Annotated in this window: 101 protein-coding genes (1 of these 101 only partly in view); 52 read left to right on the forward strand and 49 right to left on the reverse strand. The window is 61.6% G+C overall.

From position 1 onward, the window contains the following. The 5 genes from dnaA to ASF66_RS18240 form a co-directional block, all read left to right on the forward strand. Window positions 1-1,274: the 3' portion of a chromosomal replication initiator protein DnaA gene (gene dnaA / locus ASF66_RS18220; RefSeq protein WP_056844846.1), read on the forward strand. The gene continues 235 nt to the left of window position 1, outside the view; 1,274 of the gene's 1,509 nt are visible here — the last part of the coding sequence; its start codon lies off the left edge, out of view; it ends in the stop codon at window positions 1,272-1,274. 38 nt (window positions 1,275-1,312) lie between these two features. Further along, the gene (dnaN, locus tag ASF66_RS18225; protein WP_049860460.1) at window positions 1,313-2,416 is read left to right on the forward strand and encodes a DNA polymerase III subunit beta; all 1,104 of its coding nucleotides are present in this window, start codon (window positions 1,313-1,315) and stop codon (window positions 2,414-2,416) included. 11 nt (window positions 2,417-2,427) lie between these two features. Next, entirely contained in the window at window positions 2,428-3,531 is a 1,104-nt protein-coding gene (gene recF, locus ASF66_RS18230; RefSeq protein ID WP_056844847.1) for a DNA replication/repair protein RecF, read from the forward strand. 4 nt (window positions 3,532-3,535) lie between these two features. After that, the gene (gene gyrB / locus ASF66_RS18235; RefSeq protein ID WP_049860462.1) at window positions 3,536-5,953 is read left to right on the forward strand and encodes a DNA topoisomerase (ATP-hydrolyzing) subunit B; all 2,418 of its coding nucleotides are present in this window, start codon (window positions 3,536-3,538) and stop codon (window positions 5,951-5,953) included. A 237-nt stretch (window positions 5,954-6,190) separates the two neighbouring features. Further along, window positions 6,191-7,528, forward strand: a complete 1,338-nt coding sequence (locus ASF66_RS18240; protein WP_056844848.1) for an MFS transporter — start codon at window positions 6,191-6,193, stop codon at window positions 7,526-7,528. 236 nt (window positions 7,529-7,764) lie between these two features. On the opposite strand, the gene ASF66_RS18245 is transcribed toward ASF66_RS18240, so the two are convergent. Then, window positions 7,765-8,652: a LysR family transcriptional regulator gene (locus ASF66_RS18245; RefSeq protein ID WP_056844915.1), complete on the reverse strand. Its 888-nt coding sequence runs from the start codon at window positions 8,650-8,652 to the stop codon at window positions 7,765-7,767. Between the two features lie 138 nt (window positions 8,653-8,790). Here ASF66_RS18245 and ASF66_RS18250 point away from each other — a divergent pair, with 138 nt between their 5' ends. Together ASF66_RS18250 and ASF66_RS18255 are read left to right on the forward strand one after the other, a co-directional pair. Continuing rightward, window positions 8,791-10,443 (forward strand): GMC family oxidoreductase, encoded by a 1,653-nt coding sequence (locus ASF66_RS18250; protein ID WP_056844849.1) that lies wholly within the window; start codon window positions 8,791-8,793, stop codon window positions 10,441-10,443. A gap of 67 nt (window positions 10,444-10,510) precedes the next feature. Continuing rightward, a complete protein-coding gene (locus ASF66_RS18255; protein WP_056844850.1) occupies window positions 10,511-12,127 on the forward strand; it encodes an MFS transporter in 1,617 nt (538 codons plus the stop codon). Between the two features lie 165 nt (window positions 12,128-12,292). Here ASF66_RS18255 and ASF66_RS18260 read toward each other — a convergent pair whose 3' ends face one another. The 4 genes from ASF66_RS18260 to glyQ are packed head-to-tail and all read right to left on the reverse strand — an operon-like array spanning window position 12,293 to window position 16,619. After that, window positions 12,293-13,063 (reverse strand): lysophospholipid acyltransferase family protein, encoded by a 771-nt coding sequence (locus ASF66_RS18260; RefSeq protein WP_056844851.1) that lies wholly within the window; start codon window positions 13,061-13,063, stop codon window positions 12,293-12,295. A gap of 14 nt (window positions 13,064-13,077) precedes the next feature. Next, window positions 13,078-13,611 (reverse strand): D-glycero-beta-D-manno-heptose 1,7-bisphosphate 7-phosphatase, encoded by a 534-nt coding sequence (gmhB, locus tag ASF66_RS18265; protein WP_056844852.1) that lies wholly within the window; start codon window positions 13,609-13,611, stop codon window positions 13,078-13,080. Window positions 13,612-13,614: 3 nt separating this feature from the next. Then, window positions 13,615-15,669 (reverse strand): glycine--tRNA ligase subunit beta, encoded by a 2,055-nt coding sequence (gene glyS / locus ASF66_RS18270; protein WP_056844853.1) that lies wholly within the window; start codon window positions 15,667-15,669, stop codon window positions 13,615-13,617. After that, window positions 15,666-16,619, reverse strand: coding sequence for a glycine--tRNA ligase subunit alpha (gene glyQ / locus ASF66_RS18275; protein WP_043193756.1), 954 nt, complete (start codon window positions 16,617-16,619; stop codon window positions 15,666-15,668). Before glyQ ends, glyS begins: the two co-directional genes overlap by 4 nt. Window positions 16,620-16,702: 83 nt before the next feature. Between glyQ and ASF66_RS18280 the strand changes: the two genes are divergently transcribed. Next, complete coding sequence (locus tag ASF66_RS18280) at window positions 16,703-17,254, forward strand: DNA-3-methyladenine glycosylase I (RefSeq protein WP_056844854.1); 552 nt, start codon at window positions 16,703-16,705, stop codon at window positions 17,252-17,254. Between the two features lie 37 nt (window positions 17,255-17,291). Next, window positions 17,292-18,179 (forward strand): lysophospholipid acyltransferase, encoded by an 888-nt coding sequence (locus ASF66_RS18285; RefSeq protein WP_056844855.1) that lies wholly within the window; start codon window positions 17,292-17,294, stop codon window positions 18,177-18,179. Between the two features lie 127 nt (window positions 18,180-18,306). Here ASF66_RS18285 and trkA read toward each other — a convergent pair whose 3' ends face one another. The 4 genes from trkA to def form a co-directional block, all read right to left on the reverse strand. Then, window positions 18,307-19,680 (reverse strand): Trk system potassium transporter TrkA, encoded by a 1,374-nt coding sequence (trkA, locus tag ASF66_RS18290; protein ID WP_056844856.1) that lies wholly within the window; start codon window positions 19,678-19,680, stop codon window positions 18,307-18,309. 13 nt (window positions 19,681-19,693) lie between these two features. Further along, a complete protein-coding gene (gene rsmB / locus ASF66_RS18295; protein ID WP_056844857.1) occupies window positions 19,694-21,007 on the reverse strand; it encodes a 16S rRNA (cytosine(967)-C(5))-methyltransferase RsmB in 1,314 nt (437 codons plus the stop codon). Further along, window positions 21,004-21,936, reverse strand: coding sequence for a methionyl-tRNA formyltransferase (gene fmt, locus ASF66_RS18300; protein WP_056844858.1), 933 nt, complete (start codon window positions 21,934-21,936; stop codon window positions 21,004-21,006). The genes rsmB and fmt overlap by 4 nt, the downstream gene beginning before the upstream one ends. A gap of 128 nt (window positions 21,937-22,064) precedes the next feature. Then, window positions 22,065-22,571: a peptide deformylase gene (gene def, locus ASF66_RS18305; protein WP_049860474.1), complete on the reverse strand. Its 507-nt coding sequence runs from the start codon at window positions 22,569-22,571 to the stop codon at window positions 22,065-22,067. 71 nt (window positions 22,572-22,642) lie between these two features. Between def and ASF66_RS18310 the strand changes: the two genes are divergently transcribed. From ASF66_RS18310 to ASF66_RS18320, 3 genes are all read left to right on the forward strand, one after another. Continuing rightward, window positions 22,643-23,668: a LysM peptidoglycan-binding domain-containing protein gene (locus ASF66_RS18310; protein WP_056844859.1), complete on the forward strand. Its 1,026-nt coding sequence runs from the start codon at window positions 22,643-22,645 to the stop codon at window positions 23,666-23,668. Window positions 23,669-23,787: 119 nt separating this feature from the next. Then, a complete protein-coding gene (dprA, locus tag ASF66_RS18315; RefSeq protein ID WP_056844860.1) occupies window positions 23,788-24,894 on the forward strand; it encodes a DNA-processing protein DprA in 1,107 nt (368 codons plus the stop codon). Window positions 24,895-24,931: 37 nt separating this feature from the next. Then, window positions 24,932-25,486 carry an L-threonylcarbamoyladenylate synthase gene (locus tag ASF66_RS18320; protein ID WP_049860477.1) on the forward strand — a complete coding sequence of 185 codons (555 nt, stop codon included), beginning with the start codon at window positions 24,932-24,934 and terminating at the stop codon, window positions 25,484-25,486. A gap of 69 nt (window positions 25,487-25,555) precedes the next feature. On the opposite strand, the gene ASF66_RS18325 is transcribed toward ASF66_RS18320, so the two are convergent. Further along, complete coding sequence (locus ASF66_RS18325) at window positions 25,556-26,530, reverse strand: NADPH:quinone reductase (RefSeq protein ID WP_056844861.1); 975 nt, start codon at window positions 26,528-26,530, stop codon at window positions 25,556-25,558. Window positions 26,531-26,695: 165 nt separating this feature from the next. Between ASF66_RS18325 and hemF the strand changes: the two genes are divergently transcribed. Together hemF and aroE are read left to right on the forward strand one after the other, a co-directional pair. Continuing rightward, a complete protein-coding gene (gene hemF / locus ASF66_RS18330; RefSeq protein WP_056844862.1) occupies window positions 26,696-27,619 on the forward strand; it encodes an oxygen-dependent coproporphyrinogen oxidase in 924 nt (307 codons plus the stop codon). A 17-nt stretch (window positions 27,620-27,636) separates the two neighbouring features. Continuing rightward, window positions 27,637-28,461 (forward strand): shikimate dehydrogenase, encoded by an 825-nt coding sequence (gene aroE / locus ASF66_RS18335; RefSeq protein ID WP_056844863.1) that lies wholly within the window; start codon window positions 27,637-27,639, stop codon window positions 28,459-28,461. A 157-nt stretch (window positions 28,462-28,618) separates the two neighbouring features. On the opposite strand, the gene choX is transcribed toward aroE, so the two are convergent. Together choX and betC are read right to left on the reverse strand one after the other, a co-directional pair. After that, window positions 28,619-29,554: a choline ABC transporter substrate-binding protein gene (gene choX / locus ASF66_RS18340; protein WP_056844916.1), complete on the reverse strand. Its 936-nt coding sequence runs from the start codon at window positions 29,552-29,554 to the stop codon at window positions 28,619-28,621. Window positions 29,555-29,578: 24 nt separating this feature from the next. Continuing rightward, window positions 29,579-31,105: a choline-sulfatase gene (gene betC, locus ASF66_RS18345; protein ID WP_056844864.1), complete on the reverse strand. Its 1,527-nt coding sequence runs from the start codon at window positions 31,103-31,105 to the stop codon at window positions 29,579-29,581. A gap of 114 nt (window positions 31,106-31,219) precedes the next feature. Here betC and ASF66_RS18350 point away from each other — a divergent pair, with 114 nt between their 5' ends. From ASF66_RS18350 to ASF66_RS22555, 3 genes are all read left to right on the forward strand, one after another. After that, window positions 31,220-32,128: a choline sulfate utilization transcriptional regulator gene (locus ASF66_RS18350; RefSeq protein WP_056844865.1), complete on the forward strand. Its 909-nt coding sequence runs from the start codon at window positions 31,220-31,222 to the stop codon at window positions 32,126-32,128. 95 nt (window positions 32,129-32,223) lie between these two features. Then, entirely contained in the window at window positions 32,224-32,697 is a 474-nt protein-coding gene (locus ASF66_RS22550; RefSeq protein WP_156463222.1) for a hypothetical protein, read from the forward strand. A gap of 112 nt (window positions 32,698-32,809) precedes the next feature. Continuing rightward, window positions 32,810-33,583, forward strand: a complete 774-nt coding sequence (locus ASF66_RS22555; protein ID WP_156463223.1) for a hypothetical protein — start codon at window positions 32,810-32,812, stop codon at window positions 33,581-33,583. Window positions 33,584-33,796: 213 nt separating this feature from the next. Here ASF66_RS22555 and ASF66_RS18355 read toward each other — a convergent pair whose 3' ends face one another. The 3 genes from ASF66_RS18355 to trpB all read right to left on the reverse strand — a co-directional run bounded on the left by ASF66_RS18355 (window position 33,797) and on the right by trpB (window position 36,446). After that, window positions 33,797-34,288 (reverse strand): anti-virulence regulator CigR family protein, encoded by a 492-nt coding sequence (locus tag ASF66_RS18355; RefSeq protein ID WP_056844866.1) that lies wholly within the window; start codon window positions 34,286-34,288, stop codon window positions 33,797-33,799. A gap of 122 nt (window positions 34,289-34,410) precedes the next feature. Next, window positions 34,411-35,223: a tryptophan synthase subunit alpha gene (trpA, locus tag ASF66_RS18360; RefSeq protein ID WP_056844867.1), complete on the reverse strand. Its 813-nt coding sequence runs from the start codon at window positions 35,221-35,223 to the stop codon at window positions 34,411-34,413. Continuing rightward, window positions 35,220-36,446: a tryptophan synthase subunit beta gene (gene trpB, locus ASF66_RS18365; RefSeq protein WP_056844868.1), complete on the reverse strand. Its 1,227-nt coding sequence runs from the start codon at window positions 36,444-36,446 to the stop codon at window positions 35,220-35,222. Before trpB ends, trpA begins: the two co-directional genes overlap by 4 nt. 107 nt (window positions 36,447-36,553) lie before the next feature. On the opposite strand from trpB, the gene ASF66_RS18370 reads away from it, so the two are divergent. Then, on the forward strand, window positions 36,554-37,450 hold the full coding sequence (locus ASF66_RS18370) for a LysR family transcriptional regulator (RefSeq protein WP_056844869.1): 897 nt from the start codon (window positions 36,554-36,556) through the stop codon (window positions 37,448-37,450). Here the strand turns inward: ASF66_RS18370 and ASF66_RS18375 are convergent. Next, the gene (locus ASF66_RS18375; protein WP_043191960.1) at window positions 37,447-37,770 is read right to left on the reverse strand and encodes a DUF883 family protein; all 324 of its coding nucleotides are present in this window, start codon (window positions 37,768-37,770) and stop codon (window positions 37,447-37,449) included. The two genes, ASF66_RS18370 and ASF66_RS18375, sit on opposite strands and share 4 nt — an antisense overlap. Window positions 37,771-37,913: 143 nt before the next feature. Between ASF66_RS18375 and ASF66_RS18380 the strand changes: the two genes are divergently transcribed. Together ASF66_RS18380 and ASF66_RS18385 are read left to right on the forward strand one after the other, a co-directional pair. Beyond that, entirely contained in the window at window positions 37,914-38,129 is a 216-nt protein-coding gene (locus tag ASF66_RS18380; protein ID WP_043191958.1) for a dodecin, read from the forward strand. A 132-nt stretch (window positions 38,130-38,261) separates the two neighbouring features. After that, entirely contained in the window at window positions 38,262-38,486 is a 225-nt protein-coding gene (locus ASF66_RS18385) for a DUF1161 domain-containing protein (protein ID WP_049860487.1), read from the forward strand. A gap of 101 nt (window positions 38,487-38,587) precedes the next feature. Here the strand turns inward: ASF66_RS18385 and ASF66_RS18390 are convergent, their stop codons facing one another. Then, a complete protein-coding gene (locus ASF66_RS18390; protein WP_056844870.1) occupies window positions 38,588-39,589 on the reverse strand; it encodes an LLM class flavin-dependent oxidoreductase in 1,002 nt (333 codons plus the stop codon). Between the two features lie 211 nt (window positions 39,590-39,800). Between ASF66_RS18390 and ASF66_RS18395 the strand changes: the two genes are divergently transcribed. Continuing rightward, window positions 39,801-40,226: an OsmC family protein gene (locus ASF66_RS18395; RefSeq protein WP_056844917.1), complete on the forward strand. Its 426-nt coding sequence runs from the start codon at window positions 39,801-39,803 to the stop codon at window positions 40,224-40,226. Between the two features lie 53 nt (window positions 40,227-40,279). Further along, complete coding sequence (locus tag ASF66_RS18400) at window positions 40,280-40,513, forward strand: DUF1161 domain-containing protein (RefSeq protein ID WP_049860489.1); 234 nt, start codon at window positions 40,280-40,282, stop codon at window positions 40,511-40,513. A gap of 42 nt (window positions 40,514-40,555) precedes the next feature. Here the strand turns inward: ASF66_RS18400 and ASF66_RS18405 are convergent, their stop codons facing one another. Together ASF66_RS18405 and ASF66_RS18410 are read right to left on the reverse strand one after the other, a co-directional pair. Next, entirely contained in the window at window positions 40,556-40,969 is a 414-nt protein-coding gene (locus tag ASF66_RS18405) for a PA0061/PA0062 family lipoprotein (RefSeq protein WP_056844871.1), read from the reverse strand. A 110-nt stretch (window positions 40,970-41,079) separates the two neighbouring features. Further along, the gene (locus ASF66_RS18410; RefSeq protein WP_056844872.1) at window positions 41,080-41,493 is read right to left on the reverse strand and encodes a PA0061/PA0062 family lipoprotein; all 414 of its coding nucleotides are present in this window, start codon (window positions 41,491-41,493) and stop codon (window positions 41,080-41,082) included. Between the two features lie 83 nt (window positions 41,494-41,576). Here ASF66_RS18410 and ASF66_RS18415 point away from each other — a divergent pair, with 83 nt between their 5' ends. Next, entirely contained in the window at window positions 41,577-42,662 is a 1,086-nt protein-coding gene (locus ASF66_RS18415; protein ID WP_082484713.1) for an aminopeptidase, read from the forward strand. Window positions 42,663-42,773: 111 nt separating this feature from the next. Here the strand turns inward: ASF66_RS18415 and ASF66_RS18420 are convergent, their stop codons facing one another. Both ASF66_RS18420 and ASF66_RS18425 read right to left on the reverse strand, forming a co-directional pair. Further along, window positions 42,774-43,430, reverse strand: a complete 657-nt coding sequence (locus tag ASF66_RS18420) for an HAD family hydrolase (RefSeq protein ID WP_056844873.1) — start codon at window positions 43,428-43,430, stop codon at window positions 42,774-42,776. A gap of 4 nt (window positions 43,431-43,434) precedes the next feature. Continuing rightward, window positions 43,435-43,980 carry a gamma carbonic anhydrase family protein gene (locus ASF66_RS18425; protein WP_043191947.1) on the reverse strand — a complete coding sequence of 182 codons (546 nt, stop codon included), beginning with the start codon at window positions 43,978-43,980 and terminating at the stop codon, window positions 43,435-43,437. 91 nt (window positions 43,981-44,071) lie between these two features. On the opposite strand from ASF66_RS18425, the gene prlC reads away from it, so the two are divergent. From prlC to ASF66_RS18455, 6 genes are all read left to right on the forward strand, one after another. Beyond that, on the forward strand, window positions 44,072-46,120 hold the full coding sequence (gene prlC / locus ASF66_RS18430) for an oligopeptidase A (protein WP_056844874.1): 2,049 nt from the start codon (window positions 44,072-44,074) through the stop codon (window positions 46,118-46,120). Continuing rightward, window positions 46,117-46,374 carry a YheV family putative zinc ribbon protein gene (locus ASF66_RS18435; RefSeq protein WP_056844875.1) on the forward strand — a complete coding sequence of 86 codons (258 nt, stop codon included), beginning with the start codon at window positions 46,117-46,119 and terminating at the stop codon, window positions 46,372-46,374. The genes prlC and ASF66_RS18435 overlap by 4 nt, the downstream gene beginning before the upstream one ends. A 120-nt stretch (window positions 46,375-46,494) precedes the next feature. Then, entirely contained in the window at window positions 46,495-48,564 is a 2,070-nt protein-coding gene (locus ASF66_RS18440; RefSeq protein WP_056844876.1) for a M3 family metallopeptidase, read from the forward strand. Window positions 48,565-48,817: 253 nt separating this feature from the next. Next, window positions 48,818-49,555, forward strand: coding sequence for a gluconate 2-dehydrogenase subunit 3 family protein (locus ASF66_RS18445; RefSeq protein ID WP_056844877.1), 738 nt, complete (start codon window positions 48,818-48,820; stop codon window positions 49,553-49,555). A 1-nt stretch (window position 49,556) separates the two neighbouring features. After that, the gene (locus ASF66_RS18450; RefSeq protein WP_049860497.1) at window positions 49,557-51,341 is read left to right on the forward strand and encodes a GMC family oxidoreductase; all 1,785 of its coding nucleotides are present in this window, start codon (window positions 49,557-49,559) and stop codon (window positions 51,339-51,341) included. 11 nt (window positions 51,342-51,352) lie between these two features. Further along, window positions 51,353-52,666 (forward strand): c-type cytochrome, encoded by a 1,314-nt coding sequence (locus tag ASF66_RS18455; RefSeq protein ID WP_056844878.1) that lies wholly within the window; start codon window positions 51,353-51,355, stop codon window positions 52,664-52,666. A 207-nt stretch (window positions 52,667-52,873) separates the two neighbouring features. Here ASF66_RS18455 and ASF66_RS18460 read toward each other — a convergent pair whose 3' ends face one another. Next, window positions 52,874-53,560, reverse strand: coding sequence for a FadR/GntR family transcriptional regulator (locus tag ASF66_RS18460; RefSeq protein WP_056844879.1), 687 nt, complete (start codon window positions 53,558-53,560; stop codon window positions 52,874-52,876). A 266-nt stretch (window positions 53,561-53,826) separates the two neighbouring features. Here ASF66_RS18460 and ASF66_RS18465 point away from each other — a divergent pair, with 266 nt between their 5' ends. The 4 genes from ASF66_RS18465 (at window position 53,827) to ASF66_RS18480 (ending at window position 59,624) form a co-directional block, all read left to right on the forward strand. Continuing rightward, entirely contained in the window at window positions 53,827-55,173 is a 1,347-nt protein-coding gene (locus ASF66_RS18465) for an MFS transporter (RefSeq protein WP_376787072.1), read from the forward strand. 75 nt (window positions 55,174-55,248) lie between these two features. Next, window positions 55,249-56,583, forward strand: coding sequence for a glucarate dehydratase (gudD, locus tag ASF66_RS18470; protein ID WP_056844880.1), 1,335 nt, complete (start codon window positions 55,249-55,251; stop codon window positions 56,581-56,583). A 618-nt stretch (window positions 56,584-57,201) separates the two neighbouring features. Then, window positions 57,202-57,909, forward strand: a complete 708-nt coding sequence (locus tag ASF66_RS18475) for a carbonic anhydrase (RefSeq protein WP_049860502.1) — start codon at window positions 57,202-57,204, stop codon at window positions 57,907-57,909. Window positions 57,910-58,109: 200 nt separating this feature from the next. After that, window positions 58,110-59,624: a SulP family inorganic anion transporter gene (locus ASF66_RS18480; RefSeq protein WP_056844881.1), complete on the forward strand. Its 1,515-nt coding sequence runs from the start codon at window positions 58,110-58,112 to the stop codon at window positions 59,622-59,624. A gap of 36 nt (window positions 59,625-59,660) precedes the next feature. Here ASF66_RS18480 and ASF66_RS18485 read toward each other — a convergent pair whose 3' ends face one another. Next, window positions 59,661-60,332, reverse strand: a complete 672-nt coding sequence (locus ASF66_RS18485; RefSeq protein WP_056844882.1) for a hypothetical protein — start codon at window positions 60,330-60,332, stop codon at window positions 59,661-59,663. Window positions 60,333-60,504: 172 nt separating this feature from the next. On the opposite strand from ASF66_RS18485, the gene ASF66_RS18490 reads away from it, so the two are divergent. After that, window positions 60,505-61,137 (forward strand): SCO family protein, encoded by a 633-nt coding sequence (locus ASF66_RS18490; protein WP_056844883.1) that lies wholly within the window; start codon window positions 60,505-60,507, stop codon window positions 61,135-61,137. Between the two features lie 38 nt (window positions 61,138-61,175). Here ASF66_RS18490 and ASF66_RS18495 read toward each other — a convergent pair whose 3' ends face one another. Genes ASF66_RS18495 through ASF66_RS18505 form a run of 3 tightly spaced genes read right to left on the reverse strand, consistent with a single transcriptional unit; the run spans window position 61,176 to window position 63,666 of the window. After that, window positions 61,176-61,949 carry a MetQ/NlpA family ABC transporter substrate-binding protein gene (locus ASF66_RS18495; protein WP_056844884.1) on the reverse strand — a complete coding sequence of 258 codons (774 nt, stop codon included), beginning with the start codon at window positions 61,947-61,949 and terminating at the stop codon, window positions 61,176-61,178. A gap of 38 nt (window positions 61,950-61,987) precedes the next feature. After that, the gene (locus ASF66_RS18500) at window positions 61,988-62,659 is read right to left on the reverse strand and encodes a methionine ABC transporter permease (protein ID WP_049860507.1); all 672 of its coding nucleotides are present in this window, start codon (window positions 62,657-62,659) and stop codon (window positions 61,988-61,990) included. Further along, window positions 62,659-63,666: a methionine ABC transporter ATP-binding protein gene (locus ASF66_RS18505; protein WP_056844885.1), complete on the reverse strand. Its 1,008-nt coding sequence runs from the start codon at window positions 63,664-63,666 to the stop codon at window positions 62,659-62,661. The genes ASF66_RS18500 and ASF66_RS18505 overlap by 1 nt, the downstream gene beginning before the upstream one ends. 285 nt (window positions 63,667-63,951) lie before the next feature. On the opposite strand from ASF66_RS18505, the gene katE reads away from it, so the two are divergent. Beyond that, entirely contained in the window at window positions 63,952-66,090 is a 2,139-nt protein-coding gene (gene katE / locus ASF66_RS18510; RefSeq protein WP_056844886.1) for a catalase HPII, read from the forward strand. Here katE and ASF66_RS18515 read toward each other — a convergent pair. Further along, window positions 66,087-66,794 carry a PA5502 family lipoprotein gene (locus ASF66_RS18515; RefSeq protein WP_056844887.1) on the reverse strand — a complete coding sequence of 236 codons (708 nt, stop codon included), beginning with the start codon at window positions 66,792-66,794 and terminating at the stop codon, window positions 66,087-66,089. The two genes, katE and ASF66_RS18515, sit on opposite strands and share 4 nt — an antisense overlap. A gap of 178 nt (window positions 66,795-66,972) precedes the next feature. Between ASF66_RS18515 and relB the strand changes: the two genes are divergently transcribed. Next, the gene (gene relB, locus ASF66_RS18520) at window positions 66,973-67,200 is read left to right on the forward strand and encodes a type II toxin-antitoxin system RelB family antitoxin (protein ID WP_056844888.1); all 228 of its coding nucleotides are present in this window, start codon (window positions 66,973-66,975) and stop codon (window positions 67,198-67,200) included. After that, window positions 67,184-67,453, forward strand: a complete 270-nt coding sequence (locus tag ASF66_RS18525) for a type II toxin-antitoxin system RelE family toxin (protein WP_056844889.1) — start codon at window positions 67,184-67,186, stop codon at window positions 67,451-67,453. Before relB ends, ASF66_RS18525 begins: the two co-directional genes overlap by 17 nt. A gap of 20 nt (window positions 67,454-67,473) precedes the next feature. On the opposite strand, the gene znuB is transcribed toward ASF66_RS18525, so the two are convergent. From znuB to zur, 3 genes are read right to left on the reverse strand one after another with little or no spacing between them, the layout of a single operon-like run. Beyond that, entirely contained in the window at window positions 67,474-68,256 is a 783-nt protein-coding gene (znuB, locus tag ASF66_RS18530; protein WP_049860513.1) for a zinc ABC transporter permease subunit ZnuB, read from the reverse strand. After that, window positions 68,249-69,019: a zinc ABC transporter ATP-binding protein ZnuC gene (gene znuC, locus ASF66_RS18535; protein ID WP_049860553.1), complete on the reverse strand. Its 771-nt coding sequence runs from the start codon at window positions 69,017-69,019 to the stop codon at window positions 68,249-68,251. Before znuC ends, znuB begins: the two co-directional genes overlap by 8 nt. After that, window positions 69,019-69,501, reverse strand: coding sequence for a zinc uptake transcriptional repressor Zur (zur, locus tag ASF66_RS18540; RefSeq protein ID WP_049860514.1), 483 nt, complete (start codon window positions 69,499-69,501; stop codon window positions 69,019-69,021). Before zur ends, znuC begins: the two co-directional genes overlap by 1 nt. A 111-nt stretch (window positions 69,502-69,612) precedes the next feature. Between zur and ASF66_RS18545 the strand changes: the two genes are divergently transcribed. Beyond that, entirely contained in the window at window positions 69,613-70,494 is an 882-nt protein-coding gene (locus ASF66_RS18545) for a zinc ABC transporter substrate-binding protein (RefSeq protein ID WP_236707123.1), read from the forward strand. Between the two features lie 100 nt (window positions 70,495-70,594). On the opposite strand, the gene ASF66_RS18550 is transcribed toward ASF66_RS18545, so the two are convergent. After that, window positions 70,595-71,545, reverse strand: coding sequence for a homoserine kinase (locus tag ASF66_RS18550; RefSeq protein ID WP_049860555.1), 951 nt, complete (start codon window positions 71,543-71,545; stop codon window positions 70,595-70,597). A gap of 63 nt (window positions 71,546-71,608) precedes the next feature. Next, window positions 71,609-71,896, reverse strand: coding sequence for a DUF2782 domain-containing protein (locus tag ASF66_RS18555; RefSeq protein WP_049860515.1), 288 nt, complete (start codon window positions 71,894-71,896; stop codon window positions 71,609-71,611). A 104-nt stretch (window positions 71,897-72,000) separates the two neighbouring features. Here ASF66_RS18555 and polA point away from each other — a divergent pair, with 104 nt between their 5' ends. After that, window positions 72,001-74,766 (forward strand): DNA polymerase I, encoded by a 2,766-nt coding sequence (gene polA, locus ASF66_RS18560; RefSeq protein WP_056844891.1) that lies wholly within the window; start codon window positions 72,001-72,003, stop codon window positions 74,764-74,766. Between the two features lie 380 nt (window positions 74,767-75,146). Here the strand turns inward: polA and yihA are convergent, their stop codons facing one another. After that, the gene (gene yihA / locus ASF66_RS18565) at window positions 75,147-75,785 is read right to left on the reverse strand and encodes a ribosome biogenesis GTP-binding protein YihA/YsxC (protein ID WP_049860517.1); all 639 of its coding nucleotides are present in this window, start codon (window positions 75,783-75,785) and stop codon (window positions 75,147-75,149) included. Window positions 75,786-75,963: 178 nt separating this feature from the next. On the opposite strand from yihA, the gene ASF66_RS18570 reads away from it, so the two are divergent. The 5 genes from ASF66_RS18570 (at window position 75,964) to ASF66_RS18590 (ending at window position 82,066) form a co-directional block, all read left to right on the forward strand. Beyond that, entirely contained in the window at window positions 75,964-76,572 is a 609-nt protein-coding gene (locus ASF66_RS18570) for a c-type cytochrome (protein WP_056844892.1), read from the forward strand. Window positions 76,573-76,775: 203 nt separating this feature from the next. Further along, the gene (locus tag ASF66_RS18575; RefSeq protein ID WP_056844893.1) at window positions 76,776-77,411 is read left to right on the forward strand and encodes a thiol:disulfide interchange protein DsbA/DsbL; all 636 of its coding nucleotides are present in this window, start codon (window positions 76,776-76,778) and stop codon (window positions 77,409-77,411) included. An 83-nt stretch (window positions 77,412-77,494) separates the two neighbouring features. Beyond that, a complete protein-coding gene (locus tag ASF66_RS18580; RefSeq protein WP_056844894.1) occupies window positions 77,495-79,465 on the forward strand; it encodes a diguanylate cyclase in 1,971 nt (656 codons plus the stop codon). Between the two features lie 119 nt (window positions 79,466-79,584). Next, complete coding sequence (locus ASF66_RS18585) at window positions 79,585-80,358, forward strand: N-acetylmuramoyl-L-alanine amidase (protein ID WP_056844895.1); 774 nt, start codon at window positions 79,585-79,587, stop codon at window positions 80,356-80,358. An 88-nt stretch (window positions 80,359-80,446) separates the two neighbouring features. Then, window positions 80,447-82,066 (forward strand): EAL domain-containing protein, encoded by a 1,620-nt coding sequence (locus ASF66_RS18590; protein WP_049860522.1) that lies wholly within the window; start codon window positions 80,447-80,449, stop codon window positions 82,064-82,066. Between the two features lie 26 nt (window positions 82,067-82,092). On the opposite strand, the gene ASF66_RS18595 is transcribed toward ASF66_RS18590, so the two are convergent. Next, window positions 82,093-83,880 (reverse strand): KinB sensor domain-containing domain, encoded by a 1,788-nt coding sequence (locus ASF66_RS18595; protein ID WP_056844896.1) that lies wholly within the window; start codon window positions 83,878-83,880, stop codon window positions 82,093-82,095. Next, window positions 83,877-85,223 carry a sigma-54-dependent response regulator transcription factor AlgB gene (gene algB / locus ASF66_RS18600; protein ID WP_049860524.1) on the reverse strand — a complete coding sequence of 449 codons (1,347 nt, stop codon included), beginning with the start codon at window positions 85,221-85,223 and terminating at the stop codon, window positions 83,877-83,879. Before algB ends, ASF66_RS18595 begins: the two co-directional genes overlap by 4 nt. Window positions 85,224-85,433: 210 nt before the next feature. On the opposite strand from algB, the gene ASF66_RS18605 reads away from it, so the two are divergent. The 6 genes from ASF66_RS18605 (at window position 85,434) to ASF66_RS18625 (ending at window position 91,000) form a co-directional block, all read left to right on the forward strand. Further along, window positions 85,434-86,276: a BON domain-containing protein gene (locus ASF66_RS18605; RefSeq protein WP_056844897.1), complete on the forward strand. Its 843-nt coding sequence runs from the start codon at window positions 85,434-85,436 to the stop codon at window positions 86,274-86,276. 181 nt (window positions 86,277-86,457) lie between these two features. After that, window positions 86,458-86,742: a hypothetical protein gene (locus ASF66_RS18610; protein ID WP_056844898.1), complete on the forward strand. Its 285-nt coding sequence runs from the start codon at window positions 86,458-86,460 to the stop codon at window positions 86,740-86,742. 59 nt (window positions 86,743-86,801) lie between these two features. After that, on the forward strand, window positions 86,802-86,966 hold the full coding sequence (locus ASF66_RS22210) for a DUF1328 domain-containing protein (RefSeq protein WP_043191899.1): 165 nt from the start codon (window positions 86,802-86,804) through the stop codon (window positions 86,964-86,966). A 2-nt stretch (window positions 86,967-86,968) separates the two neighbouring features. Further along, a complete protein-coding gene (locus ASF66_RS18615) occupies window positions 86,969-87,439 on the forward strand; it encodes an inhibitor of vertebrate lysozyme family protein (RefSeq protein ID WP_056844899.1) in 471 nt (156 codons plus the stop codon). Between the two features lie 629 nt (window positions 87,440-88,068). Next, on the forward strand, window positions 88,069-89,382 hold the full coding sequence (gltP, locus tag ASF66_RS18620; protein WP_056844900.1) for a glutamate/aspartate:proton symporter GltP: 1,314 nt from the start codon (window positions 88,069-88,071) through the stop codon (window positions 89,380-89,382). A 376-nt stretch (window positions 89,383-89,758) separates the two neighbouring features. Further along, on the forward strand, window positions 89,759-91,000 hold the full coding sequence (locus ASF66_RS18625) for a nucleoside recognition domain-containing protein (RefSeq protein ID WP_049860529.1): 1,242 nt from the start codon (window positions 89,759-89,761) through the stop codon (window positions 90,998-91,000). Here the strand turns inward: ASF66_RS18625 and ASF66_RS18630 are convergent. The 14 genes from ASF66_RS18630 to ASF66_RS18695 all read right to left on the reverse strand — a co-directional run bounded on the left by ASF66_RS18630 (window position 90,970) and on the right by ASF66_RS18695 (window position 105,837). Further along, complete coding sequence (locus ASF66_RS18630) at window positions 90,970-92,010, reverse strand: DUF5924 family protein (protein WP_056844901.1); 1,041 nt, start codon at window positions 92,008-92,010, stop codon at window positions 90,970-90,972. The genes ASF66_RS18625 and ASF66_RS18630 overlap by 31 nt on opposite strands. Before the next feature lie 57 nt (window positions 92,011-92,067). After that, window positions 92,068-93,504 carry a M16 family metallopeptidase gene (locus ASF66_RS18635; RefSeq protein ID WP_156463227.1) on the reverse strand — a complete coding sequence of 479 codons (1,437 nt, stop codon included), beginning with the start codon at window positions 93,502-93,504 and terminating at the stop codon, window positions 92,068-92,070. A 119-nt stretch (window positions 93,505-93,623) separates the two neighbouring features. Continuing rightward, on the reverse strand, window positions 93,624-94,367 hold the full coding sequence (locus ASF66_RS18640) for a TerC family protein (protein ID WP_049860531.1): 744 nt from the start codon (window positions 94,365-94,367) through the stop codon (window positions 93,624-93,626). 110 nt (window positions 94,368-94,477) lie between these two features. Then, complete coding sequence (locus ASF66_RS18645) at window positions 94,478-95,785, reverse strand: CitMHS family transporter (RefSeq protein ID WP_056844902.1); 1,308 nt, start codon at window positions 95,783-95,785, stop codon at window positions 94,478-94,480. A 323-nt stretch (window positions 95,786-96,108) separates the two neighbouring features. Next, window positions 96,109-98,070: a DUF7844 domain-containing protein gene (locus ASF66_RS18650; protein WP_049860533.1), complete on the reverse strand. Its 1,962-nt coding sequence runs from the start codon at window positions 98,068-98,070 to the stop codon at window positions 96,109-96,111. Then, window positions 98,067-98,387 (reverse strand): DUF2388 domain-containing protein, encoded by a 321-nt coding sequence (locus ASF66_RS18655; RefSeq protein WP_049860534.1) that lies wholly within the window; start codon window positions 98,385-98,387, stop codon window positions 98,067-98,069. Before ASF66_RS18655 ends, ASF66_RS18650 begins: the two co-directional genes overlap by 4 nt. Before the next feature lie 25 nt (window positions 98,388-98,412). Further along, window positions 98,413-98,700, reverse strand: a complete 288-nt coding sequence (locus ASF66_RS18660; RefSeq protein ID WP_056844903.1) for a DUF2388 domain-containing protein — start codon at window positions 98,698-98,700, stop codon at window positions 98,413-98,415. 128 nt (window positions 98,701-98,828) lie between these two features. Continuing rightward, window positions 98,829-99,146, reverse strand: coding sequence for a DUF2388 domain-containing protein (locus ASF66_RS18665; RefSeq protein WP_043191880.1), 318 nt, complete (start codon window positions 99,144-99,146; stop codon window positions 98,829-98,831). Window positions 99,147-99,401: 255 nt separating this feature from the next. Further along, window positions 99,402-99,614, reverse strand: coding sequence for a DUF1127 domain-containing protein (locus ASF66_RS18670; protein WP_049860536.1), 213 nt, complete (start codon window positions 99,612-99,614; stop codon window positions 99,402-99,404). 319 nt (window positions 99,615-99,933) lie between these two features. Further along, window positions 99,934-101,427 (reverse strand): acetyl-CoA hydrolase/transferase family protein, encoded by a 1,494-nt coding sequence (locus ASF66_RS18675; protein ID WP_056844904.1) that lies wholly within the window; start codon window positions 101,425-101,427, stop codon window positions 99,934-99,936. A 188-nt stretch (window positions 101,428-101,615) separates the two neighbouring features. Continuing rightward, entirely contained in the window at window positions 101,616-103,049 is a 1,434-nt protein-coding gene (locus tag ASF66_RS18680) for an NAD(P)(+) transhydrogenase (Re/Si-specific) subunit beta (RefSeq protein WP_056844905.1), read from the reverse strand. Beyond that, complete coding sequence (locus ASF66_RS18685; protein WP_043191874.1) at window positions 103,046-103,372, reverse strand: NAD(P) transhydrogenase subunit alpha; 327 nt, start codon at window positions 103,370-103,372, stop codon at window positions 103,046-103,048. Before ASF66_RS18685 ends, ASF66_RS18680 begins: the two co-directional genes overlap by 4 nt. An 11-nt stretch (window positions 103,373-103,383) precedes the next feature. Then, on the reverse strand, window positions 103,384-104,505 hold the full coding sequence (locus tag ASF66_RS18690; protein ID WP_049860539.1) for a Re/Si-specific NAD(P)(+) transhydrogenase subunit alpha: 1,122 nt from the start codon (window positions 104,503-104,505) through the stop codon (window positions 103,384-103,386). Between the two features lie 417 nt (window positions 104,506-104,922). Beyond that, a complete protein-coding gene (locus ASF66_RS18695; RefSeq protein ID WP_056844906.1) occupies window positions 104,923-105,837 on the reverse strand; it encodes a LysR family transcriptional regulator in 915 nt (304 codons plus the stop codon). 149 nt (window positions 105,838-105,986) lie between these two features. Between ASF66_RS18695 and ASF66_RS18700 the strand changes: the two genes are divergently transcribed. Together ASF66_RS18700 and ASF66_RS18705 are read left to right on the forward strand one after the other, a co-directional pair. Beyond that, a complete protein-coding gene (locus ASF66_RS18700; protein WP_056844907.1) occupies window positions 105,987-107,159 on the forward strand; it encodes an acyl-CoA dehydrogenase in 1,173 nt (390 codons plus the stop codon). 12 nt (window positions 107,160-107,171) lie between these two features. Then, the gene (locus ASF66_RS18705) at window positions 107,172-108,392 is read left to right on the forward strand and encodes a CaiB/BaiF CoA transferase family protein (RefSeq protein ID WP_056844908.1); all 1,221 of its coding nucleotides are present in this window, start codon (window positions 107,172-107,174) and stop codon (window positions 108,390-108,392) included. The last annotated feature ends 397 nt before the right edge of the window (window positions 108,393-108,789 follow it).

Consider the following 108,789-nt stretch of genomic DNA (forward strand, 5'->3'; position numbering starts at 1 on the left):
GCAGCCGTCGCAGCTCGACGCCTCGCGCGGCCCCCAACGCGCCGCTGGCAGCCGCTGCAGCCGCGAACCAGGTGCAGGCCGCCCCGGTGGCGGCCGCACCTGCGGCAGCGCCTGTAGAAGCCGTTGCCAAGCCTTCAGTGGCCAGCGAAGAACCCTCGCGGGACAGTTTCGACCCCATGGCCGGTGCCAGCTCGCAGCCGGCACCCGTGCGTTCCGAGCAACGCACTGTCCAGGTAGAAGGTGCGCTCAAGCACACCAGTTATCTGAACCGCACCTTTACCTTCGAAAACTTCGTGGAAGGTAAATCCAACCAGCTGGCACGCGCGGCTGCCTGGCAGGTGGCGGACAATCCCAAGCATGGCTACAACCCGCTGTTCCTTTATGGGGGGGTCGGCCTGGGTAAGACGCACTTGATGCACGCTGTGGGTAACCACCTGCTCAAGAAGAATCCGAATGCCAAGGTGGTTTACCTGCATTCCGAGCGGTTCGTTGCAGACATGGTCAAGGCGTTGCAGTTGAACGCGATCAACGAATTCAAGCGCTTCTACCGATCGGTCGATGCGTTGCTGATCGACGATATCCAGTTCTTCGCGCGCAAGGAACGCTCTCAGGAGGAGTTCTTCCACACCTTCAACGCTTTGTTGGAAGGCGGCCAGCAGGTCATCCTCACCAGCGATCGCTACCCCAAGGAAATCGAAGGCCTCGAGGAGCGGTTGAAATCACGCTTCGGCTGGGGTCTGACCGTTGCTGTCGAGCCGCCCGAGCTGGAAACCCGTGTCGCCATCCTCATGAAGAAGGCGGACCAGGCCAAGGTCGAGCTGCCTCATGACGCGGCGTTCTTCATCGCCCAGCGCATCCGTTCCAACGTCCGCGAACTGGAAGGCGCACTCAAGCGGGTCATTGCGCACTCCCACTTCATGGGTCGCGAAATCACCATCGAGCTGATCCGCGAGTCGCTCAAGGACCTGCTGGCACTGCAGGACAAGCTGGTGAGTGTGGATAACATCCAGCGAACGGTGGCCGAGTACTACAAGATCAAGATTTCCGATCTGCTTTCCAAGCGCCGTTCGCGCTCGGTGGCCCGACCACGGCAGGTGGCAATGGCGCTGTCCAAGGAATTGACCAACCACAGCCTGCCGGAAATCGGCGATGTGTTTGGTGGGCGCGATCACACCACCGTGCTGCACGCGTGCCGCAAGATCAACGAACTCAAGGAATCCGACGCGGATATCCGCGAGGACTACAAGAACCTGCTGCGTACACTGACCACGTGAACATTCACTACGCAGCTTTTGAGGCAAGGGACTAGACCATGCATTTCACCATTCAACGCGAAGCCCTGTTGAAACCCCTGCAACTGGTCGCAGGCGTCGTCGAACGCCGCCAGACCTTGCCTGTGCTTTCCAACGTCCTTCTGGTGGTTCAGGGGCAGCAGCTGTCTCTGACCGGTACGGACCTGGAAGTGGAACTGGTTGGCCGCGTGCAGCTGGAAGAGCCGGCCGAGCCTGGCGAGATCACCGTGCCTGCGCGCAAGTTGATGGACATCTGCAAGAGCCTGCCCAACGACGCGCTGATCGACATCAAGGTCGATGAGCAGAAGGTCGTGGTCAAGGCCGGGCGCAGTCGATTCACCTTGTCGACGCTGCCGGCCAATGACTTCCCTACCGTCGAAGAAGGCCCGGGTTCGCTGACCTGCAGCCTGGTGCAGAGCAAGCTGCGTCGCCTGATCGAACGCACCAGCTTCGCCATGGCCCAGCAGGACGTGCGCTATTACCTCAATGGCATGCTGCTGGAAGTATCGGCCGGCATCATCCGAGCAGTCGCCACCGACGGCCATCGGCTGGCCATGTGCTCGATGCAGGCCGATATTGGTCAAGCCGACCGCCATCAGGTCATCGTGCCGCGCAAGGGCATTCTGGAACTGGCCCGTCTGCTGACCGAGCCCGACGGCAATGTCAGCATCGTGCTGGGCCAGCATCACATCCGCGCAACTACGGGTGAGTTCACCTTCACCTCCAAGCTGGTCGACGGCAAATTCCCTGACTATGAGCGTGTGCTGCCCAAAGGTGGCGACAAGCTGGTACTGGGTGATCGTCAGGCACTGCGTGAGGCCTTCAGCCGCACCGCGATCCTGTCCAACGAAAAGTATCGCGGCATCCGCCTGCAGCTGGCGGCCGGTCAGTTGAAGATCCAGGCCAACAACCCTGAACAGGAAGAAGCGGAAGAGGAAGTGGCCGTGGACTACAACGGCGGCGCGCTGGAAATCGGCTTCAACGTCAGCTATCTGCTCGACGTGCTGGGAGTGATGACAACCGAGCAGGTTCGCCTGATCCTGTCTGACTCCAACAGCAGCGCTCTGGTCCAGGAATCCGACAACGACGACTCGGCATACGTCGTCATGCCGATGCGCCTCTGACAGCCACCTGAATGTCCCTGACCCGCGTTACAGTCACCGCGGTGCGCAACCTGCACCCGGTGACCTTCTCCCCCTCCCCGCGTATCAATATCCTCTACGGCGCCAACGGCAGTGGCAAAACCAGCGTGCTGGAAGCCATTCACCTGTTGGGTCTTGCCCGATCGTTTCGCAGTACGCGTCTGGTACCGATCATTCAGCACGAGCAAGCCACTGCGACGGTATTCGGCCAGGTTGAGTTGGCTGAAGGCGGGCATAGCAACCTGGGTATCTCACGGGAAAGACAGGGTGATTTCACTATTCGTATCGACGGCCAGAACGCCCGGAGCGCGGCGCAGCTTGCACAGATATTGCCCTTGCAGCTGATCAACCCCGATAGCTTTCGACTACTCGAGGGGGCTCCGAAGATCCGTCGACAGTTTCTCGATTGGGGAGTGTTCCACGTGGAACCTCGATTCATGTCCACCTGGCAGCGGTTGCAGAAGGCCCTGAAGCAACGGAACTCATGGCTTCGGCATGGTACACTTGACGTTGCTTCGCAAGCGGCATGGGACCGTGAACTCTGCCTTGCCAGCGCTGAAATCGACGACTATCGGCGCGCTTATATCAAAGCGCTCAAGCCAGTGTTTGAACAGACACTCGCAGAGTTGTTGAAGCTGGAAGGTCTTACACTGAGCTATTACCGAGGCTGGGACAAGGATCGCGAACTCGCAGATGTCCTGGCAGGGTCCTTGTTGAGAGATCAGCAGATGGGACATACCCAGGCTGGACCTCAGCGTGCTGACCTTCGATTGCGAATGGGCGCCCACAACGCGGCCGACATCTTGTCGCGCGGTCAACAGAAGCTCGTGGTGTGCGCACTTCGTATTGCCCAAGGCCATCTGGTAGGCCAAGCCCGCCGCGGTCAATGCATCTATCTGGTAGACGACTTGCCGTCCGAGCTGGATGAACAGCACCGTCGCGCATTGTGCCGCTTGCTTGAAGACTTACGCTGCCAGGTGTTCATCACCTGCGTAGACCACGAATTATTGAGGGAAGGCTGGCAGACGGAAACGCCAGTTGCTTTGTTCCACGTGGAACAAGGCAGTATTACCCAGACCCACGATCATCGGGAGTGAAGGCATGAGCGAGAATCAAACGTACGACTCCTCCAGCATCAAGGTGTTGAAAGGGCTTGATGCCGTACGCAAACGTCCCGGTATGTACATCGGCGACACCGATGATGGTAGCGGCTTGCACCACATGGTCTTCGAGGTGGTGGACAACTCCATCGACGAAGCCCTGGCTGGTCACTGTGACGAAATCACCGTCACCATTCATCCTGACGAATCCATTTCCGTGACCGACAACGGCCGCGGTATTCCCGTGGACGTGCATAAGGAAGAAGGCGTATCTGCAGCCGAGGTCATCATGACCGTACTGCACGCTGGCGGTAAGTTCGATGACAACTCCTACAAGGTGTCGGGTGGTTTGCACGGCGTGGGTGTGTCCGTGGTGAACGCCCTGTCCGAAGGTCTGCAACTGACCGTGCGCCGCGCTGGCAAGTTGTGGGAGCAGTTCTACGTGCACGGCGTGCCACAGGAACCGATGAAGATCGTCGGCGACAGCGAGACCACTGGCACCAAGATTCACTTCAAGCCGTCGGCTGAAACCTTCAAGAACATTCACTTCAGCTGGGACATTCTGGCGAAGCGGATCCGTGAGCTGTCGTTCCTGAACTCCGGTGTTGGCATTCTGCTGAAGGACGAGCGCAGCGGCAAAGAAGAGCTGTTCAAATACGAAGGCGGTTTGCGTGCGTTTGTCGAGTACTTGAATACCAACAAGACAGCTGTGAATCAGGTCTTCCATTTCAACGTGCAGCGCGATGATGGCGTGGGCGTGGAAGTTGCCCTGCAGTGGAACGACAGCTTCAACGAAAACCTGCTGTGCTTCACCAACAACATTCCACAGCGCGATGGCGGGACTCACCTGGTGGGTTTCCGGTCGGCGCTTACGCGCAACCTGAACAACTACATCGAGCAGGAAGGTCTGGCCAAGAAGAACAAGGTCTCGACCACCGGTGACGATGCGCGTGAAGGTTTGACCGCGATCATTTCCGTCAAGGTTCCGGATCCCAAGTTCAGCTCGCAGACCAAGGACAAGCTGGTTTCGTCCGAAGTGAAGACTGCAGTCGAGCAGGAAATGGGCAAGTACTTCTCGGACTTCCTCCTGGAAAACCCGAACGAAGCCAAGGCCGTGGTCGGCAAGATGATCGATGCCGCGCGTGCTCGTGAGGCGGCTCGTAAAGCGCGCGAGATGACTCGCCGTAAAGGGGCTCTGGACATCGCCGGCTTGCCAGGCAAATTGGCCGACTGCCAGGAGAAGGACCCTGCCCTTTCCGAACTGTATCTGGTGGAGGGTGACTCCGCCGGTGGTTCGGCCAAGCAAGGTCGTAACCGCAAGACCCAGGCGATCCTGCCGCTCAAGGGCAAGATCCTCAACGTCGAGAAGGCGCGCTTTGACAAGATGATTTCGTCGCAGGAAGTCGGCACCCTGATCACGGCGCTGGGTTGCGGTATCGGTCGCGAAGAGTACAACATCGACAAGCTGCGCTATCACAATATCATCATCATGACCGATGCCGATGTCGACGGTTCGCACATTCGCACCCTGCTGCTGACGTTCTTCTTCCGCCAGCTGCCTGAGCTGATCGAGCGCGGCTATATCTACATTGCCCAGCCGCCGCTGTACAAGGTCAAGAAGGGCAAGCAGGAGCAGTACATCAAGGACGACGACGCCATGGAAGAATACATGACGCAGTCGGCCCTGGAAGATGCGAGCCTGCACCTCAACGATTCGGCGCCAGGGATTTCCGGTGAAGCTCTGGAGCGTCTGGTCAATGATTTCCGCATGGTCATGAAGACGCTCAAGCGCCTGTCGCGTCTGTATCCGCAGGAGCTCACCGAGCACTTCGTGTACCTGCCGGCGGTTTCGCTCGAGCAACTGGGCGACCACGAAGCCATGCAAGCGTGGTTGGCCAAGTTCGATGCGCGTCTGCGCACCAGCGAGAAATCCGGCCTGGTGTACAAAGCCAGCCTGCGTGAAGACCGTGAGCGCAATGTCTGGCTGCCGGAAGTGGAGATCACTTCCCACGGCCTGGCCAGCTACATCACCTTCAACCGCGATTTCTTCGGCAGCAACGACTACAAGACCGTGACCGCTCTGGGCGCACAGTTAGCCAGTCTGCTGGATGAAGGTGCCTACGTGAAACGTGGCGAGCGCAAGAAGGCTGTGGTCGAGTTCAAGGAAGCCCTGGACTGGCTGATGACCGAAAGCACCAAGCGTCATACTATCCAGCGCTACAAAGGGCTGGGTGAGATGAACCCGGATCAGCTGTGGGAAACCACGATGGACCCAAGCGTGCGCCGCATGCTCAAGGTCACCATCGAGGACGCGATAGGCGCCGACCAGATCTTCAACACCCTGATGGGTGATGCGGTCGAGCCTCGTCGCGAGTTCATCGAAAGCAACGCATTAGCGGTGTCGAACCTGGACTTCTGATAGGTCGACGCGCTCGGCAAACCAGACCCCGGTGCCTTTGGCCCGGGGTTTTTTTATGGGTGCTGATCTTGGGTCTCTTGCCTGGCAGGAAACAAGCGCGACGCTGGCTTGGATCTTGCGACGGCCTGTAACAGGTGCGTTGCGGCCATGACTACGCCAATGCCGTTTTTTGGCAATCGTGGGATGGCACGCACCGGATAATCGATCGCTCGATACAACTGTGCAGGGGTAAAGATCATGAACCAGGCAATGGAGGGGCGGGTTTCTCCCGCAACGTTGAAAAAGGTGATCTGCGCGGCTGCCGTGGGCAACTTCGTGGAATGGTTCGACTTTGCCGTCTATGGTTTTCTGGCCACGGCGATTGCCCAGCAGTTCTTTCCCAGCGGGGATGCCACCACGGGGTTGTTGAAGACCTTTGCGGTGTTCGCCGTGGCGTTCGCTTTCCGGCCATTGGGCGGGATCGTGTTTGGCATGCTGGGCGACCGGATCGGACGCAAGAAGGTGCTGGCCATGACCATTTTGCTCATGGCTGGTGCAACGACGCTCATCGGCTTGCTGCCTACCTATGCCGCCATTGGTATTGCCGCGCCGATCCTGCTCACGCTGATCCGCTGCGCGCAGGGTTTTTCTGCAGGAGGCGAATACGCTGGAGCCTGTGCCTACCTCATGGAGCACGCGCCGCGTACCCAGCGTGCCTGGTATGGCAGCTTTATCCCGGTGTCGACTTTCAGCGCGTTTGCCTGTGCGGCGGTCATGGCTTATGCACTGGATGCATCGCTGTCGCCCGAGGCGATGGCCAGTTGGGGGTGGCGCGTGCCCTTCCTGATTGCGGCGCCGCTGGGCCTGGTCGGTCTTTACCTGCGCTGGCGCCTGGATGAGACCCCCGCATTCCAGGCTGTTAAACAGGATCACGATGTCGCCCATTCGCCGCTCAAGGACACCCTGCGAAGTCATGGCGGCGCAATCCTGTGCCTGGGGGCATTCGTGTCGCTGACCGCCCTCTCCTTCTATATGTTCACGACTTATTTCGCGACCTACCTGCAGGTGGTGGGTGGGCTGAGCAGGGCCACGGCATTGCTGATCTCGGTGATCGCGCTGGTGTTCGCCGCATTGATGTGTCCGGTGGCAGGTGCTTTTTCCGATAAGGTCGGTCGCCGCGCGACGGTGGCCACCACCGGCGTGTTGCTGATCGCGGTGGTTTACCCTTCGTTCCTGCTGGCCAGTTCGGGTTCGTTCGCCGCCTCGGTGTTCGGCGTGATGATGCTGGCGGTGGGCGCAGTGCTCAGCGGTGTGGTGACTGCTGCGCTGCTCTCGGAAACCTTCCCGACCCGGACCCGCTACACGGCGTCGGCGATTACCTACAACCTGGCCTATACCCTGTTTGGCGGTACGGCGCCGTTGATGGCTACTTGGTTGATTGGCATGACCGGGAGCAACCTGTCGCCGGCGTTCTACCTGATGGGGGTGTCGGTGCTGGCACTTGCGGGAGGGTTGGCGTTACCCGAGACGTCGAAGATTTCCCTGCATGGCGATGCGGAAGAAGCTGTTCATGGTGGGCAGCCGGTGGTTGTTTGAGCCCGCTGAAACTGTGGTGACGCGACTGACGCTTTCGCGGGCAGAGCCCGCTCCCACATGACGGCAACACACCGCTCCCACATGAAGGCAAAACACCTCTCCCTTGTGGGAGCCGGGCTCTGCCCGCGAACGATACACCTCGGTGCAACTGATACGCTGCAAGGGCCTCTTTCGCGGGCGGAGCCCGCTCCCACATGACGGCAACATTGAGTCACTTGTGGGAGCCGGGCATGGCTTCAAGTGCCGAGTAAGGTGGCTTGCTGGTCGGCGCACAGTTGCAGGAGGAAATCCCAGACCACGCGCAGCCGCACCGATTTGTGTAGCTCGCGCCGGGTGCTTATCCAGTAGCTGCGCTGAATGGTCTCGTCAGGCAATACGCGCACCAGGCGCGGATCATGGGCAGCCATGTACACCGGCAGCACAGCGATGCCGAGACCGATACAGGCTGCTTCCTGTTGGGCCAGGACACTGGTGCTGCGGAAGGCAACGACCGGGTTGCGACAGAAGCTGTTGAGCATCAGCAGTTCCTGACTGAATAACAGGTCGTCGACATAGCCGATCCAGCGGTGCTGCGCCAGGTCCTCACGGCTACGCAACGGTGCCGCGGTGGCGAGGTAACCGGCACTGGCATACAGGGCCAAGTGGTAATCGGTGAGCTTGCGAGTGATCAGTAAGTCGGCGTTGGGACGCTCCAGGTGTACGCTGATTTCTGCTTCCCGGTTGAGGATGCTGACGAAACGTGGAACAGCCACCAGTTCCACTTCCAGGCCTGGGTAGCGGCGGAACAGTTCACCGATGCGAGGAGTGATGAAGGCGATGCCGATCCCTTCGGTCACGCCCAGGCGGATCTTGCCCAGCGGGTTGAACGACTGCGTGATGTCTTCCTGCGCGCGCAGCGCCACGTTTTCCATGGCCTCGGCATGCTTGAGCAGCGTCTGCCCCGCCGGGGTCAGTTCATAGCCATGGGCATTCTGTACGAACAGTGGCGTACCCAGATGGCGCTCGATGCTTTCGATGTGCCGCGCGACGGTGCTGTGGGTCGTGTGCAGGCGCTTGGCGGCGGTCAGCAGGCGACCGCTGCGGTGCAGTTCGAGAAAGAAGCGCAGGTCGTTCCAGTCGAACATCGATTTTCCCTTGTTAATCAACTGCGCGGTGCGCTGTGCGAAAACGCTCAGCCCCTGGGTGAAATCTTTCGTTTTCACCACGAAGCTAATCAATAACATGGGGAACGACAAGAACAATAAAACGGCGCGGAGTACACCATGCCATCGATCTCACCCGTCTACGACTACATCATTGTCGGCGCCGGTCCTGCAGGCTGCCTGCTTGCCAATCGACTGTCCGCCGATCCCTCGGTCAAGGTGTTGTTACTGGAGGCTGGAGGCCGGGACAACTATGCCTGGATCCATATTCCGGTGGGCTACCTGTTCTGCATCGGCAACCCCCGCACCGACTGGTGCTTCAAGACCCAACCGCAACCGGGCCTCGACGGCCGTGCCCTGAACTACCCACGGGGCAAGGTCCTGGGCGGCTGTTCGTCGATCAACGGCATGATCTACATGCGCGGGCAGTCCAGCGACTATGACCGCTGGGAGGCCTTGGGCAATCCGGGCTGGGGCTGGAAGGACGTCCTGCCGCTGTTTCGCAAGAGCGAGAGCCACCATGCCGGCAATTCGGAATTCCACAGCGCCGATGGCGAGTGGCGCGTGGAGCAGCAGCGTTACCGCTGGCCCATTCTCGATGCGTTCCGCAGTGCGGCGGCCGAATCTGGGATTGCCAGCATCGATGACTTCAACACCGGCGACAATCAGGGGTGTGGGTATTTTCAGGTCAATCAGAAAGCCGGAGTGCGCTGGAACTCGACTAAGGCGTTCCTGCGTCCGGCGCTCAAACGGGCGAACCTGACGGTCCATACGGGCGTTCGAGTGGACAAGGTGCTGTTGCAGGATGGCCGTGCTCACACCGTGGTTGCCCGCTGGCAGGGTGAGGACCATCGGTTCCAGGCTGCAAGGGAAATCATTCTCTGTGCGGGCGCGATCGGCTCCCCGACCATCCTTCAGCGTTCCGGCATTGGTCCGCGGCCATTGCTCGAACGCCTCGGCATACAGGTGCAGCACGAACTGCCTGGGGTGGGCGGCAATCTGCAGGACCATCTGCAACTGCGTTTGGTCTACAAGGTCAGCAATGCACGCACGCTCAACCAGGTGGCCAACAGCCTGTGGGGCAAGTTCTGCATGGGTGTGCGCTACCTGTACGACCGCAGTGGGCCGCTGGCCATGGCGCCCAGCCAACTGGGTGCGTTCGTGCGCTCAAGCCCCGAGCAGCCCTCCCCCAACCTTCAGTATCACGTACAGCCCCTGTCACTGGAGCGCTTCGGCGAGCCGCTGCATCGGTTTCCTGCGTTCACGGCTTCGGTATGCAACCTGCGCCCGAAAAGTCGCGGGCGAGTCGATATCAGTTCTGCCGATCCGGACGCAGCACCGCTGATCGATCCCAATTATCTGAGCGATCCCGAGGATGTTCGGGTGGCCGTGGATGCCATCCGCCTGACGCGCAAGATCGTTCAAGGCTCGGCACTGCAAGGCTTTGCCCCACAGGAATACCTGCCAGGGGAAGAGGTGCAGAGTGAGGAAGCGTTGCGCGCAGCGGCAGGACGCATAGGAACGACTATCTTTCATCCAGCGGGTACCTGCCGCATGGGCAATGACACCCTCGCGGTGGTGGATGCGCAACTCAAGGTACGTGGCGTACAGGGCCTGCGTGTGGCGGACGCGTCGATCATGCCAGAAATCGTCTCGGGCAATACCTGCTCGCCGACGGTGATGATCGCCGAAAAGGCTGCGCAGATGATCCTTGATCCACAGCCATTGCAAGCTGTGCCGGCGACATCGCTGCAAATGCCGGAAAGGATTTGACCGAGCACAGGGAGTACTCGGGACAAGCAACAGTGGAACAACAACAATAATCACTGAGGATGCGAATATGGCGGATTATCTGCAACAGGGCGCGGCGGCCGCGCCTGCCGTGAACCGAGACGAGAAGAAGATCATCTTCGCCTCTTCTCTGGGCACGGTGTTCGAATGGTATGACTTCTTTCTGTACGGCGCCCTGGCTGCGGTGATCAGCAAGCAGTTCTTTGCCGGAGTGAACGAGACCACAGCCTTCATCTTTGCCCTGATGGCATTTGCAGCAGGCTTTCTGGTGCGCCCTTTCGGCGCTTTGGTGTTCGGACGCCTTGGCGATATGATCGGGCGCAAGTACACCTTTCTCATGACCATCATTCTGATGGGGATATCGACCTTCGCGGTAGGCTTGCTGCCGACCTACGCCAGCATCGGCATCGCAGCGCCGATCATCCTGGTGATCCTGCGCATGCTGCAGGGCCTGGCACTGGGAGGTGAGTACGGTGGCGCGGCGACCTATGTGGCCGAACATGCGCCACAGGGCAAGCGAGGTTTTCATACCGGCTGGATCCAGTCGACCGCCACCCTGGGCTTGCTCCTGTCGTTGCTGGTGGTGCTGGGCAGCCGCTACATCAGCGGCGATCAGTTCGAAGTCTGGGGCTGGCGCCTGCCGTTCCTGCTGTCGATCGTATTGCTGGGTATCTCGACCTGGATTCGCCTGAGCCTGAGCGAGTCGCCGACTTTCACCAAGATGAAGTCCGAGGGCAAGACCAGTAAATCACCAATCCGGGAGTCCTTCGGTTCCTGGCAGAACCTGAAGATCGTGCTGACCGCGCTGTTCAGCATCAACGCCGGGCAGGCGGTGACCTTCTACTGCGCGCAGTTCTACGTGCTGTTCTTCCTGACGCAAATGTTGAAGATGGATCCGGCGCTGGCCAACCAGTTACTGATCATCAGTGTGATCATCGGTGCGCCGTTCTTCGTATTCTTCGGTTGGTTGTCCGACCGCATTGGACGCAAGCCCATCCTGATGCTGGGGTTGCTGTTGGCAACCTTCGCCTATTTTCCGCTGTTCAAGGGCTTGAGCCATTACGCCAATCCGCAAATCGATCAGGCCACGCGCACGGCGCCAGTAACGGTCATGGCTGACCCGGCCACCTGCACCTTCCAGTTTGATCCGGTGGGCAAAGCCAAATTCGACAGCCCCTGCGACAAGGTCAAGACGTTGCTGATCAAATCGGGTGTGCCGTATTCCTCGGCCCCAGCCGCTGGCAGCGATGTAGCGATCACGATCGGCGAGCAGCGCATCACGGGCTATGACGAGCCGGCGTTGCGGGCTGCCATCGCCCAGGCCGGCTACCCTGCCAAAGCCGATGCGAGCCTGGTGAATCAACCCATGGTGGTGTTGATCATCGTTGCCATGATTCTGATCGCTACCATGACCTATGGCCCGCTGGCAGCGGTGATGGTTGAACTCTTCCCCACGCGCATCCGCTATACCTCACTGTCCCTGCCTTATCACATCGGCAACGGCTGGTTCGGCGGATTTCTGCCCACGGTCTCGTTCGCGTTGGTGGTGTACACCGGGGATATCTTCTACGGACTGTGGTACCCGGTGCTGGTGACCGGGATCAGCTTCGTGGTGGGGATGTTCTGTCTGAAGGAAACGCGGCACGTTGATCTGGACAAGGTCTAGACGCTGCGGTGAAAGGCTCGAAAGTCGAGCCTTTCACCGCCGTGCAAAAAACTTATGCACCAATGGCAGGGATTTATAGCCTTTGGAAAACTGTATATCCAACAACTGGTTACGCAGTTTTCAAATAGTTTACGCGAGAAACAATACACAAGTTATCCACAGAAATCAGATAACCGGTGTGGGTGCGATTTCGGGCTTTTCCGGCAGCGCGCCCATGGCCTGCTGGGTTTGCTCATTCCACGTCTGCACGCGCTCGTTCAGGGCTGCAATGGCCCGCGGGCCTGTACCCTCGGCGTACATCGGTTCACCAATGACCACCTCGATGGTGCCACGGTGCTTGTTCCAGCCTTCCTTGGGCCAATAGCGCCCGGCGTTGTGAGCGATGGGCAATACGGGTAATCCAGCATTCACCGCCAGGGCGCTGCCGCTGCGGGTGAATTTGCCAATCTGGCCGTAGGGAACACGGGTACCCTCAGGAAAGATCAGCACCCACACCCCATCTTTCAACAGGGTGTCCCCTTTGCTCGCAACCTCCTTGAGTGCCAACTTGGGGTTGTCGCGATCGATGGCGATGGGGCGCAGCATGGCCATGGCCCAGCCAAAGAACGGGACGAACAGCAGCTCACGCTTGAGCACCTGGCTCAGGGGCTGGAAATAGGCCGAGAGAAAAAAGGTTTCCCAGGTGCTCTGATGGTTGGAGACGATGACGCAGGGTGTCTGGGGAACGTTGTGTGCACCCTTGATCTGCACATCGATGCCGAGCATGACGCGTGTCAGCCACAGCGCACAGCGGCACCAATAGACGTTGATGAAACGGTAGCGCGCCTTGAACGACAGGAACGGCGCGATGAAGAAGCTCAGCGTGCACCACAGCAAGGCGCTGCTGCCCAATAGCAGATAAAAGGCAAAGATTCTGATTGCCCGCAGGATCGACATAGCGGTGGGTACCGTCAAGTGTGGATAAGGTGCCCGGCGACTGCCGCCAGGTCATCGAAAATCAGCGTCCCTTCGGGCAGTTCATGGGTCAGGGTACGCAGGCCTTTGCCGGTTTTCACCAGCACCGGCTGAGCAGCCACCGCCGTTGCGGCGTTCAGGTCACTCAAGCTATCACCCACGAACCAGACGCCAGCCAGAGGCACGTCGTAGTGCGCAGCGATGGTCTGCAACAAGCCCGGACGCGGTTTGCGGCAGGTGCAATGGTCATCCGGACCATGTGGACAATGCACGATCAGCCCGACCTCGCCGCCCTGCTCGGCCACCAGCGAGCGCAGGCGCTCGTGCATGGCGTCGAGGGTGGCCAGGTCGTAGTATCCGCGCGCCAGGCCGGACTGGTTGGTGGCGACCGCCACCGTCCAGCCGGCCTGGTGCAACTGCGCAATGGCCTCGATCGCGCCGGGCAATGGCAGCCATTCGGCGACCGATTTGATGTAGGCATCGGAGTCATGGTTGATGACCCCATCGCGATCGAGAATCAGCAGTTTCAAGGCTTACCCCAGCAACGAAATGTCGGCGACGCCCAGGAACAGACCGCGCAGCCGTGCCAGCAAGGCATAGCGGTTGGCCCGCACATTGGCATCCTCGGCATTGACCATCACCGCTTCGAAGAACGCATCCACTGGCTCGCGCAAGGCGGCCAGACGGGTCAGCGCTTCGTTGTAGCGACGTTCTGCAGCCATGGGCACCACGGCCTGGTCGGCCTGAGTGATGGCCGAGTACAGCGAGAACTCGTTGGCGTTGTCGAAGTACTTGGGCTCCACGGTGGCGGAGATCTTGCCGTCGGCCTTGCTCAGAAGGTTCGAGACGCGCTTGTTCACCGCCGCCAGGGCAGCCGCTTCGGGCAACCGGCGGAACGCCTGAACAGCCTGCACGCGCTGGTCGAAATCCAGCGCCGACCCAGGCTGCAGTGCACGGACCGACAGGTAGGTGGCGACATCGATGCCTTCGTCTTCGTAGCGAGCACGCAGGCGGTCGAAGATGAACTCCTGCACCTGCTCGGCCAGCCCTGCGGACTTCACCTTGCTGCCGAAGGCCGAGACCGCGAAGCCCACGGCATCGTTGATGTTCAGGTCCAGTTGCTTGTCGATCAGGATGCGCAGCACGCCCAACGCGGCACGGCGCAGGGCATAGGGGTCCTTGCTGCCGGTGGGCAGCATGCCGATGCCGAAGATGCCGACCAGGGTGTCGAGCTTGTCGGCGATGGCCACGGCTGCGCCGGTCAGGGTGCTGGGCAGTTCGGCACCTGCCCCACGTGGCATGTACTGCTCGTTGAGCGCCAGAGCGACGTCTTCGGGCTCGCCATCGTTGAGCGCGTAGTAGTAGCCGGCCACGCCCTGCATTTCCGGGAATTCACCGACCATTTCCGTGGCCAGGTCGCACTTCGACAGCAAGCCTGCGCGCGCGGCGCGCTGGGCATCGCCACCAATACGCGAGGCAATGTAGGCCGCCAGTTTGGAGACCCGTACGGCCTTGTCGTAGACGCTGCCCAACTGGGCCTGGAACACCACGTTTTCCAGACGCGCGTTGAAGCTTTCCAGCGGCTGCTTCTTGTCCTGATTGAAGAAGAACTCGGCGTCGGTCAGGCGTGGGCGCACGACTTTTTCGTTGCCCTCGACGATCTGACGCGGATCCTTGCTCTCGATGTTGGCCACGGTGATGAAGCGTGGCAGCAGCTTGCCGTCGGCATCCAGCAGGCAGAAGTACTTCTGGTTGTCCTGCATGGTGGTGATCAGCGCTTCCTGCGGCACCTCCAGGAAACGCTCTTCGAACGAGCACACCAGAGGTACGGGCCATTCGACCAGCGCCGTCACTTCGTCGAGCAGGGCCGGTGGCACGATGGCGCTGCCTTCCTGCTGGGTAGCCAGCTCGGCGGTGCGTCGGGCGATCAGTTCACGGCGCTCATGAGCGTCGGCCAGCACGTAGGCCTGGCGCATGTCTTCGCGGTAGCTGGCCGGCGAGCCGATGCGTACGTTCTGCGGATGATGGAAACGGTGGCCGCGCGATTCGCGTCCGGCCTTCTGAGCCAGGATGGTGCAATCGACGACATCGTCACCCAGCAGCATCACCAACCACTGGGTCGGCCGCACGAACTCTTCCTTGCGCGCGCCCCAGCGCATGCGCTTGGGGATCGGCAGGTCATTGAGCGAGTCTTCGACGATGGTCGGCAGCAGGCTGGCCGTGGGCTTGCCGACGATGTTCTGGCTGTAGCGCAGCTTGGGGCCGCTGCGATCGATTTCGCTGAGGTCCACGCCGCATTTCTTGGCGAAACCCAACGCAGCCTGGGTCGGCTCGCCTTCGGCATTGAAAGCGGCCTGCAGCGGCGGGCCGTCGAGGTTGATGCTGCGGTCCGGCTGCTGGGTGTCCAGGCCCGTGATCAGCACGGCCAGACGACGAGGCGCGGCGTAGACGTTCTTGGCGCTGTAGTTCAGGCCAGCGGCCTGCAGGCCTTTCTCGATACCGGCCAGGAAAGCGTCGGCCAGGGTGTTGAGGGCCTTGGGTGGCAGCTCTTCGGTGCCCAGCTCGACCAGAAAATCTTGAGCACTCATTGCGCAGCCTCCAGCTTGGCCAATACTTCATCACGCAGATCGGGGGTCGCCATGGGGAAACCCAGCTTGGCACGGGCCATCAGGTAGGCCTGTGCCACGCCGCGGGCCAGGGTCCGCACGCGCAGGATGTACTGCTGGCGCGCGGTGACCGAAATGGCGCGGCGAGCATCGAGCAGGTTGAAGGTGTGGGACGCCTTCAGGACCATTTCATAGCTGGGCAGCGGCAGGGGCTGGTCCAGCTCGAGCAGACGCTTGGCTTCGCTCTCGTAGAAATCGAACAGTTCGAACAGCTTGTCGACGTTGGCGTGCTCGAAGTTGTAGGTGGACTGCTCCACCTCGTTCTGATGGAACACGTCGCCGTAGGTCACCTTGCCGAACGGACCATCGGCCCAGACCAGGTCGTAGACCGAGTCGACGCCCTGCAGGTACATGGCCAGGCGCTCGAGGCCGTAGGTGATTTCGCCGGTGACCGGGTAGCACTCGATGCCACCGGCCTGCTGGAAGTAGGTGAACTGAGTGACTTCCATGCCGTTGAGCCAGACTTCCCAGCCCAGACCCCAGGCGCCCAGGGTCGGCGACTCCCAGTTGTCTTCGACGAAGCGTACGTCGTGCACCAGCGGATCGAGGCCGATGTGCTTGAGCGATCCCAGATACAGCTCCTGGAAGTTGTCCGGGTTGGGCTTCAGAACGACCTGGAACTGGTAATAGTGCTGCAGGCGGTTGGGGTTCTCGCCATAGCGGCCGTCAGTCGGACGGCGGCTGGGTTGCACGTAAGCGGCGTTCCAGGTTTCCGGGCCGACGGCGCGCAGAAACGTGGCGGTATGAAAAGTGCCGGCGCCCACTTCCATATCGTAGGGCTGAAGCACCACACAACCTTGCTCGGCCCAGTATTGCTGGAGGGCGAGGATCAAGTCTTGGAAGGTACGCACGGCTGGCGTAGGCTGGCTCACGAAATTCACCTGTTTCTAGGGCTGCGAATATAAAGAGCGGGAGTATACCGCGATTCCGCGGCGCCTCTACCCATGGAGCCCCAATGCCTCGCTGCTTTTGGTGTACCCAAGACCCGTTGTACCAGGCCTATCACGACCTTGAGTGGGGGGTGCCGCTGCGCGAGGCGGGCGCCCTGTTCGAGTTGCTTTCGCTGGAAGGGTTCCAGGCCGGCCTGTCGTGGATCACCGTGCTGCGCAAGCGTGAACGCTATCGACAGGTGCTCCACGGCTTCGACCCGCAACGTCTTGCGCAGCTGAGTGACGAGGAGATCGAGCAGCTGATGCAGGATCCAGGCATCGTGCGCAATCGCCTCAAACTCAACGGGGTGCGCAAGAACGCCCGGGCCTGGCTGCAGCTTGAAGACCCGGTGGCTTTTCTCTGGTCGTTCGTGGGGGGGCAGCCGAAGATCAATCATCCGCACGATCGCAGCGACATCCCCACCGAAACCGACGAGGCCCGAGCCATGAGCAAGGCCTTGAAGAAAGCCGGCTTCACCTTCGTCGGCCCGACCATCTGCTACGCCTTCATGCAGGCCTCGGGCATGGTCATGGACCATACCCGGGATTGCGATCGCTACGCCGCGCTGGCCGGCTGAGGCTAGAATGAGCGCCTGGGCAATTAAGGAGTGATCTGTGGATAAGTTCAAAGGGGCGCTGATGGTCGGTGCCTTGCGGTTGTTCGCGCTGCTGCCGTGGCGCACCGTGCAACGGGTCGGCACCGCCATCGGCTGGCTGATGTGGAAGCTGCCGACCCGGTCGCGCGATGTGGTGCGTATCAACCTGGCCAAGTGTTTTCCGGACATGCCTGCCGCCGAACGCGAGCAGTTGGTAGGCCGCAGCCTGATGGACATCGGCAAGACGTTGACCGAGAGCGCCTGCGCCTGGATCTGGCCGGCCCAGCGTTCGCTCGATCTGGTGCGCGAAGTCGAGGGCCTTGAGGTGCTCACTCAGGCGCTGGCTTCGGGCAAGGGCGTGGTCGGCATCACCAGCCATCTGGGCAACTGGGAGGTGCTCAATCACTTCTACTGCAACCAGTGCAAGCCGATCATTTTCTACCGCCCGCCCAAGCTCAAGGCAGTGGACGAGCTGCTGCAGAAGCAGCGGGTGCAATTGGGCAACCGCGTGGCGGCCTCGACCAAGGAAGGCATCCTCAGTGTGATCAAGGAGGTGCGCAAGGGCGGCCAGGTGGGCATTCCGGCGGACCCGGAACCGGCCGAATCGGCCGGCATGTTCGTCCCCTTCCTCGGTACGCTGGCGCTGACCAGCAAGTTCGTGCCCAACATGCTGGCTGGCGGCAAGGCCGTCGGTGTGTTCCTGCATGCGCTGCGCCTGCCCGACGGTTCGGGCTACAAGGTCATTCTGGAAGCGGCGCCCGAGGCCATGTACAGCACCGATACGCACACCTCGGTGGCGGCGATGAGCACTGTGGTCGAGAAGTATGTGCGGGCTTATCCGAGCCAGTACATGTGGAGCATGAAGCGCTTCAAGAAGCGGCCGGCGGGTGAGGCGAAGTGGTATTGAGATAGCGGCCTGGCGTGATGGCCTCTTCGCGGGCAGAGGGCTCGGCCGCCCGCCCCGCTCCCACACGACATGCTTTCACAGAGCGGGCTCCTAGAGGGCCCGCTCCCTGAGGGAGCGGGATCGGAGGTCAGAAGAAGCTCAGGCCCACGTGGAACAGCTTTTCCACGTCGCGGATGTATTTTTTATCCACAACGAACAGGATCACGTGGTCACCGGCTTCGATCACCGTGTCGCTGTGGGCGATGATCACCTGGTCATCGCGAATGATCGCGCCGATGGTGGTTCCCGGTGGCAGGTCGATGGTTTCGATGGGTTTGCCGATCACCTTGCTCGAGCGCGCATCGCCGTGGGCAATGGCCTCGATGGCTTCGGCTGCGCCGCGGCGCAGTGAATGCACACTGACGATATCGCCACGCCGTACGTGCGCAAGCAGCGTACCGATGGTCGCCAGTTGTGGACTCAGGGCGATGTCGATTTCGCCGCCCTGGACCAGATCGACGTAGGCCGGGTTGTTGATGATGGTCATGACCTTGCGCGCGCCCAGTCGCTTGGCCAGCAACGAGGACATGATGTTGGCCTCGTCATCGTTGGTCAGGGCCAGGAATATATCGGCCTGGGCGATGTTCTCTTCGAGCATCAGGTCGCGGTCCGAGGCGCTGCCCTGCAACACCACGGTGCTGTCCAGGGTGTCGGAAAGATAGCGGCAGCGCGCCGGATTCATCTCGATGATCTTCACCTGGTAACGGCTTTCGATGGCTTCTGCCAGACGCTCGCCGATCTGCCCGCCGCCGGCGATGACCACCCGCTTGTTGCTCTGGTCGACCCGACGCAGTTCGCTCATCACCGCGCGAATGTCTTCGCGGGCGGCGATGAAGAAGACTTCATCGTCCGCTTCGATGACCGTGTCGCCGCGGGGCAGGATCGGCCGATCCCGACGGAAGATGGCCGCCACGCGTGTATCGACCTTGGGCATGTGGTGACGAATCTGCCGCAATTGCTGGCCCACCAGCGGGCCGCCATAGTAAGCCTTGACCGCGACCAGCTGCGCCTTGCCCCCGGCGAAGTCGATGACCTGCAAGGCGCCGGGGTATTCGATCAGGCGCTTGATGTAGTTGGTCACCACCTGTTCAGGGCTGATCAGCACATCCACCGGGATGGCATCGTTGTCGAACAGGCCGGCACGGGTGAGATAGGCCGATTCGCGTACCCGGGCGATCTTGGTCGGGGTATGGAACAGGGTGTAGGCGACCTGGCAGGCGACCATGTTGGTCTCGTCGCTGTTGGTCACTGCCACCAGCATGTCCGCGTCGTCCGCACCGGCCTGGCGCAGCACGGTCGGAAACGAGCCGCGGCCCTGCACGGTACGGATGTCCAGGCGGTCGCCAAGGTTGCGCAGGCGTTCGGGGTCGGTATCGACCACGGTGATGTCGTTGGCCTCGCTGGCCAGGTGCTCGGCCAAAGTGCCGCCCACCTGCCCTGCGCCCAGGATGATGATCTTCATCCGTTATTCCCCGTCAATGGCCGCGTACGGCGGCGATCTTGATCAGTTTGGCGTAGTAGAAGCCGTCGTGACCGCCCTCTTGCGCCAGCAATTGGCGGCCATGGGCCTGCTTGATCCCGGCGGACGTGGCCAGGTCCAGTTCGCGGGCGCCGGACGTGCGGGCCAGGAACGCTTCGATGACCTCGGTGTTTTCCGTGGGCAAGGTCGAGCACGTGGCATAGAGCAGCACGCCGCCAACCTCCAGGGTCGGCCACATAGCGTCGAGCAACTGGCCTTGCAGCACGGCCAAGGCCTGGATGTCGTCGGGTTGGCGGGTCATCTTGATGTCGGGGTGACGGCGGATCACGCCGGTGGCCGAACAGGGTGCGTCGAGCAGGATGCGCTGGAACGGCTTGCCGTCCCACCAGGCCGAAGTATCGCGGCCATCGGCGGAGATCAAGTGCGCCTGCAACCCCAGACGCTGCAGGTTCTCGCGCACCCGGACCAGGCGCTTCGCTTCGAGATCGATTCCCACGACCTCAGCCAGAGACGGTTCGGCTTCCAGGATATGGCACGTCTTGCCACCTGGCGCGCAGCAGGCATCGAGCACGCGTTGACCGGGGACCAGGTCGAGCAGCTCGGCGGCCAGTTGCGCGGCTTCATCCTGCACGCTGACCCAGCCTTCGCTGAAACCGGGCAGTCCGCGCACGTCGCAGGCTTCTGAAAGAACGATGCCATCGCGGCTGTGGACACAGGCCTGCGCGGCCACGCCCTGCTCGGCCAGCAGGCCTAGGTAGGTATCACGGTCGTGATGGCGGCGGTTGACTCGCAGGATCATCGGCGGGTGAGTGTTGTTGGCAGTGCAAATGGCTTCCCATTGCTCTGGCCAGAAGGCTTTCAGCGATTTCTGCAGCCAGCGCGGGTGTGCGGTGCGTACCACCGGATCGCGTTCGAGTTCGGCCAGAATGGCGTCGCTCTCGCGTTGCGCACGACGCAGTACGGCGTTGAGCAATGCCTTGGCCCAGGGTTTCTTCAGCTTGTCGGCGCAGCCGACGGTTTCGCCGATCGCGGCATGGGCCGGCACGCGGGTGTACAGCAGCTGGTAGAGGCCCACCAGCAGCAGGGCATGCACATCGGCATCGGCGGCCTTGAAGGGCTTTTGCAGCAGCCGCTCGGCCAGTGCGTCGAGACGGGGCTGCCAGCGCGCCGTGCCGAACGCCAGGTCCTGGACCAGGCCACGGTCCCGCGCTTCGACCTTGTCCAATTCCTTGGGCAGGGAGCTGTTGAGCGAGGCCTTGCCGTTGAGCACTGCCGCGAGCGCGCGGGCCGCCGCCAGACGCGGGTTCATTGGCCCAGCACCGTGCCGACCACGAAGCGATCGCGGCGGCTGTTGAACAGGTCACTGAAGTTGAGTGGCTTGCCGCCCGGCAACTGCAGGCGGGTCAGGCGCAGTGCCTGCACACCGCAGGCGACGGTCAGCCCGTCCTTGTCGACCTGAAGGATTTCACCCGGCTGACCGCTGCCGTCGGCCAACTCGGCCGCCAGCACCTTCAGGGCCTCGCCGTTCAAGGTGCTGTGGCAGATCGGCCAGGGGAAAAACGCTCGTACCAGGCGTTCCAGCACTTCGGCCGGCTGGCTCCAGTCGATGCGTGCTTCGTTCTTGTCCAGCTTATGCGCGTAGTTGGCCAGGCTGTCGTCCTGGGTTTCACCCGGCAGGGTACCCGCAGCCAAGCCGGCAATGGCCTGGACCACGGCCGGCGGGCCCAGCTGCGCCAACCGATCGTGCAGGCTGCCGCCGGTATCGTGGGCATCGATCGGGGTGCTGACCTTGAGCAGCATGGGGCCCGTATCGAGACCGGCCTCCATGCGCATCACGGTGACGCCGCTCTGCGCATCGCCGGCCTGCACCGCCCGCTGGATCGGCGCTGCACCGCGCCAGCGTGGCAGCAGCGAAGCATGACTATTGATGCAGCCCAGCGGCGGAATATCCAGCACCGCCTGCGGCAGGATAAGCCCGTAGGCGACCACCACCATCAGGTCTGGTGCCAATTCACGCAGTTCGGCCTGTGCCTGCGGGTCACGCAGCGTCGCTGGCTGGAGCACAGGGATGCCGTGCTCCAGGGCCAGTTGCTTGACCGGACTTTGCATGAGTTTCTGCCCGCGTCCCGCCGGGCGATCCGGCTGGGTGTACACGGCGACGATATCGTGGGAGGTGGCCAGCAGGGCCTTGAGGTGTTCGGCGGCAAACTCGGGAGTGCCCGCGAAGACGATGCGCATGGAGTTCTCGCTGTTGGAGGTGGGCCGCAACCCTTTGTAGGAGCGGCTGGCAGCCGCGAAAGGGCCCTTCCTGACGTGCCGAGGTGCGTTGTTCGCGGCTATTGACCGCTCCTACAGGGGCACCGGAATCAGGCTTGCTGCTTGTGCAGTTTTTCCAGCTTCTTCTTGATCCGGTCGCGCTTGAGATTGGACAGATAGTCGACGAACAGCTTGCCGTTGAGGTGGTCGCACTCGTGCTGGATGCATACGGCCAGCAGGCCTTCGGCGATCAGTTCGTAGGGCTTGCCGTCGCGATCCAGCGCCGTGACCTTGACCTTCTGCGGACGATCGACATTCTCGTAGAAGCCGGGCACCGACAGGCAACCTTCCTGGTACTGGTCCATCTCGTCGGTCAACGACTCGAACTCGGGGTTGATGAACACCCGCGGTTCGCTGCGATCTTCGGACAGGTCCATGACCACGATGCGCTTGTGCACGTTGATCTGGGTAGCGGCCAAACCGATGCCCGGCGCGTCGTACATGGTTTCAAACATGTCATCGATGAGCTGGCGAACGCTGTCGTCCACCACCGTGACCGGCTTGGCGACGGTACGCAGGCGCGGGTCTGGAAATTCGAGGATGTTTAAAATAGCCATATGCGTATGTGCTGCACTGTGAGGTAAAGTCGTTATTTCGCGTGAACAGACATGATAAAGGGATTCACGGCATGAGGAAATCACTACTCGCCCTGCTACTGCTGGCAATGTCCGGCCTGACGCAGGCGCAGGTGCAGCTCAGGGACGGCTACCCACAGCGCTACACCGTGGTCCGTGGCGACACATTGTGGGACATTTCCGGCAAGTTTCTGCGCCAGCCGTGGCAGTGGCCGCAGCTCTGGCACGCCAATCCGCAGATCGCCAACCCCGACCTGATCTACCCCGGCGACTCGCTGGTGCTGGGCTTCGTCGATGGTCAGCCGCAACTGATGCTCGAGCGCGGCGCCTCGCGCGGCACCATCAAGCTCTCGCCCAAGGTGCGCACCACACCGATGGCCGAAGCCATTCCCAGCATACCGCTGGAATCGATCAACAGCTTTCTGCTGACCAACCGCATCATGGATTCGGTCGAAGATTTCAACGCCGCACCCTACATCGTCGCCGGCAATGCCGAGCGCGTGCTCAGTGGCATGGGCGACCGCATCTACGCCCGCGGATCGTTCGATGCGGCGCAGTCGGTCTATGGAATCTTCCGCCAGGGCAAGGCCTACACGGACCCCGATACCCAGGAGTTTCTGGGCATCAACGCCGACAATATCGGTGGTGGCGAAATCGTCGCGACCGAAGGTGACATCTCAACCTTGGTCCTGCAGCGCTCGCGCGAAGAAGTTCGCCTGGGCGATCGGCTGTTCAGCGATGAACAGCGTGCGGTCAATTCGACATTTTTTCCCAGCGCGCCGCAGTCGGACATCCATGGTGTGATCATTGATGTGCCACGAGGTGTTACACAGATCGGCAAGTACGACGTGGTCACCTTGAACCGCGGAAAGCGCGACGGGCTGCGCGAAGGCAACGTTCTGGCGGTCTACAAGACCGGCGAGACAGTGCGCGATCGTATCACTGGCGAGCAGATCAAGGTCCCGGACGAGCGTTCCGGTCTGCTCATGGTGTTCCGCACTTATGAAAAGCTGAGCTATGGTTTGATCCTCAACGCCAACCGCTCGTTGGCAGTGATGGACAAGGTAGGCAACCCGTAGCCGTACTTGGCGCCTGGGTACGAGAGGATCGTGCCCAGGCGCATTCCGATACTTTTGTGCACAGAGTTATCCACAGCTTGTCCAGCTGCTTGCGAGCCTGCCGATTCAAGGATGATCGGATGCCGCTTTTCGAAAGCAACACCCACACCTGTTCCGAACTCGAAGCGCGTCTGCGCTTGCAACTACTCCCCGACATTGGCTCGCAACGCTTTCACAAGCTCGTTGCGCACTTCGGCTGTGCGCGTTCGGCGCTCGATGCCTCGGCCGTGCAATGGCGTGGTGCAGGTTGCAGCGACGCCAGCGCCCAGGCCCGCCGCGACCCCGGCATTCATCAATCCGCTGCGGCTGCGATGGCCTGGCTAGAGCGTGCGGACCAGCATTTGCTGATGTGGGACCAGCCCGACTACCCCGCCCTGCTCAAGGAGATCGCCGATCCACCGCCGCTGCTGTTCGTGCGCGGTGACCCCGGCGTACTGGAGCGTCCGCAGATCGCCGTGGTTGGCAGTCGCCGCGCCTCGCCGCCCGGATTGGACAATGCCCGGGCCTTCGCTCGCAGCCTGGCAGGCGCCGGATTCACGATCACCAGCGGTCTCGCCCTGGGTGTGGACGGTGCTGCCCACCAAGGTGCGCTGGACGTGGGTGGACATACCATCGCGGTCTTGGGCACCGGGCTGGAAAAACTTTATCCACAGAAGCACCGTGCCTTGGCGCAGGCCATCGTCGACGGCAGTGGCGCGCTGGTTTCAGAGTTTCCCCTGCAGGCCCAGGCACAGCCCGGCAATTTCCCCCGGCGCAATCGGATCATCAGCGGCTTGTCGCTGGGCGTGCTGGTCATCGAAGCGAGTCCGGCCAGCGGGTCGCTGATCACTGCGCGTCTTGCCGCCGAGCATGGTCGCGAAGTGTGGGCACTGCCAGGCTCGATTCATCATCCTGGCGCCCGCGGTTGTCATCAGTTGATCCGCGACGGTGCGCAGTTGGTCGAGACCATCGATCACATCCTAGAAGGCTTGCAGGGTTGGCAGCGCCTGCCGCCAGCCTCGTCGCCAGCACCGCAACGATCGCAAGATCCGCTGCTGAACGCGTTGGTGGCAGCGGCGCATACCACTGAAGGTCTGGCCGCAGCCCTCGGCTGGCCATTGCCCCGGGTGATGGCGCAACTCACCGAGCTGGAACTGCAGGGGCGTGTGGTCAGTCAGGCGGGGCGTTGGTTTGCACGTGCCAGCTAAGTACACTGGCGGCAGTTTCCAATGGGAGTGACAGCAGATGGTGAGCAGTTGGCGTGTGCAACAAGCGGCGCGCGAGATCCGAGCGGGCGCGGTGATCGCCTACCCGACCGAAGCTGTCTGGGGGCTGGGTTGCGATCCGTGGGACGAAGAGGCGGTCTACCGCTTGCTCGCCATCAAGGAGCGCTCGGTCGACAAGGGCCTGATCCTGGTCGCCGACAACATTCGTCAGTTCGACTTCCTGTTCGAGGACTTTCCCGAGGACTGGATCGATCGGATGGCCAGCACCTGGCCCGGCCCGAACACCTGGCTGGTGCCTCACCAGGACCTGTTGCCCGAATGGATCACCGGCATTCACGACTCCGTGGCCCTGCGCGTGAGCGATCACCCGCAGGTGCGCGAGCTGTGTGCGCTGGTAGGGCCGCTGGTGTCGACCTCGGCCAATCGCCAGGGCCGTCCGGCTGCCCGCAGCCGCCTGCGCGTGGAGCAATACTTCCGGGGCGAAGTGGACCTGGTGCTGGGGGGCGCGCTGGGCGGGCGGAAAAGTCCGAGCGTGATCCGTGACCTGGTCACCGGCGAGGTGATCAGGCCCTGACTCTTGCCCTGACTCTTGCCCTAAAAAATATGGCGAGAGAGCCGTCAGCGTGCGGCTCCCTGCCCGGCTTCACGGCAGCAGGATGGTCGAGCCCACCGTCTCGCGTGCGGCGAGGGCCGTTTGTGCCTTCGCCGCTTCGCTCAACGGGTACTGCTGGCTGACGTCGACCTTGAGCTTGCCGCTGGCGATCATCTCGAACAGTTCGTCGGCCATGCCCTGTACCGCACCGGGCACCGCGTAGCTGGCAAGGGTCGGCCGGGTGACGTACAGCGAACCCTTCTGCGACAGGATCCCCAGATTGACGCCACTGACCGCGCCGGAGGCGTTGCCGAAGCTGACCATCAGGCCACGTGGCTTGAGGCAGTCCAGCGAGGTTTCCCAGGTGTCCTTGCCCACGCCGTCGTAGACCACCGGGCATTTCTTGCCGTCGGTCAGCTCCAAAACTCGCTTGGCCACATCCTCGTGGCTGTAGTCGATCACCTCCCAGGCCCCTAGTGCCTTGGCTCGCTCGGCCTTGGCGGGCGAGCTGACGGTACCGATCAGCTTCACGCCCAACGCCGCTGCCCATTGGCAGGCGAGCGAACCCACGCCACCGGCGGCCGCGTGGAACAGAATGGTTTCTCCGGCTTCGACCTTGTAGGTCTGGCGCAACAGGTATTGAACGGTCAGGCCCTTGAGCATCACCGCAGCGGCCTGCTCGAAAGTGATCGCTTGCGGCAGGTGCACGGCCATGGCCGCAGGCAACACGTGCAGGTCGCTGTAGGCGCCCAGGGGGCCGCCTGCGTAGGCCACACGGTCGCCGACCTTGAAGCCGTCCACCTCGCTGCCCACTGCCTCCACCACGCCGGCCGCCTCGGTGCCCAGGCCCGATGGCAGTTGTGGCGTCGGGTACAGGCCGCTGCGGAAATAGTTGTCGATGTAATTCACGCCCACGGCGTGATTGCTTACGCGAATCTCCTGCGGGCCCGGTTGCCTGGGCTCGAAGTCGACGAACTCGAGGACTTCCGGGCCGCCGGTGGAACCGAACTGGATACGCTTTGCCATCTGTTCACTCCTGCTGTGGTTGGGCGAAGGCCTATCGGACGCCTTTGCTTGATCGGCGTCAACTGCCGCAGGCGGTGAGCGATGCTATGCTACGCGCCGACTTGATCGCCGGTCAGGCGTGCACGCAGGCCGCTGGCGGTATTTGCCCTTCTCCAAGGTGATGCCATGACTACCCGCACCGAGGCCGTAAAAGCCTATCTGCTCGATCTGCAGGACCGAATCTGCCACGCCTTGCAGGCCGAAGACGGCGGCGCGCACTTCGTCGAAGATGCCTGGACGCGTCCTGCGGGCGGCGGCGGTCGCACCCGGGTGATTGCCGACGGTGAGTTGATCGAGAAAGGCGGGGTCAATTTTTCCCACGTGTTCGGCAGCGGCCTGCCGCCCTCGGCCAGCGCTCATCGCCCGGAACTGGCCGGCCGTGGTTTCGAGGCCCTGGGCGTGTCCCTGGTGATTCACCCGCACAACCCGCATGTGCCCACGTCCCACGCCAACGTGCGCTTCTTCATCGCCGAAAAGGAAGGCGAAGAGGCGGTCTGGTGGTTCGGTGGTGGTTTCGACCTGACGCCCTACTATGCCCACGAGGAAGACTGCATCCACTGGCACCGCGTCGCCCAGCAGGCCTGCGAGCCCTTTGGCGCCGATGTCTACCCGCGCTACAAGGCCTGGTGCGATCGCTATTTCCATCTCAAGCACCGCGGCGAGCCGCGCGGTGTGGGCGGCCTGTTCTTCGATGACTTGAACGAATGGGATTTCGACACCAGCTTCGCCTTCATGCGCGCCATCGGCGATGCCTTCATCGACGCCTATTTGCCCATCGTGCAGCGTCGCAAGGCCATGGCCTACACCGCGCAGCAGCGTGAATTCCAGGAATTCCGCCGCGGCCGCTACGTCGAGTTCAACCTGGTCTACGACCGCGGTACGCTGTTCGGTCTGCAGTCGGGAGGCCGCACCGAGTCGATCCTGATGTCGCTGCCGCCGCAGGTGCGCTGGGGCTATGACTGGAAGGCTGCGCCTGGTAGCGAAGAAGCGCGGTTGACCGATTACTTCCTTCAGGACCGCGACTGGCTGGCACAAGCCTCCGCCCTTTGATTCAGGAACCGTTTCGCATGGACAGTTATGTGGTTTTCGGCAACCCGGTGGGTCACAGCAAGTCACCGGCCATTCACCGATTGTTTGCCGAGCAGACCGGCCAGGCGTTGGACTACAGCACGCTGCTGGCGCCCATCGATGGCTTCACCGACTGTGCCCTGGGCTTTTTCAAGGAAGGCCTGGGCGCCAACGTCACCGTGCCGTTCAAGGAGCAGGCCTTCAGCCTGTGCAGCGTGCTGACCCCACGCGCGCAGCGTGCCGGCGCGGTGAACATGCTCAGCCGTCTGCCCGATGGCGGCCTGCGCGGCGACAACACCGATGGCGTGGGGTTGGTACGCGATCTGGTCGACAATGCCGGTGTGACCCTGCAAGGCAAGCGCATTCTGTTACTGGGTGCCGGCGGTGCGGTGCGAGGGGTGATCGAGCCGCTGCTCGAGCAGCAGCCGCTGTCGCTGGTGATCGCCAACCGTACGGTCGAGAAAGCCGAACAGCTGGCGCGGCTGTTCGCTGATCTGGGCCCGGTTGCGGCCAGTGGCTTCGATTGGCTGGAGGAGCCTGTGGATATCATCATCAATGCCACGTCGGCGAGCCTGGCAGGCGATCTGCCGCCCATTGCCAGCAGCTTGATCGAACCCGGCGTCACGGTCTGCTACGACATGATGTACGGCAAGGAGCCGACGCCGTTCTGTCGCTGGGCCAGCGAACACGGCGCGCGGCTGTCGCTGGATGGTTTCGGCATGCTGGTCGAGCAGGCGGCGGAAGCCTTCACCTACTGGCGCGGCGTGGCGGTGGATACGGCGCCGGTGCTGAGCCAGTTGCGGCGGGAGATGGCGGCGGGTTGAGTCGATTGAAGGGGTGTCAGTGAAGGCCTCTTCCGGGCAGAGAGCTCGCCGCGCCCCCCCCACAGAGATCCAGTGCTCAACGCGGTATCCATGTGGGAGCGGGCTCTGCCCGCGAAGAGGCCTTCACTGACACCCACCACCATCAAGCCCGTATAAATCAAAGCTTCGCCCGCACCGCCGGCAGCGCATCCTTGCCATCCAGTGTCTTCACCCCGTCCAGCCATTTCTCCAGCACCGCCGGATTGGCTTTCAACCAGGCATGCGCCGCCTGAGCGCTGGTTTTCTTGCTGTTGGCCACATCGGCCATGATCCCGTTCTCCATCTCCTGGGTGAACACCAGGTTGCTGAGCAGCTTGGCGGTGTTCGGGCAGCTCTGGGCATAACCCTTGCGGGTCAAAGTGTGCACGGTCCCGGTGGAGCCGAAATACTTCTCGCCGCCCGTGAGGTACTTGAGCTTGATCTGCACGTTCATCGGGTGCGGCGTCCAACCGAGGAAGACCACGAACGCCTTCTTCTTCACGTTGCGATTGACCTCGGCCAACATGGCCTGCTCGCTGGACTCCACCAGCTTCCAGTCACCCAGGCCGAATTCGTCTTTCTTGATGATCTCGGCCAATGACAGGTTGGCTGGCGCCCCCGAACCGATGCCGTAGATCTTCTTGCCGAACTGATCGGCATGCTTGTCCAGGTCGGCGAAATCCTTCACTCCGGCGTCGTAGACATAATCGGGAACGGCCAGGGTGAACTCGGTACCGTCCAGGTTCTTGGCGTACTGCACCACATCGCCGTTGGCGACGAACTTGTCGTAGAAACCCTGTTGAGCCGGCATCCAGTTGCCAAGGAAGACATCCACCTGCCCATCCTTCAAGCCGCCGAAGATGATGGGCACGGCCAGGGTGTCTATCTTGGGCTTGTAGCCCATGCCCTCCAACACCAGGCTGGCCAGCGCATTGGTGGCGGCGATGTCGCTCCAGCCCGGGTCGGCCATCTTCACGGTGGCGCAACTTTGTGGGTCAGACAGCGGTTCATCGGCGAACGCCGGCGAGCCGACAACCGCCAACCAGCTGGCTGCCAGGGCTGTGGATATCTTCATGGTGACCTTCATGCGGACTTCCCCTCAAAGCGTCTGATGTAATGGGCAGGGTTGTGGATAACGTGCCTTGCGCTCCAGGTCGTCGAGGTCGATGTGGTTGCGCATGTATTGCTGACTGGCGTCCACCAGCGGCTGGTGATCCCAGCTCTTCAGCGTGCCCTGGGTCAACGCACTGGCCACGAAACGACGGCGGCGCTGGCTGGCGAGCACCTGTTGGTGTATCGCCGGCATGTCCCATTTACCGCGGGCTTCACTCAGAAAAGCCTCGAACAGTGCCCGGTGCGAGGGTGACTGGCTCAGGTCTTTGCGTTCGTGTGGATCGTTGTCCACGTCGTAGAGCAGGCAGGGGTCTTGCTCGCTGTAGATGAATTTCATCGCCCCGCGGCGGATCATCATCAGCGGACTGTCAGTGCCTTCGGCCATGTACTCGCCGAACACCTCGTCGTGGCCGCCTTCACCCTGCAGGTGGGAAACCAGCGAACGACCGTCCAGAGGCAGGCCGGGCTCGAGTTCGCCGCCGGCCAGCTCGACGAAGGTAGGCAGCAGGTCGGCGGTGGAAACGGCCGCCTGCACGTGCCCCGGCTGGAACTGGCCAGGGGCGCAGATCAGCAGCGGCACCCGCGCCGACATCTCGAACCAATGCATCTTGTACCAGAGCCCACGCTCGCCAAGCATGTCGCCGTGATCACCGGAGAAGACGATGATGGTGTCGTTTGCCAGCCCGGTTTCTTCCAGGGTCTGCATCAGCTTGCCGACATTGTGATCGATATAGCTGCACGCGCCGAAATAGGCGCGTCGTGCGTCGCGGATCTTATCCACAGGCAAGGGTTTGTCCCACAGGTCATAGACCTTGAGCAGGCGTTGCGAATGCGTGTCCAGTTCGGCCTGGCTCGGCACGTTCTGCGGCAGGGGAATGTCTTCGTCGCGGTACAGGTCCCAGAAAGGCTTGGGAATGGTGTAGGGATCGTGCGGGTGGGTCATCGACACAGTCAGACAGAAAGGCCGGTCACCGTCTTCGCGAATGTGATCGAACAGGTACTGCTGGGCCTTGAACACCACTTCTTCATCGAAATCCAGCTGGTTGGTGCGCACACAGGGGCCAGCCTGCAGCACCGAGGACATATTGTGATACCAGCTGGGGCGCACGTCGGGTTCGTCCCAGTTGACGGCCCAGCCATAGTCGGCGGGATAGATATCGCTGGTCAGGCGTTCCTCGTAACCGTGCAGTTGGTCAGGGCCGCAGAAATGCATCTTTCCCGACAGCGCCGTGCGATAACCCAGGCGGCGCAGATAGTGGGCGTAGGTGGGCACGTCGGCGGCAAAGTCGGCGGCGTTGTCGTAGGCGCCGATCTTGCTCGGCAATTGCCCACTGACCAGGGTGAAACGCGACGGCGCGCACAGCGGGCTGTTGCAGTAGGCGGCATCGAACACCACGCCGGTTTCGGCCAGGCGGCTGATGTTCGGCAGCTTGATGGGAGACGCCGCGTAGATCGGCAACAGAGGGGCGGCCATCTGATCGGCCATGATGAAAAGAATGTTCTTGCGCTTCATGGGCTCAGGGCATTCCATAGTGGAGATTAATGCGAAGTTTCTACCGTTCACCTTGCGGTGCCGCTGTGGCCTGGTAAAGCCCATGCAGAACAATACCTAGGATAAGTAGCGCTTATGTTGGCAAGCCTCGGAGAACTCTCCCTTGACCTGTTGCGGGCCTTCGAGGCCGCCGCCAGGCTGCGCAGTTTCACGGCTGCCGCCGCCGAGTTGGGTACGACACAACCTGCCGTCAGCCAACAGATCAAACGGCTCGAGGAACAACTGGCCATCCGCCTGTTCGATCGTATCTACCGAGGCATCGAGCTGACTGACGCAGGCTACACCCTGTTCGAGGCGGTACAGGGAGGGCTGCGCAGCATCGACGATTGTCTGGGCTTGATCACCACCCAGACCCAGCACGAAGTGCTTCAGGTCTCCACCGACTTCGCGTTCGCCGCCTATTGGCTCATGCCACGCCTGCATCGCTTCCATCAGCGTTATCCACAGGTCGATGTCAGCTTGGTCACCAGCGAACGCAGCCACGCCATGCTCGGCCCGAACATCGACGTGGCAGTCCTGTTCGGCGATGGCCGTTTCCGTCAGGGTGAAAGTCATTGGTTGTTCAACGAAGAAGTGTTCCCGGTCTGCAGCCCGCGCCTGTTGGACGATCGAACGCTTGCGCTGGGCCCTGATGCATTGCTCGAATGGCCGCTGCTGCACCTGCGCGGTGAAAGCAGCTGTCAGTGGTTCGATTGGAGCGGCCTGTTCCGCGCCCTGCACATCCCCAGTGCCCCAGCACCGGGGCAATTGCGCTTCGACAACTACACGCTGCTCATCCAGGCCGCGATTGCCGGGCAAGGCGTTGCCATCGGCTGGCGTCACCTGGTGGACGCATTGCTGGAGCAGCAACTGCTCTGCCGCCCTTTCGAAGGCGCCGCCACATCGGCGTTGGGCTATTTCGTGGTGGTGCCGCAACGCAAACGCCGCGGACAAATGGTGCAAAGGTTCGTGGATTGGGTGATGGAGGAGCAGAGTCGGCGGTAGAGGGGATATCTCACATTCACTTGGGAAACGGCTGCTACTGCACAATCGGTCGACTGGCTACCCTGCATGATCCCACCGATCAGGAATGCATCGACATGCGCCGTGCCATAGCAGTCGCCGTTGTATCTACCGCCGTTTCAGGATGTTATCTACCCATCCCTCAAGATTATCAGCCGCCTGCCCCAATCGATATCTTCACCTATACGATAATCCGCATGATGCCGGATGATCACTCGCCTTCCCTTCGTCTTGATGAAGGTAGATCCATAGGCGCTCGGGCATTTCGACCGTTGGACCATGCATCACTGGTAGCGTTTTTCAAAGGCATGAAAGGCGAATGCGTTTCTGCTCAACACGCCTCGAACCGGATTGTATGTACGGTAATCAGCGAAACCCATTTCCAGCAGCCGGATCGCAACGTCGAAAAAGTGAGCGGCTGTTGGGGCAATATCACGCTTGTTTACGGTTTCGACTATCTCGAGCCTGTTTCAGATCTATCGAATTGGTCATCCATGGACTTTTTGGCTAGTGGCATGGGGTGTATAAGCGCTTGGGCGGCTTCTCATTAGAATATGAGAAAATATTAATTATGTATTTAACTCCATAAGCCGGGTAGTGGAAGCATAGACCGCGGGCTACAGTTCGCGAAGTCATACATCCATCCCTTAACAGGAGTTACCCATGTCACAGCAATATCAAATCGAAGCACGTTCACATGCTATCGCCGGTCTATGGAGCCACAACTTTTGGGCGCTTCGTCACCCGAACGGAGAGGTCATGGCGGAGCTACATGGCTTAGCTACCGACCGCGTCACGCTTCGTACGGCGACAATTGGCACCTCTAATCGCCACTCATTGAGAGCATGGCATTTTGCAGTTAAAAAACATCACGCTGAGGTGGGTGTAATAGGTCACCAGGTGACTACGGGGTATCTCTACCAAGAAGGACAGACTCGAAAAGTGGTCTTGTCCGGAGACAGCGGAAATATACTACCTCGGTGGCGTGCCGCCGTGAAGTCGATTGGGCTTATAAACGATATGAATCTCGACTACCCACCGGGGGGTATCAAGGTGATTGGCAATACAAAAAACAGCAATTCCATGTTTACAACATTTGGAGATTTGATGGGTTTGTCTCGATTTAGTTTTTGGGGTGTGTTCGAGCCTGGTATCGATAATCCTGTTTTGCATGAAGAGATTGTAAGCGCCTTAAGAGCTCTGTTCGATGAAAGCTTGGATGTTCCGGTGCAGCCGTCAATGCCGGTTTTGAGCTCGCCTGTTGATAGCCTATCCGCTGCAAATTTCCCTCTGTCTGCGTCCGGTGGAACGCCTAGCCATCTAGAGGCTGGGTATGGTCAATGGGGGCTAAATGCGCCTTTCCATGGAAGTGTTAGCATTCCATTCTTTGAGTATCACGATATGTCCGGCATTCCCAGACGCGTTTATGCCGAGTGACATTGGCTATGCGCTAGAAGTGATTCGAAGCGAATGCGCTGAATAGTTTGCTGCGTTGCTGCTATGAGTCGGCGTGGTTCTGCTGCAAGCTATGCAGCGCCTATCTCACCGTTTTCGCGGCTGTACGCCGCTCCTACAAAGAAATGCGACCGTGTAGGAGCGGCGTACAGCCGCGAAGGCGTCACGACAGGCAGTGCATCTCTAGATGGTTGATCAGTTCAAAACCCCCTGCAATACCTCATAAACGATCCCGGTACCAATGGCGATCAGCACCACATCCGTGCCCATGCGGCGCCATTCGTAGCCTTCGTAACGTGGTAGATGCTTCAGCGCGGGACCGTCGAGGCGGGCACCGTAGCCGCGAGGCAGGGGTTGTCCCTTGATGGCGCGAATACTGGCGGGAGGTGGGTTGCCGGGCCGAAAGACGTCGCGATGATCCTGAATGGTCTGGCGTACGGGGCCGAAATCCTGGGGTGGACCACCGCGCGCGATGCCGCCACCTGGGTTGCCTGGGCCACGGTTGCCCGGACCGCGCTCGTCATGATCAGGCCGATCGGGTCCGCCCTGCCGCTGATGGGATTGTTCCTGGCGCCCTTGACGCTGCTCATCCGGTCCACCTGGACCACCGGGGGCGGCTTGCACCAGCGGTGCACAAGCGATCAACAGTGCGCCCACGCTCAGGATCAGGTTTTGTGGCATGTTCATCATGGATTTCCTTCACGGCCAAACAGCAAAAAGGGGCACCGAACACAGGTTCGATCCCCCTTGGTCTTGCCGTTTAGTCCCGTGAACCAGAGGCTAATTCCTCTGTATTGGAATCTTTACCTTCAGCTGACACGAGCCTTACGTACGCCCTGCGCCAGTTGACTGCACAGCGACAGCACATCTTCCACAGCCTGACCGTGGTGCTGGGCATGGGCGATCTTGTCCACCAGTGCCGAGCCGACCACCACGCCATCGGCCAGGCGGGCAATGGCGGCAGCCTGGTCGGGCGTGCGGATGCCGAAACCAACGCTGATCGGCAGGTCGGTATGCCGACGCAGCCGCTCTATGGCAGCGCCTACGTGCTCGGTGGTAGCCGAGCCGGCACCGGTCACGCCGGCCACCGATACGTAGTAGACGAACCCGGAGCTGCGCTCCAGCACCCTTGGCAAGCGTGCATCGTCGGTGGTTGGCGTGGTCAAACGGATGAAGTCGATACCCGAGGCCTGTGCCGGGGTCGCCAATTCACCATCATGCTCGGGCGGCAGGTCGACGATGATCAGGCCGTCGACACCGGCCTCCTTGGCCTCGGCCACGAAGGCTTCGACGCCGAAGCGGTGAATCGGGTTGTAATAACCCATCAGCACGATGGGCGTGGTGCTGTTTTCGACGCGGAACTCACGAACCATCTGCAGGGTTTTCGCCAGCGTCTGACCGGCGTTCAGTGCCCGCAGGGTCGCCAACTGAATGGCCAGGCCGTCGGCCATCGGATCGGTGAAGGGCATGCCCAGCTCGATGACATCCGCACCGGCGGCTGGCAGGCCCTTGAGGATCGACAGGGAAGCGTCGTAGCCGGGGTCGCCAGCGGTGACGAAGGTGACCAGGGCCGCGCGGCCTTCGGCCTTGAGTTCGGCAAAGCGTTGTTTGAGGCGGCTCATGCCAGTGTCTCCTTTGCGCCCTGGGCGCCCATATGGCTCATCACGGTTTGCATGTCCTTGTCGCCGCGGCCCGACAGACACACCACCATCAAGTGGTCGGCAGGCAGCGTCGGCGCGCGCTTCATGGCTTCGGCCAGGGCGTGAGCGGTTTCCAGCGCCGGGATGATGCCTTCAAGGCGGCAGGTGGCATGGAACGCAGCCAACGCCTCTTCATCGGTAATGCTGGTGTAGTTCACGCGCTTGATTTCGTGCAACCAGGCGTGTTCAGGACCGATGCCGGGGTAGTCCAGGCCAGCCGAGATGGAGTGCGCGTCGGTGATCTGCCCATCGTTGTCCTGCAGCAGATAGGTGCGATTGCCATGCAGTACACCGGGAATGCCACCGTTGAGGCTGGCGGCGTGCTTGCCCGAATCCACGCCATGGCCGGCAGCTTCGACGCCGATGATCTCCACGCTGCTGTCATCCAGGAAGGGGTGGAACAGGCCCATGGCATTGGAACCACCGCCGACGCAGGCAACCAGGCTGTCGGGCAGGCGACCTTCCTTCTCCTGCATCTGCTCACGGGTTTCCTTGCCGATGATCGACTGGAAGTCGCGCACCATCGCCGGATACGGGTGTGGGCCGGCCACGGTACCGATCAGGTAGAAGGTGTCGTCGACATTGGTGACCCAGTCACGCAGGGCATCGTTCATGGCGTCTTTCAAGGTGCCGGTGCCGGAAGTGACCGGCACGATTTCGGCGCCCAGCAGTTTCATGCGAAACACGTTCGCCTGCTGGCGCTCGATGTCGGTGGCACCCATGTAGATCACACAAGGCAGACCGAAGCGCGCTGCCACGGTGGCCGTAGCCACGCCGTGCATGCCGGCGCCGGTTTCGGCGATCAGGCGCTTCTTGCCCATGCGCTTGGCGAGCAGCACCTGACCGATGCAGTTGTTCACCTTGTGTGCGCCGGTGTGGTTGAGTTCTTCGCGCTTGAAGTAGATTTTCGCCCCGCCGCAATGTTCGGTCAGACGCTCGGCGAAATACAGCGGATTGGGCCGGCCGATATAGTCGCGCTGGAAGTAGGCGACCTGCTCGAGAAACTCGGGATCGGCCTTGGCCGCTTCGTATTCCCGAGCCAGCTCAAGCACCAGCGGCATCAGGGTCTCGGCGACGTAGCGGCCGCCAAAGGCGCCGAACAGGCCGTTGCTGTCCGGGCCACTGCGAAGATTGCTCTGGGTCATGCGAAGCTCCAGGGGAAATGAAAGGGCGATGTCACTACTGTACCCATGACAGCCGCTCAGGAAAACCGATAAGATCTCGGCAACCTGTCAGGAATTCTCACATTACCATGAGCCGTGACCTGCCCCCGCTGAATGCTCTCAAGGCATTCGAAGCCACTGCCCGTCTGAACAGTGTCAGCAAGGCCGCTGAATCCTTGAGCGTGACCCACGGTGCCGTCAGCCGACAACTGAAGCTGCTCGAAGAGCATCTGGGCATCGCATTGTTCGTCAAGCAGGGACGTGGCCTGAAACTCACAGATGCCGGCAGTCGGCTACGCGATGCCAGCGCCGAGGCTTTCGAACGCCTGCGTCTGGTCTGTGCGGAATTGAGTCAGGCCCAGGCTCAAGCGCCGTTCGTCCTGGGCTGCTCGGGAAGCCTGCTGGCGCGCTGGTTCATCCCGCGTCTGGGTCGATTGAACAGCGACTTGCCGGACCTGCGGCTGCACCTATCGGCCGGCGAAGGCGATCTGGACCCTCGCCGTCCTGGCCTGGACGCCTTGCTGATGTTTGCCGAACCACCTTGGCCCGCCGACATGGACGTATTCGAACTGGCCGAAGAACGCATCGGACCTGTGCTCAGCCCGCGCTTCCATGGATTCGAGGCCTTGCAGAACTGTGCCGCCAAAGACTTGCTCAAGCACGCCCTGTTGCACACGACATCACGGCCACAGGCCTGGCCCAGCTGGGCACGGCGCAACGGCCTGGAACCCGAGGCGTTGACCTTGGGACAGGGGTTCGAGCATTTGTATTATCTGCTGGAAGCCGCAGTGGCTGGACTGGGCATTGCTATCGCACCCGAACCGCTGGTGGTTGATGACCTGCGGGCCGGGCGTCTGGCCGCGCCATGGGGTTTTACGCAAACCCCGGCGCGGCTGGCGCTTTGGGTCCCGCGGCGCGCCTCGGATGGGCGCGCCCGACAGCTGGCGCTATGGCTCAAGCAGGAGCTGGCGCGCCAAGTCGATTAGTTGCTGCGGTTGCACATCAGGTAAGCGGCGATCAGGCCCAGTGCGCCGACAGCGACGCCAGCTGCGGCCCAAGGGTGCTCTTGAGCGTAGTCACGGGTAGCGATACCGGTTTCCTTGGTCTTGACCTTCACTTCTTCGTACGCATCGCTGATCAGGCTGCGCGAGTGGCTCAGCGCGGTCTCGGCATTGGCCTTCAGCGCTTTGAGGGTCTTGCGCGACTCCTCGGTGGAATCTTCCTTCAGGCTTTCCAGGGAGCGCAGCAGACTTTCGATTTCTGCTTCCATGCTTTGCAGCGAGGCCTTGCGGGTCGAAATTGCCATCGGTATCTCTCCTTCGTTGTGATGAATAGCGTGTGTAGATTCCGACTGCGCGGCAGGATGAAAGTGCAGTGCGTATGAACTTTTAGCGCAGAAATCCCCACACAGGTAGACAACCTTTCGTAGTCCATCCACTGGAGAGCACCATGAGCGATCACCACACGTACAAGAAAGTCGAACTGGTTGGTTCCTCGACCACCACCATCGAAGACGCTATCAACAATGCTTTGGCCGAAGCGAGCAAGAGCATCGAGAAAATGGAATGGTTCGAAGTGACCGAAACCCGTGGTCACATCGAAGATGGCCGGGTGGCGCATTTCCAGGTCACGCTGAAAGTCGGCTTCCGTATTCAAAATAGCTGACAGAAAACACGGAATCTTCCGACTGGCCGAATGCCATAGGTTAAGTTACAACACCCTCCCGGCGTATCGACCTGACCACAGGCGATCCGCCGTTTGTCTTAAAGCGGCAGTACCAAACCAAGGATGCAAGCGATGAAGCGAATTTTGTTGGCTGTGGGTTTGTTGAGCGTGGCAAGCGGCGTGTTCGCTGCAGGCAAGCCGTGCGAGGAGCTCAAGAGCGAAATCGCCGCGAAGATCGATGCCAACGGCGTGTCGGGTTACACGCTGGAAGTGGTCGACAACGTCACTCCGGATGAAGGTTTCCAGGTTGTCGGTTCGTGTGAAGGCGGCACGAAGGCCATCGTCTACAAGCGCTGATGACGTTGCTGCCATGACCCGCTCCCGCAGGATATTAAATCCCCTGTAGGAGCGGTCAGCGGCCGCGAACAGACGCCGCAGCAACTCAGGTCAGTGCACGCTCAGCCCTGCATCACCTGCGCCAACAGCTCATAGGATCTGAGCCGATCGGCATGTTCATACAGATCGCACGTGAAGATCAGTTCGTCCGCCTGCGTCTGCTCCTGCAACACCTCAAGCTTGGCCTGGATCTTCGCCGGTCCCCCCACCACCGCCAAGCCCAGAAAGTCCCCGACCGCTGCTTTTTCATGGGGCAACCACAACCCTTCCATGCTCTTGACCGGTGGCTGCTGCACCAGGGTCTGGCCACGCATCAGGTTGAGAATGCGCTGGTAGACCGAAGTGGCCAGGTAGTCGGCGTGCTCGTCGCTGTCGGCGGCCACCAATGGCACACCGAGCATCACATACGGCTTGTCCAACACCTCGGAAGGCTGGAAATGGGCGCGATAGACACGGATCGCCTCATGCATGTAACGCGGCGCGAAATGCGAAGCGAAGGCATAGGGAAGACCATACATGCCTGCCAACTGGGCGCTGAACAGGCTCGATCCCAGCAGCCAGATCGGCACATTGGTCCCGCTACCCGGCACGGCGATCACTTTCTGATCAGGAGTACGAGGCCCAAGGTAGGCCATGAGCTCGCGAACGTCGTCGGGAAAATCGTCGGCACTGCCAGAGCGTTCACGGCGCAGCGCGCGCGCGGTCATCTGGTCCGACCCAGGCGCGCGGCCCAGGCCCAAGTCGATGCGTCCTGGGTACAGACTTTCCAGCGTGCCGAACTGTTCGGCGATCACCAACGGCGCGTGGTTGGGCAGCATCACCCCGCCCGAGCCCACGCGGATCGAGGACGTGCCGCCGGCCAGATAGCCCAGTAGCACGGAGGTCGCCGAGCTGGCGATGCCGTCCATGTTGTGGTGCTCGGCCACCCAGAAGCGGTTGTAGCCCCAGGTTTCGGCATGGCGCGCCAGGTCCAGGGCATTGTGCAGCGACCGTGCCGGGCCATGGTCGGCACGTACGGGCACAAGGTCGAGAACGGAGTATTTCGTATCGGTCAAAACGGTCATGATCAATGGCATCCTGTGGGTATGTGGCAGGTGGGATGCCCCGCGCATCTTTGCTACCGAATGTTTATTTCTTATGAATAGTCAGTATGGGCATCTTGCCCGGATTCAATAGCCAGCTGTCCGAATCGCGCTGAACTTGCCCAGCGCCCTGCCCTCTGAACACATGACACCGCGCGAACCCGTCGCGCCCATCATGGAGGCTTTTATGAGCATCAAGAAAACCGCATCGGCTGTCTGGAAAGGCGATCTGAAAACCGGTAAGGGCGAGATTTCCACTCAGAGCGGCGCTCTGAAAAGCAATCCCTACGGCTTCAACACCCGTTTCGAAGGCCAGCCGGGCACCAATCCGGAAGAGCTGATCGGCGCAGCGCATGCCGGCTGTTTCTCCATGGCATTCTCGATGATCCTGGGCGGCGAAGGCCTTACCCCCGATGAAATCAAGACTTCCGCCGAAGTCAGCCTGGACAAGGAAGGCGAAGGTTTTGCAATCACCGCCATCAAGCTGACCATGTCGGCCAAGATTCCGAACATCGATCAGGCCAAGTTCGAAGAACTGGCCAACAAGGCGAAGGAAGGCTGCCCGGTATCGAAAGTACTGAACGCCGACATCACCCTGAGCGCCACCCTGGAATCTTGAGGTAGCGTGCGCCCGGTTGCCTTACACTGCCCACTCATCAGGAGAATCGAGTCATGAAGCAATTGATTTTGGCGATGGCGTGCAGTGTGTTGGCAACCACGGCGTTGGCAGCACCCAAGCCATGTGAGGATTTGAAGGCCGAAATCGAGGCCAAGATCCAGGCCCAGGGTGTCACATCGTACACACTGGAAATTGTCGACAACCTCGATGCCAAGGACCCGAATATGGTCGTGGGCTCCTGCGACAATGGCACGCGCAAGATCGTCTATCAGAAAAACGACGACTGATTGCGCTGCGGTGCAATCACGCCATGGCGCTCAAGCAGCCGCTCAGGGAATGCAGTGAATGGCCCGGTCCTCGGCCACGATCTGCCTGCTCGAATCATATAGTCGCGCACTGGCTTGCATGGCAATCGCCCTGCCCTCCAACCGGTAGCGCTCGCCAGCCTTGAAACCGTCATAGCGCACGGTCAGGTAGCAGGTACGGTCGAACGGGTCGTTGACCAGCCCGCCTCCGGCATACATTTCGTAATCAAACCGCACTTCAAGCTCATGACTTCCGGGATCCACCTGGAAATAGCGCCCATCGTTGAGCTTGCGGCCATCCAGACTTTCCGCCATGACCAGGCGCCCGGTCGTGGTGAACATGTCGATCCAGGCTTTGCCCGGATCGACGGTGGGCAACGGCGGGTTGGCGCAGCCAGCGAGCGTGGCGAAGGTCAACAGGGCGAGCACGGCGCGCATGGGAGTTCCTTGGCTGCAGAGAACCATCGGCAAGACAAGTTTCGAGTCTAGAAGCTTTGTGCCGACGGCGCGAGTCGGCGCCGTCAGTGGTTGCATCCGGTAAGCGGTGCTCAGGTGCTTTGACAGCCCGCAGGTTGGGCCCGGCTGACCAGCTTGCGCTGCTCGTCGTAGAGTCTGGCCCAAGGGCTGAAGCCAACGCTGCCCGCTTCCAGGAAATACCGTTGGCCTGCATCGAAGCTTGCGTAGGTGACGTTCAATTCACAGTTGCGCCACAGCGGTGCGGGCACCGGGCCGATGTTGGTTGGCTCTACCGGAAATTGCAGGCGTACGGTGAGCTCATGGCGGCCGGGCTCGACTTCGAAATAACGCGTGTCGGTCCATTCCTTCTCGTCGACCTGGGTTGCGTGCAGTGCGTTCTGGTCGTCGGCCGCAAGGTCGATCCAGGCCTGGTTTGGATCCGGGTCGGGCAGTCCGGCACAGCCGGCAAGCGTCAGCAGGCTGCTGGCAATGATCAATGCGCGCATGGAATTCTCCTCATGGGATCGTAAGATGCAGGGTCAGCGCCGATAACACCTGCTCGCTGGCGGGCCTGGCCATGGAAAACCACATGCATGAATTCGTTGTTGTTCGTCGTTCCATTCTTGCCGCACTCGACCGCGGTTTGCGCCTGTTTGTTCCCCTGTGCCTGCTGTTCCTGCTCAACGGTTGCAGCAGTGCAGGCTATTACGGCCAGCTGATGCAGGGCCAGTGGCAGCTGTTGCAGGCACGCGAGCCGGTGGCGCAGATCCTTGCCGATCCGTCGCGCGACCCGCGGCTGCGCGAGCAATTGCAGCGTGCCCAGGCGGCCCGCGACTTCGCCAGCGAGCACTTGCATCTGCCGGACAACCGCAGCTATCGCCTGTACGCCGACATCGGTCGGCCATTGGTGGTGTGGAACGTGTTCGCCACACCGGAGTTTTCCCTGGCGCCGTTGACCCATTGCTTCCCCATTGCCGGGTGTGTGGCTTATCGCGGTTACTACAGTCAGTCCGGTGCTCGGGGCGAAGCGGCGTTGCAGAAGCTGGCGGGCCGAGATGTGTATGTCGGTGGCGTCGAGGCCTACTCGACCCTGGGCTGGTTCGACGATCCGATTCTCAACACCATGCTCGGTTGGGGCGACGAGCGTCTGGCCACTCTGATCTTCCATGAGCTGGCGCATCAGCGTGTGTATGTGAAAGACGACACCGAATTCAATGAGTCCTTCGCCACCTTCGTCGAGCAGGAAGGTACCCGGCAGTGGCGTGTCCAGCGAGGATTGCCGTCGGCGGCAAGCACGCTGGTGGCGCAACGTGACCAGTTCACCGCATTGGTGCTCGCCACCCGCGAACGCCTGGCTGTGCTGTACGCCCAACCGTTATCTGCGCAGGCCATGCGCAAGGGCAAGGCTGCCGAGTTCGAGCGCCTGCGCCGCGAATATCGCCAGCTGCGCGATGGGCCTTGGCAGGGAGACAGGCGTTTCGATGCCTGGATCAACGGGCCGATGAACAATGCCAAGCTGTTGCCGTTTGGTCTGTACGACCAGTGGGTGCCGGCGTTCGCGGGTTTGTTCCGGCAGGTCGCTGGCGATTGGCGCGCCTTTTATGATCGGGCGGCGGCACTGGGCAAGTTACCGATGGACGAGCGCAGAGCTGAGTTGGCGCGGTTGGGTAGGTAGTTTTGCAGTGCCCTTTCGGGCCTGTTCGCGGCCACTGGCCGCTCCTACAGGGTTGCGAGAAGTCTGTGTAGGAGTGGTGAGTGGCCACGAATGGTCCGCATCGTTACCGACTCATCCTGCGCCTTGCAGGAACGCCTCATGCAGCGCCTGCAACGTGTCGAAATGATACGTCGGGTTCTCCAGGACCAATTCCTCCCGCGAACCGAAACCATAGCCCACCGCCGCGCAATCCAGACCGTTGCGGCGGGCACCGATCAGGTCGTGCTTGCGGTCGCCGACCATCAAGGTCTGGGCAGGGTCCAGCTTTTCCTGTTCCACGATGTAGGCAATCAACTGCACCTTGTCGGTCCGCGTGCCATCCAGTTCGCTGCCGCAGATAACCTTGAAGTGCCTGGCGAAATCGAAGTGCCGGGCGATCTCCCGGGCGAATTCCCAAGGTTTCGAGGTGGCGATATACAAATGCCGACCTTGTCCCTGAAGGGTTTCGAGCAGTGCGATGACACCAGCGAAGATCTGGTTTTCGTACAGACCGGTGACGCGGAAGCGTTCGCGGTAGAAATTCACCGCCTGCCAGGCGCGGGCCTCGTCGAAGCCGTAGGCGTGCATGAACTGCTCGAGCAATGGCGGACCGATGAAGTGTTCCAGGTTGCGCAGGTCGGGTTCGTCGATGCCCAGCTTGGCCAAGGCATACTGGATGGAGCGGGTGATGCCCTCGCGCGGGTCGGTCAAGGTGCCGTCGAGGTCGAACAGAATGTTTTGATAGTGCACGGAATCAGTCCTTGTCGAAGCCTTCGGCCAGGTGTTGGTCCTTGAGCTTCACGTAGTTGCCAGCGGTGTAGGTGAAGAACGCACGTTCCTTGTCCGTCAGCGGTCGGGCTTGCCTGGCCGGACTGCCCACGTACAGAAAGCCGCTCTGCAGGCGTTTGCCCGGTGCTACCAGGCTGCCAGCGCCAATGATCACGTCGTCTTCCACCACCGCGCCGTCCATGACGGTACTGCCCATGCCGACCAGAATGCGGTTGCCCAGGGTGCAGCCGTGGAGCATGACTTTGTGTCCAATGGTGACATCGTCGCCGATCAGCAGCGGGAAACCGTCCGGATTGAAAGGGCCGGCATGGGTGATGTGCAGCACGCTGGCATCCTGCACGCTGGTGCGCTTGCCGATGCGGATCCGGTGCATGTCGCCACGGATTACTGTCAGTGGCCAGACCGAGCTGTCAGTGCCGATCTCGACGTCGCCGATCACCACCGCCGAGCGGTCGACGAAGGCGCGTTCGCCCAGGCGCGGCGTATGCTGCTGGAAATTGCGAATGGCCACGATAGGCATCCTCTGTGTTGTCGATAGCTGCGGTGAGTCGTAATTGTAATTAAGATGTCCCAGTGTTTCTTCATAGCCAAGGTGTTTAACCGTGAGCGCGAATCCCCTTCTGCAGTCCTACGACCTGCCGCCGTTCTCGGCGATCCGTGCCGAGCACGTACAACCGGCGATTGAACAGATCCTGGCCGACAACCGCGCGGCCATTGCCCACATTCTGCAAACCCAGGGCAGCCAGCCTACCTGGGCCGGCCTGGTGCTGGCCATGGACGAGCTGAACGACCGCCTGGGCGCTGCCTGGAGCCCGGTCAGCCACCTCAACGCCGTGTGCAACAGCGCCGAACTGCGCCAGGCCTATGAGGCCTGCCTGCCGGCGCTTAGTGCCTACTCCACCGAGCTGGGCCAGAACCGCGAGCTGTTCCAGGCCTTCGAAACCCTGGCCAACAGTCCTGAAGCCGCGGGCTTCGACGTTGCCCAGAAGACCATTCTGGAGCATTCGCTGCGTGACTTCCGCCTGTCCGGTATCGATCTGCCGGTGGATCAGCAGCAGCGCTATGCCCAGGTGCAGAGCAAGCTGTCGGAGCTGGGCAGCCGTTTCTCCAACCAACTGCTCGACGCCACCCAGGCCTGGACCAAGCACGTCACCGACGAATCGGCCCTGGCCGGGCTGACCGATTCGGCCAAGGCGCAAATGGCGGCCGCAGCACAGGCCAAGGGTCTGGACGGCTGGCTGATCAGCCTGGAGTTCCCCAGCTATTACGCCGTCATGACCTACGCTCACGACCGCGCCCTGCGTGAAGAAGTCTACGCAGCCTATTGCACCCGCGCCTCGGACCAGGGCCCCAATGCCGGCCAGAACGACAACGGCCCGGTGATGCGCGAAATCCTCGACCTGCGGCAGGAATTGGCCGAGCTGTTGGGCTATGCCAGTTATTCGGAACTGAGCCTGGCCACCAAGATGGCCGAGTCGACCGATCAGGTGCTGACCTTCCTGCGTGACCTGGCCCAGCGCAGCAAGCCGTTCGCGGCCCAGGACCTGGAGCAGCTGCGCGCCTATGCCGCCGAACAGGGCTGTGCCGACCTGCAAAGCTGGGACAGCGGTTTCTACGGGGAAAAACTGCGTGAGCAGCGCTACAGCGTTTCTCAGGAAGCACTGCGCGCCTACTTCCCGATCGACAAGGTACTGGGCGGCCTGTTCGCCATTGTGCAGCGCCTGTACGGTATCGAGATCGCCGAGCAGAAAGGTTTCGACACCTGGCACCCTGACGTGCGCTTGTTCGAGATCAAGGAAAATGGCCAGCATGTGGGCCGCTTCTTCTTCGACCTGTACGCCCGCGCCAACAAGCGTGGCGGCGCCTGGATGGACGGTGCCCGCGACCGCCGTCGCACCGAGAATGGCGAGCTGCAGAGCCCGGTGGCCAACCTGGTGTGCAACTTCACCCCGGCCGATGCCGGCAAACCGGCGCTGCTGACTCACGACGAAGTCACCACGCTGTTCCACGAGTTCGGCCACGGCCTGCACCACTTGCTGACGCGGGTCGAGCACGTCGGCGTGTCGGGTATCAACGGCGTGGCGTGGGATGCGGTCGAGCTGCCCAGCCAGTTCATGGAAAACTGGTGCTGGGAGCCCGAAGGCCTGGCCTTGATCTCGGGTCACTACGAAACCGGCGAGCCGCTGCCTCAGGACCTGCTGGAAAAGATGCTGGCGGCGAAAAACTTCCAGTCTGGCCTGATGATGGTCCGCCAGATCGAGTTCTCGCTCTTTGACTTCGAGCTGCATGCCTCCCATGGCGATGGCCGCAGCGTGATGGAAGTGCTGGACGGTGTGCGTGACGAGGTTTCGGTCATGCGTCCGCCGGCCTACAACCGCTTTCCCAACAGCTTCGCGCACATCTTTGCCGGCGGCTACGCGGCGGGCTATTACAGCTACAAGTGGGCTGAAGTGCTATCGGCCGATGCGTTCAGCAAGTTCGAGGAAGACGGCGTGCTCAATGCCGACACCGGTCGCGCTTTCCGCGAAGCCATTCTGGCGCGCGGCGGATCGCAGGCCCCGATGGTCCTGTTCGTCGACTTCCGCGGTCGCGAGCCGTCCATCGATGCCCTGTTGCGCCATAGCGGTCTGAGCGAGGAAGCGGCGGCATGATCACCAAGAAACGCTTCATCGCCGGGGCCGTCTGCCCGGCCTGCAGCGAGCCGGACAAGCTGATGATGTGGAGCGTCGACGAGGTCCCCCATCGTGAGTGCGTGGCCTGTGGTTACAGCGACACGCTCAATGCGCAGGGCCAGTCGGTGCCCAGCGAACTGGGCACGCGTGTCAACAAGGTGGCCGTCAAGATCGCCCGGCCCACCTCGCAACCGGTGCAGTTCTTCCCCAACCCCAAGCTCAAGAAACCTTGAGCCAGGCTTGCCGTCGACTTGCCGCAAGGGCAGGTCGACGGCAATAGCCGGCTACCACGCTCCACACTTCTTCCGTTCCTAGACTGACGCGCCACTCAAGCGTCATTCAAGGAATCGAACATGAGCACCGCCTATCCGTCCGCACTCCCTGCCCTGCTGGCCGACAACCCCTTGCTGGGCAATCACGACATCGTCCCCTACCACTTGATCAAGGCCGAACATGTCGAGCCGGCCATCACCCATGTGATCGAGAGCAACTTGCGTCAGCTGGCGCAACTACTCCCCGAGCAGCTCGAATCACCCACGTGGGAAGGCTTGGTCAAGCCACTGGAAGACATGCATCAGCGCTTGCTGGCGGTGCTGCAACCCGAGCAGTTGCTCAGTCGCCATCACCATCTGGCGGTGATCGAGGCTTATGCGAAATGCCGCGAGCGGGTACAGGCCTATGAGTCGGCCATCAAACACAACCGCACGGTGCAGGCCGCCTTGCAACTGCTGCAGCAAAGCCCGCAGGCCCTCGAATTCGATTCGACCCAGCAGGCGGCATTGAATCACGCCCTGCGCGCCGCGCGATTGGCCGGGGTGGGCACTGCGCGTGCGACCCAGATGCGCATCGAACGCCTGCACATGGAGCTGGCGGGGTTGTACCAGACGTTCGCCGATAACCTGGACGCGGCCAGCCAGGCCTGGACCTTGGCCTTCGACGATGAAGCTGCACTGGCGGGTATCGCCCCCGCCGTACGTGCCAGCATGGCCCAGCGGGCACGCGAGGCTGGCCTTTCTGGTTGGCTACTGACCCTGGAACTGCCGCTGGTGCTGGCGGTGGCAAGCCAGGCTCACGACCGCTCGTTGCGCGAGCGGGTGTACAAGGCCTTCTACACCCAGGCCTCGGACCAGGGCCCGCGCGCTGGAGAGAATGACAACGGGCCGGTGCTGCAACGCATCCTCGCGGCCCGTGCCGAGTTGGCCGAAGCGAGTGGGTATCGCAGCTACGCCTCGCTGGCCCAAGCCACGCGCATGTTCGACGAAGCCGCCGACGTGGAGAAGCTGCTGCTGCAGCTGATCGACAAGGTTCGCCCCGCGGCGCAGGCCGAATTCGCCCCTGTGCAGGAACTGGCCGCGCTGTTCAATGTGCCAACGCTGGAGGCCTGGGACTGCAACTACTATCAGGAAAAATACCTGCAGATCCATCACGGTGTGACGGAACTCAAGGTCCGCGAATATTTCCCCATGCAGGCGGTGATGAACGGCATGCAACACCTGCTCGCCCAGTTGTTCGACGTGCAGTGGCACGAATGCCCCCCAGCACCACGCCAACCTGCCTCGGTACGCCTGTTCCGCCTCAGCGAAGGGGATCAGGTGCTTGGCTACATTTACCTGGACCTGCACACCCGGCCGAAGAAGCGCGCGGGTGCCTGGATGGAGGCTCTGCGTGACCGCCACCGCTTCGCCGACGGACGCCTGCAACTGCCGATTGCCCATGTGGGCTGTGATTTCGCTGCCCAGACGCCAGCGTTTCCCTGCCTTTTGAGCCTGGGCGATATCCAGACGTTCTTCCACGAGTTGGGCCATGCGTTGCACCACGTGCTGACCCGCATCGATCACGGCAGCGTGTCCGGCATCAAGGGCGTGGCCGAAGATGCGGTGGAACTGCCCAGCGGCGTGTTCGAACACTGGGCCATGCAGCCGGAAATCCTGCAATCGATGTCGCGGCATTATCTGACCGGTGAACGGATCGACAGCGCTTACGTTGAACAGGCGCTCGCGGCCAAGGCTCGCTTCCGTGCCCAGGCGCTGCTGTGGCAGCTCGAATACGCCCTGGTGGACTATCGCCTGCACAGCACGAGCAGTGGGCTTTCACCGCAGGAGATCGGCGAGCAGGTGCTTGAAAACACGCAAGTGGTACGTCATCCACCCTATGTGCGTTGGCTCAACACCTTCGCTCACGTATTCACTGCCGCGGACTACGCGGCCGGTTATTACAGTTATGTCTGGGCGCAGGTGCTCGCGGCCCACCTGTTCACTCGCTTCGAACGTGAAGGGCTGTTGGCGAGTCAGGCGGGTGAGGATTTCCAGCGTCTGATTCTGGCCTCCGGCGGAACGCGGCCATTCGCGGAGCTGGCGGCAAGCTTTGCCGGCAGCAAGCCGGGTATCGAGGCGTTACTGGCGGATCTGGGCATCAAGGCTTGACGGATTTGAACAATGACGTCCAGCCAGTCAGTGCATATTGAGGCTGAAACCGGTTTCATTTGGTGTCACAAATAGATACATTTGTCGGTTGAAGCGCCAGGGCGGCATTTTGCCGCGCCTGGCTTCGTGCCGAATGTGTCGCGTCTGCGCCTTCCACAAAGCATCACCCGCCTCTGGCCGCGTGGTGCAACGAACACGTACCGCTGAGCTGCGCATCGATAAAAACCGTATCGAACAGCTGATGAGAACCCTGATGTCCGAGCAAGAAAACAACCCGCGCCGGGATTTTCTGCGCAAAACACTGACCTTGATTCCGGTGGTGACCGTTGCCAGTAGCGGCCTGGGCCTCGGTGCCCTGACGGCCGATGCCCAGGCGGATACGCGGACCGCGCCGCCTAAGCCGGTGCCAACCGCCGATTATCAGCCGTCGTTTTTCACCGCTGAAGAGTGGGCTTTCGTACAGGCCGCGGTGGCTCGGCTGATTCCAGCGGATGACCTGGGCCCCGGTGCCCTGGAAGCCGGCGCAGCGGAATTCATCGATCGGCAGATGAACACCCCGTATGCCACGGGGGCATTGTGGTACATGCAAGGTCCGTTCGTGACCGATGCCCCGCCCCAGATGGGCTATCAATTGCAGCTGGTGCCCCAGCAGATCTACCGTCTGGGCATCGCCGCCACGGATGCCTGGTGCAAGGCTCAATCAGGCAAAGTGTTCACTGAGCAAGACAGCGCTACCCAAGACCTTGTTCTCAGCAAGATCGAGGCAGGAGAGTTGGTTTTCGACGAACTGCCCGCCACTGCCTTCTTCAGTCTGATCCTGCAGAACACCCGTGAAGGCTTCTTCTGTGACCCCGTGCACGGCGGCAACAAGGGCATGGTCGGCTGGACTCAGATCGGTTTTCCCGGCGCACGCGCCGACTTCATGGATTGGGTGGAACGCAACGAGCAATACCCCTTCCCGGCTGTATCGATTCGCGGCGAGAGGGCCTGACATGACAACGGTAATGAAGAAAGTCGACGCGGTCATCGTCGGGTTCGGCTGGACAGGCGCGATCATGGCCAAGGAACTCACCGAGGCAGGTCTCAACGTGGTAGCGCTGGAACGCGGCCCGATGCAGGACACCTACCCGGACGGCAGTTATCCACAGGTGATCGACGAGTTGACCTACAGCGTGCGCAAGAAGCTGTTTCAGGACATCTCCAAGGAAACCGTGACCATCCGCCACAGCGTCAACGACGTTGCACTGCCCAACCGCCAGTTGGGTGCGTTTCTGCCGGGCAAGGGTGTCGGCGGCGCCGGTCTGCATTGGTCGGGCGTGCACTTCCGTGTCGATCCCATGGAACTGCGCATGCGCAGCCACTACGAGGAGCGCTACGGCAAGCAGTTCATCCCCAAGGACATGACCATCCAGGACTTCGGTGTCAGCTATGAAGAGCTGGAACCGTTCTTCGATTTCGCCGAAAAAGTCTTCGGCACCTCGGGTCAGGCCTGGACGGTGAACGGCGTGCGGGTTGGCGAAGGCAAGGGTGGCAACCCCTATGCACCGGATCGTTCCAACCCGTTCCCGCTGGCCTCGCAGAAGAACACCGTTTCGGCGCAGCTGTTCCAGAAGGCCGCCGCCGAGGTCGGTTACAAGCCGTACAATCTGCCGTCGGCCAATACATCGGGGCCGTACACCAACCCCTATGGTGCGCAGATGGGCCCCTGCAACTTCTGCGGTTTCTGCAGCGGCTATGTCTGCTACATGTATTCCAAGGCGTCACCGAACGTGAACATCCTCCCGGCGTTGCGCCAGGTCGAAACCTTCGAGCTGCGCACCAACGCCCACGTCCTGCGGGTCAATCTGGACAGCACCAAGCGCAAGGCGACCGGCGTGACCTACGTCGATGCCCAGGGGCGTGAAGTCGAGCAGCCGGCGGACCTGGTGATTCTCGGTGCGTTCCAGTTCAACAACGTGCGCCTGATGCTGCTTTCCGGCATCGGCCAGCCCTACGATCCCAAGACCGGCGAAGGTGTGGTCGGCAAGAACTTCGCCTACCAGAACATGGCCACCATCAAGGCCTTCTTCGACAAGGACACCCACACCAACAACTTCATCGGCGCCGGTGGCAACGGTGTGGCGTTCGACGACTTCAATGCCGACAACTTCGACCACGGCCCCCATGGCTTCGTCGGCGGCTCGCCGATGTGGGTCAACCAGGCCGGCAGCCGACCCATCGCCGGCACGGCCAATCCACCGGGCACGCCAGCCTGGGGCAGCGCCTGGAAGAAGGCCACCGCCGACTACTACACCCATCAGGTGTCGATGGACGCCCACGGCGCCCATCAATCTTACCGCGGCAACTACCTGGATCTGGATCCGGTGTACCGCGATGCCTATGGCCTGCCGTTGCTGCGCATGACCTTCGACTGGCAGGAAAACGACATCAAGATGAACCGCTTCATGGTCGAGAAAATGAGCAAGGTCGCCCAGGCCATGAACCCCAAGACCATTGCCTTGCTGGGCAAGAAGGTCGGCGAGCATTTCAATACCGCCTCCTACCAGACCACCCACCTCAACGGTGGCGCGATCATGGGCACCGATCCCAAGACCAGTGCGATCAACCGCTACCTGCAGTGCTGGGACGTGCACAACGTGTTCGTTCCAGGCGCCTCGGCCTTTCCCCAGGGGTTGGGTTACAACCCCACCGGCCTGGTGGCGGCACTGACCTACTGGTCGGCACGGGCCATTCGCGAGCAGTACCTGAAGAACCCCGGCCCGCTGGTGCAGGCATAAGGAGCGCAGAGATGAACGTTATCCAGATCGCTGCGCTGACCCTGCTCGCCAGTCTGTTGACCAGTCTGCCGGTCAGGGCCGCGGAGTCCGACGACGCCCTGATCGAGCAGGGCCGCTACCTGGCCCGGGCCGGTGACTGCGTGGCCTGCCATACCGCCAAGGGCGGTGCGCCGTTCGCCGGCGGGTTGGGCATGGAGACGCCGATCGGCACGGTTTACTCGACCAACATCACGCCGCACAGCGACGGCATCGGCAACTACAGCTTCGAAGACTTCGACCAGGCCGTGCGCCACGGTATCGGCAAGAGCGGGAGCAGCCTGTATCCGGCCATGCCCTACCCGTCTTATGCACGGGTCAGCGACGCCGACATGCACGCCCTGTACGCCTACTTCATGAAGGGCGTGGCGCCGGTGGCCGAACCGAACAAGCCGACCGACATTCCCTGGCCACTGAGCATGCGCTGGCCGCTGGCGATCTGGCGCGGACTGTTCGCCCCTCCGGTCAGCGCCTATCAGCCGCCGCCGGGCTCCGATCCGGTGATCAGCCGCGGCGCCTACCTGGTCGAAGGGCTTGGGCACTGCGGCGCCTGCCATACCCCGCGAGCGATCACCATGCAGGAGAAGGCCCTGAGCGCCGGCGACAACGCCGACTTCCTGGCTGGCAGCGCACCGCTCGAAGGCTGGATCGCCAAGAGCCTGCGCGGCGATCACAAGGACGGTCTGGGCAGCTGGAGCGAAGAGCAACTGGTGCAGTTTCTCAAGACCGGCCGCAGCGATCGCAGTGCGGTGTTCGGCGGCATGAGCGATGTGGTCGAGCACAGCATGCAGTACATGACCCATGAAGACCTCACTGCCATCGCTCGATACCTGAAGACACTGCCGGCGGTGGACCGTGCCGACAAGCCCCATGAATACGACGCACGTGTGTCCGACGCACTGTGGAAGGGAGACGACAGCAAGGTCGGTGCCGGGGTGTACATCGACAACTGCGCGGCCTGTCATCGGACCGATGGCCAGGGCTACACCCGTGTGTTCCCGGCCTTGGCTGGCAACCCGGTGCTGCAGACCGAGGATGCCAGTTCGCTGATCCACATCGTGCTGGCAGGTGGCACGTTGCCGGCCACGCACACGGCGCCGTCCACCTTCACCATGCCCGGCTTCGCCTGGCGCCTGTCCGATCAGGAAGTGGCTGATGTGGTGAACTTCATCCGCACCAGCTGGGGCAATCAGGGCTCGACGGTGTCGGCCGACGACGTCAAGCAGATGCGCGGCGACGACATGAAGCACACCTCCGGCGATGACCTGGGGCAGTCCACCAGCCACTGATCATGGCTGGCGGCCCTTTCGCGGGCAGAGACCCACTCCCACAGGTTGTTCAAGAGTTCGCATACCTGTGGGAGCGGGTCTCTGCCCGCGAAGAGGCCCTCACTGACACCCTCCAGTAAAAAGACCCCCCTCAATCCCAGCCTTGTGGGAGCGGGTCTCTGCCCGCGAAAGGGCCCTCACTGACACCCCCCAGTAATAAGATCCCCCTCAATCCGCATTGAAACGATCACGGCTGTTGCTCAAATGCAGCCACATCGCCGCCCGCGCCGCATCGGCATCCTGCTTACGAATCGCCTGGTAGATCGCTTCATGTTCCAGGTTCGCCACCTGCCCCAGCTGGGACAGATCGGCATCGCCCTTCTCCAGCGCGTTGAGCCGAGTGCGCGGAATCATTGCATCGCCCAGGTGCTGCATGATGTCGGTGAAATACGTATTGCCCGTTGCCTCGGCGATCAGCAGGTGAAAGCGCTTGTCTTCCTCCACGCAGCTGTCGTTGTTGGCCAGCGAGCGCTGATAGTCGTCCAGCGCCTTGCGCATGCGTTGCAGTTGAGACTCGCTGCGGCGCTTGGCCGCCAGGGCGGCCGCCTGGGTCTCCAATCCCAGACGCAACTCGAGAATGCCGCGCACACTGAGCGCCGTGTCGACGTTCAAACGCAGGCCATGGGCCGGCTCGCGTTGCAACACGAACGTTCCCACCCCATGCCGGGTTTCCACCAGACCCGATGCCTGCAACCGCGACAAGGCTTCGCGCACCACGGTTCTGCTGACGCCGTGCTCGGCAACGATAGCGCCCTCCGACGGCAGCTTGGCGCCCGGCGCCAGGGTGCCCAGGCGGATCTGTTGGCTCAAGGCCTCGACCAGCCCATGGGCCAGGCTGTTTGGTCGCTTCGACATCGATGAGGCTCCCGGACGAAAAAACCGATCATACCTTGCGAGCATCTTCCGGGCGCTGCCGGGCCAGCCACAGGATGACGCCGACCGTTCAACAACAGCATCGACAACGCTGAAAAAGATGTATGACAACGACGAATGGCAGATTGGTTGGCCCTGCATACGTTGAGTTCAACGAATATCTAGTTGTATGATGTCTGCCGACCGAGCACGCAGCTGCCGATCGACACAGAAACTACCCGCATAAAAACAATCAGTGGGAGATTTGAATTGTGAGCAATTCAAACGTTGCAACCGGCGATGCCGTCCTGGCCCGCGCCGTCTCGAAAGTGAAGAGTCACGTACTCCCGCTGTTCGTCATCATGTTCATCGTCAACTACATCGATCGGGTCAACATCGGCTTCGTGCGCACGCACCTGGAGCATGACCTGGGCATCGGCGCGGCGGCCTATGGCTTCGGTGCCGGGCTGTTCTTCATCGGCTATGCACTGTTCGAAGTGCCGTCCAACATGCTGTTGCAGAAAGTCGGCGCACGGGTCTGGCTGACGCGGATCATGTTCACCTGGGGCATCGTCGCCACGATGATGGCGTTCATTCAGAACGAAACCCACTTCTACATCCTGCGCTTCCTGCTGGGGATCGCCGAAGCCGGCTTCTTCCCTGGCGTGATCTACTACTTCACCCGCTGGTTGCCTGGCGTCGAGCGTGGCAAGGCGATTGCCATCTTCCTCAGCGGCTCGGCCTTGGCCTCGCTGATTTCCGGACCCCTGGCCGGTGCGCTGTTGCAGATCGAAGGCTTGGGGATGCACGGCTGGCAGTGGATGTTCCTGATCGAAGGCCTGGCTTCGGTGCTGCTGTGCTTCTTCGTCTGGTTCTGGCTGGATTCCAAGGTCCACGACGCCAAATGGCTGACCCTGGAGGAGAAAGATGCGCTGGTGGGCGAGATCGATCGCGAACAGCGCGAACGCGATGCCATGCACACCGTCAAGCCGACCTTGGGCACGCTGCTCAAGGATCGCCAAATCCTGCTGTTCTGCCTGATCTACTTCTGCATCCAGCTGACCATCTATGCCGCCACCTTCTGGCTGCCCAGCATCATCAAGAAAATGGGCGGTCTGGATGACCTGCAGGTGGGCTTCCTCAATTCGATACCCTGGCTGATCTCGATCATCGCGATGTACGCGTTTGCCGCGCTGTCGGGCAAGTTCAAGTTCCAGCAGGCCTGGGTGGCCACAGCGCTGCTGATCGCCGCCGCCGGCATGTTCCTTTCCACCACGGGCGGCCCGGTGTTTGCCTTCGTGGCCGTGTGCTTCGCCGCCATCGGCTTCAAGTCGGCATCCTCGCTGTTCTGGCCCATTCCCCAGGCCTACCTGGATGCGCGCATTGCCGCGGCGGTGATCGCACTGGTGAACTCGGTGGGTAACCTGGGCGGCTTCGTCGCGCCGGCCACCTTCGGTTTCCTGGAGCAGAGCACCGGCTCGATCCAGGGCGGGCTGTACGGCCTGGCCGCGACATCGGTGCTGGCCGCGATCGTGGTGTTCTTCGCCCGTACGCAGCCCAAGCCCGGCAAACCCGTGAGCGGCATTGCCGAACCCGTGCAGGCGCGACCGCTCTGACGAGCGCGATCCCCCGCACCGTTTTCGCCAGGCCCCTGCGGCGCCTGGCGTGGATTCAATGACAAGGAAAACCACATGACCACGCACAACGCCCCCATCGTCACCAGCCTGCAAGTCATTCCGGTTGCCGGGCACGACAGCATGCTGCTCAACCTCAGCGGTGCCCACGGCCCGTTCTTCACCCGCAACATCGTGATTCTCAAGGACAGCGCCGGCAACACCGGGGTTGGCGAGGTGCCCGGGGGCGAGCGCATTCGCGAGACCCTGGAAGACGCCCGCAGCCTGGTGGTGGGGCAGCCCATCGGCCAGTACCAGCAGATCCTCAACCGCATGCGCACCACCTTTGCGGCTCGCGACAGTGCGGGCCGTGGTCTGCAGACGTTCGACCTGCGCATCACCATCCATGCCGTGACGGCCATGGAGGCCGCCCTGCTCGACCTGCTCGGGCAGTTTCTGGAGGTGCCGGTGGCAGCGCTGCTCGGTGAAGGCCAACAGCGCGATGCGGTGAAGATGCTCGGCTACCTGTTCTATGTGGGCGATCGTGGCCAGACCGACCTGGCCTACCGCAGCGAGCCGGACGCCGCTGATGACTGGAGCCGCCTGCGTCATGAAAAGGCAATGACCCCCGAGGCGGTGGTGCGGTTGGCCGAAGCGGCCAAGGCCAAGTACGGCTTCAACGACTTCAAGCTCAAGGGCGGCGTGCTGCGCGGTGCCGAGGAAATCGAGGCGGTGACGGCGCTGGCCGAGCGCTTCCCCGACGCGCGCATCACCCTGGACCCCAACGGTGCCTGGTCACTGAAAGAAGCGATCACCCTGTGCCGTGATCAGCACCATGTGCTGGCCTACGCCGAAGACCCCTGTGGTGCGGAAAACGGCTATTCGGGACGTGAAGTCATGGCCGAATTCCGCCGTGCCACGGGCCTGCCCACCGCCACCAACATGATTGCCACTGACTGGCGCGAGATGGGTCACGCCATTCAATTGCAGTCGGTAGACATCCCGCTGGCCGACCCGCATTTCTGGACCATGCAGGGGTCGGTGCGGGTGGCGCAGATGTGCAACGACTGGGGGCTGACCTGGGGCTCGCACTCCAACAACCATTTCGATATTTCGCTGGCGATGTTCACCCAGGTGGCCGCTGCGGCACCGGGCGAGATCACCGCGATCGACACGCACTGGATCTGGCAGGACGGCCAGCGCCTGACCAAGGAGCCATTGCAGATCATCGATGGCTTCGTCAAAGTGCCCGCCAAGCCGGGCCTGGGCGTGGACATCGACATGGACGAAGTGGCCAAGGCCCACGAGCTGTACAAGACCAAGGGCCTGGGCGCGCGGGATGACGGCATTGCCATGCAATACCTGATTTCAGACTGGAAATTCGATAACAAGCGCCCCTGCCTGGTGCGCTAAGCCACGTATCGCCCCTGTGGGAGCGGGTCTCTGCCCGCGAAACGGAGCATGCGGTGGCTCAGGCAGACCGTGGCGGCTGCTTCGCGGGCAGAGCCCGCTCCCACAGTTCTGCTGCCGCTATGCAGAACTTGAACCTTATCTCGAGTTGGCAATTCGACAACAAGCGCCCCTGCCTGGTGCGCTAAGCCACGTATCGACCCTGTGTGAGCGGGTCTCTGCCCGCGAAACGAAGCACGCGGTGGCTCAGGCAGACCGTGGCGGCTGCTTCGCGGGCAGAGCCCGCTCCCACAGTTCTGCTGCCGCCATGCAGACGACTTGAATCTTATGTAGCCGCGGCGCAAGCCGCGTCGGCGGTTTAAGCGGTGCATTTGGGAGAACGCGGTGAAGCCGGACGCCACTCGCGCCGCTGTTACAGGGACGCCGTCCATCGTCTCGACAATCCCCATCCCCGCACAATAGAGCGCTCGATTCAGGTTCAGTTAAGTTTTCACCGGTAACGTTAGTGACAAATGACTCACAAGTCATAATCCTATGTAAATCGTCTCGTCCAGCCGTGAGCTGTGGGAATTTTTACCCGGTAAACTGGGAACCATCTCAAATCCAGCAAGAGGATGAATCATGAGCGACAAGGATCCTACACCGAGCCATGCCGATACGGCTGAAGCCTCCCTGAAACAGATCGTCGACGGCTTCCTGCATTTCCATCATGACGTCTTCCCCCAGCAACAAGAGTTGTTCAAGAAGCTTGCCACCGCGCAAGCACCGCGGGCCATGTTCATCACCTGCGCCGACTCGCGCATCGTTCCCGAACTCATCACCCAAAGCTCTCCCGGAGACCTGTTCGTGACCCGTAACGTCGGCAACGTCGTGCCGCCTTATGGCCAGATGAACGGCGGCGTTTCCACCGCTCTGGAATACGCCATCCTGGCCTTGGGCGTGCAGCACGTCATCGTCTGCGGCCACTCCGACTGCGGCGCCATGCGGGCCGTACTCAACCCCGCTTCGCTGGAAAAGATGCCAACCGTCAAGGCCTGGCTGCGCCACTCGGAAGTGGCCCGCACTGTGGTCGAAGACAACTGCAACTGCGCCAACGAAGCCGAAAGCATGAAAGTGCTGACCGAAGAAAACGTCATCTCCCAGTTGCAACACCTGCGCACCCACCCATCGGTGGCGTCGCGTATGGCCAGCGGCCAGTTGTTCATCCATGGCTGGATCTACAACATCGAAACGAGCGAAATCAAGGCCTACGACGCCGAGCAGGACTGCTTCCGTCCGCTCGACAGAACGACCACGACGCCTAGCGCCACGCCCAAGGGCCGCTTCTAGGTCGCCGTGGCGTCCGTTTGACAGGGCCTGCCTGGCCATCATCTGTCGACAGCACACCTCAACGATTGCTTGCCGAATCCACCTGTAACCGCCGCGCCGGTTGGGCTACAGGGGATTGGGCAGGCACGCTGCTGCCTGTCGAAAAGAGTGGCCCGGCTCGCTTGAATGCTTGCAGGAGATTGAACGTGAATATTGCACACATGAAAGCGGTGCTACCGCGCGAGTTGCTCGCCTCGGTCGTGGTATTTCTGGTCGCGCTGCCGTTGTGCATGGGTATTGCCATCGCCTCGGGAATGCCGCCCTCCAAAGGCCTGATCACCGGCATCATCGGCGGTATCGTGGTCGGCTTCCTGGCCGGCTCGCCATTGCAGGTCAGTGGTCCGGCCGCCGGCCTGGCCGTGCTGGTCTTCGAACTGGTTCGTCAGCACGGCATGGCCATGCTCGGCCCCATCCTGCTGCTGGCTGGTCTGCTGCAACTGTTGGCCGGGCGTTTCAAGCTCGGTTGCTGGTTCCGCGTCACGGCGCCGGCGGTGGTCTACGGCATGCTGGCCGGTATCGGCGTGCTGATCGTTCTGTCCCAGGTCCACGTCATGCTCGACCGGGCGCCGCAGCCCTCGGGTCTGAGCAACCTGATCGAATTCCCTGCGGTCGTCGGCCAGGCCATTCCCAGCATCGGTGGCGGGTTGGGCTGGCAAGCCGGGTTGTTGGGCCTGCTGACCATCGCCGTCATGTACGCCTGGGAAAAGCTGCGCCCGCAAAAGTTGCGCTTCGTTCCCGGCGCGCTGCTGGGCGTGGGGCTGGCCACCGGGCTGAGCCTGTTCTTCGCCATGCCGGTCAAGCGTGTCGAAGTGCCGGCGAACCTGGCTGAAGCCATCGACTGGCTGCGCCCCGCCGACCTGCTCAACCTGGCCGATCCGGCCCTGTTGATCGCCGCCATTGCCGTGGCCTTCATTGCCAGTGCCGAGACGTTGCTGTCAGCGGCGGCGGTGGATCGCATGCACAATGGCCAGCGTTCGGATTTCGATCGCGAACTGTCGGCGCAAGGTGTGGGCAACATGCTGTGCGGCATCCTCGGTGCGCTGCCGATGACCGGTGTGATCGTACGCAGCTCGGCCAACGTCCAGGCCGGTGCACAGACCCGTCTGTCGGCGATCCTGCACGGTGTCTGGCTGCTTGGTTTCGTCGTCCTGCTGTCCAGCCTGTTGCAGAGCATCCCGGTGGCCAGCCTCGCGGGCGTACTGGTCTTCACCGGCGTCAAGCTGGTCGACTTCAAAGCCTTCAAGGGCCTGGGTCGCTACGGTCGCATGCCGATGTTCACCTACGCGGCCACGGCACTGGCGATCGTCTTCACCGACCTGCTGACCGGTGTGCTGTTGGGCTTCGCCCTGACCCTGCTGAAGCTGGCCTTCAAGGCGGCGCGCCTGAAGATCACCCTGGTCGACCAGGCCCCTGGTGAGGTGGAGCTGCGCATGGTGGGCTCGGCAACCTTTCTCAAGGTCCCGGCGCTGACCAAGGCATTGGCCAGCATTCCGGAAGGCACGACCGTCCATGTGCCGCTTGCCGGCCTGACCTACATCGACCACTCCTGCCTGGAACTGCTGGAAGACTGGGGCCGCGCGAATCAAAGCAAGGGCTCGCGGATGATCATCGAAAGCCGCGGCCTCAAGCGGCGCATCGAAGGTCAGCTGCGGACCAGCGCAGGCTTCGGCAGCTGATCCGGCAATCGGGAAGCGCTTTGCAGGCCTTGGCGACTAGTGCTCGCCAGGTCCTGTCGCAGCCTGCGAGGTTGCATTCAAGTCCAGGCCGATCCCCAGGCGCCGTGACATGCACGGCCACTGTTTCCATGCTGCCCCGGTCTCGGGGCTGACCAGCTTGTCGCGGTAGGCTTGCACCGACGGCAGCTCGAAGCTTTCATCGCACAGCATCTGGTCCACCGAATGGTGCACGACCTCGTCCAACTCGTTGGCGAAGGTTTCACCGATCAACTGGTGGGCGATCAGGTTGGCCACGGTCATGTCCAGCGGTATCAGCGGCTGGCCGAGGTGACGGATGTACAGATCGTTGATTTCCTCTACCAGACGATGAGCCAGGTAGGCTTCATCGAGCAGGCCATCCATCCCTGGATGGTCCGCGAGAATGCCAGGCGGTTGCAGGAAGTATTCTTCGGCGATCTTCAGCACCGGTCCGATCTGTGATTGGATACCTGCCTTGATCGCCACTTCGCTGGCGGCGTCGAGCAGTTGCGGGACTTCATCGATGTAGGCGCTGACGAAGCGCCACAGGGCGGTATCGTTGCCTTCAGCGATGTCGATGGACGGATGCAGCTGCGGCAGCTGTTTTTCCAGGCGTTGCTGCAGCTGGCCGGAAGCGGCCTCGTGTTCGGTGGCACGTTGGATCTGCTCGCGCAATGCGGCGGTGTTCATGAAGGCTCCAGGCGGGTGTCACGAAAGTGAAGTGGGAACGATAGCTGGCCCATCGGGAAGGCTAAGACGCATTTGTCATAGTCGGGACACATTTCATAACGACGCGAACCACTACCCTCCTCATGGCTCGCCTGATAACGTCGCCCCTCTTACGTGCATTGACCCCAGACTCATGACAAAAGCGCAGAAAATCGTCTTCATCGTTGCCGGTGCCCTTGCCTTGCTGATCGGATTGAGCGTTCACCACCTGCTCACCCGGCAGAGCCAACCCAACCGCGCCGCACTGGTCGATGCAGGGATCATCCTGTTGGCCCAGAGTCGCGCGATGCCTGCGCTGCAGATGACCGACCAGGACGGCGCGGCCGTCCACGTCGACCAGCTCAGGGGCAAGTGGTCGCTGCTGTTCTTCGGCTACACGTTCTGCCCGGATATCTGCCCGACCACCCTGGCCAACCTGCGCGACGTGCAGCAACAGCTGCCCAACGCCACGCGCGAGCGCTTGCAGGTGGTGCTGATCAGTGTCGACCCGCACCGCGACACCCCCGAGCGCCTCAAGCAGTACCTGGGTTATTTCAAGGCAGGCTTCGAAGGGTGGGTCGCGCCGGTCGAAACCCTGCAGACGCTGGCCAGCGCCATCAGCATTCCGTTCATCCCCGCCGACACGCGCAAGCCCAATTACCTGGTGGAGCACAGCGCCAATCTGGCGTTGATCGGGCCGGATGGGCGCCAGCGGGGGTTCATTCGCGGGCCGATCGACAATGCGAAGATGATCGCCCAGCTTCCGGGGCTGGTCGCGGGCGATTGAGAGATGTAGGTCGAGCTTACACTCGACCTGTCACGGGCTTAAAAAGCGGGAAGCACCGCGCCCTTGTATTTCTCGGTGATGAACTGCTTGAGCTCGGGGCTGTGCAGCGCGGCGGCCAGTTTCTGCATGGCCGGCGAGTCCTTGTTGTCCGGGCGCGCCACCAGAATGTTCACGTATGGAGAGTCGTTGCCTTCGATGAACAGCGCATCCTTGGACGGATCCAGCTTGGCTTCCAGAGCGTAGTTGGTGTTGATCAGCGCCAGGTCGACCTGCGTCAGTACGCGCGGGATGGTCGCCGCTTCCAGCTCACGGATCTTCAAGCCCTTGGGGTTCTCGACGATGTCCTTGGTGGTGGCCAGGATGTTGCTCTGGTCCTTGAGGCGAATCAGGCCGTATTTCTGCAGCAGCAACAGGGCACGACCGCCGTTGGTGGCGTCGTTGGGCACCACCACGTTGGCGCCGTTACCCAGCTCGTCGAGCTGCTTGATCTTGCTCGAATAGGCGCCCAGGGGCTCCAGGTGAACGCCGGTCACGGCGACCAGATCGGTACCCTTGCCCTTGTTGAACTCATCCAGATACGGCTGGTGCTGGAAGAAATTGGCGTCCATGTTCTTCTGCGCGACCTGGACGTTGGGCTGGATGTAGTCGGTGAACACCTTGATGTTGAGGTCCACGCCCTGCTCGGCCAGTTGCGGCTTCACGAATTCCAGAATCTCGGCATGGGGCACGGCGGTGGCCGCCACGTTCAGGCTTTCGTTGGCCTGGGCGGACAGTGCAGCGACGGCGGCCATGGCGGCCAGTAGTCTTTTCATCTTCGATTTCCTTTTCGGCCCGTGGGCCAGACCTACGATTATTTGCGAGAGAAATGCACGACCAGGCGGTCGCCCAGCATCTGCAGCAGTTGGACCATCAGAATCAGTATGATCACCGTGACGTACATCACGTTGTCCTGAAAACGCTGGTAGCCGTAGCGAATCGCCAGGTCACCCAGCCCCCCGGCGCCGACTACGCCAGCCATGGCGGTGTACGACACCAGCGTGATGGTCGTCACGGTGATGGCCGCGATGATCCCCGGCAGGGCCTCGGGCACCAGCGCCCGGGTGATGATCTGCCGCGTCGTGGCGCCCATGGCCTGGGTTGCCTCGATGATGCCGCGGTCGACTTCGCGCAGGGCGGTTTCCACCAGCCGCGCGAAGAACGGCACGGTGCCGATGACTAACGGCGGAATCGCTCCGGCCACGCCCAGCGACGTCCCCACCAGCACCACGGTGGTGGGGATGAGCAGAATGATCAGGATGATGAACGGCAGCGAGCGGACCACGTTGACGATGAACGACAGCACCGCATAGAGCCTGGGCTTTTCGAACATCTGCCGTGGGCTGGTGAGGAACAGCAAAACACCCAGCGGCAGGCCCAGCAGGATGGTGAACAGCAGCGACGCACCGAGCATTACCAGCGTGTCGAGAGTGGCCTGCCAGATTTCGCTCCAGTCGACGCTGGCGAAGAAGTTGATCAGGTCCATCAGCGCAGCACCTCCATGTGAACGTCGGCAGCGGTGAAGCGGGCGAATGCCGCGTCCATGTCGCCGCCGGTGATTGCCAGGGTCAACTGGCCATAGGGGGTGTCCTTGATGCGGTCGATGCGGCCGGCCAGGATGCTGTAGTCGACGCCGGTCTCGCGCGCCACGGTGCCCAGCAGCGGCGCGTAGGTGGCCTCGCCCTGGAAGGTCAGGCGCACGATGCGGCCCGCCACATGGGCGAAGTCGCTGCGCTGCTCGTTCTCGTCGACCTGCTCGTCTTCCTGAACGAAACGACGGGTGGTCGGATGCTGTGGGTGCAGGAATACGTCGGCCACAGGGCCTTGTTCGACGATGCGTCCGGCGTCCATCACCGCAACCTGATCGCAGACCCGACGGATCACGTCCATTTCATGGGTGATGAGCACGATGGTCAGTTGCAGTTCGCGGTTGATCTCGGCCAGCAGTTGCAGGACCGAAGCCGTGGTCTGCGGATCCAGGGCGCTGGTGGCCTCGTCGCAGAGCAGGATCTTGGGGTTGGTCGACAGCGCGCGGGCGATGCCGACACGCTGCTTCTGACCACCGGACAGCTGTGCCGGGTACTTGCGCGCATGGTCGGACAAGCCGACGCGCTCGAGCAACTGGGCCACGCGCTGGTCGATTTCCTTGCGCGACAGGCGCCCGGCCAGGTTCAGCGGCATCGCCACGTTATCGGCGACGGTCTTGGAGGCCAGCAGGTTGAAATGCTGGAAAATCATGCCGACCTGTTGCCGAAAACCCCGCAGGCCGTCGGCATCGAGCGCGGTGACGTCTTCACCGTCGACGATGATCGTGCCACCGCTGGGGTTTTCCAGGCGGTTGATCAGGCGCAGCAGTGTGCTTTTGCCCGCGCCGGAGTGGCCGATGAGGCCGAACACCTGGCCTGCCGGCACCGTGAATCGGGTGGGATGCAGCGCGGGAATTTCCCTACCGGCCACGCGGTAGGTCTTGTGGACATCTTGGAACTCGATCACGTAGCGAACCTTGTGGGGCGCATGAATGGGGTAGCAGCTGATAGCCGGGCGCGCATTTTAGCCCAGGCGTCCAGTCGTATTTAGCATTTATTTTCGCCGCAACCTGCGATTTGGCAATAACGCGACTAAAGGTCGGCTTGGCGACCGTTCGTGAAAAAAAAGGAACGCCCCTGCAATTTGTCAGGTCACTTGCTGAGTATTCCTGACCCATACCTGCCGTGATCAGGTGAGGGTACTTATCAAAGTCCGTCCACGGACTGCCGTGAACCAAGGAGTTAAGGCCCGATGAGCAACAAGACCCCCCCTGCCGGCAAGAGCGAAGCGGCTGGCACCGACACCCTGGATCGTCAGAACACCAACGCCAAACTGGAATCGCTCGAGCAGTTCCGTGCCGATGGCACCGGACAAGCCCTGCGCACCAACCATGGCGTGAAGATCAGCGATAACCAGAACACCCTCAAGGCCGGCGCACGCGGCCCGTCCTTGCTCGAAGACTTCATCATGCGTGAGAAGATCACGCACTTCGACCACGAACGCATCCCGGAGCGTATCGTCCACGCCCGCGGTACTGCCGCCCATGGCTTCTTCGAGACCTACGAAGACCATTCGGCCCTGACCAAGGCCGGCTTCCTGCGCGACCCGTCGAAGAAGACTCCGGTCTTCGTCCGCTTCTCGACCGTGCAGGGCCCACGCGGCTCGGGTGACACCGTGCGCGACGTGCGTGGTTTTGCCGTCAAGCTCTACACCGATGAAGGCAACTTCGACCTGGTCGGCAACAACATGCCGATCTTCTTCATCCAGGACGCGATCAAGTTCCCCGACTTCGTCCACGCGGTGAAGCCTGAGCCGCACAACGAGATCCCTACCGGCGGCTCTGCCCACGACACCTTCTGGGACTTCGTCTCGCTGGTGCCCGAGTCGGCGCACATGGTGCTGTGGACCATGTCCGACCGTGCGATCCCGAAAAGCCTGCGCACCATGCAGGGCTTCGGCATCCACACCTTCCGCTTCGTCAACGGCGAAGGCAAGGGCACGTTCGTCAAGTTCCACTGGAAGCCCAAGTTCGGCACCTGCTCGCTGGTGTGGGACGAAGCGCAGAAACTGGCCGGCAAGGACACCGATTTCCACCGCCGTGACCTGTGGGAATCCATCGAGATGGGTGACTACCCGGAATGGGAACTGGGCGTGCAGATCGTGCCGGAAGAAGACGAGCACAAGTTCGAATTCGACCTGCTCGACCCGACCAAGATCATTCCCGAAGAGCTGGTCCCGGTCACTCCACTGGGCCGCATGGTCCTGGACCGCAACCCGGACAACTACTTCGCCGAAACCGAACAGGTTGCCTTCTGCCCGGGCCACATCGTTCCAGGAATCGACTTCAGCAACGACCCGCTGCTGCAGGGCCGTCTGTTCTCCTACACCGATACCCAGATCAGCCGCCTCGGTGGGCCGAACTTCCACGAGATCCCGATCAACCGTCCGATCGCGCCGAACCACAATGGTCAGCGTGACGCCCAGCATCGCACCCGCATCGACAAGGGCCGTGCTTCCTATGAGCCGAACTCCATCGACGGTGGCTGGCCAAAGGAAACTCCATCGGCACCGATCGATGGCGGCTTCGAGACCTATCCCGAGCGTGTCGACGCACACAAGGTCCGCGAGCGCAGCGAATCGTTCTCCGACCACTTCTCGCAAGCCACGTTGTTCTTCAACAGCATGAGCCATGCCGAGAAAGAGCACATCATCGCGGCCTACAGCTTCGAATTGGGCAAGGTCGAGCGCGAGTACATTCGTGCCCGTCAGGTCAACGAAATCCTGGCCAACATCGATCTGGAACTGGCTTCGCGTGTCGCAGCCAATCTGGGTCTGCCAGCGCCAACCAAGGGCACCGTGTCGGTCAAGCCTTCTTCGCTGAAGGAATCGCCTGCACTGAGCCAGATGAACCTGCTATCGGGTGATATCAAGAGCCGCAAGGTGGCGATCCTGGTGGCCAACGGTGTGGATGGCAAAGCGGTCGCTGCCCTGCAGAAGGCGCTCAAGGCCGAAGGCGCACACGCTAAGGTTCTGGGCCCTACCAGCGCACCGGTCAAGACTGCCGACGGCCAGACATTGGCAGTCGACGCTTCCCAGGAAGGTCTGCCGTCGGTGGCTTTCGACGCAGTGTGGGTGCCAGGTGGCGCGGATTCGATCAAGGCACTGAGCGCCGATGGCGTGGCCTTGCACTACTTGCTCGAAGCCTATAAGCACCTCAAGGCAATCGGTGTCAGCAAGGATGGCAAGGCGCTGCTCGAAGCGCTGCGCCTGCAGGAAGATGCCGGTCTGCTGGTGGGCGACGATGACAGCACCATCAAGGCGTTCATCGCTGCGATCGCCAAGCATCGCGTGTGGGATCGTGAACCTGCCGCTAAAGCCATTCCGGCTTAACGGCGCGGTATAAGCACCACTTGGGTCGGTTGTCCGTGCACCACACGGCGACCGACCTTCAGTTGCATTTCTGGCAACTGTTCGCTGACGCGCTGCTTGAGCAGCGCTTCCAGCCGGCGATATTCGCCTGGTTGGGCCACCTGAATGATCACATCACATTGGTAATGAACGACGTCAGTCGCGATGTCGCGCATCTGTGCGCGCAACTGAGGTGCGCTGTGCATCTTCAAAGGCACTGCTGAAACACTGGCGTTCGGATCCAGCACCAAGGCCTTCGGCCGCGCTTCGGCCGCTTTCAGGGCCGCTTCGGCTTTTTCCAGCTCGGCCTTGCGCGCCTGGGCGATCGCGCCATTGACGCCACCGATGAGGGCCGGTGCCTGGGGCATCAATACGCGAGCACGGCCCAGCGCGGTAGCCGCCGCATTGACGTCACCCTTCTGCAGCATCACCTGGCTGCGCTGCAGATAGGCTTCGGCCAACTGCCGCTGCGCCTCGTTGACGCGCGGATCCTGCGGAGCCTGGGCCTGCAGCTTGATCAGCTGATCTTCAGCCGTGGCCAGCTCGCTGCTGGCGATATTGGTTTCCAGCTGTTGCCAGGCATCAGGACCTGCGTCAGCGGCGGGGTCGCGCGACGAAGTCTGGCAAGCGGTCAACAGCAGGGAAAGTGTGGCAAGTAGCAGATAACGGGAGGCGAACGGCTTCATTGCTGCGACTCTCTATTTGCCCAAAAAACGGCCAAGTCTACACCGTGGGGGTGTCGGCGAAAATATGGGCGCTGAAAATCGCTTCCCCATGATCCCTTTGTTGTGACATGCCGCATCCATTCTTGAACACAACCTTGTGTGATACAGTGAATACACGTATCACACGGGAGTTTCTGTCATGCCCACCTCTATTCGATTGGCTCCGGAAACCGAGCAGCGCCTCGATTTTCTGGCAAGCAGCACCGGGCGCACCAAAGCGTATTACCTACGCGAAATTATCGACAACGGCCTGGCCGACCTGGAGGACTACTACTTGGCAGCGGACGTTCTGGAGCGTGTCCGTAGAGGTCAAGAGGGTGTGCACTCGGCAGCGGACGTAAGGAAAGACCTTGGTCTGGACGATTGATTACACCGACACGGCCAAAACTCAGTTGCGCAAACTCGACAAGCAGGCAGCCAGGCGCATCCTCGATTTCATGGATGAGCGCATTGGCGGTCGGGATGATCCACGGAGCACTGGCAAGGCACTCATGGGGCCGCTGGGTGGTTTGTGGCGATATCGGGTTGGGGATTTCCGAGTGATCTGTGACATCCAGGATGGGGCGCTGCGAGTTCTGGTCGTTCAATTGGGCAATCGGCGCGAGGTCTACAGGTCATAGCGACTCGCGCCTGACTCACCCTACCGCTTGGGCAACGCAAAACTCAGCAGAAACAACACCGCGGCACTCACCACGATCGACGGCCCGGCCGGGGTGTCCTTGAACCACGAGAGCGCCAGCCCGGCACACACCGCGATCACCCCCAGCACGCTGGCGCCCAGTGCCATCTGCTCGGGCGAGCGTGCATGGCGTTGAGCAGCCGCCGCGGGAATGATCAGCAATGAAGTGATCAGCAATACGCCGACGATCTTCATCGCCACCGCGATCACCACGGCGATCAACAGCATCAAGGCCATGCGCAGACCTGCCACGGGCAGCCCTTCGATGCGTGCCAGCTCTTCGTGAACGGTGATCGCCAGCAATGGCCGCCACAGGGCGATCAACAGCCCCAGCACGGCCACGCTGCCGCCGACGATCCAGTACAGGTCGGTCGCACTGATCGCCAACAGATCACCGAACAGATACCCCATCAGGTCGATGCGCACGTCATGCATGAAGCTCAGTACCACCAGGCCCAGCGACAGGGTGCTCGGCGCCAGGATCCCCAGCAGGGTGTCCGAGGCCAGCGGCTGGCGTTGCTGCAGCGTCACCAGCAATATCGCCAGCAGCAGGCAGCCCACCGTTACCGCCAGCGCCGGGCTGATGTCGAGCACGAAGCCCAGGGCTACGCCGAGCAGGGCCGCATGGGACAAGGTATCGCCGAAATAGGCCATGCGGCGCCAGACCACGAACGAACCCAGCGGTCCCGCGACCACTGCCAGGGAAAGGCCTGCCAGCAAGGCATACAGTAAAAAATCAGCCATGCTTGCAGCTGTCTCCGTGTACGTGAGTGTCACTGACCACGCCGCCATGCAGGTCGTGGGCGTGGTCGTGATGATGGTGATAGATCGCCAGGCTCGGCGCGTGGCTGCCGAACAGCTCGACGAAGGCCGGATCGCCGCTGACCTGCGCAGGATGACCGGAACAGCAGACGTGGCGGTTCAGACAAACCACCTGATCGGTGGTGCTCATGACCAGATGCAGGTCGTGGGACACCATCAGCACGCCGCAGCCATGGCGCTCGCGCAGGCGTGTGATCAGGGCATAGAGTTCGGCCTGGCCGGCCACGTCGACGCCTTGTACCGGCTCGTCGAGCACCAGCAGTTCGGGCTCGCGCAGCAGCGCCCGCGCCAGCAGCACGCGCTGCATTTCACCGCCGGAGACCGTCTGGATCGGGCTGTCGATGGTCTGGGCGGCGCCCACTTCCTCCAGCGCCGCCAGGGCGCGCGCGCGGTCCACACCCGGCACCAGGCGCAGGAAACGCAGCACCGACAGCGGCAGGGTCGGGTCCACGTGCAGCTTCTGCGGCATGTAGCCGATGCGCAGCCGAGGCTTGCGCCAGACGCTGCCCGAGTCGGGCTTGAGCAGCCCGAGCACGGCACGCACCAGGGTGGTCTTGCCGGCGCCGTTGGGGCCGATCAAGGTGACGATCTCCCCAGGCTGCACGCACAGATGGATGTTATCGAGCACACGTTGGCCGGCGAACTCCACGCTCACCTGGTCCAAGCGGATCAAGGCTTCGCTCATCACGCCCCCCGGCAGGCCGCGCACAGGCCGACCACTTCCACGGTCTGCCCCTCGACGGCGAAGCCGATACCCTGCGCGCTCTCGACGATGGCATCGCTGATGGTCTTGTGCTCCAGTTCCACGGCGACATGGCAGGTGCGGCAGATCAGGAACTGGCCCTGGTGGGCGTGCTCGGGATGGTTGCAGCCGATGAAGGCGTTGAGCGAAGCAATGCGGTGCACCAGGTTGTTGTCGAGCAGAAAGTCCAGGGCGCGATAGACCGTGGGCGGCGCTGCGCGACGGCCGTCCTGTTCGCTGAGCACGGCAAGGATGTCGTAGGCGCCCAGCGGCTTGTGGCTTTGCCAGACCAGCTCCAGTACGCGACGGCGCAAGGCAGTCAGACGCAGGCCCTGTTTCAGGCACAAGGCATCGGCCTCGCTCAGTGCGTGATGGACGCAATGGGAGTGGTCGTGGGGACGGCTGGCCAGCGGTGTTTTGGACATGAGCGGCGACGAATTCTGATAGAGACGTTATTATGTTACCTGTTCTTGCCCCCGAGAGTGTCCATTGTGGTTCGTATTTTTGCTCTTTCCATCGGTTTGCTCGCCGCTTGCATGACCGCCCTGCCGGCACAGGCCCAGGTGCGTGTACTGACCAGCATCAAGCCGGTGCAGCTGATCGCAGCCGCCGTGCAGGACGGCGTCGGCCAGCCCGAAGTGCTGCTGCCGCCCGGCGCCTCGCCGCACCACTATGCGCTGCGACCATCGGACGTACGCCGGGTAGGCGACGCCGATCTGCTGTACTGGATCGGCCCGGACATGGAAGGCTTTCTGCCGCGCGTGCTGGAGACTCGGCAGAAGCCCACGGTGACCATCCAGACCCTCCCGGGGCTGCATCTGCGCCATTTCGCCGAGGACAGCCACTCCCACGCCGAGGAAGCGTCGGACCACGATCACGATCACGACCATCGCCCAGGCACACTGGACGCCCACCTGTGGCTTTCCACCGTCAACGCCCGGGTGATCGCCACGCGCATGGCCGCCGACCTGTCCGCGGCCGATCCGGCCAATGCGCCCCGCTACCAGTCCAACCTGGCGGCGTTCACGCAACGTCTGAATGCACTGGACACCCGCCTGGCCGCTCGGGTGGCGGGTATCCAGGGCAAGCCCTATTTCGTCTTCCACGAGGCTTTCGATTATTTCGAGGAGGCCTATGGCCTCAAGCATACGGGCGTATTTGCCGTGGTAGCCGAAGTGCAACCGGGCGCGCAGCATGTCGCCGCAATGCGCCAGCGGCTGCAGGAAGTGGGCAAGACGTGCGTGTTCAGCGAGCCGCCGATGCGGCCCAAGCTGGCGCAGACCTTGACGGCCGGCCTGCCGGTGACCCTGGCCGAACTGGACGCCCTGGGTGGTTTCGACGAGGCCACCGCGACGGGCTACGAGACCCTGCTGGCCAACCTGGCCGACAACCTCGCCGGCTGCCTGGAAAAGCTCTGACGCTCCTGCGCTGGGAGCAGGCTCATGTGGCAGCGAGACGGGCGGCGGACCGTGTGGGAGCGGGGCTCTGCCCGCGAAGGCCGCCCCGCGAAATCAAGCCCTAAAAAGCAAACGGCAACGCCACCCCAACCTTTTGCCGCAACCCCAAGCGATCCTGAAAATCCTTGGGATCGTGAATCAGCACATCCATCCCGGCAAACGACTGCGCCGCGATCAGGCGCGACAGCCAGAAACGCACACAGGCCACGCGCAACATCAGTGGCCAGAGCTGCGCTTCGGCTGCGGTGAACGGCCGCAGCGCCGCATAGGCACCCAGCAACGCCCGCGCCCGTGGCGCATCCAGCGCACCCTGCTCGTCCGAGCACCAGTCGTTCACGGTGATCGCCAGGTCGTAGAGCATCGGCCCCGAGCAGGCATTGTAGAAATCGATCACGCCGGTCAGGTGCGTGCCTTCGAACATCACGTTGTCACGGAACAGATCGCCGTGCAGGTTGGCCTGCGGCAGCGCCAGGATCTGCGCGTGATGCGCCTGGATCTCGGCCAGGGCCGGACGCAGCAATTCGGCAGCCGCCGCGTCGAGGCCAGCGACCAGCTTTTCGCCCTCCTCCAGCATCCAGTCCAGGCCACGGTCGGTTCGGCGTACCAGTGGTGCGTCCAGGGTTGCCGTGTGAATGTGCGCCAGCAACTCGCCTACCTGAACGCAGTGCTGGTTGTTCGGTGCCTGCACATGCCGACCGTCCAGGCGCGGCTGCAGCAGGGCCGGTTTGCCGGCAAGGGTACGCAGCGCGACCCCGTCGGTGGTGCGCAAGGCATAGGGCACCGACAGCTGCGCGTCGTGCAGCACATCGAGCAGTTCGATGAAGAACGGCAAATCCTGAGTCGGCCCGCGCTCTACCAGAGTCAGTACGTATTCACCCTGCTCCAGGCTGATGAAAAAGTTGCTGTTCTCGGTACCGGCGGCAATCCCCTGGAAGTCCCGCAGACGGCCAAGGCCATAAGGGGCCAGAAAGGTTTCGAGCTCGGCGCGGGTCAAGGGTGTAAACACAGACATGTCGTAGATTTGCCCATACTGGCGCCACAGCGGCGGCGCCCGGTTGAATTGAAAATTACAGCCTCACCACTCGAAGATCTTCCAGGCCGGGATCAACATGTCCGGCTGGTCGGAGCGGATGAAATTGTCGTCGGTGCCATCGGCGCGCACCAGAAAGTACGGCTTGCCGTGCTTCGGGGTGATCTTGATGGCGTACAGGAAGCCGTTCTGGCGGTACTCCTGAATGGTCTTGTCGCCGTCCTGGCGAATGGTCACGTCCGGATCGGCCGAAGGCGCATCGTCAGCAGCCTGGACCATCAGCGGGCCGCTCAGCAGCAGTGTCGCGAGCAACAGGCGTTTTACATTGCGCATGATAACCTTGTCCCTTTGTTGTCACAGTTCTTGTTGACATGGTTCTTGTGGTCACAGCTCGGGGCATTCTAACGCCGAGCTCGCCGAAAAGGTTGATTCTGCTCATGAGCAAAGCTCCTCTCGTCCTGGTGGACGGTTCCTCCTATCTGTACCGCGCTTTCCACGCTCTGCCGCCGCTGGCCACCTCCAAGGGCATGCCCACGGGCGCCGTGAAGGGCGTGCTGAACATGCTCAAGAGCCTGCGCCGACAGTATCCGGACAGCCCGTTCGCCGTGGTATTCGACGCCAAGGGCGGGACCTTCCGCGATGCCCTGTACGTCGACTACAAGGCCAACCGACCCAGCATGCCCGACGACCTGCGGGTGCAGGTCGAACCCTTGCACGCGGCGGTCCGCGCGCTAGGCTACCCGTTGCTGTGCGTGGACAATGTCGAAGCGGACGACGTGATCGGTACCCTGGCCCGCAGCAGCGCGGCCGCGGATCGGCCGGTGGTCATTTCCACCGGTGACAAGGACATGGCGCAGCTGGTCGATGGCCACATCACGCTGGTCAACACCATGACCGGCAGCGTGCTGGACATCGAAGGCGTGAAAGAGAAATTCGGCGTCGGCCCCGAGCACATCATCGATTTTCTGGCCCTGATGGGCGACAAGGTGGACAACATTCCCGGTGTTCCAGGTGTGGGCGAGAAAACCGCTCAAGGCCTGCTCACCGGCATCGGCGGTGGCCTCAAGGAGCTCTACGAGAACCTCGACAAGGTCCCGACCCTGGCCATTCGCGGCGCCAAGTCGTTGCCGGCCAAGCTGGAAGAGCACCGGGAGATGGCCTTTCTTTCGTACGAATTGGCGACCATCAAGATCGACGTGCCGCTGGACGTCGAAGTCGATCAGCTGATGTGCACCGAGCCGGACCGCGACGCCCTGCTGGAAATCTACAGCGAGCTTGAATTCCGCAGCTGGATCGAAGACGTCGAGCGCGACGCCCGGCGCGCCGGTGAGGAACTGGCCCCGGTGCAGGAGCCGGTGGCCGCCATCGAGGTCCGCTACGAGACGATTCTCGATCAGGCCCGTTTCGATGTCTGGTTAAAGAAGCTCGAACAGGCCAGCCTTTTCGCCTTCGATACCGAGACCACCGGCCTGGACGCACAGCGCGCGCAATTGGTGGGCATTTCCTTTGCAGTCGAACCGCACGAAGCGGCCTACATTCCGTTGACCCATTCCTACATGGGCGTGCCCGAGCAGCTCGACCGCGACACCGTACTGCTGGCGCTCAAGCCGCTGCTCGAAGACCCGCGCAAGCTCAAGGTCGGGCAGCACGCCAAGTACGACATGAACATCCTGGCCAACTGTGCCATCGGCGGCGTGCAGGAAAACGGCATCGAGGTTCGCGGCGTGGCCTTCGACACCATGCTCGAATCCTACGTGCTCGATTCCACCGCGACGCGGCACGACATGGACAGCCTGGCCTTCAAGTACCTGAACCACACCACCATCAAGTTCGCCGACATCGCTGGCAAGGGCGCCAAGCAGCTGACCTTCGACCAAATCGCTCTGGAACAGGCCGGCCCGTACGCCGCCGAAGACGCCGACATCACCCTGCGCCTGCACCAGCTGTTCCAAGCCAAGCTGGACGCCGTGCCCAGCCTCATGCCCGTGCTGCAGGACATCGAAATGCCGCTGGTGCCGGTGCTGGCGCGTATCGAGCGCCAAGGTGCACTGGTCGATGCCAAGCTGCTGGGTATCCAGAGCGTAGAGCTGGGCGAAAAGATGGTCGCCCTGGAGCGCGAAGCGTTCGAGATCGCCGGTGAAGAGTTCAACCTGGGCTCGCCCAAGCAGCTGGGGGTGATCCTTTACGAGAAACTCGGTCTGCCGATCATCTCCAAGACGGCCAAGGGCCAGGCTTCCACGGCCGAAGCGGTGCTTGCCGAACTGGCCGAGCAGGATTACCCGCTGCCCAAGGTGCTGATGCAGTACCGCTCGATGAGCAAGCTCAAGAGCACCTACACCGACCGTCTTCCGGAGCAGATCAACCCGCGCACCGGGCGTATCCATACCTCCTACCATCAGGCGGTCGCTGCCACCGGGCGCCTGTCATCCAGTGATCCGAACCTGCAGAACATTCCGATCCGCACCGCCGAAGGCCGCCGCATCCGTCAGGCGTTCATCGCCGCGCCGGGGTATCGTCTGCTGGCTGCCGACTATTCCCAGATCGAACTGCGCATCATGGCCCACCTGGCCAAGGACGAAGGCCTGCTGTATGCCTTCCAGAACGATCTGGACGTGCACCGCGCCACGGCAGCGGAAGTGTTCGGTGTGGACCTGGCTCAGGTCACCACCGACCAGCGGCGCAGCGCCAAGGCGATCAACTTCGGCCTGATCTACGGCATGAGCGCATTCGGTCTGGCCAAGCAGATCGGCGTTGATCGCAAGCAATCGCAGGCCTACATCGATCGCTATTTCGCCCAGTATCCCGGCGTGCTCGAGTACATGGAGCGCACCCGCGCCCAGGCCGCCGAGCAGGGCTTCGTCGAAACCCTGTTCGGCCGTCGGCTGTATGTGCCGGACATCAATGCCAAGAACCCGGCCTTGCGCCGCGGCGCCGAACGCACCGCGATCAACGCCCCGATGCAGGGCACGGCGGCAGACATCATCAAGCGCGCCATGGTCGCCGTGGACACCTGGCTGGCCGACAGCGAGCTGGATGCGCGGGTGATCCTGCAGGTGCACGATGAATTGGTGCTGGAAGTGCGTGAAGATCTGGTCGAACAGATCGGCACCCAGATCCGTCCGCACATGAGCGGCGCTGCGCAGCTCGACGTGCCCCTGCTGGTGGAAGTGGGCGTGGGCTCCAACTGGGACGAGGCGCACTGATTCGACACCGTGTCGGCTGTTTCGCGGCCACTGGCCGCTCCTACACACCGATTTTCCGTAGGAGCGGTCGGTGGCCGCGAACAGACCTGTCTCTCGTAGGAGCGGTCAGTGGCCGCGAACAGACCTGGCCCGATGCCAGCAATCATGAAACCCTGAACTTCACATGAAACCAACGACTTAGTGCAAATAGTTTGCATCTACCGAGGAACTCCGCCGGCCATCCTCAGTCAGATATTGGGATTGGCTAGTGAAGCCTTTCGATGCTCCTATGTTGTGTTAAGTGTTGGCAGATATCCGGACCCTCAGTGGTTCGGACCTTGAGCCCCAGACTTCCCCCTCCCCATACGAAGTCCGGGGTTTTTTTTGCCTGGCTTTTCTGTTCAGGCTTCGGCGCTGTCCTTGTCCGGCAACTCCATCCAGCGCGCAAGCACCGTGTAGGCCTCTTCCAGACCCAGACGCTTGGGCGCAGAGAACAACTGGATGCTCACCGCATCGCCCCAGCCCTTGCGAATTTCCGCCTGAACCTTGAGCAGCGTGTTCTTGGCCGCGCCATAGGTCAGCTTGTCGGCCTTGGTCAGCAGAATGTGCATGGGCATGTGGCTGGCCACCGACCAGTCCAGCATCAGCAGGTCGAAGTCGGTCATCGGATGGCGGATGTCCATCATCAGAATCAGCCCCTTGAGGCTTTCACGGCTGCCCAGGTACGCCTCCAGGTGACGCTGCCAGTGCTGCTTGAGCGGGATCGGCACCTTGGCGTAGCCGTAACCCGGCAGGTCGACCAGGCGGCGGTCTTCGTCCAGATTGAAGAAGTTGAGCAACTGCGTGCGGCCCGGGGTTTTCGACGTGCGCGCCAGGCTGGCGTGGGTCAGGGTGTTCAAGGCGCTGGACTTGCCGGCGTTGGAGCGGCCGGCAAACGCGACCTCGAACCCTTCGTCATCGGGGCACTGGTCGACCTTGGCAGCGCTGAGCGAAAAGGTAGCCTGTTGGCACAGGCCCAGGATGGGGTTTTTGAGTTGCATGTGATTTCCGGTAGAGGCAGGGCCCGATGCACAGGCCGCAAGAACGATGCAGCGAAGTATATAGGGCTGGGCAATATGTGGGTGATTTTGCCGGCAATGGCGTGCGCACAGGCATAATGCATCCAGGCCTGCCGTGGGGTACGGCAGGCTGCGAACTTCACCCTGGTTGGATCAGTCGATGAGCGCAATACGTGTGATGGGCCTGCTCGGCGCCCTGCTGGCCAGCGGTGCGGCGAGCGCTGCCGAGCTGATGGGCGATGGCGCCCGAGGTCAGCCGCTGACGACCCTGTGCGCGGCGTGCCATGGTCCCAGCGGCAACAGCCTGGTGCCGATCTTTCCAGCGTTGGCCGGCCAGGGCGAGCGCTATCTGAACCAGCAGTTGCTGGACATCCGCGACAACCGTCGCGTGGTCCCGGAGATGGCCGGCACGCTGGCCGGCTTCAGCGATCAGGATCTGCTCGACATTGCCAGCTGGTACGCCAGCCAGAAGCCGACCCCTGGCGAAGCCCAGGCCGCCGCGCCGCAGCGTGGTCAGGATCTCTATCGCGGCGGCGACCTTGCCCTGGGGCTGCCCGCCTGCAGCGCTTGCCACAGCCCGGACGGCGCCGGCGCTGCGCTGGCCGGCTTTCCCCGGCTGGGCGGGCAGCACGCACCCTACCTGATCAAGCGCTTGACCGATTTCCGTCAGGGTGACAACGCTGCGGCGCCGATCATGCATCGGATTGCGGCCAAACTGAACGATGACGATATCGCGGCCCTGGCAGCGTATATCCAGGCGCTACGTTGAAGCCATACGATTCGGGTCAGCATCAGGTCCGCCCTTGCGGTTCGCTCACGCCGTGTTGCATCCATTGCGCAATGAAATTAGCGCAAACGCCCTTCCCGTCTACCCTTTTTTGACATCACTGCCGTTACACTACCCGCCTCCATCAGGCAGGTCCGGTGCTCACACCGATCCGTCCCTTGTATGAAACTGCTCAGGAGTCACGCATGCGTAATCTGATTTTCGGCGCCTTTCTCGTTGTCGCCAGTGCCATGGGCGTTACCGCCCAGGCGGCGGATGTGCCGCTGGAAGCCGGCAAGACCTACGTTCAATTGAGCGCCCCGGTGCCTGTGGCCGAGCCTGGCAAGATCGAAGTCGTTGAAATGTTCTGGTACGGCTGCCCGCATTGCTACGCGTTCGAACCGACCATCAATCCATGGGTCGAGAAGCTGCCGGCCGACGTCAACTTCGTGCGTATTCCTGCCATGTTCGGCGGCCCTTGGGACGCCCATGGCCAGCTGTTCCTGACCCTTGAAGCCATGGGTGTGGAGCACAAGGTCCACAACGCCGTGTTCAACGCCATCCAGAAGGAACACAAGCGCCTGACCGACCCGCAGGAGATGGCCGAATTCGTCGCCACCCAGGGCGTGGACAAGGACAAGTTCCTGCAGACCTTCAATTCCTTCGCCATCAAGGGCCAGATCGCCAAGGCCAAAGAGCTGGCCAAGAAGTACGAAATCTCCGGCGTGCCGACCATGATCGTCAACGGCAAGTATCGCTTCGACCTGGGCACCGCCGGTGGTCCGGAGCAGACCTTGAACGTCGCCGACCAGCTGATCGCCAAGGAACGCGCTGCCAAGTAAGCGGCGACACCCGCGATACGACGTTTTCGCAGCGCGCCCATCGCGGGTGGGCGTGAGCTGCAGGTCAACGAGCAGCCCTTGCCATGAGCGACGACAGCCAGCGCTGGAAAGAGAAATACCTGCACAGCATCGACCAGCAGGAAAAGCTCGAGCGGCGCTGGAACGCTCGGCTCGACCTGCTGCGTCGGGGTCTGGTGCGCAGCAGTCTGGCCGCCGAGGGCAGCGATCGCGCGGTGGACGCGTGCATGAAGGAGATGCGCGAAGTACTGCGTGGCGAGGACATGGACGCCAAGCTGGCCGCGTTGATCCCACGCCTGGAAACCGCAGTGCTGGAGTCCGAACAGCGGCGTCAGTCCCGTGTCCAGCAGATCGGCACCGCACTGGGGGCGTTGGTCACCCAGCTGCAATCGCTGCCCTTGCCTCGCGACATCAGCAAACCCTTGAAGAAGCTTGCCAACGGCCTGGAGGAACGCGCCGGCCAGGCACGCGAGATGCCGCTGCTGCTCAGCGAGCTCAGTGGTTTGCAGGAGCGGGCACTCAATACCCTCGACCGACCGTTGCGCGCGCAGCGGGCGGGCTTGCTGCAGCGTCTGTTCGGCAGTCCCGATGCGGTCGATGCAGGCTCGCTCCAGCCCATGCAGGATGCGTCGCCGGTGCCAGACTCGGTGCCTCCAGCAGCTACGGCGCAGCCCGAAGTGCCAGAAGTACAAGAAGCACCAGAAGCACCCCCAGTACAGCTGTCATCCGTTGCCGAGCCTGAGTCCGTTCGCGTTCAACCCGTAGAGCCCCATCCAATCCTGCCCGCTAGCCGCACTGACACTGTCGAGCCTGTGTCCAGCGATGCAGAGGCCGTCGCATCGCCTGCCGTCACCGAGCCTACCGAGCAGCCTGTCGAGGAGCCCCCCGAACAGTCCACCGAGCAGCCCATCGGACAGATGGAAGTGCTCGACAGCGACTTGACCGACGAGCAGGCCTTCTACGCCTTGCCCGCCAGCCTTGAACCGCCCTATAGCAGCGTGGCCAGCCACATCGAAACCACCTTGCTCGAACTGCTGAGCGAATTGACGCTGCCCGAGCGCTACATGGCTCAGGCCCAGGCCATGCACGCGCGCATCCAGCGTGGGCTGAACTGGTACGAGCTGTTGCCGGTGCTCGATGAGCTCGCCATATTGATGCTGGCCGTCAACGACGGCAGCCAGCAGGAATTCGAGCGCTACCTGCAGCAGCTCAATCAACGCCTGGAGAATTTCCAGCGTCAGTTGCAGCTCACCCATGGCGACCATGTCGAGTCGCGCAGTGCCGCCCTGGCGCTGGACGATGTATTGCGCGAACACGTCGACGGTCTGCAGACCAGCATGCGCGGCGCCACCGATATCGATGGCCTCAAGCAAGTGCTTGAAAGCCGCCTCGAAGGCCTGCTGGCCAGCATGGAGCAGCACCGTCTGCAGCGCGAGGCACGCGAGCAGGAAATCGCCGCGCGTCTGCAGGGTCTCGGCGAGCGAGTGACCAGCATGGAGCGCGAAGCACTCGATTACCGCGACAAGCTCGAACAGCAGCGCCACAAGGCGTTGCTCGACCCGCTCACCGGCTTGCCCAACCGAGCCGCCTGGAACGAGCGGCTGGCGCTGGAGCATGGGCGCCTGCAACAAACCGGCACGGGCCTGCTGCTGGCCATTCTGGATCTGGACCATTTCAAATCGATCAACGACACCTATGGCCATCAGGCTGGCGACAAAGTCTTGAAGATCATCGCCAACGTTCTGCGCAAGGGCCTGCGCGGCGACGATTTCATCGCCCGCTTCGGTGGCGAGGAGTTCGCCCTGCTGATGCCTGGCAGCGATCTGAGCGGCGGCAGTCGCCTGCTCGAACGCCTGCGTGCAGCGGTGGAACAATGCCCTTTCCATTTCAAGGGGGAGCGCGTCACCGTGACGATGTCTGCCGGTGTGGCAGTGTTCAAATCAGGCGAAAATGCCAGTCAGGTGCTCAAGCGTGCCGACCAGGCGCTGTACCGTGCCAAGGAAGCTGGACGCAACCAGATCGAACAGGCGCCCTGACCCTGCCTCGAACGTGTACGCAACATTCGGCAACGAGGCGTCATGCACGTCACCTCAATCCGAGCTACCAGCTAGGCTATGCTCACGCTCTTTTCCTACAACCTGCATGTGACCCTCCCATGAAGTTGCTCTTAGTTGCCCTATCTTTGCTGGTGCTGGCCGGTTGCTCGAACGGTTTGAGCATCGACCGCAGTCACCCTTCCGCAAATCACGACAACCGCGTGCAATTCGTGGTGCTGCACTACACCTCGGCTGACGAGGCGCGGTCCCTGCAATTGCTGACCCACGGGGAAGTCAGTAGCCACTACCTGATCGGCGATCGCTCGGCCACGGTCTACCAATTGGTGGACGAGAGCCAGCGTGCCTGGCATGCCGGCGACAGCCAGTGGGATGGCCGGACCTGGCTCAACTCCAGCTCCATCGGCATCGAAATCGTCAACCCCGGCTACAAGGACACCCCGAACGGTCGTGTCTGGTACCCCTACAGCGAAGCGCAGATCCAGGCCGTGATCGCGCTGCTCAAGGATATCGTCCAGCGCAACGCCATCGCCCCGCGCAACATCATCGGCCACAGCGATATCGCCCCGCTGCGCAAGACCGATCCGGGGCCGATGTTTCCCTGGCAGCGCCTGGCCGAGCAGGGCCTGGGCATCTGGCCCGATGCGCAAGCCGTGGCGCGCAATCAGGCGCGTTTCCAGGTCAGCCCGCCAAGCATCTCGTGGTATCAGCAGCAGCTGGCCCGATTGGGCTACAACGTGGTCCAGAGCGGCGAGCTGGACGTCGCCACGCGGCATGTGATCGCCGCCTTCCAGATACACTTCCGCCCGCAACGCTTCGACGGCGAGCCCGATGCACAAAGCGCCGCGATCCTGCAGGCGCTCAACAACAGGTAACGATGGATTTCACGTTGATGGGCCCGAAAGCGCGGGCCAATCGCCATCCTGTTGCTATACATTGATGCCCCCGACTGGATGATTCTCGATGGCCGCCGTTTTCCCGCAGCTCCGCAGTCTTCTGTACCGCCCCTGGGCGCTGGCGATGCTCGCCGCACTGGCCAGCGCGCTGTTGCTGTTCGCGGCCAGTTTCGCGTTGATCATGCATCAGCTTCAGCTCAGCGAAAGGCAGCAGATGAATGCCAGCGGCGAACGGTTCCTGGTGCGCCTGGAGCAAGTGTTCGGTCAATTGCGCGAGGGGGTCGATGCGTTGCAGGCGCAACCCGTCCGCCATTGCGGTCCGCAGATGATGGACGCCCTGGAGAAGATCGGCTTCGATAACCGCTTCGTATTCGAGGCCGCGTTCATCGACGGCGCCCAGCGCTGCTCCAATCGCCGTGGCAAGGACGTGGCCAGCCTGAGTCGCCCCCCGGACATCCAGGGTTCCACCTACAGTTATTGGCTCAACACCACTACCCAACGCAATGACAACTGGGCCGCCCTGATGCTCGGACGTGGGCCGTTCCGGGTCTCGACTTCCCGAGGGCACTTGAGCGATGTGGTCGATCTGCCCGCCGGTGGCAGCCTGCTGGTGGTTCTGGATCAGGGCCGCCGGGCGATCCCCGTGCTCGGCTCCGAGCAGCCCTGGCCGCCGGCCTCGGGCTGGCGGGCCGATGCGGTGGATGCCCTGCAGGTAACGTCGGACCGGCTGATCTACCGCATGTCCACCAAGTCCCCGGACTTTCAGTTGGTGCTGATTGCGCCGCGCAGCAAGGAGCTGCCCATATTCAACACCCTGCTGTGGCTGCTGTTTCCGGTCAGCCTGGTGGTGGCCCTGTGCATTGGCTGGCTGGTCCTGCAGCTGATCACTCAGCGCCGCTCGATGGGTGGCGAGTTGCACGGTGCGTTGCGTCGCGGGGAACTGCAGGTGCTCTACCAGCCGATCTTCGATCTGAGCAATCGGCGCTGTGTCGGTGCCGAGGCCTTGGTACGCTGGCGCCGACCCGACGGTACCCTCACCAGCCCGGAGCTGTTCATTCCATTGGCCGAGCACAGCGGGCAGATCCGGCAGATCACCGACTTCGTCCTGCAGCAGTCGCTGGAGCAGCTCAGCCACCTGTTGCGAGCCAATCCGCACCTGTACATCTCGGTGAACCTGGCCGCGTGCGACGTCACCGTGCCGCGTATCGGTGAGGTGGTGGCCCAACTGCTGGCGATCTATCGCGTGGCGCCCGAGCAGATCGCCTTCGAGGTCACCGAACGTTCCCTGATCGACGTCGACGTGGCGCGCGAAAACCTTCAAGCTCTTCGCGATGTCGGTCATACGGTATTGATCGATGATTTCGGCACCGGCTACTGCAGCCTGGCCTACCTGCAAAGCCTGCCCGTGGACTGCCTGAAAATCGACAAGGCGTTCATCGACGCCCTGGGCGATGACGCTGAAAGCAGTGGTGTGGCACCCCACATCATTCGCATGGCCCATGCCCTGGATCTGCGCGTGATCGCCGAAGGCATCGAGCACGAGGCCCAGGCGTTGTTGCTCGAAAGCGAAGGCGTCGATTACGGTCAGGGTTGGCTGTTTGCACAGGCGTTGAATGCGCGCCAGTTCAAGGAACTGATCACCAAGGGCCGGCGCCGCGCTGGCCGGCGTGCGGGCGACGAAGCCTGAGCGCGGACAGCGCTCGCGACGTCCGCCTAGATCGACAGGGTCATGTAGAACTGGGTACCTTGCCCAGGCCGTGAATAGACGCCCATGCGGCCACCGTGCAGTTGCACGATTTCCTTGCACAGCGCCAGGCCCAGACCGGCTCCGCCCTTCTTGCGGCCCACCTGCACGAAAGGCTCGAAGATCCGCCCCTGCTGGCCGTAGGCGATGCCTTCGCCGTTGTCTTCGACGCTGATGATCACCCGCTCGGCATGGCGACGTGCCTGCAGGCGGATGTGACCGTTTTCCGCGGTATGTCGCAGGGCATTTTCCAGCAGGTTGTCCAGCACCCGATCCAGCTGCCCTGCATCCACGTGCAGGCGCGGCAGCCCTTCGGTCAGCTCGACGGTCAGCGTAATACCCAGCTCATGGGCACGGATGGCGAAACGCTCGTAGGCGCGTTGCAGCAGGTCATCCAGCGCACAAGGGGCCAATACCAGCTTCTGCAGACCGTTCTGGTAGCGAGAGAAGTTGAGCAGGTCATTGATCAACTGCATCAAGCGCTGCATTTCTTCGTTCACCGTCATGAGCAGGTCCGCCTCGCGGCTCTGCTCGGGAAAATGCACGCGCTCCTGCAACAGCCCGAAGGCCATGTGCATGCCCGTCACCGGCGTACGCAGTTCGTGGGAGGCACGCAGGACGAACTCGCTGCGCACTCGCGCGAAGGCGCGCTGCTCGGTCACATCATGCAGCACCATGACCGCACCAAGGATATTGCCCTGAGTGTGGGTCACAGGCGTCAAGCTGTACGACAGCAGCCGCGCCTCTCCATCGACATCGAAACTCAGGTCGTCCAGCGCACGTTCCATGCTGCCGCCGCGCAGGATCAGGTTCAGTTGCTCGTCCAGATCCGGTCTGCCCAGCGCCTCACCCAGCCCCAGGCCCAGACGATGGTCTTCCCAGCCCAGCTGACGCTGCGCCACCGGGTTCAAATGCTCCAGCTGACCTTGCCGATCGATCATCAGCAAGCCGTCGTCGATACTGTCGAGCACCGCCTGCAACCGTTGCTGACCGGCGCGAAGCTCATCGACGTTAGTCGCCTGGTGCTGGCGCAACGCGTGGGCCATGGTGCCGAAGCGGCTGGCCAGCCGATTCAGCTCAGCCGCCGGTGACACCGGCAGTTGCACGTCGAAGTTGCCCTGACTGATATCGTCTGCGGCCTTGGCCAAGGCTTCGATGGGTTCACCGAAACGGCGCGCGATACCGTGCGCAGTGAAGTAGCCGACGATGAGCACCGCCAGCCCCACCAGGCCGAGCAGGCCCGACACCCACATCGCTCGTTGGTGAGACTCGTGCTCCAGCGCCGCGATGCTCTGCAAGGTGCCCTTGTAGGAATCGATCAAACCCGTGCGCAAGGTATTGAACGCCTGGCTCAAGGGCGGGTTCTGGCTCAGTGGCAAGTGTTGCGTGGCCGTGGCGCGGTATTGCGCGACGAAGGTCTGGAAGTTTTCGGCGGACTGCAGAAAGCCATAGTGGGCACTGTGGCTTTGCTCGTGCGCAATGCCTTCATCGAGCAACGCCTGAAACTGCTGCTGTGCCTGAGCGATGCCCACTGCGTCCGGGTTCGCGTCCAGCATCATGACCAGTTGATCGCCCAGGTTCTGGCGCATCTTGAGCCCCAGGTCCAGGGTGGTGAAATGGCTGCGCAGCATGCTCTCCTGCGAAGCGGCCATCTGCATCACGCTGACCAAACCTAGCACCAAACCCAGCAACGCGACGGTAATCAGCGCCGAAATGCTGAGAAACAGCCGGGTATGCAGCTTCATGGCCAGTTTCATAGGTTGTACTGTTTACGTTTGCGGTAAAGCGTCGAGGCGTCGATGCCCAGGGTCTTGGCGGCTTGATCAAGGGTATCGCTGGTGGCCAGTACCGCACCGATGTGGGCCTTCTCCAACTCGTCCAGACTCAGCGCGGCACCGATGCGCGGCGCATTGTTGGCAGGCTGCTCGGCCATGCCCAGATGGCTGACTTCGACGCGCTCCTGGGGACAGATGATGCTGGCCCGTTCGATCACGTTGCGCAGCTCACGAATGTTGCCTGGCCAGCGGTAATTGAGCAAAGCGGCGCGGGCCTCTTCGCTGAAGCCACGGGCAGGCCGCGCGTATTCCTTGACGAAGCGCGCCAGGAAACGATCGGCCAGGGTGAGAATGTCCTCGCTGCGTTCGCGTAGTGGTGGCAGGTGCAGGGTAATCACGTTCAGGCGATACAGCAGGTCCTCGCGAAAACGTCCCTCGCGAACCATGTCTTCGAGGTTGAGGTTGGTCGCCGCCAGAATGCGCACGTCGGCGCGACGCGTGACGGGGTCACCCACCCTTTCGTATTCCTTGTCCTGAATGAAACGCAGCAACTTGGGTTGCAACGTCAGGGGAAAGTCGCCGATCTCGTCAAGGAACAGCGTACCGCCATCGGCTTGGTTGACCCGGCCCAAGGTGCTTTCACTGGCGCCGGTGAACGCGCCGCGGCTGTGGCCGAACAGTTCGCTCTCCATCAGCTCGGCGGTCAGGGAAGGACAGTTGATGGTCACGCAACTTTTCTTGGCGCGTTTGCTCCAGCCGTGGATGGCCCGTGCCAGTTCGCCCTTGCCGGTCCCCGACTCGCCGAGGATCAGGATGTTGGCATCGGTGACCGCTACCTGACGTGCGGTTTCCAGCACGACCATCATCGCCGGGCTGTGCGAGTCCAGGCCGTCCTTGGGCTTGCGCACCTCGCCTTCGAGCGCCTCGAGGCGTGCCGAGAGTTGGCGTACCTCAAGCTGCTTGGCGGTCGCAAGACGCAACTGATCAGGGCTGCAAGGCTTGACCAGATAGTCGGCAGCACCGGCCTGGATTGCGTCCACAGCAGTATCCACCGCCGAATGCGCGGTCACGATCACGACGCGCATCCAGGGCGCCTGCACGCGCATCTGCGCCAGGACATCGAGGCCGTTGTCTTCGCCCAGGCGCAGGTCGAGGAAGCACAGATCGAAGACCTGACGCTGCATCAGGGTATCCGCCTGGTTGGCGCTGTTGGCCGTCGCGACGCTGTAGCCTTCGTCTTCCAGGCAATAGCGGAAGGTACGCAGGATGGCAGACTCATCGTCGACCAGCAGAATGCGGCCTTTATGCTCCGTGCCAGATTCCATTTTCCTACGCTCCTTAGAGAAATTTCTTGGTTGATCCCGGAAAGATCGGGCAGCTTGCATGGTCAATTCTGATTGATTCGGCAGGCTGCATGGTAGCTATTCGCTCATGACATTTCTAACTGTATGAAATGTCTGAGCTTTCAGTAGGTAAAAAGTTTGGCATGTGCCTTGCGATATCAGCTGTTTGTCTTGAATTAGAGGAGAGTACGAATGAGCAGCTTCAAACGACTCACGTTGGCGAGCGTCATCGCAGGCCTGGTCAGCCTTTCGTCGTTGGCCGCGGCGGCCCCCGCCAGTCTCGATCAGCAATTGCAGGCGGCCCGGCAAGAGGGCTCGATCTGGACGGCATTGGCCTTGAATCGCCAGCTCAACGGTTTCGAGTTCGGCGTGAAGGTCGACCAGGGCACCGCTACCCTGACCGGCGCTGTGGAAGACGAAGTGGATCGCGAGCTGGCCGAGCAGGTGGCGCTCAATACCCAAGGTATCGACAAGGTCGACAACCGTCTCACCTTGAATCCGGAGTTGGTTGAGCACGTCAATCAACGGCAGCAGTTCGCGCAACATCTGGAAGACGCCACGCTCACGGCAATCATCAAGTCCAAGCTGCTGTGGAACACCAGCACTCAGGCATTGGACATCGTGGTCAGCACGGCTGATGGCGTCGTCACGCTCAAAGGCCAGGCACAGACGGCCGACGCGAAACAGTTGGCAGGCACCCTGGCGACCAATACCGATGGCGTCTACCAGGTGAACAATCTGATCAGTCTCGGTGCGGCGGATACGGCTACCACGCGTGCCGAGACCCAGGCGAAGAAAACCGAGGAAGCGCTGAGTGATACGTGGGTCACCAGCAAGATCAAGGCGAGCCTGCTACTCAATCGCGATCTCGACGGGCTGAGCATCGACGTGGAGACCCGAACCGGGATGGTCACGCTCAAGGGCGATGTCGCCAGCTCCGAGCAGAAAACCCTGGCGGTCGAGGTTGCGCGCAACATTCGCGGTGTGCGCGGAGTCGATGCCGATCTGCTGAAAATATCCAAGCCGATCATCTGATCGTGCAAATAGCCCGACCTCCACAGGCCCATCGTGCAGGTTGCTACCCAACGGCAATCTAGATTGCCTATAACTAATTGATTTTAAAAGGAATTATTGGGACAAAAGGTTGGCATGCAGGCTGCAATATCCGTTTCAAGATTAAACGTATAGCCGCCATCCAAGTTCAAGGAGTTACCGGATGAACCGTCCTCAAGCCGCTCAAGCGTCCGCCCTGTCCCAATCGATGCGTCAAGCATTGTTCTTGGTCCTGGCCGCTTTGGTGACGTTGTTGGCGGTTCAGCAGTATGCAAGCTGGGCAGCCTCGCAGCAGCAGGAGCTTCTTCTGCCGCCTCAGGACCGTCTTGTCGATACGGCTCATCTCAATCCTGCCAGCGCGCACTGGGTGGGCTACAAGCAATCCGGAAACATTGAACGCGTACAAACCAGCGAACCGGTTGAACACATTCGCAGTTGGGTGTTCTGAGCTTGGGTAACGCATCTGATCAACAGATAAAACACGACAAATCGTAAAGGAGATACACCATGCTGAGTTGGGCAGTCACATTCCTGATCATCGCCATCATCGCCGCCGTTCTGGGCTTCGGTGGTATCGCCGGCACCGCAGCAGGCATCGCCAAGATCCTGTTCGTCGTATTCCTGGTGCTGTTCGTCGTTTCGTTCATTTTCGGCCGTCGCGGTCGAGGCTGACCATGACCAGCGTGACCCTCAAGGGTATAGCCATGGCGCTGTCGCTGGTCGGCAGCAGCATGGCGATGGCCGCCAATGACGGTCAGAACCGAGTCAGTGACATTCTGAGCTCGAGTGCCGAATACCGTGACACCTGGCAGTCAGTGATCAAGTCCGAAGAACGCGTGCCGGATTGGATCATCAATCTGTCCGGCGTTTCGACAGAGCAGATGACTGCCGTCGCCGAAGATGGCGACAACTATCTGGTGGGCCCGCTGTGCGAGACCGCCGACAGCTGCAAGAGTGGTCGATTGTTGGTGGCATTCAGCATGGACAAGGAAGATGCCTACGCCTTGTACGTTCAGGTGCCAGCAGGCTTGCCCGCTGACAAGTCGCCCACACGTCACGCCACCTATCGCTTTCTCGGCAAGCCTGATGAAGGTATGCAGCAGATGTTGATGGAACAGTTGAAGAAAGACCCTAACTGGTACTGACTTCCTGATTGGCGTGGCATGCAGCGCAAGTAGCGCAACGTGGTATGGATTTACAGATTGGGCCAGGTCTACCCGGCCCGAATGGTCGGCACTCAGAAGGTGCCGGTCATGACCATGGGGTCGGGTTGTTCTGAATGCAGTTGGTTCGGAGTGACCTAGGGGTACAGGGAGGACCTCCGAACCGGGCCGGGTCAGGCAACAGCTGCTGCGCAAGCCGTGTACGACCATTGCGTACCCTGGCTTGCGCAGAGCCTATTCAGGCGGCAGTGGCTGCCTTCCATCTCCTTTCATCTCCTTTCATACTTTTCCTACATTCATGACGGTGTGTTCGGTTTCTCGAACGCAATGGGTCATGCCGCCTCGTCAATCCGCTGAAACCTCCCGAATCGCCTGTCATGGCCAGTCGTCTATCCGAACGAAGGCGTTTGCGCGATAAATCCACTCGATTACATTATGCCGATTCTGCATGGGGTAGTCGTTTCCGGCATTAGACGCTGCCGCAACGCATCGGAATAGTTGCGCCTTTTTTCGTTCGCCAAAGCGCTTCGCTACGGGCGGCGAAGCCTCTACGGAGGGCCGCTCGGTTTCCTCGCGGCGCTCACGAGTTGACTTGGAAAAAGGGTAACGACATGAAGAAGGCAAAACTGAGCCTCGCTTGGCAGATACTCATCGGCTTGGTACTGGGTATCGCACTGGGTGCATTGCTCAACCATTTCAGTGCCGAGAAGGCCTGGTGGATCAGCAACATCCTGCAGCCAGCAGGGGATATCTTCATCCGCCTGATCAAGATGATCGTGATCCCCATTGTGATCTCGTCACTGATCGTCGGCATCGCCGGGGTTGGTGATGCGAAAAAGCTGGGCCGCATCGGCGTCAAGACCATCCTCTACTTCGAGGTGGTGACGACGGTGGCCATTCTGGTCGGCCTGGGCCTGGCCAACCTGTTCCAGCCCGGTGTGGGCATCGACATGAGTACCCTGGGTACCGTGGACATTTCGCAGTACCAGAAGACTACGGCCGAGGTGCAGCATGACCATGCGTTCGTGGCCACACTTCTCAACCTGATTCCCTCCAATGTGTTCGCCTCGATCGTGCGCGGCGACATGCTGCCGATCATCTTTTTCTCGGTGTTGTTCGGCCTTGGCCTGTCGAGCCTGCCCAGCGAGACACGCGAGCCGTTGGTGAAGGTCTTCCAGGGCGTATCGGAAACCATGTTCAAGGTCACCCACATGATCATGAACTACGCCCCCATCGGGGTCTTCGCCCTGATTGCAGTGACGGTGGCCAACTTCGGCTTCGCTTCGCTGCTGCCCTTGGCCAAGCTGGTGGTGCTGGTCTACGTGGCGATCCTGTTCTTCGCCATCGTCGTGCTGGGCCTGATTGCACGCTTGTTCGGCTTTTCGGTCTTCAAACTGTTCCGGATCTTCAAGGACGAACTGGTGCTGGCGTATTCCACGGCCAGTTCGGAAACCGTACTGCCGCGGGTGATCGAGAAGATGGAAGCCTATGGTGCGCCGAAGGCCATCAGCAGCTTCGTGGTACCGACCGGGTACTCGTTCAACCTCGATGGCTCGACCCTCTATCAAAGCATCGCTGCGCTGTTCATCGCCCAGCTGTATGGCATCGACCTGTCGATCGGGCAACAGCTGATGCTCGTGCTGACCTTGATGGTGACCTCCAAAGGCATCGCCGGCGTGCCGGGCGTGTCGTTCGTGGTCCTGCTGGCGACACTGGGCAGTGTCGGCATCCCCCTCGAAGGCCTGGCCTTCATCGCCGGCGTCGACCGCATCATGGACATGGCCCGCACCGCGCTCAACGTGATCGGCAATGCCTTGGCAGTGCTGGTGATCTCGCGCTGGGAAGGCATGTACGACGATGCCAAGGGCGAGCGCTACTGGAACTCCCTGCCGCACTGGCGCAGCAAGGAGCGCGTCGCCTCCTGACACAGCTCGCGCCGCTGCTACATCACCCTGTGGGAGCGAGCTCTGCCCGCGAAGGGCCCACAACCGCTCTGCGCACCTCACGCGCACTGTGGGAGCGGGCTGCCCGCGAAGGGCTCACAACTCTCTGCGCACCTCACGCGCACTGTGGGAGCGGGCTCTGCCCGCGAAGGGCCCACAACTCTCTGCGCACCTCACGCGCACTGTGGGAGCGGGCTCTGCCCGCGAAGGGCCCACAACTGCGATAGGTGCCTCCCTGTAGCGGTGCAAGCCGCGTCCGGCTTCACGCGAAAATCCTGACACCGCCCACTGCCCTGCGGGGCAGAATCCCACTTCGCTTTGGGCTATCATCCGCGCATCTTCGAATGAGGGAATACCCATGCTGAACGGCCTGTGGCTCAGCTTCTTTCTGATCGCCGCGATCTCGGCCTTCGGCCAATGGCTGGTCGGCGGCAACGCCGGTATCTTCGCCGCCATGGTCGAAAGCCTGTTCGCCATGGCCAAGCTGTCGGTCGAAGTGATGGTCCTGCTGTTCGGTACCCTCACCCTCTGGTTGGGCTTCCTGAAGATTGCCGAGAAGGCGGGCATCGTCGATTGGCTGGCCAAGATCCTCGGGCCGCTGTTCAGCCGGCTGATGCCCGAGGTTCCGCGCGGGCATCCGGCACTGGGGCTGATCACCATGAACTTCGCCGCCAACGGCCTGGGCCTGGACAACGCCGCGACGCCCATTGGCCTCAAGGCCATGCGCTCGCTACAGGAACTCAACCCCAGCGCTACCACGGCGAGCAATGCGCAGATCCTCTTCCTGGTGCTCAACGCCTCGTCTCTGACCCTCCTCCCAGTATCGATCTTCATGTACCGCGCCCAGCAGGGCGCCGTGGACCCGACTCTGGTCTTTCTGCCGATTTTGCTAGCCACTTCCGCCGGTACGCTGGTCGGCCTGCTGGCAGTGGCTGTGATGCAGCGCTTGCGACTTTGGGATCCGGTGGTTCTGGCCTATCTGGTCCCGGGTGCGCTGCTGCTGGGCCTGTTCATGGCGTTTCTGGGCACCCTGTCGGCGACCGCGCTTGCAGGGCTGTCGTCGATCCTGGGCAACCTCACCCTGTTCGGCCTGATCATCCTCTTTCTGGCCATCGGGGCGCTGCGCAAGGTCCAGGTCTACGAAGCATTCGTCGAGGGCGCCAAGGAAGGTTTCGATGTCGCCAAGAGCCTGCTGCCCTACCTGGTCGCCATGCTCTGTGCGGTTGGCGTGCTGCGCGCTTCGGGCGCTTTGGAGCTGGGGTTGGACGGGATTCGCCACCTGGTCCAGTGGCTGGGCATGGACACCCGTTTCGTCGACGCCCTGCCAACCGCACTGGTCAAGCCGTTCTCCGGCAGTGCCGCGCGAGCGATGTTGATCGAAACCATGCAGTCCCACGGTGTGGACAGTTTTGCGGCCCTGGTCGCGGCCACCATTCAAGGCAGTACCGAAACCACCTTCTATGTGCTGGCAGTGTACTTCGGCGCCGTGGGCATCCAGCGCGCCCGCCACGCCGTGGGCTGCGCACTGTTGGCGGACCTGGCCGGGGTCATTGCGGCCATCGTCGTGTGCTACTGGTTCTTCGGCGCCACCGCTGCCTGAGTGGCGTCGTCGGTCACCTTGAAGCGTAATACGCCGACGATCTGGCCATCCTCGGTCAGGACCCGCACCTGCCACCTTCCCGTGACATCGTCGGGGAAGTTCTGCTTGTGGCTCCAGGCGCGATAACCTTCCTTGCGGCCACCATGGATGTCCAGGGCGATGCGGTCGACTTCCTTACCCTTGTGCTGCCACACGTGGTAGATCCGCTCGTCCAGGCCCCGTGGGGCGTTGATTGCGGTGTAGGCATACAGACCACCACTGCGCAGTTGCGCCGCGCTGACCGTCTCCAGACTGTCCCCGTGAGTGCGGCTACGGTTGTCCAGCTCGGTGGTCACCGCCACCTCCGTCAGCCACAGGGTCGCAGGCGGTACCCAGGAGCGCAGCAGCCACCCGGCGCCGCCGATCATCAGGGTCACCCCCACCAGCGCCACGCCCCGGCGCCAGTGATTGATCGGGAAGCTGACAGCGAGGCTTGGAAAAGCCAGCAGCATGGCGATGGCCAGCGCCAGCTTGAAGCTTTCATCGGTGGTCAGGTGCAGGATGATCGGCAGCGCCGTGAGCAACGCCGCGAACAGCGTGAAGGTGTGCAGCGCCATGAACAGCCAGCGCCGGGGCGCGACCCATTTGTAGTACAGCGGATCGATGATCGACACCAGCCCGGCCAGGGTCAGCAAGCCGGTGAACACCCACTGGCCACTGTTCCATGTGGTGGTGATATAGAAGAAAGGCAGCACGAAGAACAGACTTTCCTGGTGGATCATCTGCGTGGCATAGCGCAGCACCGGCGTCGGTATCTCGCGCTTGAACACCCGTGCGAACAACTGGGTGAAGGTGTTTTCCAGCATCAGCCAGACCCAGGTCAGCAGCATCACCACCGCGATCCAGCTGGCCAGCCCTGCCTGCCGATCGACCAGCACGAAGCTGCCGATCCCGGACAGGAAGCCGCCCAGCGCGATCACGCCCGGATAGCGTTTGATAAGGTCGATGAGTCGCTGGACGAAGTACGGCATGGTCTTCCACACAAAAAAGGCAAAGAAACGGCAATCAGAAGACGGCTCTGGCAGGGCTCAGTGTCGTTTGGCGCGACGCCGCCATACGATCAGGCCCACCAGCAATAGTGCCAGGCCGATCAACACTGCCCAGGCAAGCTGATAGAACTGGTCATAGCTGAGCAGCGGTTTTTCCACACGTATGTACCCCGGCTTGCTGACCAGCTGACGCAATGCGGTATTGGCATCTTCCACGGTGACCTGCCCCAACTGCCGTGCCGGGCTGGCAAAGCGGCCGTCGGTATAGTCGGCCAATGCCCCCCAATAGTAGTCGGCCAAGGCAATGTTGCCTTGTGCCGCCCATGCTTGCCGGGCAATCGCCAGGTTCTTGAGGCGCTTGAAGGTCGCAGCGTCCACACCGTTGTCGCGCAGACGCGCGATCATCTGCCCCATGACCAGACCTGCCTGACCGATATCGGCCTGGTCCACCGCGGCATTCAGGCTCAACAGGCCGCTGTCGCCATACGACTCGCGGGCCACCCAAGGCCCATACGACAATCCGTGGGCCAGTCGCAGTTCGCGGTACAGCTCCCACTCCAGATAACTTTGCAGCAGGTCCAGCGTCGCCGGATGGGCGGTATCCAGCACCGGTTCGAGGAAATACAGGTGAAGCGTGGCGTCGTCGCCCAGCCAGCCGCGTATGAGGTCGGCCTGCGGCTCGGCTTCGTGGGTGACTGTACGAAGATCCTGATGATCGCTGGGCTCGACCGCGTCCAGCGCGCCCCAGGTGCGCTCCAGATAGGCGGGCAACAGCTTGTCCAGGCCTCCGACGACGATCAGGCTCATGTTGTTCGGTGCATACCAGCTCTGCCGAACCTCGCGCACCTGTTCCAGGGTCAGATCGGTGACTTCCGCAGGCTGCGGACACTTGAGCCCCAACTCGATGGCCAACTGGCTGCTGGCATTGCTGTCCTGAGCTGGCTTGTCGAGCAGGTGCTGCAGGTGGGAGTGATGGGTACCATCTTCGTGCTCGATGATGCGCTTGGTGCTTGCCAGAACGTTGTCATCGATTCTGGTCTGGGTGATGGCGGCCAGCAGCAGGTCGAGCACCTTGCGCTGATTGCGCGCCGGTGCTTCGATCACGAAAGTGGTGTCGGCACTGCTGGTGAAGGCATTCCATTCGCCGCCTAGCGCTTGCATGCGCTCTTCGAGGCCGCCTTCGCCGTGCTCGTCGATACCGCTGAACAGCAGGTGCTCGAGCAGGTGGGGCAATTCCTGGTCGGTGCAGGAGAAGTCGTCGAAACCCACACCGACAACGAGGCGGATGGACACATGGGCACGTTCGTCGCCAGGCTTGAGCAGCAGTTGCAGGCCATTGGGCAACAGATAGCCTTCAACCTGGAAACGGTCCAGCGCCAAGGCTTCACGGCCGGCGCACAACAGCGCCGCTGCCAGAAGCCACAGGCACAACAGGCGGCGCTGTGTACCTGGAGCGCTTTTCACCCGCTCGTGCATGAATCCCTTCCATCGAAATCGGCCAAGTCAATGGAACAGACTCCCTGACCGGCGAGTCGTTCATAGCACATTGCTGGCCATCACTGCGTGCCGCGAGGGCAGCACGCAGCTCTGCAGGCTCAGGACTCTTCCTGAGACTCGCGACGCTTGCGCGCGATAGCGGTACGCATCTTGATGTTGATCGCTTCCACAGCCAGGGAGAAGGCCATGGCGAAATACACATAGCCCTTGGGCACATGCACATCGAAGGCTTCGGCGATCAGTACGGTACCGACCACCAGCAGGAACGACAGTGCCAGCATCTTCAACGAAGGGTGCTGATCGATGAAGCGGCTGATGGTGCCCGAGGCGACCATCATCACCAACACCGCGACGATGATCGCAGCGACCATGACCGGCACATGGGACACCATGCCGACCGCGGTGATGACCGAATCCAGCGAAAACACGATGTCGATGATGGCGATCTGAATGATGGTGTAGATGAAATTGCCGCCCTTGCCTGCAACTTCGTCACCGCCCTCTTCTTCGCCTTCCATGCCGTGGTAGATCTCTTGCGAGCTTTTCCACAGCAGGAACAGGCCACCGAAGAACAGAATCAGATCACGCCCGGAGATGCCCTGGCCGAACACCACGAACAGGTCGGCGGTCAGGCGCATGACCCAAGTGATCGAAAGCAGCAGCAGGATACGCGTGACCATCGCCAGCGCCAGGCCGAAGATTCGCGTACGCGCCTGCATGTGCTTGGGCATGCGGCTCACCAGGATCGAGATCATGATGATGTTGTCGATGCCCAGCACGATTTCCAGCGCTGTCAGGGTCAAGAAAGCAACCCAGATTTCCGGGTTGGTGAACCATTCCATGTGAAGTCCTTCGTGTTGGAGGCCAGGGCGACGCAAGGCCGGAGACTATGGCGCCGCTACCTGTGAATGGCAGCGGCGCAACGTCATCCGGCCTGGCCCGCGAATAAGATTTATAGACTGCTGAACAGAGGAAAGATCCCCATGGCCAGTGCGGCGAACATTATGCACAGGCAAACCAGTACTGCCCACTTGAGGGTGAAGCGCTGGTGGTCACCGAACTCGATACCGGCCAGGGCCACCAGCAGGTAGGTCGAGGGGACCAGCGGGCTGAGCAGGTGCACCGGCTGTCCGACGATCGAGGCACGGGCCATCTCGACCGGCGAGATACCGTAGTGCGCAGCCGCTTCGGCGAGTACCGGCAGGACGCCATAGTAGAAGGCATCGTTCGACATGAAAAAGGTGAACGGCATGCTCACCAACGCGGTGATCACGGCCAGGTACGGGCCCATGGCATCCGGAATCACGGCCAGCAGGCTCTTGGACATGGCGTCGACCATGCCGGTACCGGTCAGGATGCCAGTGAAGATACCCGCGGCGAAGATCAACCCGACCACGGCCAGAACGCTGCCGGAGTGAGCGGCAACACGTGCCTTCTGCGCTTCCAGGCACGGGTAGTTGACGATCATGGCGATACTGAACGCAATCATGAACAGCACCGGCAGCGGCAGCAGGCCCATGATCAAGGTCACCATCAACAGCAGGGTCAAGCCGCCGTTGAACCAGATCAATTTGGGGCGGCGCGCGTCCGGGTACTGCGAAACGCTGATCTCGCTGTGGTCTATTTCATCGCCTTGCAAATGCAGCTCGCCCAGGCGAACGCGCTCGCGCTTGCCGTACATGTAGGCAATCACCAGGATGGCGACGACGCCGAACGCCATGGCCGGGATCATCGGCACGAAGATGTCCGAAGGGTCGACATGCAAGGCGCTGGCGGCACGTGCGGTGGGACCACCCCACGGCGTCATGTTCATGACCCCGCCTGCCAGGATGATCAAGCCGGCCATGATCCTCGGGCTCATGCCGATGCGCTGGTACAGCGGCAGCATGGCCGCCACGCAGATCATGTAGGTGGTCGCGCCGTCACCGTCCAGCGAAACGATCAGCGCCAGCACGGCGGTACCGACCGAGACTTTCAGCGGGTCGCCCTTGACCAGCTTGAGGATCTTGCGCACTGCCGGGTCGAACAAACCCGAATCGATCATCAGTGCGAAATACAGGATGGCGAACATCAGCATCACGCCGGTCGGCGCAAGCTTGGTGATGCCCGCAAGCATCATCGGGCCGATTTCCGGTGCAAAACCACCGAACAGGGCGAACAGGATAGGCACGATGATCAAGGCGATCAGCGCGGAAAGGCGCTTGGTCATGATCAGGAACATGAACGTGATGACCATGGCAAAGCCAAGGAATGTCAGCATGGGAATACTCCAGGCACAGCGCGGCTAAGGACGAAGAACGAAAGGTTCAGCGAGGAATGGCAGGAGCCGGGAGTATGGGAAGAGAGGCACTACGGGTAGGGATCATCAAGGACATCGGTTTCACCATTGTTGTTGTTCAAGAGGCCGAAAGCGCATCTGGATGCTGCTTTCTGGCCGGCCGGTCTTACGCCGGGGGTGAGTCGATGCTAAGTCGGCAAGCTTTCAACAACCTTTCGCCATTCAAAACGATACAATTGACCTTGCGGGAGCAGGCTCTGCCCGCAAAGAAGCCAGTCAGATCACCCAAGATCCAACGGCCCCGCCTAGGGCAACACCAACCCCCCCGCCGCCTTGTGCAATTCACGCAGATGCTCCCCCACCTGCTTGAGATTCGCTTCGGTGGCCGCAATCTCTCTGGCCCGCTCAGGCGTCAACAGCGCTCTCACCTCTTTGTCCAGATCGGTACTCAGGCGCTGCAGCTGTTGCTGACGCTGACTGCTTTCCGATTCCAGACGCTGCCATTCCGCCGTCTGCGGCAGACCGTAGCCCCCGTTATCGAGCAACTCCGCCGGTCGGCTGAGAAATCCGCTGTTGGCCAGGATCTCCTGCAGCATCTGGTTGGCATTGGCCACACTACCGTCGCCCAGCTCGCGAGCACCCAGGTAGCGCTGCTTCACTTCCTCCTGGGCCAACAGCAACTGACGTCGGTAACTGGCCTGCTCCAGCAACAGCAGCGCGGCACTGGTGCGCAGATCGGCCTGGGCAAACCAGGGTTGCCGCTGCTGCGCGCTCTGCTCCAGCCACGCTTCGACGCTTTGCTGCGGAATCGGCAGATGCTTGCGCAGCACCTCGAACATGGCCTGATAGCGATCGCGATACGAATCGAACCGATAACCCAGGCGCAGTGCCTCGCGCGGATCATCCAGTACGCTGCCATCGGCCAGCCCGCGGCCTTCCAGAACCTCGAGCAAGCCGTTGGGCAAGATGCTGTCGATACCCTGCAAGCGCGGATCATGCGTACCACTGCGCAGCAGCTTGAGGTTTTCCACCGCACAGTTGTTGGACAGAAAGTAGTAGCTGCCGTCGTAGCTCCAATGCATTTCGGCCGCATGGCGCACCAAAGACTCGATCTCCGGCCGATCCAGCTTTAGCGGCACCGAAGCCAGACTGCGCAGTTCGGTCTTGGTGTATTCGTCGATCACCTGCGACAACGGCAACACGAACAGGCGCGAGGGGTATTGCCCCATCAGCCCGCCCCAGGTGGAAAGCTGCACGTCATTGACGAACGCGCGGTAGGACAACACCAGGTGCTGTTCCAGATCCAGTCGACAGTCCGGGCCACGTGGCCGCCCCGGTGCGCAGATGACCAGGCGCAGCATGCTGTGCCCCCAGCGGCTGGCCAGGTTCTGATTGGCCTCGGCCAGCAGGTAGTCCACCGCATAGACCCGTTCAGGATCGATCTTGCCCAGCGGCGTCTTGGCAAAGTCGCTGCCCGCATTCAGATACGGCAGGCCTTGAGCACAGCTTTGCTGGCGTGCGGGCGCCCAGTCGAACCGCGCCTTGAAATATTCGAACAGTGCCGGACGACGGCAGGCATAGGTCGGGTCGAGGAGAAAATACTCCATGTTGACCGCGACGAATTCCTTGGGGCTGCTCACCTCATAGATGTCAGGACTGCGCACGATCTGACGGTTCTGCTCTTCACGCTCGCCGCGGCGCCCGACATATTGCTGCCAGCCGGCCAGGTCCAACAGGCGTGGATCGTCGCTCAGGGTGAAGCGGCGGGTCGTCTGGCCACGGCACTCATCGGGCAGGCCTACCTTGCCCAGGCTTGCATCCTGTCGGCCGCAGCGGCTTACCAGCGTGCGCTCGGCAGGTGTCCAGAGGCGCGCGCGGTCATAGATATGGGTCAGCTCGTGAAGCACGGTGGCCAGCAGCTCCTCGCGCACCGTACCGTGGGGACGGTTGGTCCGCCGCTGGGCCGAAGAGCCATCGGCCAGTCCTTGCAGCTGGTTCAGGTTCAACTCCAGGCTCGAGACCAGGGAGGCCTGACCATAGGCGTTGTCAGGCATGCGCGACGACCAACTGACGTCGATCCGGCGGTCCAGTTGCTCGACGAAGCGCGGCGGCAATGCAGCCATCGCATCGTCGAGCAGTGCCTGGCTGGCATCGGCCTGTCGAGCGTCCAGCCCGCTGCGATCAAGGACCAGCTGCAAGCCAGCAGTGGCCTGCGCCGTCGTCAGCAGAAGGCCTGCCGCCAGCAGCCAGCTGGCCAATCGTCTCACAGTGCGAGAATGGCTTCGGCGAGATCCTGGTCACTGGCGCTGCGCGCCTGTGGAACGCGTTCGCGCAGCGTATTGAAAGCCGCCTCCAGTTGGGCACCACGAATATCGCCCTGGCTGGCCACATAGCTGGCCGCATCGTCCCGAGCTTCCAGGACCACCTTGGAGTCACGGATCGAAGTGGTGGTGTCGGACGTGAAATCGATCGATCGGCCAAATGCACGAACGATGATATTACTGGTGGCCACGACAGTTTGGGCCTGGGCCACATCGGCCAGCAAGAACAGGCCGAGGGTAGCGGCAATCAGCGGGGTACGCATGGAGCTTCTCCGTAATACGAGGTGTCTATTGGACGAGTATCGCCTGCGCCAGTTCAAGGTCGCTGGCAGCAATTTGTGGGTGCTTCTGGCGAATGCTCGCCAGAGCTGCCTGCAGCCGTGCCCCACGACATCGCCCATTGCTGGCGACGAAGCACGCAGCATCGTCACGGGCAGACAGGATCAACTTGCGATCGAAGGGGGCCGTCGTGATCTTGCTGGTCACATACAAGGTGATCACCGAGGACTGCAGACTCACGTCGAAGGCCGCAGCCGACGACGCCCAGATGACGAGAATCAGTGGCAAATAACGCATCAGGCTTCAGATGTAGAGCGATTGGGCCGGCAAGGCTAGCCCAACGTGGGTCCGAGAACCACCCGCGATGTGCAGGCTGCAGCAGCCTGCCGCATTCTTCATCTGCGGGAGGTACCCGTTGCAGAGCATCAGATGGCCAGAATGGCCTGGGCCAGTTGCGCGTCGCTGGCCTGCATCTGCGGGGCGACCTTGCGGATATGGGCAAAAGCGCTTTCCAGCTTGGCACCGCGGATATCGCCCTGGCTGGCGACGAAGCTCGCCGCATCGTCCCGCGCTTCACGCACGATCTTGTTGTCGCGCAGCGAGGAAGACAGGTCAGAGGTTGCATTGGTCGATGCATTGACCCCACGGACCAGTGCATCGGTCGTGACGACGAAGCTTGAAGCCTGCGCGCCGCTGGCCAGAGCCAACAATACGGCGGCACCCAACAGATGATTACGGGACATGATGGATCTCCAGATCAAGGCGAAGTTTGAGCGCTATGAAGCTTATTAGAGCGCCTCGAAGCTTCGGGCGCCAGCACTCCGACCATCCAGCGTGAGCGATGATTCAACTGTTATGGTCTTTGATCATAATCATATAACTGTATCTGTCAGCTTTTGTGCAGGCAAAAAAAAGCCCGTCAGCGTTGACCGCGACGGGCTTTTTTAGAATTCGTTGCTGGTTCGGCCTTCAGGCTCTGTCACCAGCGCGGCGTTGCATCAACGCCAGAACGGCTTGCTCAACTCTTCGCAACGCTGGGCTTCGCTGATACCGGCATCGGCCAGCAGACGAGCATCCAGACGAGCCAGTTGATGGCGGCTGGCGATACGGCGCTGCCAAAGCATCAGGTTGGCGAAAAAGCGCAGAGGAGCCGAGGTTTGAGCAGTTTTGGTGTTGGCCTGGAACAGGTCGGAACTGAGGGTACGTTCCATGATGTACATCCTTCCGCTTGTGGCGGGGCTGAGTAGTGGTTTATCTGGTACCCATTTTCCACGCTCCCTGTCCAGAACAGTAGGCACAGTTCATCTGTATTGTGGACGGTCAGTTGACTGTTAAACACAACTGTCTTGCTCTGGAATGAGGCAACTGTACGGGTCTGCCCTCAAGTAGTGCATTTTTGCTCGATATGCATTCACTCCAAGCAACTCGACCTCGATTTTTACCCGTACAGTAGTACAGTTTATGCTTCATGCTGGTGAGTCCAGATACCACATCCAAGAACTGTATTGCATCACAGCTAAACTGTGCGCTTCAGCTCGCCAACATGCGCCCGGTCTCTTCCAGGTTGATGTGCCATTGCAGTGCTTCCTGCAAGACATGAGGCGTGTGGCCGCCACGTAGGCATGCCTGATCGAAATAGCCCTGCAGGGCCTCTCGATACTGGGGATGAACACAGTTATCGATCACCGCCTGCGCCCGCTCCCGCGGTGCCAGGCCGCGCAGATCCGCCAGGCCCTGCTCGGTCACCAGGATATCGACGTCGTGTTCGGTGTGGTCGACATGGCTGACCATGGGTACGACGCTGGAAATTGCACCACCCTTGGCAATCGATTTGGTGACGAAGATGGCCAGGTGGGCGTTGCGCGCAAAATCACCCGACCCGCCGATGCCATTCATCATCCGGGTGCCGCAGACATGGGTAGAGTTCACGTTGCCGTACAGGTCGAACTCCAGCGCAGTGTTGATACCGATGATGCCCAGGCGTCGAATCACCTCCGGGTGATTGGAAATCTCCTGCGGACGCAGCACCAGGCGCGATTTGTATCGTTCGAAGTGGCTGAAGACTTCCGCATGCTTTCGCGCCGACAAGGTCATGGAGCTGCCCGAAGCGAACGCCAGCTTGCCGGCATCGAACAGGTCGAAGGTCGAGTCCTGCAGCACTTCGGAGTACATCGTCAAGTTGTCGAACGGTGAATCCAGCAGGCCGTGCATCACCGCATTGGCGATGGTGCCGATGCCCGCCTGCAACGGCATGAGGCTGTTGGTCAAACGCCCTGCGTCGACCTCGCTCTTGAAAAAGTCCACCAGATGCCCCGCGATCGCCTGGGTATCGTCGTCCGGTGGCAGCACAGTCGATGGTGAGTCGGCCTGCTGGCTGATGACGATGGCGCTGATCTTCGCCGGGTCGATCTGTACCGCGCAGCGGCCGATGCGGGTATCGGCGCTCAACACCGGGATCGGCAGGCGTGTGGGCCGATAGCTAGGAATATAGATGTCGTGCAGGCCTTCCAGCTCCAACGGCTGCGCCAGGTTGATCTCGACGATCACCTGTTCGGCCAGGATCGCGAAACTTGCCGAGTTGCCCACCGACGTACTGAGCACCAGATGCCCTTCCTCGGTAATGGCGACGCATTCGATGACGGCCAGGTCGACGGCCTTGATCTGGCGGTTGCGCAGCTGTTCCACGGTATCGGACAGATGCTGGTCGATGAACATCACCGAGCCGGCATTGATGGCCTTGCGCAAGGTGCTGTCGACCTGGAATGGCATGCGCCGGGCCAGCACGCCGGCTTCGGTCAACTGCTTGTCCAGGTCATTACCCAGACTGGCGCCAGTCATCAGGCTGATCTTGAGCGGTGTGCGCAGCGCGCGTTCCGCCAGCGCCTGGGGAACGGCCTTGGCCTCCCCGGCACGGGTGAAGCCACTCATGCCCACGGTCATGCCATCTTCGATCAGTTCAGCCGCCTGGGCGGCGCTCATTATCTTGTCCTGCAAGGAAGCCAGGCGAATACGGTCAGCGTGCATGTTCATTATCCCGAGAAGCGAAACGCGTGCTGCGCAGTCTAGTGAATGCAGGCAGTCGCGTCCTGCGACCAAAGTCGCATCAACCGCTCTATTCCGCACCTTTTCCCGTAAAACACTTTTACCGTAGATGCAAAAAACCCCGCCATGGGCGGGGTTAGCCGTTCACAGTGCATCGCCTGGTGCGGCGTTTACTCCACAGCTTTGACCATGTCTTCGATGACTTTCTTGGCATCGCCGAAGACCATCATGGTCTTGTCCAGGTAGAACAGCTCGTTGTCCAAACCGGCGTAGCCGCTGGCCATCGAGCGCTTGTTGACGATGATGGTCTTGGCTTTGAACGCTTCAAGGATCGGCATCCCCGCAATGGGTGATTTCGGATCGTTCTTGGCCGCCGGGTTGACCACGTCGTTGGCGCCGAGCACCAGCACCACGTCGGCCTGGCCGAACTCGGAGTTGATGTCGTCCATCTCGAAGACCTGGTCATAAGGCACTTCGGCTTCGGCCAGCAGCACGTTCATATGCCCCGGCATACGTCCGGCCACCGGATGGATCGCATATTTGACGGTCACGCCGGCGTGGGTCAGTTTCTCGGTCAGCTCCTTGAGCGCATGCTGCGCGCGGGCCACGGCCAGGCCATAGCCAGGCACGATGATCACGGTGTCGGCGTTGGTCAGCAGGAACGTGGCATCGTCCGCCGAGCCCGATTTCACTGGTCGTGCTTCCTTGGCACCCGCCGGGCCCGCGTCCGCAACGGCGCCGAAGCCACCGCCAATGACGTTGAAGAACGAACGGTTCATCGCCTTGCACATGATGTAGGACAGAATCGCACCGCTGGAACCCACCAGCGAACCGGCGATGATCAGCATCGAGTTGTTCAGCGAGAATCCGATGCCCGCTGCAGCCCAGCCCGAATAGCTGTTGAGCATGGACACCACCACCGGCATGTCTGCCCCGCCGATCGGGATGATCAACAGCACACCCAAGACGAACGCCAGGGCCAGCATCAGGCCAAAGGCGGCATAGCTGCCCGTGAACATGAAGATAAGACCACACAGCAAGGTGCCCAGGCCGATCAGCAGATTGAGCTTGTGCTGGCCGGCAAACTGCACGGGCGCGCCCTGGAACAGGCGGAACTTGTATTTGCCGGACAGCTTGCCGAAAGCAATCACCGAGCCGGAAAAGGTGATGGCGCCAATCGCTGCGCCCAGGAACAGTTCCAGGCGGTTACCAGTTGGAATCGCGTCACCCAGGTGCGCGACGATGCCCAGCGATTGCGGCTCGACCACGGCGGCGATAGCGATGAACACTGCTGCCAGACCGATCATGCTGTGCATGAAGGCCACCAGCTCCGGCATCTTGGTCATTTCCACGCGCTTGGCCATGATCGACCCAGCGGTACCGCCCACCAGCAGACCGACCAGCACGTAGCCGATGCCGGCGGTTGCCAGTTCTGCGCCCAGCTTGTAGATCAGGCCGACGGTGGTGAGCACCGCGAGGGTCATGCCCAGCATGCCGAACAGGTTGCCGCGTCGCGACGTGGTCGGATGGGACAGACCCTTCAATGCCTGGATGAAGCACACCGATGCCACCAGATAAAGAAGCGTAACCAGGTTCATGCTCATTGTTTGGACGCCTCATCCTTCACTTTCGGGGCTTTCTTCTTGAACATCTCCAGCATCCGCCGGGTCACCAGGAATCCGCCGAATACGTTCACCGCTGCCAGCGCAACGGCAAGGGTGCCCATGGTCTTGCCCAGAGGCGTCACGGTCAGCGCTGCGGCGAGCATGGCACCAACGATGACAATGGCCGAAATGGCGTTGGTCACGGCCATCAGTGGTGTGTGCAGCGCAGGTGTCACGTTCCAGACCACGTGATAGCCGACATAGATGGCCAGCACGAAAATGATCAGGTTGTAGATACCGTGGGAGATCAGCATGTCTTCCATTTGTAGTGTCCTCAGCCGTTCTTGCGCACGATCTGGCCATCGCGGCACATCAGGCACGCGGCGACGATGTCGTCTTCCAGGTTGATGGTGAACTGCCCTTCCTTGTCGAACAGCAGCTTCATGAAATCCAGCAGGTTGCGGGCATACAGCGCCGAAGCGTCGGCACCCACCTGCGCCGGCAGGTTGGTCGGCCCGACGATGGTCACGCCGTTATGCACCACCACCTGATCGGCCACGGTCAGTGGGCAGTTGCCGCCCTGCAGGGCTGCGAGGTCGATCACCACCGAGCCAGGCTTCATCTGCGCCACTGTTTCGGCGCTGAGCAATGTAGGCGCCTTGCGCCCTGGAATCAGCGCAGTGGTGATGACGATGTCAGCCTGCTTGGCGCGCTCGTGAACCGCCTGCGCCTGACGCTGCATCCAGCTGGCAGGCATGGGCCGGGCGTAACCCCCCGTGCCTTCGGCGCATTCGCGTTCCTCGTCGGTTTCGTACGGCACATCGATGAACTTCGCCCCCAGCGATTCGATCTGCTCCTTCACCGCAGGACGTACGTCCGAGGCCTCGATCACCGCACCCAGGCGCTTGGCCGTGGCGATGGCCTGCAGCCCCGCCACCCCGGCACCCAGAATCAGCACCCGTGCCGCCTTGACGGTACCGGCTGCGGTCATCAGCATCGGCATGAACCGTGGGTAGTGATGCGCCGCCAGCAGCACTGACTTGTAGCCGGCGATGTTGGCTTGCGAAGACAGCACGTCCAGGCTCTGCGCACGTGACGTACGAGGCGCTGCCTCGAGGGCGAAAGCACTGATGCCCCGCTCCGCCATCTTGGCGATCAACTCGTTGTTGAACGGGTTGAGCATGCCCAGCAGCACCGTACCGGTGCTCATCTGCAAAAGTTCTGCGTCGTTGGGGGGATTGACCTTGAGCACCAACTGCGTGGCAAACACCTGCGCCGCGCTGCCAATGATCGCGCCAGCGGCCTCATAGGCACCGTCGGTCACGCTCGCGCGCACGCCTGCGCCACTTTCAACCGTCACCACATGGCCCTGAGCGACCAGCTTCTTGATGGTCTCCGGGGTGGCGGCTACACGTGTCTCGCCCTGCTGCGTTTCGAGAGGAACACCAATGTGCACGTTATATCTCCTGCTGGATCTTCTTCCTGGTCGTACCCAAGCACTGGCAATGGCTCATTCTGCGATGGCCCATCAGCACGATACCGCCTGAAAACGGCGGGCCGCGGCATTTTGCAGGCCCCGACGAGCGGCTTCAACAGCTTATGGAGCGATACACGCAGAGCACTACAAGTCACGCTGTGACCGAATGTCACAGCGGTAGGGCTCAAAGCCTTCTAAATCGGGAGTTACAGCGATGACTGGGTGCTTCGAAATAATTTGCGAAATATTTGCAGGGCAGAGACCAATCAGCGTCAAAAACACGCCATAGTCAGGCAGTGCAAAGGCTGGCGCTGAAAATTCGCGCTTTTCCATATGTTTCAGAAACGCGCCATAAACATATATCTGTAGGGTATTTAACGGCACCACTACGCATCGTCAGCGATGCTGGCGCCCTTCCATTGCGTGATAATCCTGCGCCTGTTGCATCAGCCAGTCGCGAAACACTCGCAGCGATCCCAACTCGCGATGCCTGTCCGGCACGGCCAGGTAATAGGCTTTGGAACTGTTCAGCTCGTGGGGATTGGCAACGACCAGGCTGCCCTCGCGCAACTCCCGCTGGATCAGAAACGGAGGAATGAGCGCAATCCCCATTTCATGTACCGCTGCCTGAGCCAGCATGGAGAACAGCTCATAGCGCGGACCGCTCAGATCACGCGGCACGTTCATGTCCAGGCTGGCAAACCACTGTCGCCATGCATAGGGACGAGTGCTCTGCTGCAGCAGCGCAAGTTCGGCAATGCGGGCTGGCGTCAATGCCAGCTGCCCTTGCAGCAGCGCCGGACTGCACACCGGAACGGGATGCTCTTCCATTAGCCTGCTGGTCTGCGTGCCCGGCCAGTCACCGTCCCCGAAGTAGATCGCCGCATCGAAGTCGGTGTCGGCGAACAGGAAAGGCCGAGTACGGTTGGTCAGGTGGACCGTGATCTGCGGGTTATGCCGCTGGAAATCCTTCAGCCGCGGCAGCAGCCATTGGGTACCGAAAGTCGGCACCACGGCCAGCTCCAAGGTGCTGGCGCCCTGCTGACCCATCACCGCCAGCGTCTCGCGCTCCACAGCATCGAGTTGCGCGGCCACCCGGCGGCTGTAAGACAATCCCGCTTCGGTCAGCTTCACGCCCCGCTTGGAGCGTCGAAACAGGCGCACATCGAGAAACGCTTCGAGATTGGCAATCTGCCTGCAGACCGCCCCCTGGGTCAGGAACAGCTCCGCAGACGCCTTGGTGAAACTTTCATGGCGCGCCGCCGCCTCGAAGCAGATCAGTGCGGCTGTACTGGGTATTCGTCTGCGCATGTAACCGTTCCTCACTCAAGTCCCGGCGCTGTGCACCATGGCCCACTTATGAAGTGAGAAATTATCACAAGCCCATGCGTAATCCTGCTTTGTCCGCCAAGCCACAGCGGCCTAATCTGCGGATATACCGCTTTCTAGAGGACGGACACATGGCAAGCTTCAACTGGATCGACCCACTGCTACTGGACCAGCAACTTACCCAGGAAGAGCGCATGGTGCGCGACAGTGCGGAGCAGTACGCGCAGGACAAGCTCATGCCGCGTGTTCTGGAAGCCTTTCGCCATGAAACCACCGATCCCTCCATCTTTCGCGAAATGGGCGAGATGGGTCTGCTCGGCGCCACGATCCCGGAAGAATTCGGCGGCAGTGGTCTCAACTACGTCTGTTATGGCCTGATCGCCCGTGAGGTAGAGCGGGTGGACTCCGGCTACCGCTCGATGATGAGCGTGCAGTCGTCATTGGTGATGGTTCCAATCAATGAATTCGGCACTCAAGCGCAAAAGCAGAAATACCTGCCCAAATTGGCCAGTGGCGAGTGGATCGGCTGCTTCGGCCTGACCGAACCCGACCACGGCTCCGATCCAGGCGCCATGGTTACACGGGCGCGCAAGGTCGACGGCGGCTACCGCATGAGCGGCAGCAAGATGTGGATCACCAACAGCCCGATTGCCGACGTGTTCGTGGTGTGGGGCAAGGACGATGCGGGTGACATCCGCGGCTTCATTCTGGAAAAAGGCTGGGCCGGCCTCAGCGCACCCGCCATTCACGGCAAGGTCGGCCTGCGCGCCTCCATCACCGGTGAAATCGTCATGGACAACGTGTTTGTCCCGGAAGAAAACATGTTTCCCGATGTGCGTGGTCTCAAAGGGCCGTTCACTTGCCTCAACTCCGCGCGTTACGGCATCTCTTGGGGGGCGTTGGGAGCAGCGGAATTCTGCTGGCACACCGCTCGGCAGTACACCCTGGATCGCCAGCAGTTCGGTCGCCCGCTCGCCGCCAACCAACTCATCCAGAAGAAGCTGGCCGACATGCAGACCGAGATCACCCTCGCCTTGCAAGGCTGCCTGCGTCTGGGGCGGATGAAAGACGAAGGCACCGCGGCGGTGGAGATCACCTCGATCATGAAGCGCAACTCCTGCGGCAAATCCCTGGACATCGCACGCATGGCCCGAGACATGCTCGGCGGCAACGGCATCTCCGACGAATTCGGCATTGCCCGCCATCTGGTCAACCTGGAGGTGGTCAATACCTACGAAGGCACTCACGACGTGCACGCCTTGATCCTGGGGCGTGCGCAAACCGGCCTGCAAGCCTTCTATTGACAGGAGGTTGTCATGGGCGCGCTTTCGCATCTTCGTGTACTCGATCTGTCGCGCGTGCTGGCTGGGCCCTGGGCGGGTCAGATCCTCGCCGACCTCGGCGCCGAGGTCATCAAGGTCGAGCGTCCAGGCCGGGGTGACGACACCCGAGCCTGGGGACCGCCGTTCCTGGCGGATCAGGCAGGCAACAGCACCGGTGAAGCCGCCTATTACCTGGCAGCCAATCGCAACAAGCGCTCGGTCACCATCGACTTCACTCGGCCCGAGGGGCAACAGCTGGTCCGCGAGCTGGCTGCGAACTCCGACATTCTCATCGAGAACTTCAAGGTCGGCGGTCTGGCTGCGTATGGGCTGGACTATGCGTCACTCAGCGCCGTGAATCCGCAACTGATCTACTGCTCGATCACCGGTTTCGGCCAGACCGGCCCCTATGCCACCCGCCCAGGGTACGACTTCATGGTGCAAGGCATGGGCGGCCTGATGAGCCTCACCGGCAAGGCCGATGGCGATCCTGGTGCCGGACCTGCCAAGGTGGGCGTCGCTCTGACTGACATCCTGACCGGTCTGTATTCCACTGTCGCCATACTGGCTGCATTGGCGCATCGCGACAAAGGCGGCGGTGGCCAGCAGATCGATATGGCCCTGCTGGACGTGCAGGTAGCCTGTCTGGCCAACCAGGCCATGAACTATCTCACCACGGGCGTCGCGCCTGGACGCTTGGGCAATGCCCATCCAAACATCGTGCCCTACCAGGATTTTCCTACAGCCGACGGCGATTTCATCCTGACGGTGGGTAACGATAGCCAGTTCGCCAAATTCGCCCAGGTGGCCGGCCATCCCGAGTGGGCCACCGACCCCCGCTTCGCCTCCAACCAGCAGCGGGTCGCCAATCGCACGCAGCTGATCCCCCTGATCCGGCAGGCGACGGTGTTCAAGACGACCCAGCAGTGGGTCACCGAACTCGAAGTGGCTGGCGTGCCCTGCGGTCCGATAAACGATCTGGCCCAGGTGTTCGCCGACCCTCAGGTGCTTGCCAGGGGACTGGCCATTCAACTGAAACATCCTCTGGCGGGCACCCTCCCCATGGTCGCCAGCCCACTACGGCTGAGCGCCAGTCCTGTGGAGTACCGACATGCGCCTCCTTTGCTGGGCGAGCATACCCAGGAAGTCCTGCAGCAGCTGTTGAGCATGGATGCCCAGACCTATGACCAACTCCACGCCGCAGGCGTGGTGTAGTGCTGCTTCTATATAGGAGCAGCACGTGAATAAGGTTTATGACAGTTTTCTGAATTGGGGGTTGACGGCAGATTTCAAGTGTCTATAATTCGCCCCACTTCCGGCGCAGCCGAAACGATAAACGCCTTGTTAATCAATGAGTTAGTCGTTCAGGTAGTGAGGAAGTGCTTCGATCTTCAAGGTCGGAAGCGGTGAAAAAGGCAGTTGACAGCGGTTTGAAACGCTGTAGAATTCGCCTCCCGCTGATGAGTGATCGAAGCGAGTCAAGTGTTTGAAGTTGTTCAGGTTTCTGGAAAAATACTTCGAAATAAACGCTTGACAGAATATGAGGCTAGCGTAGAATGCGCGCCTCGGTTGAGACGAAAGAATCAACCCACCGCTCTTTAACAATTGAATC

Source organism: Pseudomonas sp. Leaf129, from assembly GCF_001423465.1.
GTDB lineage: Bacteria > Pseudomonadota > Gammaproteobacteria > Pseudomonadales > Pseudomonadaceae > Aquipseudomonas > Aquipseudomonas coleopterorum.

What these genes read in the sequence shown, in the direction of transcription:
- dnaN (WP_049860460.1), top strand. Translation starts at nt 1,313, where the DNA reads ATGCATTTCACCATTCAACGCGAAGCCCTGTTGAAACCCCTGCAACTG.
- recF (WP_056844847.1), top strand. Translation starts at nt 2,428, where the DNA reads ATGTCCCTGACCCGCGTTACAGTCACCGCGGTGCGCAACCTGCACCCG.
- gyrB (WP_049860462.1), top strand. Translation starts at nt 3,536, where the DNA reads ATGAGCGAGAATCAAACGTACGACTCCTCCAGCATCAAGGTGTTGAAA.
- ASF66_RS18240 (WP_056844848.1), top strand. Translation starts at nt 6,191, where the DNA reads ATGAACCAGGCAATGGAGGGGCGGGTTTCTCCCGCAACGTTGAAAAAG.
- ASF66_RS18245 (WP_056844915.1), bottom strand. Translation starts at nt 8,652, where the DNA reads ATGTTCGACTGGAACGACCTGCGCTTCTTTCTCGAACTGCACCGCAGC.
- ASF66_RS18250 (WP_056844849.1), top strand. Translation starts at nt 8,791, where the DNA reads ATGCCATCGATCTCACCCGTCTACGACTACATCATTGTCGGCGCCGGT.
- ASF66_RS18255 (WP_056844850.1), top strand. Translation starts at nt 10,511, where the DNA reads ATGGCGGATTATCTGCAACAGGGCGCGGCGGCCGCGCCTGCCGTGAAC.
- ASF66_RS18260 (WP_056844851.1), bottom strand. Translation starts at nt 13,063, where the DNA reads ATGTCGATCCTGCGGGCAATCAGAATCTTTGCCTTTTATCTGCTATTG.
- glyS (WP_056844853.1), bottom strand. Translation starts at nt 15,669, where the DNA reads ATGAGTGCTCAAGATTTTCTGGTCGAGCTGGGCACCGAAGAGCTGCCA.
- ASF66_RS18280 (WP_056844854.1), top strand. Translation starts at nt 16,703, where the DNA reads ATGCCTCGCTGCTTTTGGTGTACCCAAGACCCGTTGTACCAGGCCTAT.
- trkA (WP_056844856.1), bottom strand. Translation starts at nt 19,680, where the DNA reads ATGAAGATCATCATCCTGGGCGCAGGGCAGGTGGGCGGCACTTTGGCC.
- rsmB (WP_056844857.1), bottom strand. Translation starts at nt 21,007, where the DNA reads ATGAACCCGCGTCTGGCGGCGGCCCGCGCGCTCGCGGCAGTGCTCAAC.
- fmt (WP_056844858.1), bottom strand. Translation starts at nt 21,936, where the DNA reads ATGCGCATCGTCTTCGCGGGCACTCCCGAGTTTGCCGCCGAACACCTC.
- def (WP_049860474.1), bottom strand. Translation starts at nt 22,571, where the DNA reads ATGGCTATTTTAAACATCCTCGAATTTCCAGACCCGCGCCTGCGTACC.
- ASF66_RS18310 (WP_056844859.1), top strand. Translation starts at nt 22,643, where the DNA reads ATGAGGAAATCACTACTCGCCCTGCTACTGCTGGCAATGTCCGGCCTG.
- dprA (WP_056844860.1), top strand. Translation starts at nt 23,788, where the DNA reads ATGCCGCTTTTCGAAAGCAACACCCACACCTGTTCCGAACTCGAAGCG.
- ASF66_RS18320 (WP_049860477.1), top strand. Translation starts at nt 24,932, where the DNA reads ATGGTGAGCAGTTGGCGTGTGCAACAAGCGGCGCGCGAGATCCGAGCG.
- ASF66_RS18325 (WP_056844861.1), bottom strand. Translation starts at nt 26,530, where the DNA reads ATGGCAAAGCGTATCCAGTTCGGTTCCACCGGCGGCCCGGAAGTCCTC.
- hemF (WP_056844862.1), top strand. Translation starts at nt 26,696, where the DNA reads ATGACTACCCGCACCGAGGCCGTAAAAGCCTATCTGCTCGATCTGCAG.
- aroE (WP_056844863.1), top strand. Translation starts at nt 27,637, where the DNA reads ATGGACAGTTATGTGGTTTTCGGCAACCCGGTGGGTCACAGCAAGTCA.
- choX (WP_056844916.1), bottom strand. Translation starts at nt 29,554, where the DNA reads ATGAAGATATCCACAGCCCTGGCAGCCAGCTGGTTGGCGGTTGTCGGC.
- betC (WP_056844864.1), bottom strand. Translation starts at nt 31,105, where the DNA reads ATGAAGCGCAAGAACATTCTTTTCATCATGGCCGATCAGATGGCCGCC.
- ASF66_RS18350 (WP_056844865.1), top strand. Translation starts at nt 31,220, where the DNA reads ATGTTGGCAAGCCTCGGAGAACTCTCCCTTGACCTGTTGCGGGCCTTC.
- ASF66_RS22550 (WP_156463222.1), top strand. Translation starts at nt 32,224, where the DNA reads ATGCGCCGTGCCATAGCAGTCGCCGTTGTATCTACCGCCGTTTCAGGA.
- ASF66_RS22555 (WP_156463223.1), top strand. Translation starts at nt 32,810, where the DNA reads ATGTCACAGCAATATCAAATCGAAGCACGTTCACATGCTATCGCCGGT.
- ASF66_RS18355 (WP_056844866.1), bottom strand. Translation starts at nt 34,288, where the DNA reads ATGAACATGCCACAAAACCTGATCCTGAGCGTGGGCGCACTGTTGATC.
- trpA (WP_056844867.1), bottom strand. Translation starts at nt 35,223, where the DNA reads ATGAGCCGCCTCAAACAACGCTTTGCCGAACTCAAGGCCGAAGGCCGC.
- trpB (WP_056844868.1), bottom strand. Translation starts at nt 36,446, where the DNA reads ATGACCCAGAGCAATCTTCGCAGTGGCCCGGACAGCAACGGCCTGTTC.
- ASF66_RS18370 (WP_056844869.1), top strand. Translation starts at nt 36,554, where the DNA reads ATGAGCCGTGACCTGCCCCCGCTGAATGCTCTCAAGGCATTCGAAGCC.
- ASF66_RS18375 (WP_043191960.1), bottom strand. Translation starts at nt 37,770, where the DNA reads ATGGCAATTTCGACCCGCAAGGCCTCGCTGCAAAGCATGGAAGCAGAA.
- ASF66_RS18380 (WP_043191958.1), top strand. Translation starts at nt 37,914, where the DNA reads ATGAGCGATCACCACACGTACAAGAAAGTCGAACTGGTTGGTTCCTCG.
- ASF66_RS18385 (WP_049860487.1), top strand. Translation starts at nt 38,262, where the DNA reads ATGAAGCGAATTTTGTTGGCTGTGGGTTTGTTGAGCGTGGCAAGCGGC.
- ASF66_RS18390 (WP_056844870.1), bottom strand. Translation starts at nt 39,589, where the DNA reads ATGACCGTTTTGACCGATACGAAATACTCCGTTCTCGACCTTGTGCCC.
- ASF66_RS18400 (WP_049860489.1), top strand. Translation starts at nt 40,280, where the DNA reads ATGAAGCAATTGATTTTGGCGATGGCGTGCAGTGTGTTGGCAACCACG.
- ASF66_RS18405 (WP_056844871.1), bottom strand. Translation starts at nt 40,969, where the DNA reads ATGCGCGCCGTGCTCGCCCTGTTGACCTTCGCCACGCTCGCTGGCTGC.
- ASF66_RS18410 (WP_056844872.1), bottom strand. Translation starts at nt 41,493, where the DNA reads ATGCGCGCATTGATCATTGCCAGCAGCCTGCTGACGCTTGCCGGCTGT.
- ASF66_RS18415 (WP_082484713.1), top strand. Translation starts at nt 41,577, where the DNA reads ATGCATGAATTCGTTGTTGTTCGTCGTTCCATTCTTGCCGCACTCGAC.
- ASF66_RS18435 (WP_056844875.1), top strand. Translation starts at nt 46,117, where the DNA reads ATGATCACCAAGAAACGCTTCATCGCCGGGGCCGTCTGCCCGGCCTGC.
- ASF66_RS18440 (WP_056844876.1), top strand. Translation starts at nt 46,495, where the DNA reads ATGAGCACCGCCTATCCGTCCGCACTCCCTGCCCTGCTGGCCGACAAC.
- ASF66_RS18445 (WP_056844877.1), top strand. Translation starts at nt 48,818, where the DNA reads ATGTCCGAGCAAGAAAACAACCCGCGCCGGGATTTTCTGCGCAAAACA.
- ASF66_RS18450 (WP_049860497.1), top strand. Translation starts at nt 49,557, where the DNA reads ATGACAACGGTAATGAAGAAAGTCGACGCGGTCATCGTCGGGTTCGGC.
- ASF66_RS18455 (WP_056844878.1), top strand. Translation starts at nt 51,353, where the DNA reads ATGAACGTTATCCAGATCGCTGCGCTGACCCTGCTCGCCAGTCTGTTG.
- ASF66_RS18460 (WP_056844879.1), bottom strand. Translation starts at nt 53,560, where the DNA reads ATGTCGAAGCGACCAAACAGCCTGGCCCATGGGCTGGTCGAGGCCTTG.
- gudD (WP_056844880.1), top strand. Translation starts at nt 55,249, where the DNA reads ATGACCACGCACAACGCCCCCATCGTCACCAGCCTGCAAGTCATTCCG.
- ASF66_RS18475 (WP_049860502.1), top strand. Translation starts at nt 57,202, where the DNA reads ATGAGCGACAAGGATCCTACACCGAGCCATGCCGATACGGCTGAAGCC.
- ASF66_RS18480 (WP_056844881.1), top strand. Translation starts at nt 58,110, where the DNA reads ATGAAAGCGGTGCTACCGCGCGAGTTGCTCGCCTCGGTCGTGGTATTT.
- ASF66_RS18485 (WP_056844882.1), bottom strand. Translation starts at nt 60,332, where the DNA reads ATGAACACCGCCGCATTGCGCGAGCAGATCCAACGTGCCACCGAACAC.
- ASF66_RS18490 (WP_056844883.1), top strand. Translation starts at nt 60,505, where the DNA reads ATGACAAAAGCGCAGAAAATCGTCTTCATCGTTGCCGGTGCCCTTGCC.
- ASF66_RS18495 (WP_056844884.1), bottom strand. Translation starts at nt 61,949, where the DNA reads ATGAAAAGACTACTGGCCGCCATGGCCGCCGTCGCTGCACTGTCCGCC.
- ASF66_RS18500 (WP_049860507.1), bottom strand. Translation starts at nt 62,659, where the DNA reads ATGGACCTGATCAACTTCTTCGCCAGCGTCGACTGGAGCGAAATCTGG.
- katE (WP_056844886.1), top strand. Translation starts at nt 63,952, where the DNA reads ATGAGCAACAAGACCCCCCCTGCCGGCAAGAGCGAAGCGGCTGGCACC.
- ASF66_RS18515 (WP_056844887.1), bottom strand. Translation starts at nt 66,794, where the DNA reads ATGAAGCCGTTCGCCTCCCGTTATCTGCTACTTGCCACACTTTCCCTG.
- relB (WP_056844888.1), top strand. Translation starts at nt 66,973, where the DNA reads ATGCCCACCTCTATTCGATTGGCTCCGGAAACCGAGCAGCGCCTCGAT.
- znuB (WP_049860513.1), bottom strand. Translation starts at nt 68,256, where the DNA reads ATGGCTGATTTTTTACTGTATGCCTTGCTGGCAGGCCTTTCCCTGGCA.
- znuC (WP_049860553.1), bottom strand. Translation starts at nt 69,019, where the DNA reads ATGAGCGAAGCCTTGATCCGCTTGGACCAGGTGAGCGTGGAGTTCGCC.
- zur (WP_049860514.1), bottom strand. Translation starts at nt 69,501, where the DNA reads ATGTCCAAAACACCGCTGGCCAGCCGTCCCCACGACCACTCCCATTGC.
- ASF66_RS18545 (WP_236707123.1), top strand. Translation starts at nt 69,613, where the DNA reads ATGACCGCCCTGCCGGCACAGGCCCAGGTGCGTGTACTGACCAGCATC.
- ASF66_RS18550 (WP_049860555.1), bottom strand. Translation starts at nt 71,545, where the DNA reads ATGTCTGTGTTTACACCCTTGACCCGCGCCGAGCTCGAAACCTTTCTG.
- ASF66_RS18555 (WP_049860515.1), bottom strand. Translation starts at nt 71,896, where the DNA reads ATGCGCAATGTAAAACGCCTGTTGCTCGCGACACTGCTGCTGAGCGGC.
- polA (WP_056844891.1), top strand. Translation starts at nt 72,001, where the DNA reads ATGAGCAAAGCTCCTCTCGTCCTGGTGGACGGTTCCTCCTATCTGTAC.
- yihA (WP_049860517.1), bottom strand. Translation starts at nt 75,785, where the DNA reads ATGCAACTCAAAAACCCCATCCTGGGCCTGTGCCAACAGGCTACCTTT.
- ASF66_RS18570 (WP_056844892.1), top strand. Translation starts at nt 75,964, where the DNA reads ATGAGCGCAATACGTGTGATGGGCCTGCTCGGCGCCCTGCTGGCCAGC.
- ASF66_RS18575 (WP_056844893.1), top strand. Translation starts at nt 76,776, where the DNA reads ATGCGTAATCTGATTTTCGGCGCCTTTCTCGTTGTCGCCAGTGCCATG.
- ASF66_RS18580 (WP_056844894.1), top strand. Translation starts at nt 77,495, where the DNA reads ATGAGCGACGACAGCCAGCGCTGGAAAGAGAAATACCTGCACAGCATC.
- ASF66_RS18585 (WP_056844895.1), top strand. Translation starts at nt 79,585, where the DNA reads ATGAAGTTGCTCTTAGTTGCCCTATCTTTGCTGGTGCTGGCCGGTTGC.
- ASF66_RS18590 (WP_049860522.1), top strand. Translation starts at nt 80,447, where the DNA reads ATGGCCGCCGTTTTCCCGCAGCTCCGCAGTCTTCTGTACCGCCCCTGG.
- ASF66_RS18595 (WP_056844896.1), bottom strand. Translation starts at nt 83,880, where the DNA reads ATGAAACTGGCCATGAAGCTGCATACCCGGCTGTTTCTCAGCATTTCG.
- algB (WP_049860524.1), bottom strand. Translation starts at nt 85,223, where the DNA reads ATGGAATCTGGCACGGAGCATAAAGGCCGCATTCTGCTGGTCGACGAT.
- ASF66_RS18605 (WP_056844897.1), top strand. Translation starts at nt 85,434, where the DNA reads ATGAGCAGCTTCAAACGACTCACGTTGGCGAGCGTCATCGCAGGCCTG.
- ASF66_RS18610 (WP_056844898.1), top strand. Translation starts at nt 86,458, where the DNA reads ATGAACCGTCCTCAAGCCGCTCAAGCGTCCGCCCTGTCCCAATCGATG.
- ASF66_RS22210 (WP_043191899.1), top strand. Translation starts at nt 86,802, where the DNA reads ATGCTGAGTTGGGCAGTCACATTCCTGATCATCGCCATCATCGCCGCC.
- ASF66_RS18615 (WP_056844899.1), top strand. Translation starts at nt 86,969, where the DNA reads ATGACCAGCGTGACCCTCAAGGGTATAGCCATGGCGCTGTCGCTGGTC.
- gltP (WP_056844900.1), top strand. Translation starts at nt 88,069, where the DNA reads ATGAAGAAGGCAAAACTGAGCCTCGCTTGGCAGATACTCATCGGCTTG.
- ASF66_RS18625 (WP_049860529.1), top strand. Translation starts at nt 89,759, where the DNA reads ATGCTGAACGGCCTGTGGCTCAGCTTCTTTCTGATCGCCGCGATCTCG.
- ASF66_RS18630 (WP_056844901.1), bottom strand. Translation starts at nt 92,010, where the DNA reads ATGCCGTACTTCGTCCAGCGACTCATCGACCTTATCAAACGCTATCCG.
- ASF66_RS18635 (WP_156463227.1), bottom strand. Translation starts at nt 93,504, where the DNA reads ATGCACGAGCGGGTGAAAAGCGCTCCAGGTACACAGCGCCGCCTGTTG.
- ASF66_RS18640 (WP_049860531.1), bottom strand. Translation starts at nt 94,367, where the DNA reads ATGGAATGGTTCACCAACCCGGAAATCTGGGTTGCTTTCTTGACCCTG.
- ASF66_RS18645 (WP_056844902.1), bottom strand. Translation starts at nt 95,785, where the DNA reads ATGCTGACATTCCTTGGCTTTGCCATGGTCATCACGTTCATGTTCCTG.
- ASF66_RS18655 (WP_049860534.1), bottom strand. Translation starts at nt 98,387, where the DNA reads ATGCGTACCCCGCTGATTGCCGCTACCCTCGGCCTGTTCTTGCTGGCC.
- ASF66_RS18660 (WP_056844903.1), bottom strand. Translation starts at nt 98,700, where the DNA reads ATGCGTTATTTGCCACTGATTCTCGTCATCTGGGCGTCGTCGGCTGCG.
- ASF66_RS18665 (WP_043191880.1), bottom strand. Translation starts at nt 99,146, where the DNA reads ATGTCCCGTAATCATCTGTTGGGTGCCGCCGTATTGTTGGCTCTGGCC.
- ASF66_RS18670 (WP_049860536.1), bottom strand. Translation starts at nt 99,614, where the DNA reads ATGGAACGTACCCTCAGTTCCGACCTGTTCCAGGCCAACACCAAAACT.
- ASF66_RS18675 (WP_056844904.1), bottom strand. Translation starts at nt 101,427, where the DNA reads ATGCACGCTGACCGTATTCGCCTGGCTTCCTTGCAGGACAAGATAATG.
- ASF66_RS18680 (WP_056844905.1), bottom strand. Translation starts at nt 103,049, where the DNA reads ATGAGCATGAACCTGGTTACGCTTCTTTATCTGGTGGCATCGGTGTGC.
- ASF66_RS18685 (WP_043191874.1), bottom strand. Translation starts at nt 103,372, where the DNA reads ATGGAAGACATGCTGATCTCCCACGGTATCTACAACCTGATCATTTTC.
- ASF66_RS18695 (WP_056844906.1), bottom strand. Translation starts at nt 105,837, where the DNA reads ATGCGCAGACGAATACCCAGTACAGCCGCACTGATCTGCTTCGAGGCG.
- ASF66_RS18700 (WP_056844907.1), top strand. Translation starts at nt 105,987, where the DNA reads ATGGCAAGCTTCAACTGGATCGACCCACTGCTACTGGACCAGCAACTT.
- ASF66_RS18705 (WP_056844908.1), top strand. Translation starts at nt 107,172, where the DNA reads ATGGGCGCGCTTTCGCATCTTCGTGTACTCGATCTGTCGCGCGTGCTG.